Raw genomic sequence first — 114,651 nt, 5'->3', positions numbered from 1 at the left:
CCATGTCCGTCCAGATTGCCAGTGACAAGGCCGCAGCAAGAAGTCGTTTGCCGCGAGATCCAGCGGTGCAATGCAACATCTGCCGGGTCGGCGTCTTCATTTTGATTTGCCCCGCGGGCCGACTGATTTGCCGGAGAATTCGACCAACTGTCGAATGACTAGCATGTCGCGCACCTTGTCGCCACGTGGGCAATTGCCCCAAGCGCGATGATGGCAGAGCCTTCCGACAGACATGCGTTGGACGAGGTGATGCCATTTTCGGCTGCAAGCTTGAGCAGGGGGCTGAATCGAAAAGCAGCTCTCGCAACCGGGCACGGACCGGACTAACCTCAGGTTGCCAGGCCGGATCAACGGCCGGCGAACAGATTGGGAGGATGCGATGACACGCCAGGAGCGGCGCGATCCAGAACAGCAGCGCGATCCAGAAGTGACGATTTCACGACGAACGCTTGTCCAGGGTTTGGCGGTATGCGCCGGTGCTACCGTCGCGGGGGCCGGCAGCGCATTGGCCCAGACCGGTCCTGTGGCGCCTCCGTCAACAGTCACCAGCCCGCCGCGCGATTTCAGTCCGCGCGGTGCCCCCACCACCTATTTCTGGGACCCCGACATCATCGCCGTCGATCCATCCTTCAACAATCTCGCCCAGCCCAATACGGCGATCAAGCGCCTCTACACCGGTCTGTTGTGGGCCGAAGGCCCCGCCTGGAGCGCGCAGGGGCGCTATCTCCTGTGGAGCGACATTCCCAATAACAGGCAGATGCGATGGTCGGAGGATGACGGTCATGTCAGCGTCTTCCGTACGCCGTCCAACAACAGTAACGGCAACTCATTCGATTTCCAGGGACGACAGCTTTCCTGCGAGCATCTCACCCGGCGCGTCGTGCGCTATGAGCATGACGGCACCGCAACCGTGCTCGCTGACTCCTATAACGGCAAGAAGCTGAACTCGCCGAACGATGTCGTCGCGCATCCGGACGGCAGCTACTGGTTCACCGATCCGCCCTATGGTGGCATGCTCTATGAGGGTGAGCCTGACGTCGCGGGCGGGCCGAGCAATGCTGCCGGCAAGCTCAATCCGCGGATCGGCCAGCCGGCAGGCTTCGTGCCGGGCAAGCGCGAACTGCCGACCAACTGCTATCGCATCGATCCGTCTGGTCGTGTTGACCTCGTCGTGACCGAGGAACAGGTGCCCGATCCCAATGGCCTCTGCTTCTCGCCTGACTACAAAAAACTGTATGTCGCCTCTACCGGCAAGGGGCCGGGCGACACCGGTCCGGGCGGCAAGGGCGACATGTTCGTGTTCGACGTCGGCACCGACAACAAGCTGACCAACCACAAGCGGTTCAGCGATTTCATGGTCGACGGCGTGAAGTGCGGACCGGACGGCGTGCGCTGTGACGTCAACGGCAATGTCTGGTGCTCCAGCAATGCCGGCCGCGCCGTCGGCTACAGCGGCGTGACGGTATGGTCCCCGGAGGGCAAGCTGATCGGCCGCATCCGTTTGCCCGAAGTGTGCGGCAACATCTGCTTCGGCGGCCCCAAGCGCAACCGCCTGTTCATGGCCGCGAGCCAATCGCTCTACGCCGTGTATACGGCAACGCAAGGCGCGGGGCCGGGCTAGCTTGGTTTTGCCTCGCCGCTGCTCATTCCGGGATGCGCCCCCTTGGGCGCAGGCCCGGAATCCATCGGACCGCAGCTACTGCTGCAGAATGGATTCCGGGCTCTCGCTTCGCGAGCCCCGGAATGACGAGTGGGCGATTCACTAAAATTCGTCATAAATTGGCAACCGCCAACCAACCGCTCCGGCAAAAGTTGGGCACGCTTAAACTGAGCGTTTATTGCGAACGGTCCACCCTTCTTCGCAAGAAGGAAGGCTCGTTCACCAATGCCGATATTCAAATATTTTACCGTCGTAGGATCGACACTGCTCGTACTGCTGTTTGTTTCGAACGCTTACCTCACCGACGACGAAAGCAATTTGCGCTTCGATGGATCGCTGTACGGGAGCGCGCTTTACGCACCTCGCGTGGCAGAAACCCAGGCGACCACGGAGCTTCGCTTTACCCGCGATGTCACGCCTGCCGTTCGCGTCAAGGAAGTATTTGCCGTGTTCGTCCCCAATGAGCGACGCCGCAACAAGCGTGATTCATAACACCGGTGTGCCCGCGGTTGAGGCCGGTGGGCACTCCCGAGCGGCATCCGTTTGGCAACGTTGCCGGTCTCTAAACGCCGGATAATGCAGGCATTTTGGAACGGGCCCGGGCCTCCGCCGTTATCTCCAAGTTCAGTTTCGCTTCATTTCCCGATGCGAAGCGTCTCCGAAACCCGTGCTTTTCAGCTAGGATGAACCCATGTTTGGTATAGGTGAGGCGAGACGTCGTGCCCCGATCATGAGGAGGTCGCCATGAGCTTCCGCCGCGATTTCATCAGCAAACCGATCTTCGCTTTCGCGCGCGGCGCGATGCCCGCGATGTCCGATACCGAGCGCGAGGCGCTGGAGGCGGGCGATGTCTGGTGGGACGCCGATCTCTTCACCGGCAATCCGGACTGGTCGAAATTGCTGGCTGTTGCGCCGGCGACGCTGACTGAAGAAGAAAAGGCCTTTCTCAACGGTCCCGTCGACGAGCTTTGCGCCATGCTCGACGAGTGGAAGATCAATTGGGAATGGCGTGATCTTCCGCCGGAGGTATGGTCCTTCATCAAGCGCCACAAGTTCTTCGGCATGATCATTCCGAAGGAGTTTGGCGGGCTCGGCTTCTCGCCTTATGCGCATTCGGAAGTGGTGCGAAAGCTTTCGTCGCGCTCGCTGACCGCCGCCGTCACCGTGATGGTGCCGAATTCGCTCGGACCCGGCGAGTTGTTGATGCGTTTCGGTACCAAGGAGCAGCAGGATAGATGGCTGCCGCGGCTCGCCGAAGGCGCCGACATTCCTTGCTTCGGCCTGACCAGCCCTGAAGCCGGCTCGGACGCGGCCTCGATGGTCGACACCGGCATTATCTGCAAGGGCAGTTTCGAGGGCCGGGAAGTCATCGGCCTGCGGCTGAACTGGCACAAGCGCTACATCACGCTGGGGCCGGTCTCGACACTGCTCGGTCTCGCTTTCAAGGCCTATGATCCCGATCATCTCGTGGGCCAGCAGGAAGAGCTCGGTATTACCGTAGCCCTGATCCCGACCCATCTGCCCGGCGTCGAGATCGGCCGCCGCCATCTGCCGGCAATGCAGATGTTCCAGAACGGTCCGAACTGGGGTCGCGATGTCTTCATCCCGATGGACTACATCATCGGGGGGCAGGAGCGGCTGGGCCAGGGCTGGAAGATGCTGATGACCGCGCTGGCTGCTGGCCGCGGCATCTCGCTGCCGTCGCTGTCCGCCGCGGGGGCGGCGTTTGCGGCACGCACCACCGGCGCCTATGCCCGTATCCGCGAGCAGTTCGGCATCTCCATCGGCAAGTTTGAAGGCATCGAGGAGCCGCTCGCGCGCATCGCCGGCACCGCCTATCTGCTCGATGCCGCGCGGCGGCTGACCTGCGCGGCGCTCAACCAGGGACACCATCCCGCCGTCATCTCCGGCATCATGAAGCTGCACGCCACCGAGCGGATGCGGATCGTGATCGACGACGCCATGGATATCCATGGCGGTAAGGCCGTGATCGACGGGCCGCAGAACTATATGGGCAGCCTCTATCGCGCGGTGCCGGTCGGCATCACCGTTGAAGGCGCCAATATCCTCACGCGAAATCTCATCGTGTTCGGGCAAGGTGCGATCCGCGCTCATCCATTCCTGCTCGACGAAATGAATGCGCTGGGTGAAGCCGATCGGCCTAAGGGCTTGGACGCCTTCGACAAGGCGTTCTGGAGCCATGTCGGCCACAGCTTCAGGACCATGTTCCGTGCCTGGGGCCGAAGCTGGACCTTCGGCCTGTTTGCGCCGGCACCCGATGCCGGCGAGGCAACGCGATTCTATCGCCAGCTCTCGCGCTATTCCGCAGGCTTCGCGCTGTGCTCCGACATGGCGCTGTTGACGCTTGGCGGCGCACTCAAACGCAAGGAAATGCTCTCGGCCCGGTTCGGCGACATTCTGTCCGAACTGTATCTGCTGTCCGCCGCGCTGAAACGCTGGCAGGACGAGGGGCGGCAGAAGGAAGATTTCGCCGCGCTCGAATGGTGCATGGCGAGCGGCTTCAAGACCATCGAGAACCGCTTTGCCGAAATCCTCGCCAACCTGCCTAACCGGTTCGTGGCGGTGATCCTGAAATTCCTGATCCAGCCGTTCGGTGCGCGCGTGCTCGGCCCCTCCGACCGCATCGTGCATCAATGCGCGCAGCTCGTGCTGGAGCCATCGGCTGCGCGCGACCGGCTCACCTCCGATCTGTCATCCGTCGATGATGATGGCGGCATCGCCCGACTGGAGAAGGCGTTCCGGCTGGTGGCGGCTGCGGACGACGTCGCAAAGCAGATGCGCGCCGCGCGGCTGCATGACTGGAGAGAGGCGGTGAAAAAGGGTGTCATCACTCAGGCCCAGGGCGAGAAGCTGCAGGCGGCACATGAAGCCGTTGCCAAGGTGATCGAAGTCGACGATTTCGCGCCCGAGGCGTTGTCGCCGATTTACAGCAAGGGGGCCGACGTGCATCAGTTCTTCCAGGAACTGGGTGAACAGAGGGCGGCAAGCTGATGGCGCGACCGGTCTTTATCGTCGACGGCAGCCGGACGCCGTTCTTGAAAGCGCGCTCCGGCCCCGGGCCCTTCACGCCGGTCGATCTCGCCGTGCAATGCGGCCGGCCGCTTCTGGCGCGGCAGCCATTCGCACCGACCGCCTTTGATCAGGTCATTCTCGGCTGCGTCAACGTCATCGCCGACGAGATGAATCCGGCCCGTGTCGCCGCGCTCCGGCTCGGCATGGGCGAGAAGATGGTCGCCTTCACCGTGCAAATCAATTGCGGCTCCGGCATGCAATCGATCGACACCGGTTATCGTTACATCCGCGAGGGCGTCTCCGACCTGATCCTGGCAGGCGGCGCCGAAGCGCTGAGCCATGCCCCGCTGGTCTGGCCGCAACAGGGCGTGCGCTGGTTCGCAGGGCTTGCAGGGGCAAAAGGTATCGGCGCGAAAGCCATGGCTGCGCTGAAAGTGAAGCCCGGCTATTTCAAGCCGATCATCGGGCTTGAGCGCGGCCTGACCGACCCCATCACCGAACTCAATATGGGTCAGACCGCCGAAGTGGTCGGCCATCTCTTCGGCATCACCCGCGCGCAATCGGATGCCTATGCTGCCGAAAGTCACAAGCGACTCGCAAAGGCGCAATCGCAGGGCTGGCTCAAAGATGAAGTAGAGACCGCATTCGCGCGCGACGGAAAGTTCTACGATCACGACGATGGCGTGCGGCCGGACTCGACACCGGAGAGCTTGGCAAAGCTGAAGCCGGTGTTCGAGCGTCCCTGGGGTAAGGTCACTGCCGGCAATTCCTCGCAGATCACCGATGGCGCGTCCTGGGTGATCCTGGCTTCCGAAGAGGCCGTTGCCAAGCACGGCCTGACGCCGAAGGCGGTCATCCTCGACAGCCAGTGGTCGGCGCTCGATCCCGGCATCATGGGCCTGGGGCCGGTGCTGTCGGCGACGGAGCTTCTCAAGCGCAACAAGCTGACGCTTTCGGATATCGAGAGCTGGGAATTGAACGAGGCGTTTGCGACGCAGGTGCTGGGCTGCCTCGCCGCCTGGAACGACGAAAAATTCTGCAAGGAGATTCTCGGCCTCGACGGCGCGGCGGGCGAGCTCGATCAGACGAAGTTGAACGTCGATGGCGGCGCGATCAGCCTCGGCCATCCCGTAGGCTGCAGCGGCAATCGCATCGTGCTGCATTTGGTCAACGCCATGAAGCGATTGGGCACCAGGCGCGGCATCGCCACCGAATGTATCGGCGGCGGGCAGGGCGGCGCGATGTTGATAGAGACGGTGTGAGCATGGATAGCCAGATCATGAACGTTCTCGGCGATCGCGTGCTCGAACTCGGGCCGGAGCCTGACGCTGAGCGCCCGTACAAGAATTTCAGGCTGACCCGCGATGGCGACGGCGTCGCCTGGCTCTTGTTCGATCGCGAAGGCACCAGCGCCAACACGCTGTCCGCCGATCTGATCGAGGAACTCAGCAAGGTGTTGTCCGAGCTGGAAACCGCGCGGCCGACCGGTCTCGTCATCCGCTCCGCCAAAAAATCCGGCTTCATCGCCGGCGCCGACGTCAACGCCTTTCGCGGCGCCACCGATGTGGCGGCAGTCGAGGCTGAGATCGGCCGCGCGCATGCCGTGATCGATCGGCTCGAAGCCCTGCGCGTTCCGAGCGTGGCCGTGATCCACGGCTTCTGCCTCGGCGGCGGCCTCGAAGTGGCGCTGGCCTGTCAGATGCGGATCGCGATCGAGGACGCGCGGTTTGGCTTCCCCGAGGTGATGCTCGGCCTGCACCCCGGTCTCGGCGGCACCGTACGTTTCACGCAGCTTGTCAATCCGATGCAGGCGATGCCGCTGATGCTGACCGGCAAGACCATCGATGCCCGCCGCGCAAAATCGCTCGGGCTGGTCGATGCCGTGACGCAGGAGCGGCATGTCTTGAATGCCGTGAAGGATGCCGTGTCCGGCCGCTTGAACCGCGCGAAGCCCGGGTTTCTCAACTCCGTTCTCAGCCTCGGCCCGATCAAGGGCTTTCTCGCCTCGCGCATGCGCCGCGAGGCCGGCAAGGCGGCGCGCGAGGAGCATTATCCCGCGCCCTATGCGCTGATCGATCTCTGGGAAAGGCACGGCGGCGACCGGCGGGCGATGCTGAATGCGGAGAAAGCGTCTTTCGCCAGATTGATGGTGACGCCAACCGCGCAAAACCTGATCCGCGTGTTCTTCCTGCGCGAGCAGATGAAGAAGCTCGCGGGATCCGGCAACAGGATCGAGCATGTTCACGTCATCGGCGCCGGCGCCATGGGTGGCGACATCGCCGCCTGGTGCGCCGGCCAGGATTTGCGGGTGACACTCGCTGACATGAAGCCGGAGCCAATCGCAGGCGCGATCAAGCGCGCTGCCGATCTCTACGGCAAGATCCTGCGCAAGCGGACTGCCGTGCGCGATGCGCTGGACCGGCTGATGCCGGACATGCAGGCCGAGGGCGTCCGCAACGCCGATCTCATCATCGAGGCGGTGCCGGAGAAGCTGGAGCTGAAGCAGAAGGTCTATGCCGACCTCGAACCGAAGATGAAGCCCGGCGCGATTCTTGCTACCAACACGTCGAGCATCCCGCTGCAGGACCTGCGCACCACGCTGCAAAAACCCGAGCGGCTTCTCGGGCTGCACTTCTTCAATCCGGTCTCGCGGCTGCAACTCGTCGAAGTCGTCAGCCATGACGGCACCGATGCGCAACTCCTGAAGGAGGCGCTCGCCTTCGTCGGCGCCATCGACCGGTTGCCGCTGCCCGTAAAGTCGTCGCCCGGCTTCCTCGTCAACCGCGCGCTGACGCCCTACATGCTGGAAGCGATGCTGATGCTGGACGAGAAGATCGACAAGACGGTCATCGACGCCGCCGCGAAAAAATTCGGCATGCCGATGGGCCCGATCGAACTCGCCGACCAGGTCGGCCTCGACATCTGTCTCGACGTCGGCGACATGCTGCGCTCGAAGTTCGGTGACGCGCTTCCGCCGACGCCGGCCTGGTTGCGTGAGAAGGTTGCCAGAGGCGAACTCGGCCGTAAGGCGGGCAAGGGCTTTTACACCTGGAAGGGCGACAAGGCCGATACCTCATCAGGCCTGCCCGCGACATCGGAACCCTCGGCGGAAATGATCGACAGGCTGATCCTGCCGATGTCGAATGTCTGTGTCTCCTGCTTGCGCGAAGGCATCGTCGACGATGCCGACGCGGTCGACGGCGCCGTCATCTTCGGCACCGGCTACGCGCCGTTCCGCGGCGGTCCCCTGAACTATGCGCGAACCCGAGGGATAGAGAACGTGGTCTCGACGCTGCGGGCGCTTACGGAAAAATTCGGCGGAAGATTTGCGCCGGATGCTGGTTGGGAGAATTTCAAGTGAACGAACCCCGTCTGCACGCGCCGGTCTCGACCGAGAGCGAGACCCGCGGTGATCTCTGCATTCGCACGCTGGCGATGCCGGCCGACACCAACGCCAATGGCGACATCTTCGGCGGCTGGCTCTTGAGCCAGATGGATATCGGCGGCGGCGTTTTCGCTTCCAAGATCGCGAAATCGCGCACGGTGACGGTCGCGATCGAGGCGATGAATTTCCGCAAGGCCGTCTATGTCGGCGACCTCGTTTCGGTCTACGCCAATCTGGTGCGGGTCGGGCGCACCTCGATCACGGTGCATCTCGAAGCTTGGGTCGTGCGCCGCAAGGAGTTGCAACAGATCCTGGTGACCGACGGCAACTTCACCTACGTCTCGATCGACGACAACGGCCGTCCGCAGCCGGTCAGTCCGGACGGCGTGATCAAGACCTAAATCTTACGGGCAGGGACGCTCATAGCCGTCACGGCCGATGAAGGTACCACGGCGCGGGTCATAAGTCTGCGAGCGCATGCAGCGCGGCGTGTCGTCGTAATACCGGGGCGGCGGGGGTGCGTATTGCGCCTGGACGCCGCAATAGCGCGGCGAAACTTCCTGCCACCCGCCGGGCTGCTCCACGTAGCAGCCGCCCTGATAGTAGCGATAGCCGCCGGGCCGCGGCTCGCCCTGGGCGCCGATCGCAGCACCCGTCGTCGCCCCGACGATCGCGCCAACCGCCGCACCGCGGCCGCCGCCGAGCGCGCCGCCGACAATCGCGCCCGCCGCGCCGCCGAACAGTGCGCCGCCAAGCGTGCTTTCCTGCGCCGCCGCCTCCTGGAGCGGCGCGCAAGCCGCAAGGACCACCAGCATCGAGAGCGCGAATTTCGGTATCATGTCAGTTCTCCGGCCATTTGGACGATTCGCTAGCGTGTTCCGGACCAGCTTTGGCATAGGTTGGCCTTGCGGCGCAACGGCGGAAGCAGGAACAATTGCCCGTCCAACCCGTTGTAGGCCCGGAATAAATCGAGGCTGGGCCATGTCGGACACCTACATCATCGAAGTCGGCTCGCAGCCGGCCGGGATTATCGTGCGCGCTCCCGGCGGCTATCAGTTCTTCGCCGCCTCGCATCGTTTCAACCGGCTGGAAGGACAGATATTTCGCAACGCGCGCGAGGCCGAGCGTGCGGCCTACCATCTTGTCAGCGGGATGACGCTGGCGGCATAACCGCCAGTGCCAGTCTTCCGGCGGTCAGAGCTTGGTGGCCGACCGCGACAGCAGCTTCCAGTCCGAGCCCTGTTTCTGCCAGTTCATCAGGATGTGCAGGTTCTGCGGCGTCTTCTTGCCGTCGGTGAACTCCTGCTCGCCGACGAAGTTGAAGCGCACGATGGCCGCCGGGCCGACGACGCGGATCGTGGGGTTCTTGTATTCAAGCGAGGTCCATTTGTATTTCGCATTCTTGACTCCCGCCAGCAGTGCTGCCTTGTCGTCGACAGATCCGCTGGAGTGGCTGTAGCTGAGTTCTTCCGCGCAGAGCGGGGCGATCCCCTCGGCATTGCCGGCCGCCTGCGCTGCACGGAAAGCTTCGACGTTCTTCGCGATGGCATCCTCGTCCGCGCCGGCAATAGCGGGGACCACGTTCATGAGCCCAACCCCAAGCCCAAGTGCGAGTACGGGCAAGGCGAGCTGACGGCGATCGATCTTCATGGTTTCCTCCATTCGTTTCTGGTTGTGATCACAGTGTCGCCGCTACAAATTGCTTTGTCGAGCGGCCGCACGCATGGTGCTCGCATGGCTTCGGGCGCGGTTGCCTTAACCAGGATTCGTTGTTTCGCCCTGCCAAACGCCTTTGCGGCCTATCTACCTCGTTGACCGCGCTCCTAATCAGCCGCACCATAACGGCATCTTTGTGCCCAAGTCTGTTCTTCAGGGGTGCTGCCATGGCCGGATTGTCCCACCGTCAGACTGAAATCCTCAACATCGCCCGCGCCTTTGGCCGGGTGATGGTGGAAGACCTCGCCAAGCGTTTCGAGGTTTCGGCGCAGACCATCCGAAAAGACCTCAACGACCTCTGCGACCAGCGCTCGCTGACGCGCATCCATGGCGGCGCCATTATCGCCTCCGGCGTGGAGAACCTCGCCTATGAGGCGCGGCGCTTCGTGGCGGCAGAGGAAAAGCGGGCGATCGGCGTGGCCGCTGCATCGCGGATTCCGAACGGCTGCTCGCTGTTCATCAACATTGGCACCACGACGGAAGAAGTCGCGAGCGCGCTGACCTCGCATGAGGATTTGTTGGTGATCACCAACAACCTCAATGTCGCGATGCTTTTGTACCGGCATCCGCGCATCGAGGTGATCGTGGCGGGCGGCGCTGTGCGCCGTGCCGACGGCGCGGTGATCGGCTCGACCGCGATCAGCCTGATCGGCCAGTTCAAGGTCGACTACGCCATCATCGGGGCCTCCGCGATCGACGAGGAGGGCGCGCTCCTGGACTTCGACTATCGCGAGGTGCAGGCGGCGCAAGCGATCATCGCCAACGCCCGCAGCGTCATGCTGGTCGCGGATTCCACAAAACTCCGCCGCAGCGCGCCGGTGCGCATCGCCCATCTCAGCCAGATCCAGACCTTTGTGACTGACGCGCCGTTGCCGGCAGGTCTTGCCAGTATCTGCAGCCACCGCGGCATCGAGGTGGTCCAGGCGATGGAGAAGCCGGCGACGGATATCGACGATCCTGCTACTGAGCCTGCCGCGGCCACGACCGCCGCGCCTATCCGCTTGCGCTAGTTTCTGGCCGCGGCGCGCCGTCGCCGCTGTTTTTCGCGATTGCCGCACCCGATCATGCTGCACCATTGCCGGCGCTGACTCTTGCTCGTGTCGAGGTAGTAGACATCGCAATCAGCGGCAGCGCATTTTCGGATTCTCGTGCGCTCCTCATCGACCAGTAAAGATTCGATCGCCAGCGCGCAGGCATGCAGCGGAATTTCGGGTGTCCGCGGCGAACACCAGCGGTATCTGACCAATCCTCCCGACCGCGAACCGACCAGCGCTCGGGCAGCGTGGGCGGCCTTGATCGCGGCAGAGAGGGCGTCCAGGTCCGGCTGCCGCGTCGGCCGTCCCGAGACTTTCCCTGCCAGGATGTCGTGAAGGTGCTCGCGAAGCCTGCGCGCGCCTTTCACGATGCGATCGGGCGCCGGACCACGCAGCCGCAGCAGCGGCTTAACAATCGGTGGCTCGATAAGTCCGGCCAATTCAGCGAACCGTACCAGGTCATGGTAAGTCGCGAGATTTTCGATCGGCTCGTCAGAGGGCCGCTCATCCAGCGTATTCACGAAATCGAGAGCTGGATGACCGCCACTCCATTCGAAACCATTGCCGCGGTTGTTCATCTCGTCCTTGTTCGGTGGCTCGTTCTGGCGTAACCATTAAAATGCTCTATTCGGGTTATCATTCTTGCGACCTTGATGGAAGTAGATCATGTCCGAGTTGGTCGCCGATCGGCGCGTGCCCCGGAATTACGTTCGCGGAGCTCTCTACGGACTCGCGGCCGTAAGCATCTGGTCGGGTTGGATTGTTGTGGCTCGGCTCGGGCTAAAGACGAGCCTTACGCCGTGGGACATCGCGGCGCTTCGTTTCGGCGTGGCCGGCGTGCTCCTGCTGCCTTATGTGCTGCAGAAGGGTCTCGCGTTCGAACGCTTGGGGTTGATCGGATTGGCGGCAATCGTGCTTGGCGGTGGCGCTCCTGTGCTGCTCGCCAACACCGGTCTGCTGTTCGCCCCTGCGGCCCATGCCGGTGCCCTGTTTCCCGGAGTGATGCCGCTGGCGGTTGCTATTTTGGCTGCGGCCTTCCTGCACGAAGCGTTCACGGGCGCGAAAAAGATCGGCTTCGCGCTGATCATGATGGGTGTCGCCGGCATCGCATGGGGCACGGCCGGGGCGATCGATCCGAAGCAGACAATGGGACACGCGCTGTTCATCGCCTCCGCGTTTGCGTGGGCCTGCTACACGGTGGCGATGCGGCGGGCGCGGCTTGATGGATTGCATGCTGCAGGCATCGCCGCGGTCGGTGCCTTGATGCTCTATGTCCCCGGCTACGTTCTTGCGGAGGGCACAAGCCTTGGCAGGGCATCTTTGGGTGACGTTGCTCTTCAGGCATTTGTGCAGGGCGTTCTGACGGCGATTGTTTCGCTGGTTTTTTACGGACGCGCGGTCAGCTTGCTCGGCGCTTCAAGCGGGGCCGCCTTTGCCTCACTATCCCCCGTGATGACGGCGGTGATGGCCATACCGATTCTCGGGGAATGGCCGGTGACGCTGGACTGGATCGCTATCGCCTCGATCTCGGCCGGTGTTTACGTCGTGAGCGGCGGACCGCTGCCGGGCCGGGCCTACTCGGATTCTGCGTAGGCAGCATCTGCAGCCATCGCGGCATCGAGGTGGATTCCGGCGGCGAGCCGGCTTCGACCGTGGTCCGGCTGAAGTAGCGCCCGATTATCCGAGCGAGCTGAGCAGCGACCTCGTTTTCAGGAATTCCCGACACTTGGCGAGGCCGGGCCAAACGACAAGAGAAGCCTGCGCATGGGGTAAGAAAGCCTGGTGCAGATTCAGCAACTCCGCATGCATTCCCGGGTAAGGGCCCGGTCCCGGACGCAGGATCGCATCCAGCGCGCCACTTAAGAGGTCGGCGACATCGTCGGTCGAGGTTATCAGAACATAGTCCGGCGACCGTTCTGTGTTCGCAAGTTTCGCCAACAGGCCATCCGGGTCGTCCGTCAAGTTCGGAGAGACACCCAGCCGCAACGCCTTGGTCGGCAATGTGCGGGCGACAGCATCCGCAGCCGCCGACATGCGCTCGAAGGCATCGCTGATGGTGGGCAGCATGGCCTCGCCATGGCCGGTGAGCGTGAGGCCGCGGGGCATGCGCTGAAACAGCGGAACTCCCAGGATCTGCTCCAGATGCTTGATCTGCTGGCTGACGGCGCCCGGCGTTACCGAAAGCTCCTGCGCAGCCAGTTTGAAGCTGAGATGGCGACCGGCAGCCTCGAAGGCTCGCAGTCCGTTGAGCGGAGGCAGTCTGTAGCTCACCAGGATTCCATCCATAGGCGTTAGGCGCGCGCAGATTAGAAAATCTGACTCAACTGTCCAGGAAAAATGGTTTGTGCGCGACGAGTGCACCGGTGCACGAGATGATGTTTCGAGGACAGGAGAGACCTAATGCAAATCCGACGCATCAATGCCGAAACAGTAACCGTGCCGACGACTGGCTACAGCCAGGCACTAGAGGTCAGCGGTCACACCCGTCTGCTTTTTGTAAGTGGCCAGATTCCGTTCGGCATCGACGGCACCGTCCCTGAGGGCTTTGAAGCGCAGTGCAGGCTCGCCTGGCGAAACGTCGAGGCTCAGCTCAAGGCAGCCGGCATGACCCTCGACAATCTGGTCATGCACCGGACCTACCTTGCCGACCGGCGCTACGCCCTCGTCAATCGCTCCGTGCGAAACGAGGTACTTGGTGGACGGGAAACAGCGCTGACGGTGGTTATCGCTGGTATCTTCGACGAGGCGTGGCTTCTCGAAGTCGAGGCCGTGGCCGCGGGCTGATACCGAAACCCAATGCGCCGCGGCCTGTGCGGCCAAACCTGAACTTACCCTCAAGTAGGAAGCCCGGTTCCCCGCTTTCGACTTGCTTTCGTTTTTCTTTGTGATTAACTCCCATCCGAAAGCAAAATCGCCGAAGCGAAGAGGCGATCGCCGGGGAAGCGTTTCGTTGGATCGGATATTCGACCTCGCCATCATCGGAGGCGGCATCAATGGCTGCGGCATCGCGCGCGATGCGGCGGGCCGAGGTAATTCCGTTTTCCTGTGTGAAATGAATGACTTGGCGAGTGGAACGTCGTCCTGGTCGACCAAGCTGGTGCATGGCGGGCTGCGCTATCTCGAATATTACGAGTTCCGCCTGGTCCGCGAGGCGCTGATCGAGCGCGAAATCCTTTGGCAGATCGCGCCTCACATTATCAGACCTTTGCGTTTCGTTTTGCCGCACCACGCTGGCTTGCGGCCGGCCTGGCTGCTCAGGTTAGGGTTGTTCCTGTACGACCACATCGGCGGCCGTCATCTCCTGCCGCCGACGCGCTCGGTCGATCTCCTCCATGACGAGGCGGGCAAACCCTTGATCGCCAACCGCTACAGAAAAGGCTTCGAATATTCCGATTGCTTCGTCGATGACGCGCGCCTTGTCGTGCTCACCGCACGCGATGCGGCCGATCGCGGCGCCGAAATTCACACCCGCTCGCGCGCGGTCGAGATACGGCAGGTGGATGGCATCTGGCACGTGACCGTCGAGAAAGCCATCAGCGGCGAGCGCTCGACCATCCAGGCGCGCGCGCTGGTCAATGCCGGCGGCCCATGGGTCGAGCAGGTGCTGTCGTCGGGCTCAGGCGTCAACGCGCGGGCAAAGGTGCGGCTGGTGCAGGGCTCCCACATCGTGGTGCGCAAGCTCTATGAGCACGACCGCGCCTACATCTTCCAGAATGCCGACGGCCGCATCATCTTCGTCATCCCCTACCAGGACGACTTTACGCTGATCGGCACCACCGATCGCGACTACGACGGCGACCCGGCCAAGGTGAAAGCCAGCCCTGAGGAGATTCAATATCTCTGCGCCTCCGCCAGCGAGTATCTGAAGAAGCCGGTGCTGCCCGCGGATGTGGTCTGGACTTATTCTGGCGTCCGCCCGCTTTATGATGACGGCGCCAGCGAGGCCAGGGCCGCGACCCGCGATTACGTGTTCGAGCTCGATACGCCCGGCGGTGCGCCGCTGTTGTCGATCTATGGCGGCAAGATCACGACCTATCGGCGGCTCGCCGAGGAAGCACTGGAACGGCTTTCGCCATATTTGAGCAGCGACAAAGCGAAAGAGGGCTGGACAGGCAAGGCGCCACTGCCTGGCGGCAACATGGATGTTTCGGCGGTCGCTGCGCTGACGGCGGAACTGACGCGGAAGTATCCGTTCCTCACCTCGGCGCATGCCAACCGGCTCGCGCATGCCTATGGCACGCGCGCGACAAAATTGCTCGGCCATGCGAAATCATTGGCTGATCTAGGCCAGGCGTTTGGCGCTACCTTGACCGAAAGCGAGGTCCGGTACCTGATTTCGACCGAGTGGGCTTGCAGCGCCGAAGACGTGGCGTGGCGAAGGTCTAAACTCGGCTTGCGACTGTCGGTCGATGAAATCGCCGTGCTTGACGAATGGATCAAGGCCAACAGCGCTTCCGGTGAACGTACCTTGCGCGAAGCGGGAGGGCGGACATGAGCGTCACGCTCGAACACGTCACGCGAACCGTGGATGGCATGGCGACCATTCGCGATGTCTCGCTGACGCTGGAGCGCGGCACGCTGAGCGTGCTGCTCGGGCCGACGTTGTCGGGCAAGACCTCGATCATGCGGCTGCTCGCCGGTCTCGACAAGCCGTCAACCGGTCGCGTGCTGGTCGACGGCAACGACGTCACCGGCGCCGACGTGCGACAGCGCTCGGTTGCGATGGTCTATCAGCAGTTCATCAATTATCCGTCGCTGACGGTGTACGAGAACATCGCCTCGCCGCTACGCGTGCAGGGCAGGCCCCGCGAGGAGATCGACCGGCGCGTGCAGGAGGCCGCGAAACTCTTGCGGCTCGAGCCCTATCTGAAGCGCACGCCGCTGCAGCTTTCCGGCGGCCAGCAGCAGCGAACGGCGATCGCGCGTGCGCTGGTCAAGGGCGCCGACCTCGTGCTGCTCGATGAGCCGCTCGCCAATCTCGATTACAAGCTCCGCGAGGAGCTGCGCACCGAACTGCCGCGTATCTTCGAGGCGTCGGGCGCGATCTTCGTCTATGCCACGACTGAGCCCTCGGAGGCGCTGCTGCTCGGCGGCAACACGGTGTGCATGTGGGAAGGCCAGGCGCTTCAGGCCGGCCATACATCGCAAGTCTATCGCCGTCCCGATACGCTGCGGGTCGCACAGGTATTCTCAGATCCGCCGCTCAACATCGTCGGTATCGAGAAGAAGAACGGGCAGGTCGCATATGCCGGTGGTATCCAGGCGCCGGCCGCCGGGCTCTATGCGCAGCTTCCGGACGGCCCCTATCGCGTCGGTTTCCGCGCCCACCAGCTCGAAGTGGCGAACGGCGTCGCCGGCCGCCACGCGTTTCACGCCACCGTCACCGTGACCGAGATCACTGGCTCGGAAAGTTTCGTGCATCTCAACCGCGACGCTTCCAACTGGGTTGCGGTGCTGCCGGGCGTGCATGAATATGAGCCCGGCCAGACGCTCGATGCCGTGCTCGATCCCGACAATGTCTTCGTGTTCGACGCCGCCGATCGCCTGGTCGCAGCGCCAGCCCTCGCGTTTTCAAGCGAAATGCGTAGCGTTTCGCATGGAGAAAACGCATCAAAAGCCAAGAGCATGTGAGGGAGATGCGATATGGCACGCATTGACCTCGTCGATCTCGCGCATTCCTACGGCGGCAATGACGCTGCGCCCGAATCCTTTGCATTGAAGCCGGTGACCATGACCTGGCGGCAGGGCGGGGCCTACGCGCTGCTCGGCCCCTCCGGCTGCGGCAAGACCACGCTGCTCAATCTGATCTCCGGCATCGTCACGCCGTCGCGCGGAAAAATCCTGTTCGACGGCGCCGATATCACGCCACTGTCGACCCAGAAGCGCAACATCGCGCAGGTGTTCCAGTTTCCGGTGATCTACGACACCATGACGGTCGGACAGAACCTCGCATTCCCGCTGCAGAATCGCGGCGTGCCGAAGGCCGAGGTCGAGGCGCGGGTGAGGCAGATCGCCGATCTTCTCGATCTGACGTTCCATCTCGACCGCAAGGCGACGCGCCTGACCGCGGACGCCAAGCAGAAGATTTCGCTCGGCCGCGGCCTGGTCCGTTCCGACGTTGCCGCCGTACTATTCGACGAGCCGCTGACGGTGATCGATCCTGAATTGAAGTGGCAGTTGCGCTCGAAGTTGAAAGCGCTGCATCGCGAACTCGATCTCACGATGATCTACGTCACCCATGACCAGACCGAGGCGCTGACTTTTGCCGATACGGTGGTGGTCATGCATGACGGCCGCGTGGTGCAGAGCGGCACGCCGGCCGAACTGTTTGACAAGCCCGCGCATACATTCGTGGGTTACTTTATCGGCTCGCCCGGCATGAACATCGTGCCGGCTGTCGTGAGCGGGCATGAGGCCCGGATCGACGGCCACATCATCGGCCTGCACCGCAATTACGGCGTGCTGCCGGCGGGTGCGAAGATTGAAATCGGTGTGCGGCCGGAATTCGTCAATATCGCCGCTCCCGCGTCCGGCTTGCTATCGGCCGCGATCGAACGGATCGACGATCTTGGTCGCGCCCGCTTCGCCCGCGTTCGCATCGGCGACGCCAAGTTTGCCGCGCGCGTGCCGCCGGGATTCTCCGTGCCCGACAACATGGTCGGGCTGGTGTTCGATCCCGCTCATGTTCACGTCTATGCCGACAGCCGTCTGGTCGAGGGGGTTGCCTGATGGACAAGATCGTCAACCAAAAAGCCTGGTTCCTGGTGCTGCCGGTATTCGCGGTGGTCGCGTTCTCCGCGATTCTGCCGCTGATGACGGTGGTGAACTATTCGATGCAGGACACGTTCGGCAACAACCAGTTCTTCTGGAATGGCGTCGGCTGGTTCAAGGAGCTGCTCGATCCCTCGACCGATCTCGGCGGACGCTTCCTGGCCTCGCTCGGCCGTAATCTGTTGTTCTCCGCAATCATCCTGGCGATCGAGGTGCCGCTCGGCATCGTTGTGGCGCTGTCGATGCCGCGCGAGGGCTGGACCGTCGCCGTATGTCTTGTGATTCTCGCTTTGCCGCTGCTCATTCCGTGGAACGTGGTCGGCACGATCTGGCAGATTTTCGGCCGGCCCGATATCGGCCTGCTCGGCTATACGCTCAACAGCCTCGGCTTCGACTACAATTACGTCTCCAACGAGTTCGATGCCTGGGCGACCGTCATCGTGATGGACGTGTGGCACTGGACCAGCCTCGTCGCGCTGCTGTGCTATGCCGGGCTGAAGTCGATCCCGGACGCGTATTACCAGGCGGCTCAGATCGACGGCGCCTCGCGCTGGGCGGTGTTCAAGGCGATCCAATTGCCGAAGATGAACCGCGTGCTGCTGATCGCTGTGCTGCTGCGCTTCATGGACAGTTTTATGATCTACACCGAGCCGTTCGTCGTGACCGGCGGCGGTCCGGGCAACTCGACCACCTTCGTTTCGATCGAATTGGTCAAGATCGCGCTCGGGCAATTCGACCTCGGCAAGGCTGCCGCTCTCTCGCTCGTCTACAATTTGATCATCCTGATCGTGTGCTGGGTATTCTACACCGTCATGACCAATGCCGGGGCCGAACGTCCCGCCAAGCAGGGAGGCGCGTGATGCATTCGATTCCCGGCCGCCGACTCATCATCTCGCTGTTTTTGATCTTCCTGCTGTTGCCGATCTACTGGCTCGTCAACATGAGCTTCAAGACCAATGCCGAGATCGTCACCACGATGACGCTGTGGCCGCACCAGCCGACGCTGGAAAACTACAAACGCATCTTCACCGATGAGAGCTGGTATTCCGGCTACATCAACTCGCTGACCTACGTGATCATCAACACCGTGATCTCGATCGCGGTGGCGCTGCCGGCCGCCTACGGCTTCTCGCGCTACCGCTTCCTCGGCGACAAGCATCTGTTCTTCTGGCTGTTGTCGAACCGCATGGCGCCGGCCGCGGTGTTCGCGCTGCCGTTCTTCAATCTCTACTCGGCGATCAACCTGTTCGATACGCCATGGGCGGTCGCGCTGGCGCACTGCATCTTCAATGTGCCGCTGGCGGTCTGGATTCTCGAAGGCTTCGTCTCGGGCGTGCCGCGCGAGATCGACGAGACCGCATTCCTCGACGGCTATTCGTTCCCGCGTTTCTTCGTCAAGATCCTGGTGCCGCTGATCGCGAGCGGCATCGGCGTCGCCGCGTTCTTCTGCTTCATGTTCTCCTGGGTCGAATTGCTGCTGGCGCGTACCTTGACGTCGGTCAACGCCAAGCCGATCTCCGCGATCATGACCCGCACGGTCTCAGCCGCGGGCATGGATTGGGGGCTACTGGCGGCAGCCGGCGTGCTCACCATCATCCCCGGTGCCTTGGTGATCTGGTTCGTCCGCAACTACATCGCGCGCGGTTTTGCGCTGGGCAGGGTGTAGCCATGGAAAACATCGCATGGATGGCCTGGACGCTGCCGACCGCGATCTTCTTCGTGATGCTGGCGCTGACGCTCGGCGTGATGACGTGGCTTGGGATCGCGTATCCCGAAGCCGAGCGCGTCGGCATCCTGCGCATTCCGACCACGCGCGGCGACCGGCTTTTCATTTCGCTGGTGCTTGCCGCCGTCATCCATCTGTTGTGGATCGCCTTTGTCGGCACCGATCCGATCGCGACGCTGCCGATCGAGGAGGGCGTTGAGATTTCGAGCCTGTGGCTCGCAACCCTGATTTCGCTCGTTTCGGCCGTTGCGATCTTTCGCACGGTCTGAAACGGCGGAAAAAGACAGATCCGGGATCAACCCGGGCCTGAATATGTGTTTGTCGCTGCAACCGGAGGATCCAACATGCGACGCTTGAGAGGAAGGAATGGTCCCTTGACCAAGGAGAGCTTTCTGACGATGACCAGCGCGGCTGCGCTGATCGCCGCATCCGTGACCATTGCCGCACCTGCGCGTGCGGATGACGCCGTCAATCAAAGGTGGATCGACAGCGAATTCCAGCCCTCGACGCTGTCGAAGGCGGACCAGATGAAGGAGTTGCAATGGTTCGCCAAGGCCGCCGAGCCCTTCAAGGGCATGGAAATCAACGTCGTGTCGGAAACGATCACGACGCATGAATATGAATCGCGGACGCTGGCGAAAGCCTTCACCGAGATCACCGGGATCAAGGTCAAGCACGACCTGATCCAGGAGGGCGACGTCGTCGAAAAGCTGCAGACCCAGATGCAGTCCGGCAAGAACGTCTATGACGGCTGGATCAACGATTCGGACCTGATCGGCACCCACGTCCGCTACGGCCAGACCGTGATCCTGTCGGACTACATGACCGGCGAGGGCAAGGACGTCACCAACCCGCAGCTCGACGTCAACGACTTCATCGGCAAATCCTTCACCACGGGCCCGGACGGCAAGCTCTATCAGTTGCCCGACCAGCAGTTCGCGAACTTGTATTGGTTCCGTTACGACTGGTTCTCCAATCCGGAATACAAGGCCAAGTTCAAGGCCAAGTATGGCTACGAGCTCGGCGTTCCCGTGAACTGGTCGGCCTATGAGGACATCGCCGAGTTCTTCACCAACGACATCAAGGAGATCAACGGCGTCAAGGTCTATGGCCACATGGACTATGGCAAGAAGGATCCCTCGCTCGGCTGGCGTTTCACCGACGCCTGGCTGTCGATGGCCGGCAACGGCGACAAGGGCATCCCGAACGGTAAGCCGGTCGACGAATGGGGCATCCGCATGGAAGGCTGCCGTCCGGTGGGTTCTTCCGTCGAGCGCGGCGGTGACACCAACGGTCCGGCGGCGGTCTATTCGATCACCAAGTATCTCGACTGGATGAAGAAGTATGCCCCGCCGCAGGCGCAAGGCATGACCTTCTCCGAATCGGGACCGGTGCCGGCACAAGGTGCGATCGCCCAGCAGATCTTCTGGTACACCGCCTTCACCGCCGACATGGTGAAGCCCGGTATTGCGGTCGTGAACGCGGACGGCACGCCGAAGTGGCGCATGGCGCCGTCGCCGCACGGCTCGTACTGGAAGGAGGGCATGAAGCTCGGCTACCAGGACGCCGGCTCCGCGACGCTGCTGAAGTCGACCCCGCCCGATCGCCGCAAGGCGGCCTGGCTCTATCTGCAGTTCATCAACTCCAAGACGGTCAGCTTGAAGAAGAGCCATGTCGGCCTCACGTTCGTGCGTGAATCCGACATCTGGGACAAGTCGTTCACCGAGCGCGCGCCGAAGCTCGGCGGCCTGATCGAGTTCTACCGCTCGCCCGCGCGCGTGCAGTGGACCCCGACCGGTAACAACGTGCCTGACTATCCGAAGCTCGCGCAATTGTGGTGGCAGAACATCGGCGATGCATCGTCCGGTGCAAAGACGCCGCAAGCTGCGATGGATGCGCTGGCCGCAGCGCAGGACTCGGTGCTCGAGCGTCTCGAGAAGAGTGGCGTGCAGAAGGAGTGCGGGCCGAAGCTGAACAAGAAGGAGACGGCCGAGTTCTGGTTCGCCAAGGCCGAGAAGGACAAGACCATCGCGCCGCAGCGCAAGCTGGCGAACGAGAAGCCGAAGGGCGAGACCGTCGACTACGACGCGCTGATCAAGTCGTGGCCGGCCACGCCCCCGAAGCGGGCGGAGGCGAAGTGACATCGTAGATGTCATGGCCGGGCTTGACCCGGCCATCCACAAACAAAACCAAAGGCCGGGAGCGATCCCGGCCTTTTTTCTTTCGGCCGTCATTGCGAGGAGCGAAGCGACGAAGCAATCCATCTCGCCGCAAGCGGAGACGTGGATTGCTTCGCGGAGCCTGTCATCCGGCGGCGCTTTGCGCCGACCGGGTGGCTCGCAATGACGGGGAGAGGGCGTCGCGTCTCTCACTCCGCCGCTTGCGCCGCTGCCAACGTCGGATAATCCGTGTATCCCTTCGCGCCTCCGCCGTAGAACGTCGCCTTGTCCCACTCATTCAGCGGCGCGCCCTGCTTCAGCCGCTCGACCAGGTCAGGGTTCGAGATGAACGGCTTGCCGAATGCGATCAGGTCGGCGGCGCCGGCTTGGAGCACTTTCGTCGCGAGGTCGAAGTCATAGCCGTTGTTGGCGACGTAGGCTCCGCCAAAGCGCTTGCGCAAGGACGCGTAATCGAACGGAGCGATATCGCGCGGGCCGCCGGTCGCGCCTTCGATGACGTGGATGTAGCTCAGCTTCAGCGCGCTGAGCCCATCCACGATATGATCGAACAGCGGCTGCGGATTGCTATCGGACACATCATTGGCCGGCGTCACCGGCGAGATGCGGATGCCGGTGCGCTCGGGGCCTGCGATCGCGGCCACCGCCTGCGACACTTCCAGCATCAGCTTTGCGCGGTTCTCGATTCCTCCGCCGTAAGCATCCGTGCGCTTGTTGGTGCCGTCCTTGGCGAATTGGTCGAGCAGGTAGCCATTGGCGCCGTGGATCTCGACGCCGTCAAAACCGGCGGCCAGCGCGTTCTCGGTGCCGCGCTTGAAGTCGTCGATGATCCCTGGAATTTCCGACAGCTCCAGCGCGCGCGGTTCGGAGATTTCGGTGAAGGTGCCGCCCACAAATGTCTTGCCCTTGGCGCGGATCGCCGAAGGCGCGACCGGCTTGCCGCCGCCGGGCTGCAGCATGGTGTGCGAGATGCGGCCGACATGCCAGATCTGGATGAAGATGCGCCCGCCCTTTTCGTGCACGCGGTCGGTGACCTTGCGCCAGCCTTCGACCTGCTCCTTCGAATAGATGCCGGGCGTGTCCTGATAGCCCTGGCCCTGCTGCGAAACCTGGCTCGCTTCGGTGATGAGCAATCCGGCGGAAGCGCGCTGGCCGTAATAGTCGACCGCAAGCGGGCTCGGCACCATGCCGGGCGGTACCGCGCGGTTGCGGGTCAGCGGCGCCATCACGAGGCGGTTGGGGAGCGTAATCGGGCCAAGCTTGAAGGGCTCGAACAGTTTGGTCTGGCTCATGTCGGAGATGTCCGGATGGATGATGATAAAGAAGAGTTGGGCATTGCCGGCAATTCTCGCAATCCCCGAGCCATTCGGCGTGCGCAGACGAGCTGCGCACGGTACCGGCCGCGCCGGTGTCGAGCAGTAGCGTTTGCGTGCCGCCGTAGGATAATTGTTTCGAAACCGGCATCGGCGCAGCATAGGCAACCTCTCTACGGGTGCCGGATCACAGTGGTTCAAGCTTCCTTCATCAAGCTCTGGTGTGCGGCAAATCCCATGCGCCTGTTCTCCAATTCCGCGATCAGCCCTGCGGAATCGACTTGCAGCAGCTCGAACGTCAGGCATTCGCAACCGATAGCGCGGAGCACCTGACTAGCGGCTTTATGGGCGCTATTGCTGAAGCTCTGGTGGTCCATCTGAATTTCCAGGCGGGACTTTCGGTTGCACACCGCTTTCGCGACCGATTGCAGGCGGATGAAGATCTCGTCCCGGTAGTTCTGGGTGCTTTCGAAAGCGGCCCTGGGATCGACGATTTTCGTCCGGACGACATAGACGAGGCTGACCGCAAAGCGATCGGCGGACACCGCGCCTTGCGTGAACCGAAACACTTCGGAGCGCAAATCGATCCGCGCCAATTGGCGGCTGTCGGCGCGGATCCGGTGCCGGCCGGGCATCAGGGCCTTTTCAAAACGCCCGTTCCGGTAGAGCAGCACGGTTTCGAACTGCTGCACGCAGACCCGATCGAAGCCGAGCAGCGCCATGACGCCTTTCCTGAACAGCGTCGAAAGCCAGGTCCATGCGCCGGCGATTAAAACGATTACAATCAAAGAAAAAACGATAGAGCCCAAAAGTTCACCCACTTTTATCCTTCCCTGCCGTGTTTTATCTCGTTGGCGGATACCGCGATATTAGCTCTTCTCTTGGCTCTTCCTGCGTCGAAAATAAGTCATTCTATCTGAAGTAGAACTATTCAATCGAAAAAAACTTGGCTCTCCCCGCCATTTGGATTTCCGATCGGCGCATCATGACGACCGATGGCCCGGCCTTCCCCGTCGTCCCTGCGAATGCAGGGACCCATAGCCACCGCTCTTGTTTTGTCGGCGGGATAGCGGCTCCGGCTTCATTTCCCAGTTCGCATTTGTGGTTATGGGTCCCTGCGTTCGCAGGGACGACACACTGAATATGCCTCCGCATTCTCGCGACGCATTGCGCCCGAGGTTTTGCTCTCAACCTCCCGCCATCAATGAGAGGGCGCAGGGAAGACCGGGTGCTTGCTGCACCCGCGGTCTCGTGTGCCATTGCGCATAAAGAACACGCACACGAGCATACAGGTACAGCGGGAGCATCCCGGCCTTCCCTGCGCAATGGCTTTACGGCTTACTTCGTGCTCTTCCTCGGAGAACGGCTCTTTTGCCTCCGTCGCCGGCGGGATACCCCCCGCCAACTTAACGCCAGCACCGCAGCGCCCGAACCACACGACTTCGCTGTACGCTTCCTGCGCGTACGTCTAGCGCCTTCCGCGTCCATCGCATCTCACCGCACGTTCGTGACGATCGCGAGCGCCCCTCAATGGGTGAGAGGGGCGCAGTTATGCAGATGATTTGCCCGTGATGTTAAGCGGAATATTTTTGATTCCTGGGCTTGACGTGATTTCTGATAATCAGAAGTGATTTGCCCCGTCGCGTTGCTTTGCCGCAGTCGCATTGAAGTTTCGCTTGGGGCGCGCCGCAAATCAGTTCGCGGTTCGTAGGGTGGGCAAAGGCGCAAAGCGCCGTGCCCACCATCGTGCAACGCGATCGGTGATGGGATGGTGGGCACGGCGCTGCGCGCCTTTGCCCACCCTACGAATCTGCGAATCGCGAACGTACCGGATGGCGATTGCGTCCCGCGCGCTGCGGGCTACGATAGGGCCAACATCGCGCGACGAGAGGTTCACGATGGCCATCAACACGGACAAGCTCGATGACACCGCACTGGCACTGCTCTATTTGACCCTGCATGACGGCGACCGGGCATGGAAGGGGTTTGCCTGGAGTGTGCTCGGCCGCCTGCACGAAAAAGGCATGATCCACGATCCCGTCGGCAAGGTGAAGTCGGTGGTCTTCACGCATGAGGGGCTGGAGCGGGCGAAGCGACTGTTCAAGGAATTGTTCGAGGAATAGCGCGGCGTCGCGTAGGATGGGTATCGCTTCGCGAAACCCATCGCTATCCCAGCGCCGTCCCGACGACCCGGTTCAACCATCAAACAACGTGAGTTGCGCGGCGCTCTCTAGCTATGCGCGGGAATGTCGGCCCCATCCGTCCCATACTGCCGGATCTTGTTGCGCATGGTGCGCACCGAAAGTCCGAGTAGGCGCGCGGCATGGGTGCGGTTGCCGTGGCAACTCGCCAGCGTCTGCAGCACGAGCTCGCGCTCGATCGCCTCGACCGTCGAGCCGATCAGCATAGGTATGATTTCGTGGGGTGAGGTTGAGAATCCGACAGCGGAATCTCGGGCACGGGGACACAGTCCACGCCAAGATAAAGGTCATTATACTCGCGGGGCATCTACACCTCCCGATCGAAGCTTGCTCCGGAACGCGGAGCAGAAACATCAGGAATCACTTCCCCCAGCCGCGGGAAGCGTGGGCGCGAATGGTTAACGGAAGGTTAATAGCCACGTGTCTGCATCAGTAGACCATGTGGAGAGGAGATGTAGCCCGCATGAGCGCAGCGATATGCGGGACTGATTCCCGGATGTCGCTACGCTCATCCGGACTGCGGTTGCAACTCGCTACCGCGCCCGCTCCTTCGCCCGTTCTTCGGCTGTCACTGCTTCTGCAGGCTTACTCGACCGGACCATCAGAAACGTCCCGGAGTCCGCCGTCCCCGGCACCTTCCAGCGCCCGTCGATTTCCGTCGCCTCGGCATTGACGACGCCCTCATAGGACACGGCGCCATAACCGTGGCCGGGCGGCTCGTAACGCTTGATGAACGAGACGGCACTGCCGGATCGATGACCGGCAATCGACGCGTTATGGGTGCTGATCGGGCAGCCGGGCACCGTGCAGGGTTCGGTCACGTTTCCCGTGAGCGCGCCACCGGATTCGATGAGCGTCGCCAGAAACGTGACCATTCCAACGTGCCGCTGAACATAGGTGCCGTCCCAGATACCGGTCAGACTGTCGGTCATTGCGGCCTGGACGCGTGCGCAGTCCTCATAACACCCGATTGCTCTCCTTCACCTTTTCCGCATCCAGATAGAGATCGCTCCCCATCTCCTTGAACTTGGCGCTCATCGCTGCCATCCCATCCTCAATCGTCCCACTCACCGACATGCCCACGCTCGCCGGATCATTCAGCGTTGCCGCATAGTCCCGCACGTCCTGCGTGATCTTCATCGAGCAGAACTTCGGGCCGCACATCGAGCAGAAGTGGGCGACCTTGTGGGCTTCCTTCGGCAGCGTCTCGTCGTGAAAACTCTTTGCCGTATCGGGATCGAGGCCGAGGTTGAACTGGTCGGTCCAGCGGAAGTCGAAACGGGCGCGGGAGAGCGCGTCGTCGCGGAGCTGGGCGGCCGGGTGACCCTTGGCCAAGTCAGAGGCGTGGGCGGCGATCTTGTAGGTGATGACGCCGGTCTTCACGTCGTTGCGGTCGGGGAGACCCAGATGCTCCTTCGGCGTGACGTAGCAGAGCATGGCGCAGCCGAACCAGCCGATCATGGCGGCACCAATGCCTGAGGTGATGTGGTCGTAGCCTGGCGCGATGTCGGTGGTCAGCGGTCCAAGCGTATAGAACGGGGCTTCGCCGCATTCCTTGAGCTGCTTGTCCATGTTGATCTTGATCTTGTGCATCGGCACGTGGCCGGGGCCTTCGATCATCACCTGGCAGCCCTTGTCCCATGCGATCTTCGTCAGCTCGCCGAGCGTCTCGAGCTCCGCGAATTGCGCGCGGTCGTTGGCGTCGGCAATCGAGCCGGGACGCAGGCCGTCGCCGAGCGAGAACGAGACGTCATACTTGCGCATGAGGTCGCATATCTCGTCGAAATGCGTGTAGAGGAAGCTTTCCTTGTGATGCGCCAGGCACCACTTCGCCATGATCGAGCCGCCGCGTGACACGATGCCGGTGACGCGGTTGGCGGTGAGATGGATGTAGGGCAGGCGGACGCCGGCGTGGATCGTAAAATAGTCGACGCCCTGTTCGCACTGCTCGATCAGCGTGTCCTTGTAAAGCTCCCAGGTCAGCTTGACGGGATCGCCTTCGCACTTCTCCAGCGCCTGGTAGATCGGCACCGTGCCGATCGGCACCGGCGAGTTGCGCAAGATCCATTCCCGCGTCGTGTGAATGTTGCGCCCCGTGGAGAGGTCCATCACGGTGTCGGCGCCCCAGCGGATCGCCCATACCATCTTGTCGACTTCCTCCTCGACCGACGAGGTGACGGCGGAGTTGCCGATATTGGCGTTGATCTTGGTCAGGAAGTTGCGGCCGATGATCATCGGCTCGAGTTCGGCGTGGTTGATATTCGATGGAATGATCGCGCGGCCGCGCGCGATCTCGCTGCGGACGAACTCCGGCGTGATGAAGGCGGGGACCTCAGCGCCAAAGCTTTCGCCGTCTGCGAGCGCTGCTTCCGCGCGGTCGAGCTGCTGCTTGCGGCCGAGGTTCTCGCGCTCGGCGACGTAGATCATCTCCTTGGTGATGATGCCGGCGCGGGCGAACTCGAGTTGCGTGATCTTGTGCCCGTCGAGGCCGCGGATCGGCTTGTGGTGCGCGGTGAAGGCCTTTGCGGCGTGCGAGGCGCCGACATTGCCGTTGTCCTCCGGCTTGATCTCGCGGCCCTCATATTCCTCGACGCCGCCGCGCTCCTTCACCCAGGCGAGACGGTTGCGGGGGAGGCCGGCGTTGACGTCGATCACGACGGAGGGGTCGGTATAGGGGCCGGAGGTGTCGTAGACCGGCAGGTTCGGTTCACCCGCGGCTTCCGAGAGGATGATTTCGCGCAAGGGTACGCGGAGATCGGGCGCGGCGTCCGGCGTTGAAAAGATTTTTCGCGACGAGGGCAGGGGCCCGGTGGTGACGGCGGGCAGGGTGGTGTCGGGGTTGGAGCGAATGTTCATTTCGTATCCTCCGTTATCTTGTTGTCATTCCGGACGGCCCGACCTTCGGATTCATCCGGTAGCGAATGTGTGGCGCGAGCCCCCACCCGTCGCGCGCTGACGCGCGCGCCACCCTCCCCCGCAAGCGGGAGAGGGTGACGAGAGCTCGCGGCGCTCTCGGACGTAAATCGGAGAGAGTGACCAAGGGATCGCTGCGCCCCCTCTCCCGCTTGCGGGGGAGGGCCGGGGTGGGGGTGCCTCCGCGAGCGATGAAGTATCCGTTGTCACCAGATGTTTCTTCCGTCATTGCGAGCGCAACGAAGCAATCCATCGCACCGCAAGCGGAGATGTGGATTGCTTCGTCGCTGCGCTCCTCGCAATGACGGCTGTGGCTGTTTCGCAAACTCATCACGCCGCCTCCGCGCTTTGGCCGAGCCACTGCCGCACCCGCGCGTCGGGGTCGGCGTTCTGGGTGACGTCGCTGACGACGGCGATCGAGTCGGCGCCGGCGGCGTAGATTTCGGCTGATTGTTCGAACTTGATGCCGCCGATCGCGACCAGCGGGATGTTGCCGATGCGCTTTTTCCATTCGGTGATCTTTGGAATGCCCTGCGGCGCAAAACGCATCGATTTCAGCGTGGTCGGGAAAATCGGACCGAGCGCGATGTAGTCCGGTTTGGCGGCAAGCGCGGTCGCCAACTCCTCGTCGTCGTGGGTGGAGATGCCGAGCGTCAGCCCTGCTTTGCGGATTTCGTTGAGGTCGGCGTCGACCAGATCTTCCTGGCCGAGATGCAGGTGCTTTGCGCCGGCGACGATCGCTGCGCGCCAGTAATCGTTGACCACGAGTTTGGCGTCGGTGCCCTTGATGACCTCCAGCGCGTCGGTCACGATCTGCAGCGCCCCGGCGTCGTCGAGGTTTTTGGCGCGCAACTGGATGGTGCCGGCGCCGAGCAGCGCCAGCCGCGCCACCCAGGCGACGCTGTCGATCACGGGGTAAAATCGATCAGGATACGGCATGCCAGAACGGGGTCCCGATCACAGGGGTGGAGGGCGAGGCGAAGTCGCGGGCTTCCATCAGGCCGGCTTCGTAAGCGGTGCGGCCGGCTTCGACGCCGAGGCGGAAGGCGTTGGCCATTGCGACGGGATCGGTTGCCTTTGCCACCGCGGTGTTGAGCAGCACGGCGTCGTAGCCGAGTTCGAGGGCGTGGGCGGCATGCGACGGGGCGCCGATGCCGGCATCGACCACCAGCGTCACGTCAGGCAGGCGCTCGCGCATCAGTTTTAGCGCATCGCGGTTGGTGATCCCCTTCGCGCTGCCGATCGGCGCGGCCCAGGGCATCACCACCTTGCACCCCGTTTCGACCAGCCGCATCGCCACCGAAAGATCCTCGGTGCAATAGGGGAACACCTCAAAGCCGTCCTTGATCAGGATTCCGGCGGCTTCGACCAGGCCGACCACGTCGGGCTGCAGCGTGTCGTTGTCGGCGATCACTTCGAGCTTGATCCAGGGCGTACCGAACAATTCGCGCGCCAGCTTTGCGGTGGTCACCGCCTCGCGCACGCTGCGGCAGCCGGCGGTGTTCGGCAGCACGGTGACATCGAGCTCGCGGATTAGCGACCAGAACGCATCGCCGGTCTTGCCGCCGGCGGCCTCGCGCCGCAGCGACACCGTGACGATGTTGGCGCCGGAGGCGCGGATCGCCTCCTGCATGATCGCCGGCGAGGGATAGAGCGCGGTACCGATCAGCAGGCGGGAGGAGAAGGTTTTGCCGTAGAAGTTCAGCATGGTGTCGCAACTTTCAATTCGTCGTCCCTGCGAACGCAGGGACCCCTAGCGTGAGCGCAATGGGCGCTCATCGCGGCCGCGTGATCTCTCTTGTGGCGCCATGGCAGATACCGTCGTTCAGCACGAAGGCCGGTGGTTATGGGTCTCTGCGTTCGCAGGGACGACGTGTGGAGAGTGCGTGCGTTCATCCTCACCCTCCCTGTCGTGGCGTGATGATCTCGATTTCGTCGCCGGCTTTCAGCGCGGTCTCGGCCCAGCGGCTTTTCGGCAGCACGTCGTAATTCACGGCGATCGCGAAATGCGTGCCTTCGTATTCGAGCTCGGAGAGCAGGGCGTCGACGCGCTCCGAAGCGATCTCGCGCTGTTCGCCGTTGATGGTCACACGCATCGCATCACCTCGTTGTCGATCTGGCCGCGCTGCACGTAGGCGAGCGTCAGCTCTGCCAGCGCCGGCGCCACCAGAAAACCGTGGCGGTAAAGGCCGTTGACCGCGATCTTGTTCTTGCGAACCGTGATCCGCGGCAGGTTGTCGGGGAAGGCGGGACGCAAGCCCGAACCGAATTCGACGATGCGCGCTTCGGCAAAGGCCGGATGCACGGCATAGGCCGCGCCGAGCAGCTCCAGCGCCGAGCGCACGCTGACGCCGGTGTCCTCGGCCTCGATCGAGGTCGCGCCCAGCATGAATTTGCCGTCGCCGCGCGGGATGACGTAGAGCGGCCAGCGCGGATGGATCAACCGCACCGGGCGCGACAGCTCGACTTCGCTCGTCTCGATGATGATCATCTCGCCCTTGACGCCGCGCAATTCCGGCTGCTCGTCGCGCGCCGAGAGCCCGCGGCAGTCGATCACGATGCCGTCGAGATCTTCCGCACTGATATCGCAATCGAACTTGATCGTGCCGCCGGCGGCTTCGATGCGCGCATGCAGCTCGGGCAGCACCTTGCGCGGCTCGACATGGCCCTCCTCGGCATAGAACAGGCCGTCGCGAAAACGGCCGTCCAGCGAGGGTTCGAGCGCGCCGACGCCGCTTGCGTCGAGCCTGACATGGCCGTTGGTGAGTTTGGCAAAACGCTCGAAATCGGCGCGGTCGCGCGGATGCGCCACCACCAGCGATCCGTTGAACGGGGTATTAGGAAAGAGCTCGCGCCACAAATCGAGCGAGCGGAAGCCGAGCCGGCCGATCACGGGCTCGGACGTCTCTGCCTCGCAATAAGGCGCCAGCATGCCGCCGGCCCAGTGGCTGGTGGAAAGCGTCATAGCGGCGTCACTGCGCTCGTACAGAGTGACGGCGTGGCCGGCCTGTGCGAACAGCAGCGCCTGCCATGCGCCGGCAATGCCCGCGCCGATGATGGAGACGGGGGAATCCCCCCGCAGATCTGACTTCTGGTACATCCCTGTCCCTTCGCCGGTATGACCCGGATCAGGTTCAAAGGGTCACCGCGGTCCCAGACCTCTACTTTGAAGAAGTAGAACTGCCCAAGCTTGCGGTATCTCAGCTCCTCGTCGGAGCACCCCTCGGAACAGGGCTAATGTAGGCAGATGTGCCCGCGTGTCAACGCGGCTTTGCAGGAACTTGCAATGCTGCCGTGTCCCGGACGCAGCGCAGCGCCCTTTAGCGGTGCGCTGCTGAGCCGGGGCCCAGGACGGCTAGTATTGGGTCCCGGTTCTGCGGAGCAGCGCAAACGCGCTGCACCGCGCCCGGGACACGAGATTTAGCTACTTTGTCGCCTGCAGCGCGTTCGCGTCAGCCGGCGTTCCGACCGGCGCGGCGACGATTTTCGGCGTCGCACCGCTCGCCAGCACGGGCGCGATCTGCAGCGGCTTCTCCTGCCGCTGGCGCTTTGCGGCGTAATAATAGCCGCTCGCATAGTAACGCACGGCGCGGCCGTGATCGCCGCCCGCGGCGCGATAGGCGCCGGCGAGATATTTGATGCCCCAGGCGAGATTGGTGTCGGGATCGCGCAGCCCCGCGGCGTCGCCGGTGTAGCCGAGGCCGCGCGCGGTCGGCAGCTTGATCTGCATCAACCCGATGGTGCCGCCGCGTCCGACCAGGTTCGGATGATACTTGCTCTCGCGCACGATCACCCGGTGCACCAGCGCTTCCGGCACGTTGTTGGCGGCGGCGTGGGCGGCGACCATGCTTTGATATTGCGCGCGGCTCTGCGCCATTGCCGAGGGTGAAACCAGGAGCGCTGCCATGGCGGAAAGCCAGACAAACTTCAGAAAACTTTTCATAAAAATTGATCTCGGCGGATGGACGCGTGAACGAGTGGCGCTTTCGATTAGTTCCGCTGGCGGGCCAAGATGTGGCGAAAAACGGACGGCATTACGGCGAGATGTCTGCGGGCGATGCATGTGTTAACGAGCACATCCAGCGTGACGCTTACGTTGTGCGTGCGATGCATTGCATCGAGCGACGTGAATCTGCGTCATGCGGACGCGCAAGGAATGTCGTGCAAAAGACGCAGTCAAGGTGTAAAGAAGACGCCGGGACAAAACCAATTCATTCCGACAGCAAACCTGTCCATTCAACGATATTTAAAAAGCGAGACGTCGTTACGACGTCCGAAGTCTAGGGAGATGCTCCATGGCTCGACTCGACTCCAGCTATCTGCCTCGCGGAAATCCCTGTGCCCAGTGCGGCAAGCCGATCGCGAGACCGGATTGGGTCGAAAGCAGCCCGGGTCGCGCGTCCTTCCTCTGGTTCTGCCGCGCCTGCGACTATCGCTTCGAGGCGATCGCGATTTACGAGGACGCGGATCCCGACGCGCTCGCGGCCTGATCGGCTCAATTAATCTGCAATCGTTAGGCGGCCGGTCGCCGGCTGCGCTGCAGCACCGGCAGTTCTATCCGGACCAGCAGTCCGTGCGGCTGCCGGTCGTGCAGCGACAGCGCGCCGCCATGCGCCAGCACCACAGCATTGGCGATCGACAGCCCCAATCCGAAACCTGCGGCCTCGTCCATGTTGCGGGCGTCGTCGCCGCGCACGAACGGCTCCAGCACATCCTTCTTGCGTACATCCGAAATGCCGGGGCCGTCGTCCTCGACTTCGATGATCGCCAAGTCCGGTGGCAAGTTCGGCGACAAATCCGGTGACATGCGCAGGCGGACGGTCGCCTCGGTGCCGAAGCGGACGGCATTCTCGACCAGATTGGTGATGCTGCGATGCAGATCGTCGGGCCGCACGGTCGCCATCGCATGCGCGGGGCCGTCATAGGCGACCTTGTGCCCGATGTCGGCAAACTGGTCGGTGACGAGCTGCAGCGTGCTGGCAATATCGACCAGCGTCATCGCTTCCACCCCGCGGTCGTTGCGCAGGAACGACAGCACGGATTCCAGCATCGAGCGCATCTGGTCGAGATCGCCGAGCATGCGTTGGCGATGCGTGTGGTCTTCGATGAATTCTGCGCGCAACCGCATCCGCGTGATCGGCGTTCGCAAATCATGGCTGATGGCGGCGAGCATTTTGGTGCGGTCGTCGAGCAGGCCGGTAATGCGCTGGCGCATCCGGTTGAGCGCCTTCGCCAGGAAGCGGATTTCTTCCGGGCCGCGTTCGGGAAGCGGCGCCTCGGTGCCGTTCAGGCTGAAACTTTCGGCCGCCTTCGCAAACGACGACAGCGGCGCGGTTAGCGCCCGCGCCGCCCACAGCCCGAGCATCGACCACCGCCTCTTCCTCGGCACTGTTGATCGACACCAGAGCTGACGTTCCCTCGCCGCGCCTTGCAACCATCCTTTGTCGAATAGGAAAGGATGGTTGTCTCATTTGTCGAGGGCGGAACCGGTAACGCACTGCAGCGTTGGTTCTATACAGATGTGTGGAGGGTCCGATGGCAAGCGATGTCATGGCCAAGCCGCATCAGTTGATCGCGAGCGACCGCGTCGAGGGGACCGCGGTGCGCCGGCCGAACGGGGACATGATCGGCCACATCGAACGGCTGATGATCGACAAGGTCACCGGTAAAGTATCGTATGCAATCCTGAGTTTCGGCGGGTTTCTGGGCCTCGGAGCCAATCTGCTGCCGCTGCCCTGGGGACGGCTTCGCTACAATACGAAGTTCGAAGCCTACGAACTCGACATCGACGATGAAGAGTTGAGGCGCGCGCCGTCATTCCGTGCGGACAAGGATTTCGACTGGGGCGATCGCGCAAAGGAAGCCGAGCTGCATCGCTATTACCGTATGCCGCCTTACTGGGGCGGCTTCTGATGCAGTCGGATCGGCGTGTTTCATGCGAAAACGCGTGGAACACTTGTTGAAGTGCCGGGTTTTCCTCGAAGCGTTTCTGAACTGAGGAGAACGGATATGTTAACGAAAACTGCCGTTGCCGGCCTCGCGGCGTCCGCGTTGCTGGCGAGTGTAGCGTTTGCGCAGCAAAGTCCTTCGGCAACGACTGACAGCGCCCAGACCGCCGCGCCTGCGGCTGCAACCGATACCTCGTCGTTCAAGGGTACCTGGCGGGCTTCGAAGCTGGTCGGCCTGAACGTGTACAACGATAGCAACGAAAGCCTCGGCTCGATCAATGATCTGCTGACCGACAAGAGCGGCGATATCAAAGCAGCCGTGATCGGTGTCGGCGGCTTCCTCGGCGTCGGCGAGCACCTGGTTGCGGTGCCCATCGACAAGGTGAAGTTCGTTGATGAGCCGGTTGCCTACACCGGCACCGCGGGTGCGCCCGCTACAGGTGGCGCACGGACAGGCGCAGGCGGAGGCACTGGCACGACGGGTGCTGCGACGGCGCCTGCCGCGCCGAAGAAGAATCCGTGGTATCCGGATCACGCTGTGTTCAGCGCGACGAAGGATCAGCTAAAGGCGATGCCGGAGTTCAAGTACTCGACCGAATGAGGCCCCGGTCTTAAACACCAGGCTCCCTCAAAATGGCTGGACGGCATCACGCCGCCCGGCCATTTGAGTTTGGAAATGCCCGTTCGCGCAATGGTGCAGCGCATCCTATCTGCGCGGATTTCCCGATGATAGGTTGTATCGTGGCAGGAGCATCTGCCTCCTGTCTTGCATGATCCTGCGTCAACGGGAGGACGACATGGCGGACAGCGTCTACAAGGTCATCGAGCTGATCGGCACCAGCAGCGAATCCTGGGAGAAGGCCGCCGCTGGCGCGGTCAGCCGCGCCGGAGAAACCCTGCGGGATCTTCGTGTTGCCGAAGTGGTCCAGCTTGACTTGCAGCTTGATGCCCAAGGCAAGGTGGAAGCCTACCGCGCCAAGCTGAAAGTCTCATTCAAGTTCGAGGGGGCGTAGTCGGCAGTTTCGTAGGGTGGGCAAGGCGCTTGCGCCGTGCCCACCATTTATCCACGATTGTTGCCTTAAGTGGTGGGCACGCTTGCGCTTTGCCCACTCTACGATCTTTGCGCACCCTACAATTTGCAACATCACAGCGCCGACAGCGCGCTGACGTAGACATCGATGGCGCCTTCCGCTTCGGCGATCACGCGCAGCGTTTTGGAATCGAAGGCGATGCCGGCGAGCCGCAGCTTGCTGATCTCGGCCGAGACCCGCAGGCCGTTCTCGTTCTTCTGAAGATCGGCGATCGCTGCTGCAATCTTCTTCTGCGCGTTGCCGGCGAACGGCTTGAGGTCGACGACAGCCTTGTCCGCCAGCGTTTTCTGCAAATGCGGGATGGCCGCGCGCGCCGCGGCGCCCAACAGCCCGAAGGCAGCCTCCGACTCGACGGCGAGTTCGATGTCGGTCAGCCGCAGCGTCTGCTCGGCCTGATCGAGCACCGGCTTGCCCCAGATATGCACATTGGCCTCGCCGCCGAGGCCCAAGAAGCTCTTCTTTTCCGTGGCGCTGACCAGAAGCGAGATCAGCAGGCGGTCGCCGGAAGCGGCCACGGTGGCGCGCTTGACCGTGACGTCGACCGCGCCCGACCCGTCTTCAGGAAAAGTCTTCCCGGCGAACTGCGCCTCCACGATCTTGTTGATCTCGGTGAACGGCATGTCGATGGGCACGCCGATCGCGACCCGTCCCGGCGTCGGTGGCACCATCGCGATCGTAGCGGGGAACGGGCAGGACGGCTTGGTTTCGCTCGGTGTGATCCTGGTTTCCGCCTCGATGCCGAGCATCAGTGTCAGGTTCGAAGCATCGACGCGCGGCTGCGCGGCAACCGCCCGGGTTGGGCGCAGTTCCAGCCACAGCGCCGGCATCGTCGAACCGGCTGTCGCGCCCTGCAGCGGAATAGAACGGCAGGCCTTGGCCCACTGCACCCGCGCGTTCCGTTCGAAAGTCGGATCGTTGCGCATGCGCGCCTGCACCAGCGCGATTTGCTCGGCGACATTCTGGTCGATCAACGGCTTCACCTGCGCGGGCACGTTGACGCGCGCGCCGGCCACGCTGAGGCTGGTGTCGCCGAGATTGACCTGCGCTGCGAGATTAGGCTCGATGCGCCAGTTCGCGGCGATCTGTGGTCGCGCTGATATGACGACGTTGCCCTTGATCTCGGCGCTGGCGTTGAGGTTCTTGATATTCACGCTGCCGATCTGCTTGGAGACGTTGCCGCCGAGCAGGCTTCCGAGTGCTTCGCCAACCGCACCCGTCGCCTTCGCCGACAGCGAGCCGGTTACGTTCAGTGTGCCCGTCAACGGCGTCGCCAGCGACAGCACGTCCTGCGCGCCGGTCGCTACGATCGGCCCGCGCGACGCGGTCCAGCCGATGTCGGCGTTTTGCAGGATCTGCGAAATCGGATTGTCGGCCTTGCCGGCGAAATTGCGCGGCGCGCCGCGATCGGCGGCATCGCGGATCGCCGACAGCGCAACCGCAATCGGCGCCATCACCGTGGATGCGCGCGCCGCCGGCGGCAGCGGCGACAATTCGGCGAGCGCGGGCGCGCTGTTCGTGGCGCGAGGCGTGACGAAGTCCATCACCTTCAGGCTGACCACAAACGACATGACGAGGACCGCAAGCGCGATCGCAATGGTCTTGACCCGCATCGGCAGGTGCATCGTGCCCCCGGACCCCAATGAATCGCCCCACAACGTTTTACAGGGGTGGCGAGGGGGACGCCACTGCACATTGCCGCGACCTTAGGTCAACGCAAAACGGCCTCGGCGAACGCCAGGGCCGCTTCTCGCATTAAGAAAAGCTAATGCCTCAACGGATGGTCCGGCCGAGATCGGCGCGGCGATCCGTCATCGGCAGCACGATCACCTTGGTTCCGACGCTGACCCGGGAATAGAGATCAATGACGTCTTCGTTGGTGAGGCGGAGGCAGCCTGAAGAAACGCGGGTGCCGATCGTCTCCGGCGCGTTGGTGCCGTGGATGCGATAGATGGTGCCGCCGAGATACATCGCGCGGGCGCCGAGCGGATTACCCGGGCCGCCGGTCATGTGGCGCGGCAAATAGGGTTGGCGGGCGATCATTTGCGGGGGCGGGGTCCAGGCTGGCCATTCGGCCTTGCGGGTGATGGTCTGGGTGCCCGACCAGGTGAAGCCGTCGCGGCCGATGCCGATGCCGTAGCGCATCGCCTGGCCGTTGCCGAGCACGAGGTAGAGATAGGTGTTCGGAGTATCGATGATGATCGTGCCCGGCGCCTCGCGAGTGTAGTAGTTCACGACCTGGCGGCGCAGGCGGGCCGGCAGCTCGAAGCGCTCTTCTTCCTCAGGCGCAGCGGCAACCGGCGGCGGGGCCGCTTCGATCTGGGGCAGGAAGAACGGAAACAGCGGCAGCGGAGCCGCAGTGGCGGGCGTGGAAAATGCGGTGGCGCCAATCGCCAGCGCGCCAAAGGCGGCGGCCGCGAAGCGGCTCAGTATCAATGAATTGGACATGATCGTCCCCCTGTTTGTCGCACCAGTTCGGCGCGTCGTTGGGGAAACCTCTACCGATGAACCGTTTCAGGACATTTGCACGAAATCGCCAAAATGGTTTCGTGGCGTTAGGGAATTGTTTCGTTAAGGTTTCGTTGACGGGCCGTGGGCGTGACGGGCGCAATCTGCTCGTGTAGGTCGGGCTTCAAAGGGTTCAAATCGGAACTCTTGGGATTTGGCGCCGTTGGCGTCGCAGTCCAAAGACAAGCGAGACCGCCATGACGAGACCGCTTTTATTTGGCGCCATTGGCGTGTTGCTCCTATCCGTTCCTGCCAACCCGGCATTGGCAGCACGTGATTCCCAATCCGGGGAGGTGCGCCCAGTTTTATCCGAACGCAAACTGCCAGAACTGTGGGCGGGGTAATCCCTACACGAGCTATGGCTGGCGACGAGCGGGACATCGTCACTACTGGAGCCATCGTTATCATCGCCGCCATTGGCGCTGACGCCAACCAGCGGGACGAGCGCGGCGCAGGCAAATCTAATCAGGTCTGGTAGGCGCGCATACGCGGCGTATGGCAACTGTAGCAACGCCGGCGGCGGCGAGCACCTGCCGCGGTCGGCGATGGTGCCGTTGTCACTCGAGCGTTCCGTGTGACATGCCGTCGGCTGCAACAGCGTAGGAGCGTTTCCTAAGTCAGCGGTGCTGCCGCAGCTTCAAGCAAACTGGACTTCTCGTCAGTCTGGGGAGCCTTGTGCTACAGTTGCTCCATCCGCTCAACCGCAGCGAGATTTTCAATTTCTAAAGCCTTTTTGAAGCATTTCCATAGGAGCCGAACATGCGAAAGCTATTTCTCGCGTCCATCATCGCCATGCTGATCAGTTCCGCCCATGCGCAGGGTATCACGCGGGATGAACTTAAGAGAGCAGATTTGACTGGAAAGGACATGGACGTCATCGTCACCATCGTCACTGTCCCGCCCGGAGAAAATCTTCCGAAACATATCCATCCGGGCGAAGAAGTCGTTTACGTACTCGATGGCGCGATGCTTGAGCTATCGGATGGAAGCCAGAGGCAATTTCCCGCTGGAGCAGCCACGATCAATGTTCGTAACGTACCTCATGCCGGCTTCAAGGTTGCAGGCGACAAGGCGCTGAAGATGCTGACCGTTCACATTGTGGATAAAGGAAAGCCTGTCACAGAAGTTGTGAAATGACGAAGTTTTCAAGAACGTCCTAAAAGAACTTCCCGCTGCCGCTTCGCGGCGTCGAGCCACCCTCTCTCCACAACAAGAGAGGGTGGATCGAATGAGTGTCAGCTCATTCGAGACGGGTGATCTCTGGAGGCAACCCCTTCATCCGGCGCCATAGTCGATGCAAAGCATCGGCGTTCTAAGAGACGGCGCCTATGCCACCTTCTCCCATCCCTGGGAGCCCAAAGGGCGCGTGTAACCAATGCCGCCACCCGCCTCTGGAAGCCACTGATCTGTCTGAATGCTTCCCGCCGCTCTGATCCTTCAGGCAGCCGTTGCGCGGCTTCCCACAAGTTCACCAGCAACCGCGCCATATCGATCAATTCATTAAATTCCGGCATTCCAACGGTGCGTTGGCTCAATGTTAGGTCCTCTTGATACGAACGGACTAATATGAGGGAGGATCGCGGCTTGATGGCGCGCGGTCAGTAAGGGAAGAGAGTAATGTACAACTCGCCTTATTGATGCAGTTGCCGCGCGGAAGTACTGGCGCAGCAAAAGGTGCTCTTCTCCACGCACGCGGCGTAACATCGATCTCCAGCTTTTACTCATGTTGAAAACGAGGATCGGTCAGCATTTGCGGCATCCCTGCGTCATGTAGTCGTCATATTAGGGCCGGTGCGTTCTAGGGCTATACGCTGATAAATCGCTTGGCTTCTACCTTTACAGCCGAGGCCAAGGCGAGCTGGGTTCTCTCGCTCTCATGCGCCAGATCGTCCCAATAGGAGGCGATCAGCTTCCGCGGCGATGACTTCAACCGGATCAATAAGCGCAGCGAGTTGGATTGGTCGGGACGTTGGTGATGGACGAGGTTATCGTCCTGCCATGGGCGCATGACGTGCTTTGCAATGCGCAGCCGCTCGGCACAAGGCTGGACCGGCTGCGCACCATTGCGGGCACAGGAACGGACATGAAAGCCGCGAGTTGATCGCTGAATGGCAGAAGTCGATCCTGACAGGGCTATTCGGCTATGAGAAACATCGTGAACGAGACCGGTGAGATCGTCGCCAAGGCAACGCATGACGGCACGTTGGTCGGCGGGCACCACCGCATCGCGGTGGCGGCTAGCCTCGGTCAAAAGCTGCTTTGGCAAGACAGCGGCGAACCTGTGAGCCTTGATGCCTTCTTCAGGCATCCGCATCCGAGTAGTTCTCAGGCGGCACATAGCTTGAGGCGCCCGCTGACGTAGCGCCAACAGGACCAGCCCTCACGGAGTATGACGAGGAGCACATCATCACGTACATGCGCATGCTTGATGCTGATCAACAAGCGACGCCTGCCTTTGCCTGTAACTTTCGACCATGGCAGGCGTAGCCTTCTCGGCTAGCGCCTTGATGGTGTGGAACGGATTGTTAGGGTCGCTTGGGGTCTCGGTCGTGGCAAAGGAGGTGATACAGGCCCCGCGAAGGCAACGGGCTTGGCCACGGGAGGCTGTGGCTGCACGACTGCCGCGTCGTTCACGGGACTGCTGTGGCGGCCTACAATGTAAGCCCCTAGCGCCGTGACAACCAGTAGAACGAGTAGCGTTTTTGCCCGCATACTCGCGCCACTACCGTTAGCCGGTCTTTCGAGCATTCATGGCCCGCTCAACCTCGTCGGCTAGTTGATCCAGATGCCGCGCAAGCCGGTCGAACATCTCGCGCTTCGCTTTGTCGATAGCCAAGTCCCTGACAAGCGCGCATTCGGCCGCGTCTTTGCGCAGCTTCTCCAAATGGGTTTGATAATCCTTCATTGTCTACTGCCTGTCTTAATTTTCCGTGACGGTGGCACGGAGAACAGGAGGCTGACCTAACAAATGTTAGGTCGTGGCCGACATTCGAGAAGGGAAAGAAAGGAAGAGCGCCGCAATACGTCCGGCGCCGGCAAATCTAATCGAAGGGGGAAAGCCCACCTAACCAATCAAGCCTGGCCAGCGCGCATTCGCGGTATGTCGGCTTGGCCGGTGGCAAGGACCGCACGGCGGTCAGCGACCGCGTGGTGGAATTGTTCGAGCGCGAGCCCAATCACCGAGAGGTCGCCGTCCTCGACTGCGCCGTCGTCATAGCAATCGAGCGCGTGACGCAATATGCCGTCGGCTGTGTTCTGCATCTCCGCCAGCTCTTCCGGCGTTTCCGCCTTGCGTACCCTAGAAATCAGGTCGAGCAGTTCGTCGCGATGGCCTACGTACACTTCGCGCTCGTCCCTGTTCCAGTAGTGCTTGAACCAGGCGCCGGCCGAGCCCAAGCCCGACAGGATCAGGATCGCGAACCAGATGTAGTCGGTGTATTTTTCGAGGAACGTTCGCTCGTTGCCGTCGATATAGGCGGCTGCGCCAGCATGCGCCGGTAGTGCGGCGTCCTTTTCGGTATCCGGCTTCTCGATCTGCGAGGCGGTAGGCAATTCACGCGCGAGCTGCTGGCGGTTGGTGAAGAGCTGGCGGGCGAAGGCGGCGACCGCCGTATCCGACAATGACTTCGGCGCGATGATCAGATGGTTGACGGCAACGGTGTCGACCTTGTCTTCCGGCCGCTGCGGCGAAGAGCCGAAGATGCTGGCGGGAATTTCCTCGGATTCGTAGATCGGGTTTTTCTTGGCGATCGCGTCGGAAACCTCGATCGGCAGGAATTTCGGCTCGCCGCGGGCAGCAGCCGTTGCAGCGATCGCGTCCACGGTGATCTTGCTCTTGAGCGGGCCTACCGCCATGAAGGCGTCGACCGACTGATCTTTCGCCATTTCGCCGAGCTGATTGGTGGCGAACTGGCTGATCGTGACCCTATCGGGATTGATGCCGGACTCCTTTAGAATACTGCGCAACAGCGCGACATTGGCCTGCGTCCGCCCGATCACGCCGACGCGGTGGCCGGCCAGTTCATCGAGACTCTTGATCTTGGGCGTGGGCTGCTTCTTCGAACCCTTGGCGGGAAGGCCGGAGGGCGCCCACAGCACGACGACATTCTTGCGCAGGATGGCAACCGACTCGGCATTCGTCGGCAGGTTCAGGTCGCCGCGGGCGACGGCGAGATCGGCCTTGCCGTCCGTGAACAGGGCGATGCTCTCCACCGCCCCTTCCGTCGTGATCGGCGTCAGTCGCACCGAGCTGCCCTCGCGCGCAAAGGTCTGCGCCATCAACTGGATCAGCTTCTGGTCGTCGCTGCCGGCCGGGCCGACCGCAATCCGCAGCGTCGTCGGCCGCAGCACGTAATACAACGTGCCCGCGGCGACGCCGAACGCGAGCATGCCGGCGGCAAGGATCAGAAGCGCATAGCTCTTTCGCTTCCGCCGGCGGCGGGATCGCGCAGAATTGTCGTTGTGGTCTGTCATCTCGCTGTCACGTTACACGAAAATGCGTGGAGGGGGCTTAAAAACATCCTTACATATCGATGACGTCATACGCTTGAAATATCCATGGCTGAACGTCGGATTTGAGAATCATTAATCTCGGGTCCGGGACATGAAGATATTGATTGCGACCGATGCGTGGCATCCGCAGGTGAACGGTGTCGTCCGCACGCTGACGTCGCTGGCGCGCAGCGCCGCTGCGCTCGATGCCGATATCAGCTTCCTCACCCCGGACGGGTTTCCTTCCCTCGGCGTGCCGACCTATCCCGGCTTACGCGTCGCGCTGCCGAACCGGCGCGAGATCGCGCGACGGATCGAAGAGGCGGCGCCCGACGCGATCCATATCGCAACCGAGGGGCCGATCGGCTGGATGGTGCGCGCCTATTGCCGGCGCCGCAAGCTTTCGTTCACCACGTCCTATACGACGCGCTTTCCCGAATATATCGCCGTCCGCACCGGGCTGCCGGCCGCCGTCGGCTATGCGGTGCTGCGGCAGTTTCATGCCGCGTCTTCCACGGTCATGGTCGCCACCGACTCGCTGCGGCAGGAACTTACTGGGCGGGGCTTTCGGAAACTCGGCTTCTGGACGCGCGGCGTCGACACCGAATTGTTCAACCCGCATAATCCAGCGACGCTCGATCTGCCGCGGCCGATCTTCATGACGATGGGCCGCGTCGCGGTGGAGAAGAATCTCGATGCGTTTCTGTCGCTCGACCTGCCGGGATCGAAAGTGGTTGTCGGCGACGGACCGCAGAAGGCGCAGCTCGCGCAAAAATACCCTGACGCAATTTTCCTCGGCGAGAAGAAGGGCGCGGAGTTGACCGCGCATCTGGCCGCCGCCGACGTCTTCGTATTTCCGAGCCTTACCGACACGTTCGGCGTCGTGCAGCTTGAGGCATTGGCCTGCGGCACCCCGGTCGCGGCATTCCCGGTCACCGGGCCAAAGGACGTCATTGCCGATCATCCGATCGGCGCGCTCGACACCGATCTGCGCAGCGCGTGCTTGCGCGCGCTGCCGATGTCGCGCGAGGCCTGCCGGAATTTTGCGCTGGCGCGCTCTTGGGAAAACAGCGCGCGGCAGTTCCTCGGCAATCTGACCGCGCTGCAGCCGAGTCGCGTGTTGCGACCGGTGCGCCGGGCGCCTGCCGCGAGCGCCGTGCAGGGCTGAACCGAAAAGTTCGACCATCAACGCAAGTCATACGCGTGAGACGAGAAGGCAGAACCAACCATGGCAGACATCATCAAGCTTGACGGTACCAGATCCCTGGATTTCGACCGCGAAACGGTCGAGCAGGCCTACGATCGCTGGGCGCCGGTTTACGACCTCGTGTTCGGGGGCGTGTTCAGCAAGGGCCGCAAGGCGGCGATCCAGGCGACCAACAAGATCGGCGGCCGCGTGCTCGAGGTCGGCGTCGGCACCGGCATTTCGCTGCCGCTATACGCGCCGCATCTGCGCATCTTCGGCACCGACATTTCGGAAGCGATGCTGCAGAAGGCGAAGAAGCGCGTCGATGAACTCGGCCTGAAGAACGTCGAGGGCCTTGCCGTCATGGACGCCGAGAATCTCGAATTCCCCGACGATTGCTTCGACGTGGTGATGGCGCAGTATGTGGTCACTGCCGTGCCGAACCCCGAAAAAGCACTCGACGAATTCGCCCGCGTGCTGCGGCCGGGCGGCGAACTCATCATCCTCACCCGCGTCAGCGCCGATGCCGGCATGCGCCGCTTCATCGAGCAGCGGCTGCAGCCGGTGGTGCGTCCGCTCGGCTTCCGCACCGCCGAATTCGCCTGGTCGCGCTATGCGCAATGGCTGGCGGGCGCGCGCGGCATGGAGCTGGCGGAGCGCCGCCTGGTGCCGCCGCTCGGTCACTTCTCGCTGGTGCGCTTTCGGAAAATCGACGTCGCCGCGGCTGCCTGACGTGCCCTGATCTCCGTTGCGCCATCGCGCCGCTGCGAACTGTCACATGTCATTATCATGATGTCACATGCCGGACATCGAATCTCAGTAGACCCGATCCCATCGCAATTTGGGGGAGAACATGATCAAGAACTTTCTGCAGGAACTGCGTACCCAGCGCTGGGACGACCATCGCTACTATCACCACAGCCGCATCAACCAGTCGCTGCACTTCGTCAGCGCGGCGAGCTTCCTGTTCGCCTACGCGATGCTGTTCTTCGATCCCGTGGTTTCGGCGCTGGTCGGCTGGCTGGTCTCGATGACGACGCGGCAGGCCGGCCACTTCTTCTTCGAGCCGCGCGGCTACGACCACGTCAACCAGGCAACCCACGAGCACAAGGAAGAGATCAAGGTCGGCTACAATCTGCAGCGCAAGGTCGTGCTGATGACGATCTGGGCGCTGTCGCCGCTGGTCTTGTATCTCGACCCGACCTTGTTCGGCCTGTTCACGCCCTGGACGTCGCCTGCGGACTTCATGCGGCAGGTCGCCAAGATCTGGCTTGCGGTCGGCATCGGCGGGCTGTTGTTCCGCACTGTCCATCTGTTTTTCATCCGCGACGTCGAGACCGGTCTGGTCTGGATGACCAAGATCCTCACCGACCCCTTCAGCGACCTGAAGCTGTACTACAAGGCGCCGCTGGCTCTCATGAAGGGCGAGCTGATCGATCCGGGTCTGGAGAAGCACGTCAAGCACGCGTGATTGTCGCGGCTTGATCCAGCGAGGCGTCATGGCCGGGCTTGTCCCGGCCATCCACGTTCTTGGGCACCAGCAATCTGCAATGTCAGTAGCAAGAAAGACGTGGATGGCCGGGACAAGCCCGGCCATGACGAAAGAGTCGATTGATATGCTACGAACTCTCAGCCCGTCATTGCGAGCGAAGCGACTCGTCCGCCGTAGCTTTAGCGAAGGCGGAAGCAATCCATCTCTCCGCGCGGGGATACATGGATTGCTTCGTCGCGGAGCCTGTCATCGGGCGGCGCTTCGCGCCGACCCGTTGGCTCCTCGCAATGACGAGAGTGGTCAAGATCAGGCGATGATGGCAGACGGAAGCGCGTTCCTAGCGCCGAAGCCTCTTGGCGAGCATCTCCCGCAGAATCCGCCGCTTGATATCCTTGTTCGTCAGCGAGCCATCATGCCACCACCAGCCGTCGCGCTTCATCTTCTCGCTGGCCGCGATAAATCGGTCGACCACCTCAGCGAAATCCGCATCCGTGTAGTTGAGGCTGAAGATCAGCCGGCCGGTGCCGACCCAGCTCAGCGCCAACCCTTCGGCGCGCAGGTAGTATTGCAGCATCCAGTTGTAGCGGGACGGCTCGGTATATTGCACCGTCCAGATCGAGGAGATGTTGCTGACGCGGACCGGCAGATCCTGCGCGGCCAGCCGCTCGTTCAGCGCCTTGGCGCGGCCGTTCCAGGTCTCGTCGAGCCCCTGGTAGACGGCATTGAAATTCGGGCTGGCGAGGCGGCTGAGGAATTCGTCCATCGCCGTCATCACGTAAGGGTGCGAATTGAAGGTGCCGCGGGCAAAGCAGACGTCGGCGGGGCGATCGTCGCGGAAGCGCCGCATCAAGTCCTTGGCGCCGCAGACCACGCCGACCGGCAAGCCGCCGGCGAGGCTCTTGCCGTAGGTCACCATATCGGCGCGCACGCCGAAATATTCCTGGGCTCCGCCGGCGGCGAGGCGGAAGCCGACGAAGACTTCGTCGAAGATCAAGACGATGCCGCGTTGGGTGCAAACCTCGCGCAATTTCTTCAGCCAGTCGGTATAGGCCGCACGATCGAACGCGCCTTTTCGCGAACTGTCGACGAGTGCGGAATCGCCCGGCGCGTTGGCGTTCGGATGCAACGCCTGCAAGGGATTGACCAGCACGCAGGCGATGTTCTTGCGCGTGCGCAGCACATGCAGCGTGCGCTCCGACATGTCGGCCAGCGTATAGGTCTCGTGCGGCGAAACCGGATTGCCGACGCCGGGCTGCACGTCGCCCCACCAGCCGTGATAGGCGCCGGCAAAGCGAACCAGATGCGAGCGTTTGGTGTGATAGCGCGCCAGTCGCACCGCCTGCATGACGGCCTCGGTGCCGGACATGTGGAACGAGACTTCGTCGAGGCCGGAAATCTCGCACAGCCGGCGGACGTTGTCGGTGATGACGGGGTGATAGGGGCCGAGCACAGGACCCAGCGCGCGGGCGCGCTTTTCGGCTTCCGTGATGCACTCCTTGTAGAAGTCGTTGCCGAAAATGTTGACGCCGTAGGAGCCGGTCAGGTCGTAGAAGATGTTGCCGTCGACATCGGTGACGGTGACGCCGGCGGAAGACTGCATGAAGGCGCCGGTGCCGAGATTTTCGCGCACCAGCCGGCTGTACTGGAACGGCACCCGATAGGTTTCCGTAAACTGCAGGTCGGAGATGTGCGTCGCGGCCTCGGCCGTCATCTGCCGGCCCTTGGCGTAGCGCTCCTCGTAGAGGCAGGCGAGCCGGAAGAAGGCGTCCTGCCGTTGCATGGCGACATCGCTGGGCGCGCCGTCGGAAGCGAAGAAATCGTCGATATCGAATTCGTAATGCGGCACCAGCCGCGCGACCATCTTGGACATTTTGGAATGTCCGGTCAGCGAGCGGTGTTTTGCGCGCGACAGCGCCAGCCGCGCCTGCAATTTGGGGAACACTGCCGCGGCGCCAGCAACCGCAGCGGCGGACAGGGAAAGAATCGGAAGGGACGAATCCATGCCTGAAGCGCTAGCCAATCCTGCTGACAGATTGATGACAGTCCGGCGCCTGATCGCCCGCTTCACCCAACAGGAAGACCTCAATTTCCTTCTGACCAACCGCATCCCGCGGGCGGCGCTGACCCGCTTCATGGGCTGGTTCAGCAAGATCGAAAATCCGCTCGTGCGCGATTTCTCGATTGGCTGCTGGCGGCTGTTTTCCGATCTTGATCTGTCGGAAGCCAAGAAAGCCGAATTCAAGAGCCTGCACGATTGCTTTACGCGCGAGCTGCGCCCGGGGCTGCGGCCGGCGGATCCCGACCCGCACGTCGTCGTCAGCCCGTCCGACGGTATCATCGGCGCGTTCGGCAAGATCGCCGATACCGAGCTGTTTCAGATCAAGGGCGCGCCTTACTCGCTGATCGACCTGCTCGGCGATCCCGCGCTGGTCGAGCAGCATCGCAACGGCCGATTCCTGACGCTCAGGCTGACGTCGAGCATGTATCACCGCTTTCACGCGCCGTATGACGCCACGATCAAGAGGGTGACATTTATCCACGGCGATGTCTGGAACGTCAATCCGATCGCGCTGAAGCGGGTCGAGCGTCTGTTCTGCAAGAACGAGCGCGCCGTGCTGCAGGCGCGGTTGCCATCGGGCGAGGCGCTGACGCTGGTACCGGTTGCCGCCATTCTCGTCGCCAGCATCCGCCTGCATTTCCTCGATGTCACACTCAACGCGCAGAGCAGGGGACCGGTGGACTTCGCCTGCCTTGCGCGGGTCAAGAAAGGCGACGAGCTCGGCTGGTTCGAGCACGGCTCGACCATCATCGTGCTGGCGCCGGAGAATTTCGAATTTTGCGACAACGTCGCGGAGGGCGGGCGCATCCGCGCCGGCGAACGACTGTTGCGAAAGCCGCAGGTTTAAGCTCGATTCTCGGAACTATTGTCTCTATATGCTCGCGGTCGCAGTTGCGAAAAAGCGGGAAGAGATAGATGGCGAGAGCGCCTGTCATGGCGGCAGGAGGAATCGTGTTGCGGCAGGCGGAGCCGCCGCTGATCGCCGTGGTGCGCCTGCGCAAGCGCAATGAATGGGTCTTGCCGAAGGGCAAGCTCGACGACGGCGAGACGCCGCGCGCCGCTGCCGAACGCGAGGTGATGGAAGAAACCGGGCACGACGTTGCCGTGCATGAATTTCTGGGTACGCTGGCCTATGAATCGCGCGGCGGCGCCAAGGTGGTGCATTACTGGCGCATGGAGGCGGGTGATCTGCCCACGCGCACACCGATGCGCGACGTGAAGGCGGTGGACTGGCTGCCGCTCGCCGACGCCGTCAAACGGCTGTCGCGCGGCTATGAGCGCGCGTTTCTGGAAAATGTCGGGCCGATCGCAATGGCAGCGGCGAATGGTGTGGAAGGCGTAGCGTTGCCGATGTCGGTGCACCCTGTCGAGGTGCCCCAAGCCCAGCGTGTGGGCTTTCTTCAAAATCTGCTTCGGTTATTCCGCTAACTAGTGTCCCGGGCGCGATGCAGCACGCCGGCGCTGCGTCGCAGAACCGGGACCCACATTGCGCGGCTGGGAATGATAGGCCCCAGCTCTGCGGGGCACCGCTGCGTGGCGCACCGCGTCAGGGAATGACGAGAGTGGTTGGCGATTGTACTCAGCTCACGCGTTTCCAGGTCTGGCCGCCGCAGAACATGCCTCCGAAGGCGCAGCCCTGGACGCGCAGTGAGCTGGTGCCCTTCAGCGCGATCGTCGAGTCGTAGTTGCGGCCGCTGTCGGGATCATGAATCCGGCCGGTCCACTTGCTGCCCTGCGGCTTCATGTTGATCAGGATCCTTTCCCCGGTGTTGACGGAATAGCCGCACAGGTTGGCGCCGCATTGCTCGATGCGCACGTTGCCCTTGTTCTCTTCCGTCGCCCAGACGCCGATCGGCGAGTCGGCAGCGGGCGCTGCGGCCTCGGCCGGTTGCGGTGCAGGCGCGGCGGCGGCCGGGGCGGGCGGCGGAGGCGGAGCGGGCGGTGCTTCGGTTTGTGCCGGCGTCGCGGCCGCGACGGTGGTTTGAGCGGGCGCAGGCGTTGCAGTTGGTGCCGCGGGAGCCGCAGGCTGCGGCGCGGCGGCCTGGGCGGGTGCAGGAGCGGGTGCCGCGGGTTTGGCCGGCGCGGTCGCGACGACCTCATCGTCGTCCTTGCTCTTCGAGCCCAAGCCCTTGAGGTCGATGTTGCCGAGCGTGCCGTTATAGCCGGGCGCGGTAATCTTGATGCAGGAAATGGCGTTGCAGCTGCGCGGCGATTCGACACGAATGCGCTCGCCGTTGATCTGGAGGGTAATGCCGCCCGCATGCGCCGAGGTGGTGGCCATCAACAATGCGGCGAGGATGTACAGCTTCTTCATGAGAGCCTCCTGAGCGGCTTGTGCGCGGTGGCGGTGAACGTGGCCGGACCCTACGCGGGCACAGGGATAAGCTCTGTGATGCAGGTCACGAAGCATCAGGCAGCGCCGAAGTGGCTCGGTGATTCAAATCACATCCAGCCGAAGTTCCCGGCGACTAATTTTCCGCGATCATCCGCGGGAGGCTTCGATGAAACAGATTTGTTTTCTCGCCGTGCTGATGCTGCTTGGTTCTTCAGCCCATGCCGGCGCGATTTCATTCAAGATCGGCAGCCATCGGGTGCACATCGAACCCTCCAGGCATTGCCGTTCGACGTCCTGTGCCTCGATGTCGGTCTCCAGAAGCCTCAACTGGCGCCACAAACGCGACCGCCATGGCAATGATCGCGATGGGGCCATGCCGGCGAAGCCTGCACCACAGACGGTTTCGCCGCCTGTGCCGCCATCGGAGCCGCCCAAGGCCATCGCCGCGCCCCCGCCGGCCGTCTACACCCCGGCCGCATCGATGACGCAAATCGTCGCGGCGCCACTGCCGCCTGCGCCCCCGCCGGCTCAGCAGGTTTCGATTCCATTGCCGCTGCCGCCACCGCCAGCGAAACCGGCCGAAACTGTCCAGCCTGCGCTACAGGCTGAACGCGTCTCGCGTCAGGCCGAGGATGAACCTTCGGATTCGCCGATCGGCGACTGGCAAACCGAGGGCAAGGGAAGGGTGCGGATCGGAAAATGCGGCAGTGCGCTGTGCGGCTATGTGCTCAATTCATCCTCGAACGAGAAGGGTGAGGCTATTCTGATCAACATGAAGCCGAAGACGGAAAGGCAATGGACCGGCGGCGTCTACAGCCAGGACAGCGGCGAGACGTATTACGGCACGATGTCGATGAAGAGGGTCGATACGCTTCGCGTCGAGGCCTGCGCGTTTCTCCGCTTCTACTGCTCCGGTAACAATTGGAGCCGCATCATGCGCCGCGCCGACAGCCTGGTGATGGTGTCCGAGCCGCGCTCATGAATGGCTCGCGAAAACGCCCGGTGACTTGGCCACCGGGCGTTCGGGTCCATTGTCTGGACGGGTAGTCTAGAACACGCCAAGTACAATCGCGCCGACGAAGGCAATTGCAACATACGCGGTTACAAGGCCAAGTCTGCTGACGAGAGGACCTACGAAATCCATTGGGAAGGCTCCCTGGGTTCACGTCTGCCCGCACCTAACACTTAAGGTTAGCAAAACGTTCCCGGCCCAAAAAGTCAGCGCCGCTGTCCATCCAGGGCTCTCGACGGCCGGAAGCCCCGGCAACGTGGTAAAAAAATCGTTAAATCAACATGTTGAAGAGTCTTTAAATAAATTGGTTGAACGTGCGCGGGATGACGCGCGGAGTTCGTTTGTATCTCGTCGGCTCCTTCGTCCTCGTCTCGCTAGCGGGTTGTGGCCGCGGATTTTTTCAGTCCGCCGAGCGCGAACCGTGGCGTACCGAGGCTGAGATCGCTTGCCTGAAGTCCGGCGCGGTCAAAGAGAGCCCGGAGCTCGTCCGGATCGATCCGATCTCCGGTCCCGGCGTGTGCGGCGCGGAATATCCGCTGAAAGTGGCGGCGCTCGGCGAAAACAACACCTCTTTCGGCTTTGCCGACGAAAGCCTGCGGCCGCCCGCCAATATCGGTAATCAGCCGCGCTGGCCGATCGCGCGCGCCCCGGCAGCGGCTCCGTCCCAAGGAAACTATTCCGGAAACTATTCCGGGAACTCTTCTGGGAGCTATTCTGGAAACTATCCGGATCCGGCGCCGCGCCAGCCGAACTATGCTGCGTCGTCGAACGGTCCGATCTCGCTCTCCGCACCGGGTGTTGCCTCGCAGCAGGATGATATCGATCTGCCGCCCGAAGGCGTGCCGACGCCACACGGCGGCGGCTATGCGGCGCCACCGTCCTATCCACCGCGTGACCGTTATACCGCGCCGTCTCCTGCGCCGTATCCGCCGCCATCCTATCCGCCATCGCCGGCCGCGCCGCGGCTCGGGCCTCCGCAAGGCAATTCCGTCAGCGCCTTCGGTCAGGTCTCGATGAAGCCGGCGGCGACGCTGGCGTGTCCGATCGTCTCCGCGCTCGACCGCTGGCTCACCGATTCCGTGCAGCCGGCGGCGATGCGCTGGTTCGGCGTGCGCGTCGTCGAGATCAAGCAGATCTCGGCCTATTCCTGCCGCGGCATGAACGGCAATCCGCATGCGCATATTTCCGAGCACGCGTTCGGCAACGCGCTCGACATCGCAGCCTTCACGCTCGCCGACGGCAGGCGCATCACGGTCAAGGGCGGCTGGCGCGGCGTGCCGGAAGAGCAGGGCTTTCTGCGCGACGTGCAGGCGGCCGCCTGCCAGCAGTTCAACACCGTGCTGGCGCCGGGCTCCAACTCCCACCACGAGGATCACATTCACGTCGACCTGATGCGCCGTCCCTCGCGCCGCACCATCTGTCAGCCCGCCGCGGTATCAGGCGAACAGGTCGCCGCGCGCGCCCAGCGTAACCCTTACGCGTCACGCGATCCGTATTCGACGGGATCGCTCGGAGCCAAGAAATCGATCTCGCGCTGGTTCAGGGGCAACAGCAAGGTCAATGAGGAAGACGAGTACGAGGATCATTAGAATTCGTCGCGTGCAGGAGCGATTTTCCGCTCTGGCTTCGATGGACGAAGACGGACGCGGCTAGCTAGACAATACGAATATCCGTCAATCGAAAATCGTTTCCCTTGCAAAGCAAGGGAACATTCATTTCCTTTGCCAGGGCGTATGAGAAGCAGTCTCCGTAGTTCAATGCTGCAGCATGGCCGGTGCCTTCTCCGAACCGTACGTGGGCTGAGCGGGCCGCACGCGCCTGTTCCTGCGTTACCGGTTCGATCCGGATTCCCGCCGCTTCAATGAAGTCATCCAGCCCTCGCTCCGCCTTGTCCGGAGCGACCTTCTTCAGTCCGCGCAGCACAATCGAAGTCTCTACGACGTTGGCGGACGACATGATTGGATCATCGTCGGTAGCGATGCATCGAGCATAATGCGAGGCATCATCTTCCTGCCGGAAGATCGCAACGATTGCAGAGCTATCAATGACGATCACGTTGGCAGGCCGTTTTCGTCGTATCCAAGAATCTCTTCAGGGCTTCGTCCACTGTCGGGTAAGGCCGCATATCGGCTGCCTATCTTCATCAGCCGTGCGGCGACATTGTCGGTGTTGCGCCGTCGACGCTCGCGAGCCAAACGTTCACGCAACGCCACGGTTACAGCCGATGTAAGGTTCTCGCCCGTGAGCTGAGCCAATTCGGTAGCCAGCTTATGTGCTTCATCGTTCTTGATGTTCAGGTGCATAGTCGCCGCCTCATGTGATGGTAGAAATATATGGAAATTCTACCATTAGCGCAAGGGCCCGCGAAATCTACGGCATGGATGGGAAAGTGCTGCCGAATGTCGGCAAGATTTTCCGGTGCGGTGCCCCTTCCGAGAAAGAAGACGCCAGCCTTATCAATCGTTTCCACGCTGGCATGGTGATTGCTTTCCCCTGAAACTACCAAGGGAAAGGTGTATCCGTGATTACGAGTACAGCCAATGCCGGGAGCTATTTGCGCCTCGCGCAAGCATCTCCATCGAGGACGACATTGACGCCGGCAGATGCGTTGCCTGTGGCTGGTGCAGAAGCAAGCACGGCAGCAGGAAATGCGAAGCCAGGAATTCCAGCTTCAGCCGTCAAGGCGCTCGACATCTCGGGACTGAAGATCATCTCGGTCCAGGACAACCCCGAGCTTCGCGACCTGATGGCGACGAGTTGGCTAAGGATGCAAGCCGCTAACTCGACCATTGCAACTGACGTCCCCGATAATGCCCCGCAAAACATCTATGCGACCGTCAAGGTCAACGGCAAGGTCGTTGCGACCCTCTACAACGGCGGCTCCTCGGCGATGACGAACGAGGCCGCAGGAAAGGTTGGAGATCTGCAAGATCCTCCCGGCTTGAATGGCGGTCCCGATTTGGCGCAATGGCGTGCGGAGCGTATCGCAAAGGCTGTGGGCGGCACGGTCGAGAAGGCGTCCACCGCGATCGCGCAATCTGCATGGAAACCACGTCAGACGACGTCGACAGACTATACCCGCGCGCAACTGGACGCGGCCTTCGAAGCAATGATGGCGGAACGACAGACGGCCATCGCGCGGCGGTCTGCGGGCTATTCAACTCCCCACGAATCCTCCGGCGGTTATACGGACTTCAATGCCTGAGGCTTCTCAATCCGTCATAAATGAGCGCATGCCCAAATTACCCAGCCAGCCGCTCCAGCAGATCCTGCACGACGCCCTTCAGCAGATCGAGTTTGTATCCTGTCATCGGCAACGGCTTTGCACCTGACGTCGCTCGTTCTGCGGCAACGGCAATCGCTGCTACATTGGCCCGCTTTCCCTGCACCGCCGCTTCCGCAGCCGCAAGCCGCAGCGGCACCGGGGCGATGCCGCCGGCGGCCAGGCGAACGAACTGGAATGCGCCGTCCTTGACCACGGCGCGGGCGCAGACTTCGACCAGCGGCCATTCGGCATGGGTGCGGCTGATCGCGCGCTTGTAGAGCGCGCGCTCGCCTTGCAGCGGCGAGGGAAGTGCGACGCTCCTAATCATCTCGCCCGGCTGCAGCGCGTTGTCGGCGGTACCGTTGGAGCCGTCGCCGAGGAGGTCTCCCATTGTCAGGGAGCTCCGCTGGTCGGTCATCACTTTCGCATCATACGCAAGCAGTGCCGCGGCCATGGTCGAGGGATGCGGCGCCACGCAGGGGCCGAGGTCGAACGCGACGTGGTAGAGATGATTGCCGGACCGCGCGGGACAATCCGGTCCGCCCTTCCTGAGACAGGCGATGTGCGGATTGCGAAAATACCAGCAGCGCGAACGTTGCGCGAGATTGCCGCCGAGGGTGGCGAAGTGACGGACCTGCGGCGTCGCCAAGCCTTGCGCGGATGCGGCGATGCCCGGATACGCCGCGGCGAGGCGTGCATCGGCCGCGATGGCGGCAATGGTGGTGAAGGCCCCGAGGCGCACACTGCCATCGGTGTCCCAATGCATCCCGATCATGTCGGGTGCGGCGGCAATATCGATCAACGGCCCCGTCGAGACGCCGCTGCGGCGCCGCTCGGAGAGGTCGGTGCCGGCGGCGCGGAATTCGCCGGCTTGCGTGGCGGTCATGGCTGTCGGTATCATGCGGCGGCCCTCCCTTTGAGCGCGGCGACGAGACGGTCGGGGCGGATCGGCAGTTCGGTCAGCCGAACGCCGGTCGCGTGGTGAATGGCATTGGCGACCGCGGGCGAGGTCGGCACGGTTGCGACCTCGCCGATGCCGACACTGCCGCCGAGCACATGATCGAATCCGCGCTGGTCGAAATGCACGTCGATGATGGGCGTGTCCGCGATCCCGGGAATACGATAGTCCTCCATGCCGCCGCTAAGCACGTCGCCGGTGCGGGAATCGACCTCGCGTGCTTCATAGAGCGCGTAGCCGATGCCTTGAATGACGGCGCCAGTGGCCTGGCTTCGCGCCAGCGCCGGCGCCACGATCTTGCCGACCGCGATGCCGGTATGAACGTTGACGACGCTGACATGGCCGAGCCAGGTATCGATTTCGACTTCGACAACCTGCACCGAGCTCGGCACGCCGGCACCGATAGCAAGATTGGAAAAGCGCCGCATCATCCAGCCGAAGATCCACCCCATGAAGCCGGCCTGCTTGAGCGGCGACTGGATGCCCGGCGCCATCTGCCTGGAGTCTTCCGGCCGCACACCTGATGCGGAGAGGTCGGGCGAGGCCGCGAGCATTTCGCGCCATGGCGCGTTGGAGCCGGGGACCGGTCGCCGTTTTGCGTTCTGCTGAATCGCGGCTTTCAATTGCTCGATGGCGAGCAGCATCGGTGGGATCACCGAAGCCGTGACCCGGCTGCCTCCCGAGCCCGGCCCTTCCGGCAGTTTTGAATCGCCGATCCGGACCTCGACCTCATGCGGCTCCAGCCCGAACTCGCGTGCGAGCGTATTGGCGATCACGGTGCGGGTGCCGGTGCCGATATCCTGCGTCGCGGTGCTCGCGATCAGGCGTCCGCCCTTCACGGCTACTTCGACCTTGGAGCCGGGCTGCCACAGATAGAGCCAGTAGCCGGTGGCGACGCCGACGCCGCGGCGATAACGGCCGCTTTGCGCGGCGACCGGCTTCCGGTTGCGCCAGACCTCGAGGCTCGATGCCCAATCGTAGAGCCGCTGGCGGTTGGGATCGGGGTCCCAGCGCTTGCGCAGCGCAATCGGATCAATATTCATGCGCACCGCCGCTTCGTCGATCGCCTGCTCCAGCGCAAACGCCATCGGCGGCCCGCCGGGGCCGCGGAAGGGGGCGCCGGCCGGCAAATTGCTGATGACGTCGAAATCGGCGAGCTCCTTTGCTTCCGCTGGATAGATCAGGCGCGCCAGTGCCGCGATGGTTGAATTGGTCGCAGCTCCCGTATCGGCATAAGCGGCGAACGAAAGCGCTTTCAATTCGCCCTGGTCGGACGGCAGCAGCGCGATCTTCATCTCCGCCGCCGGTCGATAGCCGGTCACCGAAAGCTCCTCGTGCCGATCATAGGCGACGCGCACCGGCGCCTTGGCCTCGCGCGCCAGTTCGATCGCGGTGGTGGTTTCCACGCCAAGCGCAGCCTTCGAACCAAAGCCGCCGCCGACATGGTCGGCAATCACGCGCACCTTGTCGCGGTCGAGCTTGTAGCGCTTGGCGATCAGCTCCATCAGGTGAAACACCGCTTGGGTCGAGACATGCACGGTGAGACGGTCGCCGTCGAAACGCGCGACCGCCGCATGCGGCTCGAGGCAGGCATGCTGTTGCGTGCCGGTGCGGAAGGTGCCCTCCACCAGCAGCGGGTTGTTCGCGGAGCGCGCGCTGTCGATCCAGCTTCGCACCTTCTTCGGCTTCTTGGAGAACGCCGCCGAGGGACCGCGGATGTTGCCTTTCCAGGAAGCCGGCGCACCGCCGCCTTCGGAGACGTTGCCGGCCTTCTTGCGCGCGGATTTTTCGAACACGACAGGCGCATCGGCCCTGCGCGCTTCATCGAGCCCGATCACCGACGGCAGGCGTTCGCTTACGAGCTTGATGGCAGCGATGGCGGCCAGCGCCGTCTTGCGATCTCTGGCCGCGACTGCGGCGATCGGTTCGCCGACGAAGCGAACGATGCGGTCGTCGCCGAGCAGCGAGATCGCTGCGCTCACACCCGGCATGGCGCGCGCGGCGGTGAGATCGATTTCACCGATGCGCGCATGCGCAAACGGCGAGCGCAGGATCACGCCTTCGAGCTGGCCGTCATGATGGATGTCGACGGTATACTTCGCCGACCCCGTCACCTTGTCGCGCGCTTCCATGCGCGGCGGAACGAACTCCTCGCCGTCGAAGCGGCCGGCGCAGGCGTCCGCCACGGCGCGGAAGATGCCGTCATAGGCGCCGCAGCGGCAGAGATGCCCCGACAGCGCCGCGCCGATTTCCTCGCGCGAGGGCACCGCCGTTCCCTTGGCCGCACGCCATGAATCATGAAACGCCGCGGCCTCGACGATGAAGCCCGGCGTGCAGAAGCCGCATTGCAGGGCGTCGTGCGCCATGAAGGCCTTCTGTACCGGGTGAAGTTTTCCCGCGCCGATGCCTTCGACCGTGGTCACGTTTCGATCCGCGGCGGTGCGCGCCGGCATCAGGCAACTCACGGCAGGCCCGCCGTCGACCAGCACCGTACAGGCGCCGCAGACGCCGGCCCCGCAGACGAGCTTGGTGCCGGTGAGGTCGAGCGCGTCGCGCACGACGTCGACCAGCAGCGCATCGGGATCGTCGGGGAGGGAAGCGAGCTTGCCGTTGATCGTCATGGTGCTCATCTGCGATCTCCAGGTTTGCGGGCGGATTTCTTGACTGGCTTCTGCTTGGCCGTGCGCGGTTTCGCCGGGCCGAGGGCGCCGGCGATCAGCGTGCGCAGCATGATTTCCAGATCCTTCAGGAAGGCATCGGCCGGCTGCATCGCGGGGTAGGCGGATTTGGTGCCGTTGACCGCCATCTCCACGCATCGCGCAAGCTCGCGCGGCGTCATGCCGGCGTGGAGAACGAGGCCCTGCTTGCGGCAAACGCGTGTGATCGTCGCGGCGAGCTGATCCGCATAGGCGGCTGCATATTTCTGATAGAGGTCGCGCGCCTGCAGGAGATGTTCGGAGAACAATTCCTCGACATGCGGCGAGCCGTCGAGCGAAGCGGCCAATTGCCCGAGCTTAGCGGAGACCGATGCGACGAGAATATCGGCGAGGCTGCCGCCTTGCTTCTCGGCGGCGCCGGCCGCGGCGATTTCGGCGGCGAGCGCTTCCTCATGCAGCCGTTCGATGACGGCGCGAAACAGCGCTTCCTTGGATTTGAAATGATGGTAGAGCGCCTGCCGCGTCAGCCCGGCGGCGTCCGCCGCCTGTTCGATTGAGGAGCGCCGAAAACCGTGCCGGCGAAACACCAGCATCGCGGCATCGAGAATGCGGGTACGGGCGCTCATTTGACGATTTTGACAAAAATAGGAGAAGTGTCAAATGACGAGATCGCGAACGGGGATCGGTACCGCGACGGCCAGCGTGATGTCACTGATAGGATGGCACTTTATGGGTCCGGCAGTCGTACGGTCCCCTTATGGATCTCATTCCAGCCTCGCCGAAGAGCAGCCGTCGATTGCAGTTTTGGTTTCCGGGGGATTTGTTTCTTCCCGGTTCCTTACCAATCTCCGCTGCGCCGTCGGTCGCTTTCGGATGGTCTTTCGGGCATTGGTCCAGCAATCGATCTCTTGTCGTTACGGGCTCCACCATGCGCGCGTAATCACGCGTCGCGCGCCACTACAACTGTCGCGCGTTCATTTAGATCAATACCAATTCTAATTTCGGTTTGATGATCGCCAGTCGAACCCGTTTGGAGAAATACTAATTCTAAACGCGTGATTGACGCGCCGTGTATCCTTCGCGCACTTCATCGCTGTGGTCACGCTTGTTACTGGTCCCGCGCAAAGCGATGAGGACTGGAAATGACTGCAAGTTTGAAGACCGCGGGATGGCTCGGCGCCGCGCTGCCGATGCTCGCCGCGATGATCGACGTAACGCCGGCGGAAGCACAATCGTCCGCGCGAGAATTGCCGGCTGTCGTGGTCGACCAGCCCTCACGTCCGCCGGCCGCGCGCTCGCGTCCCGCATCCAGACGGCAAGCCGCGTCGGCGGCGAGCCGTCGCACGGCACTGCGCGGGGCCGTGACGCCTGATGCCGCGGCTGCTGCCGGCGCACGCGCGGAAACGGGCACCGGACCGGTGCGCGGTTATCTCGCGGGCCAGAGCGGCACCGGGACTAAAACCGACACGCCGCTGCGCGAGACTCCGCAATCGATCACGGTGGTCACCGCCGACCGCGTCACCGACCAGGGCGCGCTCACGGTGCAGGAATCGCTGCGCTACGTGCCCGGCGTGTTCGCCGACGCCTATGGCCCGGATTCGCGCGGCGACTATCCGCGCGTTCGTGGCCAGGATCCCAACATCTATCTCGATGGCACCCGCATGGTGAACACCTTCACCTTCAACGAATGGCGGCCCGAACCCTACACGCTCTCGCGCATCGAGGTGCTGCGCGGGCCAGCGTCAGTGCTGTATGGCGACACCTCGACGGCCGGCCTGTTAAACCTGATCTCGAAGCGCCCGCAGGCGGAAAGCTTCAACGAGATCGGCGTGCAATATGGCAGCTTCAACCGCAAGCAGGTGCAGCTCGACTCGACGGGCAAGCTGACCAAGGACGGCGAGTGGCTGTACCGCTTCATCGGCGTGCTCCGCGACAGCAATACGCAGACCGATTACGTGCCTGATGATCGCATCGTGCTGGCGCCGTCGCTGACCTGGCGGCCGACCAACAACACCAACTGGACCGTGCTCGGCACCTATCAGAAGGACAAGACCGGTTCGTCCACGGCGTTCCTGCCGCATGAGGGCACGTTGTATCCCGGCCCCAATGGATTGATTCCGTTGCGGCGTTTCGCCGGCGAGCCGGGCTTCGACAAATACCAGACCGAGACAGGCGCGATCTCGAGCCTGTTCGAGCACAGCTTTGGCGATGGGCTGAAGATCCGCCAGAACATGCGCTATGCCCATGTCGAGGGCATCTACCGGTCGACGTGGCCGGATTTGAATTTCGTTGATCCGAGTGATCCGGATTTCCCGTTTCTCGATTCCAGCAGACGCACCGTGGCACGCAGCGTATGGAGTCGCGAGACGGTCAAGGATAGCCTGACGTCGGACAGCAATGCCGAGTTGAAATTGCTCACCGGGCCGGTTGCGCACAAGCTGCTGTTCGGCGTCGACTACCGCGAGCTCAGGGAGCGCGCGCAATCCGGCTTCGCCACCGACTCCACGCCATTCGATCTCTACGCTCCGGTTTACAGCGGCGTGACCGCTCCGGCGATGTCGCCCGAGCCGGATCTGCGGCAAACCCAACTCGGGCTTTATGCGCAGGACCAGATGCGGCTAGGGCCATGGCTGGCCATCGTCGGACTGCGCCAGGACTACGTCACCAGCGACGTCGTGGGATCGCCGGTGGAAAACACCAAGGCAACCACCGGCCGCGCCGGGCTGATGTATGAGCTGCCGTTCGGCCTGACGCCGTATGTCTCCTACGCGCAGTCGTTCAATCCGAACTTCGGCAGCGGCGTATGTGTCGGTGTTTGCGTAGCCTCGCGCGGTGAGCAAGTGGAGCTCGGCTTCAAGTACAATCCGTTCGCAGGTACTGCTATCAATGGCGCTGTCTTCGACACCACCGAGAAGAACCGGCTGGCAAGCGATCCCGCTGGCTCTCCGTTCTCGGTCCAGACCGGCAAGATCCGGATTCGCGGCGCCGAACTCGAGGTGATCAGCCGCGTGACGCCAGACCTCGATCTGATCGGCGCCTATTCCTACCTCGATGCCCGGGTGGAAAGCGGGGACAATATCGGCAAGCGGGTCGAAACCGTTCCCGATCATCAGGCCTCGCTATGGGCAAAATACCGTCTCACCGCACTCGGCCTGCCGGGCCTGACTGTCGGCGGCGGCGTGCGCTACATCGGCGAGTCCTGGGACGGCAAAGACATCATCCGCACGCCCGATTACACGCTGTTCGACGCGATGATCCGCTACGAAACCGGGCCATGGCGGTTTCAGGTCAACGCCAGCAACCTTGCCGACAAGCGCCATGTCACGACCTGCCTGGCGCGCGGCGACTGCTTTTTCGGCATCGGCCGCACCGTGCTGGGAAGCGCGACGTACAAGTTCTAAGGCATGAACCTGAAAGGGGAGGCCGGTCTTACCCCGGCTTCGCCCGATAGGTCGCCAGAAACATCCGTGTTGCGCTGTCGACCACGCGCGCGATGCGCTCCGCCGACGGCGCCGGCTCGGCCTGAAACACGAACGGCAGAAACAGCGTCGCCTGGCACATCTGCAGGAACTGCGCGGCGGCGAGGCCGCAATCGTCGATCGCAAGATCGTTCGACCGGACATGCGACTGCAGATACTCAGAGAGGCGCCTGATCGTCTTTGCCAGGACGTTCTCGTAGAACTGGCGTCCGACCTCCGGCATCCGTTCGGCGATTGCCATTACCGTGCGGATCGACGAACCGCCGCCCGGCCGGCAGATCGAACCGATATAGGTTCGGCCGAATTCGCTCAGCGTGGTTTCGACATCGCGTTTGGGATCGAGATTGTATTCAATCTTGCTTTTTTCGAGCGCTTCGTCCTCGACGATGGCCTCGAACAGCCGGTTCTTGTCGGCGAAGTAAACGTAAAGCGTGCCTTTGGAGACGCCAGCCGACCGCGCGATCTCGTTCATGCTGGCCCCATCAAAGCCCAGATCCATGAACACCTGCCGCGCGCCGTCCAAAATCTGGCGGCGCTTCGAACTCTCCTCCTCGCCTAACGGATGAAGCGTGTTTGCTGTGGATGCAATCATTGGTTTATCTTCTCGCGAAGGAATTCAACCCGGGATATAGCGGGAAGTCTCTTCTCGCTTTATGGTCGGTATGGTAGCAATCTAGCTTGACCGAACCGTTCGGTCAATGATATTTTGGAATTAAGGGCACCAAATGCGGCCGGTTTCGTGGCCTCATGCGTCGCGACATTTTGAAATGGGGAGGCCTCGTTAATGGCCGCAGCGAGAGACCAGGCCGCACGCGTCGTTCGCGCCGAACCGGAAGGGGCTCAGGACGAAGCCGCGCCTGACGCCGGCCCTCAGTTCGCCGATCAGTTGCGGACTCACGTCGCGGACGAAGCCAGGCGTCGTCCCGCGGAGCCGCCCGGCGCTCCCGCAACTGAAAAGCCAGCCGCGGCGTCCGTCGATGCACCGGCGGCGAAACCGGGCAAGCGCAAGTTCGTCATGATCGGCGCGCTCGGCTTGCTCGCGCTGGCCGCGATCGGTTACGCCGTCTACTTCGTCCTGGTCGGGCGCTTCTATGTCTCGACGGACGACGCTTACGTTCGCGCCAACAACACCACGCTGGGCGCCCGGGTATCGGGCCATGTCGCGGCTATCCTGCCCCGCGACAATTCGCTCGTTCGCGCCGGCGACGTGATCTTCAGGATCGACGATGGCGACTATCGCATCGCGGTGGAAGCCGCGCGCAGCAAGATCGCGACCCAGCAGGCGACCATCGACCGCATCGGCCGTCAGGTCACGGCGCTGGAAAGCGCCGTCGAGCAGACCAGGGCGCAGCTCGCTTCCGCGGAAGCGGCGATGAAGCGTGCCGGTCTCGACTTCGATCGCCAGCAGACGTTGAGCACCAAGGGCTTTGCCTCACGCGCCGCCTTTGAGGTTTCCGAAGCCAGTCGGGACCAGAGCCTCGCCGCGGTGAAATCGGCGCAGGCCGCCTATGACGCCGCGCGCGACAATGTCGAGGTGACGAAGGCGCAGCAGGCCGAGGCCCGCGCGCAGCTTGCGGAGTTGCAGACCCAGCTTGCCAAGGCGGAGCGCGACCTTGCATTCACCTCGGTGCGCGCGCCCGTCGACGGCACCTTCTCCAATCGCCTCGTCAATGCCGGCGATTTCATCCAGGCCGGGCAGCGGCTCGCCAATGTGGTGCCGCTCAACGACGTCTTCATCGACGCCAACTACAAGGAAACCCAGCTCAAGCGCATCCGTCCCGGCCAGCCCGTAAAAATATCGGTGGATGCGTACGGCCATCGCAAATTCGCCGGCGTCGTCGACAGCATTTCACCCGCGGCAGGATCGGTGTTCACGCTGCTGCCGCCGGACAACGCCACCGGCAACTTCACCAAGATCGTGCAGCGGCTGCCGGTTCGCATTCGCGTGCCGAAGGACGTGGCGAAGCAGAACCTGCTGCGCGCCGGCATGTCGGTCTACACCACCGTCGACACCCGCGAGGGCGCGGCCGACGCGGACAGCGAGGCCGACCTCGATGCGCCCGCGATGGTTCAACCGCAGTAATTCTTACCTCGAGCCCCGGGCGAAACGCCCGGCGCTTGTGCCGAGCTGATCATGGCCGACGCCACCACCGCATCGCCCTCGCTGATGAACACAGCAGCCGACGAGCGCATCCCCCCGCGACGGCTGTTTGCGTTTCTCTTCATGGTGTTCGGGATGTTCATGTCGATCCTGGACATCCAGGTCGTCTCGGCGTCGCTGCAGCAGATACAAGCCGGCCTTTCGGCCAGTTCCAGCGAAGTGTCGTGGGTGCAGACCTCCTACCTGATCGCCGAGGTGATCGCGATCCCGCTGTCCGGCTTCCTGTCGCGCGCGTTCGGCACACGTCTTCTGTTTGCGATTTCCGCTTCCGGTTTCACCGTCGCAAGCTTGTTCTGCGGTTTTGCCTCGACCATCGAGCAGATGATCGTGTGGCGCGCGATCCAGGGTTTTTTGGGCGCGGGCATGATCCCGACCGTGTTCGCATCCGCCTATACGGTGTTCCCGCGTTCGAAAATCCATATCGTCGCTCCGATCATCGGCCTGGTCGCGACACTGGCGCCGACGATCGGGCCGACGGTCGGCGGTTTCATTACAGACACGATGTCGTGGCACTGGCTGTTCTTCATCAACATCGTTCCCGGCATCGCCATCACCATCGGCGTGTGGGCGCTATGCGATTTTGACAAGCCGAATTTCGCGCTGCTCGAGCATTTCGACTGGTGGGGCCTGCTGTTCATGGCCGGCTTCCTCGGCACGCTCGAATATGTGCTGGAAGAGGGGCCGCAGTCGCAATGGCTGGAAGACACGTCGGTCGCGGTCTGCGCCGCGATCTGCGCGATCTCGGCGATCGCGTTTTTCTGGCGCGTGCTCAGCGTGCGAGAGCCGATCGTCGACCTCAGGACCTTCACCGACCGCAATTTCAGCCTCTGCTGCCTGATCTCGTTCTGCGTCGGCGTCGGCCTTTACGGCCTCACCTATATGTATCCGCGTTACCTCGCCGAAGTGCGCGGCTACAGCCCGATGATGATCGGTGAGACCATGTTCGTCTCCGGTATCGCCATGTTCCTCACCGCCCCGATCGTGGGGCGGCTGATGGCGAAATACGACGTGCGCTACCTGATCGCGATCGGTCTGGTGCTGTTCGCGCTCGGCTCGTACCAGATGACCTGGATGACGAAAGAGTATGATTTCTACGAATTGCTGCTGCCGCAGATTTTGCGCGGAGCCGGCTTGATGCTGGTGATCGTGCCGACCAACACGATCGCGCTCGGCACGCTGGCGCCGGAGCGGGTGAAGAACGCCTCGGGCCTGTTCAACCTGACGCGCAATCTCGGCGGCGCGGTGGGCCTCGCCGTCATCAACCAGGTGCTGAACGAACGCACCGACTTGCATATCTCGCGCCTGCACGACCGCGTTAACTGGGGCAATGCCGCTGCGGTCGATACCCTCAACATGTTCACCCAGCGCATGCAGGGCATGGGCGATTCCGCGCTGATGGCGATGAAGCAGTTGTCGCAGATCGTGCACCGCCAGGCTGTCGTGATGGGCTATGGCGACGCCTTCTTCATGCTGGCCGTGTTCTATTTCGTCCTGAGCCTGCTGGTGATGGTCCTGAACAAGCCTTCTGCAGCGGCGCTTGGCGGCGACGCGCATTAAAAGCGGCGTGACAACGCCGTTCACGTCCTTGTCATGTTGCAAATCACCCGCGATGCATTTATAAGCTGCGCATTGTCGCTCGAACCGGGGAGATTTGCATGATTTCGATGTATTCGCAGATCGCGCCCTCGTGTCCGATGCTCGCGCTGGTTTTTCGGTCGCGTCGCTGAGCGCGATCTCCGCCGGCCCTGATCGGGCCTGACGCCCGATCTTTCCAAACTTCCCAACTACTTAACGACAGTTTTCAACGACGCATGCGTTCGGCCCAAGGCTGCCCGCGCGTCAAACCAGATGGAGCCGGCTTGCGCCTTTCGCGCAGCCGGATGACGCCATGACCGTTCAAACAGACAAACGTCCCGCGGCGATACGCGTGGTGATCCCGTTTGTGTTCCGCCACTGGCTGCAACAGCCCGGCCGCGCCGCCGTCGTAACCGGCGGCTTGCTGGGAGCAACCGCTGCCGACCTGTTCATGCCTATCTTCTCCGGCCGGCTGGTCGATGCGCTGACGCTGGGCGCCTCCGACACGGGCGCGCGCCAGGCTGCGTTTGCAGCCTTCGGCGGGATCGTCGCGCTCGGATTGATGTCGATGATCCTGCGCCTGACCGGCCTGCAGGCGATCGTGCCGTTCACGCTCACGACCATGTCAGACGTGTCGCGCGACGCTTTCGCGCGCGTGCAGCGCTTCTCGACCGACTGGCACGCCAACTCGTTTGCCGGCTCCACCGTGCGCAAGATCACGCGCGGCATGTGGGCGCTCGACCTGCTCAACGACACCATCTTGATGGCGCTGCTGCCGTCGCTCCTCGTGCTGGTCGGCTCGATGATCCTGCTCGGGCTGCACTGGCCGGTGTTAGGTGCGGTCATCGCGGTCGGCACGGTTATCTATGTCTCGATGACGACGGCGTTCTCAGTGAACTACATCGCACCGGCTGCGCGCGTCTCCAACGCCTGGGACACCAAAGTTGGCGGCACGCTGGCGGATGCCTTGACCTGCAACGCGGTAGTAAAATCCTTCGGCGCGGAAGCGCGCGAGGATGCGCGGCTGGCCGGCGTTGTCGGACGCTGGCGCACGCGCGTGCGTCGGACGTGGTACCGCTATAACTACACCTCGACGGCGCAACTTGCGGTGCTGTTGTGCTTTCGCGGCTCCGTGATCGGCGGGGCGATCCTGTTGTGGATCGCCGGCCGCGCCACGCCGGGCGACGTCACCTATGTGCTGACCAGCTATTACATCATTCATGCTTATCTGCGTGACGTCGGCATGCACATCAACAACCTGCAGCGTTCAGTCAACGACATGGAGGAGCTGGTCGCGATTCACGACGAGCCGATCGGCATCGCCGATGCGCCGGATGCCAAGCCGATCGACATCCAGGGTGGCCGCATCGTGTTCGACGATGTGACGTTCCACTACGGCGGCCACCGCGCGCCGCTGTATGACGGACTATCGGTCGAGATCCGGGCCGGCGAACGGGTCGGCCTGGTCGGCCGCTCCGGCTCCGGCAAGACCACTTTCGTCAAGCTGGTGCAACGGCTCTACGATATTGGCGGCGGGAAAATACTGATCGACGGTCAGGATGTCGCGAAAGCCACGCAGCAATCGCTGCGCAGCCAGATCGCGATCGTGCAGCAGGAGCCGATCCTGTTTCACCGCACGCTGGCCGAGAACATCGCCTATGGCCGGCCCGGCGCCAGCATGGCGGCGATCGAGCAGGCGGCGCGGCTTGCCAACGCGCATGACTTCATCCTGCGGCTGCCGAAGGGCTACGGCACGCTGGTCGGCGAGCGCGGCGTCAAGCTGTCGGGCGGCGAACGGCAGCGCGTCGCGCTGGCACGCGCGTTTCTGGCGGACGCGCCGGTGCTGATCCTGGACGAGGCAACCTCGAGCCTTGATTCAGAGTCAGAGGGCCTGATCCAGCAGGCGATGGAGCGACTGATGAAGGGACGCACCTCGATTGTGATCGCGCACCGGCTGTCGACGGTGCGCAGCCTCGACCGCATCCTGGTGTTCGACCGCGGCGAGATCGTCGAGCAGGGCACGCATGCGGCGCTGACGGCGCGCCCCGGCGGCCTCTATCGCGGGCTGTTCGAGTTGCAGGCCACCGAGTTCAGCCGCATTTCGGCGGCGGAGTGAGAGCCACATTGTTGCGAACCCGATCGATGTCGGAATATGTTTTCCGGCATCGAGAGGGGCTCGCGCGATGCGCTGGTTTCGATCAGGACGCCGCGAGCTTAGGCGGCTCGTGATCTCGCTGCGGCAGTGAGGGCGCCGGCTTGGCCCGCGTGCGCGTCGAAATGGCGACCGTCACCACGACGGCGGCAGCGAACAGCAGGATCTGCAGCGTGATGGTCTCGCCGTTGAAGAACGCCGCGAGCGCAAAGGTGACGAAGGGTTGCAGCAACTGGATCTGCGAAACCCGCGCGATGCCGCCCATCGCTAGCCCCGCATTCCACGCAAAGAAGCCGATCCATTGCGAGAACAATGCGACATAGAGCAGCCCGAGCCAGGGTTTCAGGGCGATGTGGGTGATATCGGCGGGCATGGTCAGCACGGCTGCCGGGATCGACAGCGGCAGCGCAATCACCAGAATCCAGCTTATGACCTCCCAGCCCGGCATTTGCGAGGTGAGCCGGCCGGAGAATGCGTAGCCGATCGCGGCGACGGCGACCGATGCGAACAGGAATAAATCACCGGCGACCAGCGCGCCGCCGCCTTGCCGCAATGCGAATGCGATCACCAGCGCGGCCCCGGCCACAGAAGCGATCCAGAACAGCGGCCGCGGCCGCTCATGGGTGATGGCGAAGGCGACCAGCGCGGTGGCGATCGGCAGTACGCCCAGCACCACGCCGCCATGCGATGCGTCGACCCTCTGCATGCCCATCGACATCAACAGCGGAAACAGGATCGCGACGCAAAGCATCGCAATGATCAGTTGCGGCCACAGCGCGCGGGGCGGCAGCGGTCGGCGTAACACGAGAAGGAGCACCAGAGAGCACAGCCCGGCGATCGCGGTGCGCAGCGCGGTCAGTGCAATCGGATCAATTTCGGCAACCGCAATCCGCGTCGCCGGCAGCGTGCCGCCGAAGATCGCCATGCCGATGAAGCCCAGCAACAGGCCGAGGCGCTCGCGCGAAGCAGGGGAGCTCATGACGCGATTGGTTAGCCGCTTTGCAGGTCAGCGTACAGCAATCTACTCGGAGCACATGGCGGCTATGCGCGCCTATCTCGGAGCAATGCTGCTCCACACCAATCCGACCCCGGATAGAAACAGCAGAGCCAGCACGACGTCGTAGAAGTTTCGGTCATTCAGGGCGTGATAGGTGCGCATGCCAAGACGTGCGCCGATCAGCGTGCCGGGCAGCGCCAGCATCGCCAGCCAGAACACGTCCAGTTTGACGAAACCGCTGGCGATCTGCAGGCAGAGCGCGGCGCCGAGCACGCTGCCATTGAAGATCTGAAAAACGCCGCGGCGCTGGTCCTTGGTCCAGCCGCGGATACTCGCCCACAGGGTCGGCAGTGGGCCCGACAGGCCGGCGAGGCCGCCGAGGATGCCGCCGGCAAACCCGATAGCTGCGTCTGCCGGCCGGCCGCCGAAGCGGAAGGCCATCGGCTTGCGGATGAAATAGAGTGCGGTGGGAAATACCAGCAGCATCACGCCGACGCTGAGCTTGAAGTTTTGCGGGTCGGCGCGCGCGACCAGCAGCGCCCCGATCGGCATGCCGACAAGACCGCCGGCCACGAACGGCCACGCCAGCTTGAAGTCGAGAACTTTCCACATCGACGGCAGCGTCGAGATCTGCGAGCTCACCGAGCAGATCAGGACCAGCGGCACGGCAATGGCCGGCGGCAAGATGTAAAGCCAGATCCCCAGCGCCATCAGCGCCGTGCCGAAACCGGCAAGTCCGGAGACAAAACCGCCGGCGAGCGCACCGGCGAGCAGGATGGCGTAGGTGGCTAATTCCACTCTTCTCTTTCCCTCCCATCATTCCGGGGCGGTGCGCAGCATCGAACTATGGTGCGCAATCGCGCACCTGAGGTCTGGTCCTTCGGACCATGCCGGAATGACGACGTTTGAATTTACGCCGACGTTTACACGAGGCGACGGGCAGGTACTATCGCAATCGACGCCTTCAACAATAACCTAGTGGAAACGTCCCAATGAGCTCGACTTTTTCGAAAACCATCCTCGTCTGTCACGGCGCGTGGTCCGCGGGTTGGGCCTGGAAGAAGATGCATCCGCTGATGCAGGCCGCCGGGCATCGCCTGATCACACCGACCTACAGCGGTCTCGGCGAGCGCGCGCATCTGGCGCATCCGGGCATCGATCTCAATTCGCATATCGAAGACGTACTTGCCGTCATCAGGTATGAAGACCTGCGCGACTTCGTGCTGATCGGCCACAGCTACGGCGGCATGGTCGCGACCGGCGTTGCCGACCGGGCGCGCGACAAGGTCAAGCAGCTCATTTATATCGACGCTTTCGTGCCACAGGACGGCCAGTCGCTGCTCGATTTGAACGAGACGGGGCGGGCGCGAATGCAGGAGCTTTCGAAGAGCGGTGACGGCTGGCGCGTGCCGCCAAACCCGACGCCGCCAGATACGTCGCCTGCGGACGTCGAATGGCTCAACGCGCGCCGCGTCGACATGCCGATCAAGTGTTTCGAGACCAAGCTCAAGCTGCAGGGCGGCGCGCTGACGCTGCCACGCAGCTATATCTACGCCACCCGCATCACGCCTGCCGATACTTTTGGACCGTTCGCCAAAATGACAAAGGGCGATCCCGCCTGGAGCTATTACGAGATCGACGCCAGCCATTCGCCGAATGTCACCGCGCCGGAGGCATTGATGGCGCTGCTGCAGAAGATCGTGGCGTAGGCCCGTTACCCCATCTACGGGATGTCGCAGGCGGATTGACTCTCCGCCACGCGCCCAACAAGCTGGCAAACCGGTGGTCGACATCGATCGCGGAGGGCAGGGCATGGCGGCCAGAACGACTTCAGTCATCGAGACCTGGTCAACCGGTCTGGTCGAGCCGGAACGGCGCCTGGACTATTGGATCGGCGCCGTCTGCGAATGTTTTCTCGAAATGGATATCACGACGCCGGTGCGGTCGGGCTTCGACTGCTCCGTTCAGCGCGGGCAACTCGACACGATCGGCATCAACCGCGTCGAGGGCTCGGCGCAGCACGTCTACCGCAGGAAAGCCAGCCTCGCGCGCAGTGCATCGAATTACTATTACCTGCTGTGCAAGACCGACAATGACTGGACCGCCATGCAGAACGGCCACGCGTCGCGCCTGCAGCCCGGTGATCTCGTGCTGCTGGACTCCCGGCGCTGCTATGAGTTCAACTTTCCGGTAACTTCAAACACGCTGTCGCTGGAACTGCCGATCGCGTGGGTCGAATCCTGGATCACCGATCCGGAGCGGCGCATCGGGCAGCGCATTGACGGGCGCGCCGGCTGGGGCGCGGCGCTCAGCGCGTTTGCTTGCCAGTTGACACCGCAACTGGCGATCGAGCGGCCCCTTCCTGCCCAGGTTCTGACCGACCAGCTCGGATCGCTGCTGGCGCTTGCGTTCGGAAGCCAGATTCCGGCCGCGCCCTCCGAGCAGCGCGATGCGGCGAAGCTGTTGGACCAGATCGGCCGGGCCATCCGACTGCGCTACGCCGAACCCGGTTTGACGGCTGCGACCATCGCCGCACATCTGCGTGTCTCGGAACGAACCCTGCATCGCTGTCTCAACAAAGCGGGCCTGACGTTCAGCGGACTGCTCAACGATTGCCGCATGACGGCGGCGCGCAGGATGCTGAGCGAGCCGCGCTTCGATCGCATCAGCGTCGGCGGAATCGGGCTGCGGGTCGGCTTTTCCGATCCGTCCCACTTCATCCGGCAAAGCCGCAGATACCTCGGCATGACGCCGGGCGCCTTCCGGCAGCAGCGCTAGAGGCCTGGCGCAATCAGGCGATGACGGTGGCCGAATCCGGCCATCCGGGAATAGCCGTCGCCATCAATGTCTGATTTCCAGGAAATCAGGGGGAAACGGAATGTCAGACATCTATGTTCTTGTTCACGGCGCGTGGCATACCGGCGCCGAGATGGAAGCGGTGGCCGGACATCTTCGCAAGAGCGGCCACGTCGTGCATTGCCCGACGGTCGCCGGCAACGACAAGGATGACGATCGCGAGAAAACAGGACTCGAGCAGGCGATCTCGTCCGTTGTCGCTTACATCGAGGCGAACAATCTCCGCGATGTCAGGCTGGTCGGCCACTCCTACGGCGGGATGGTGATCTCCGGCGTTGCCGACCGTCTAACTGACAGGATCAAGCGCCTTGTCTACGTCAACGCCTTTGTCCCGCTGGATGCGCAGTGCCTCAACGACATGGTGCCGCCGCACTATGTCGGCCTGTTCGATGCCGTGGCCGCTGCCAACAACAACGCGGTGATGCTGCCGTTCGAAATCTGGCGCGATGCCTTCATCAACGACGCCGATCTCGAACTGGCGAAATCCGCCTACGCCAAACTCAATCTGCATCCGTATAAGACGTTCACCGACAAGATCGCGCTAAAGCGTCCCCTGGCAGAGCTGCCGGTCGGCAAGTCCTATGTCAATTGCAGGCAGGACATTGCCCTGCCGCACGGCCTGCCATGGCATCCGCGCTTGTCGGAGCGGCTCGGCCTGTTCCGGCTGGTCGAATGCGACGGCAGTCATGAGATGTTCTTCAGCAACCCGGCGCGGCTGGCGCAGGCGATCGGGGAGGCGGGGCGCGATTGAGATTGTTTGCGCGACGTCAAAAATGGCGAGGGGCCCGGCGTGTTCGCGCCGAACCCCTCATTCATAACATATCAGCCAGCCTGTAAGCCGGGTTCTGTAGGGCACCATTCTTTCGAATGATACGTGACGGCCATTCCTCTGGGACCATGTTCGCACATGGCCTCGAGCAACCTACCCGGACGGCGAGCCTGACATCGCCCTGCGGCGTTATCGCTTTCGCGAACAGCCCGCGTTGCCGTCCCTATTCGGTTTTGCTCCCGGTGGGGTTTGCCATGCCGTTTCCGTTGCCGGAGACGCGGTGCGCTCTTACCGCACCTTTTCACCCTTACCCTCCGAAGCCCGAAGGCGAAGGAGGGCGGTTCGTTCTCTGTGGCACTTTCCCTAGGGTTACCCCCGCCGGACGTTATCCGGCACCGCATGTCGATGGAGCCCGGACTTTCCTCCCCCGCAGCCTTTCGACCGTAGCGGGAGCGGCCGTCCGGCCGACTGATGCCTTACGAATGGGGATTCCGGCGCGCCGCGTCAAGGAAAAGCGATGGTTAATCGGGTTCCATATGCGCGATTTTGACAGAAGCGGCATGGCGGCATTTGATGCTGGCTGATCGATTTGAGGATCGGTAGCGGAGGCGCGATGAACATTCCTGCCGGTCTTGGCGAAGCGCTGCTGCACAGCGCCTCCGACGCAATCATCGCGACCGATCGCGAGGGCCGCATCACGTTCTGGAATCCCGGCGCCGAACGGATCTTTGGATTTCCGGCCGGAGAGACCATCGGCCAATCGCTCGACCTGATTATCCCGGAGAATTTGCGCGCACGGCACTGGAAAGGCTTTCGACACACGATGGAGACGGGAACGAGCCGCTACGGGCACGGCGATTTGTTGTCGGTGCCCGGCCTGACCAGGGACGGCCGGCGGATCTCGGTCGAGTTCACCATCGTCCTGTTGCGGGGCGAAGCGCAGGAGGTCGCGGGCACCGTGGCGGTGATGCGCGACGTGACGAAGCGCTTTGAGGAAATCAGGGAGCTGAAGCGGAAGCTGGCGGAGGTTGGCGGGAAGACCTGAATATCCGGTGGCAAATGTTCATGCTTCCTGTATCCCAGCTTCCCGAAAGGGGCCGCCCTACCGCCAAAAAAAATTCCGTGGCGATGTCATTTTGCGGGAGGCCCGCTCGACTGGGTGTCGGCGATCCAGCCGGTCAAAAGGAGTTTCAAAGATGCAGTATCTGTTGTTGATCTACCGAAACGAAGCCGAGCAGGCAAAGATGGACGCTTCCGAGCTCCAGAAGCAGACGGCGGAATACCGTGCATTCACCCAATCCATCATCCAGAGCGGCAACTTCAAAGCCGGCGACGCGCTGCAAATGACGGCGACCGCTACAACCGTGCGTGTTCGCGACGGCAAGATGTTGACCACGGACGGTCCGTTTGCGGAGACCCGCGAGCAGCTCGGCGGCTATTATCTGGTCGAGGCCAAGGATCTCGATGAGGCGCTGGGCATTGCCGCCAGAATTCCCACCGCCAGGGTTGGTTCGATCGAGGTCAGGCCGATTATGGTCTATGACTGAGTGTCATTCCGGGGCGCGAAGCGAACCTGGAATCTCGAGATTCCGGGTTCGATGCTTCGCATCGCCCCGGAATGACGACGTTTGGGCACCTATGACACCCACCGAGATCGAAAAAATCTTTCGCGACGAGGCGGGGCGGGCGCTGTCCACGCTGATCCGCCTCGTCGGCGATTTCGATCTGGCCGAGGATGCCTTGCAGGACGCGTTTGCGGTGGCGCTGGAACGCTGGGCCGCCGCCGGCCTGCCGTCCAATCCACGTGCGTGGCTGGTCAATGTCGGTCGCAACAAGGCGGTGGATCGCGTCAGGCGCAACATCGCGTTCCGCGGCAAGCAGCAGGAATTGACGCATGAGTTGTTGCTGAATGCGTCCGAGCCGTGCGAGCCATCCGACGGTGGGGTCGTCGACGACGACATGCTGCGGCTGATCTTCACCTGCTGCCATCCGTCCTTTGCTATCGAAGTGCAGGTCGCGCTGACGCTCAAAACGGTATGCGGCCTCACCACGGCCGAGGTCGCGCGCGCATTTCTGGCCAGCGAGGAAGCGATGGCGCAGCGTCTGCTGCGTGCCAAGCAGAAGATTCGCCTCGCCGGCATTCCCTATGAGGTTCCGGAACGCGAGGCGCTGGAGCCGCGCCTGCGCGGCGTGCTCGCCGTGATCTATCTTGTCTTCACCGAAGGCTATGCCGCCACCTCCGGCGCGGATCTGATGCGGCCGGATCTGGCGCGCGAGGCGATCCGGCTGGCGAGGTTGCTCGATGCGCTGATGCCAGCGCGTGGCGAGATCAAGGGGTTGCTTGCCCTGATGCTGTTGCACGATGCCCGCCGTGCCGGCCGCGAGACCGCCGGCGGCGACATTGTGCTGCTGGAAGAGCAGGACCGCAGCCTGTGGGACCAGCGCCAGATCGCCGAGGGCTTGGTGCTGGTGGAGGATGCGTTGCGGATACCGGGGCGGCCTCAATCCTACGCGGTGCAGGCGGCAATCGCCGCCTTGCATGCGCGGGCGCCGAGCTATGAAGATACCGATTGGCCGCAGATCGCCGGGCTGTATGAAGTGCTGCTGCGGATCAGCCCGTCGCCGGTGATTGAACTCAACCACGCCGCTGCCATCGCGATGGTCGACGGCCCGGCACGCGCGCTCGATCTGGTCGATGCGCTGGAGGCGCGGGGCGGACTGAAAGGTTATGAACTGCTGCCGGCCGTGCGCGCCGATTTGCTGCGCCGGCTGGACCGGCGCGATGCTGCGCGCGAAGCCTATCTGGCCGCGACCGCGGCAACGCAGCTTGAGCCGCTGCGGCGATTTTATGCGCGGCGGATCGCTGAGATGGGGTGAGACGGACGGAGATCATTCCGTCATTGCAATGACGGAAAAAGCTACCTCGCCGCCACCGTCGTCATCGCCTCCGCCGGCAGGCTCGCCAATAGTGCATGCAGCGTGCTCATGGTCGAGTGATCGGCGATGCCGTCAACGCGTGCGGGGCGGAAGTGGCGCTGGAACGCGGTGACCACTTCCATGGTCGGGCCGTCGAACTTGCCGTGGGTCGGGATGTTGTAGCCGTATTTGGCGAGCGCCGCCTGCATGTTGGCGACGCCGTCTGAGATGCTGCCGAGCTTGAGCGTTTCGCCGCGCACGATCGGCGCCGGCTGCACCCAATGGCCGACGCCGGAATTTGCCAGCAAGTGCCACGGAAATTTTTCGCCAGGATCCTTCTTGCGCGCCGGCGCGACGTCGGAATGCGCGAGCACGCGATGCGCGGGTACCTTGCGGCGGAGCATGATGCCGCGGCACAGCGCGATCACGGCGGCGATCTGGCGCGATGGGAAATCCGGATAGCCCCAATCGTGGCCGCTGTTGATGATCTCGACGCCGATCGAGCAGGAATTGATGTCTTCCTCGCCGGCCCAGGAGGATACGCCGGCGTGCCAAGCGCGCTTGGCTTCCGGCACGCTCTGCACGATGCGGCCGTCCTCCAGCACGATGTAATGGGCTGAAACGTCGGTGCCGGGGGTGCAGAGCTGGGCGATCGCGCCTTCCACGTCCGGCATGCCGGTGTAGTGCAGCAAGATCATATCGGCGACGCGGCCGTTGTTGCGGTCGCCATAGTTCGGCGACGGGATGACATCGGATGCGATCGAGGAATCCGGGGTAAAGGTCTTCATGTCGGCGTTGGCCCTGGGAACGGGAAGGGCGCGTTGACGCCTCGAATCAATACCAGCAGGTGTGAACGAACCAGAAGCCATTTTTTAAACCCAAACCGGGCGGCAGAGCGGCAACATCGTGTTCAAACGGCAATAATCGTTTACTATTCATTTACCGCGTATCCGCGCAATGCGGCGGCCGAGTTCCCTCTCGTATTTTGACCGGGTGTGGGCGGGGCGCATCACCCTTGTTCGGTGTCTCGAAAGCGCGGAAAACCCGCGGTCGACCATCAACGCTTTCTTAACGCTAAGTGCCGTTACTAAGTGGTGAATAGCCGAACCGGGTTGGGGACGGCCGAGGCCCTCTTTCACGCTCGAAAATGCCATGGCAACCCAGCAAATTCCGTCTGGAAATGAGGGGTCGCGGGGCCGGGCGAGAGGCGGCAATCCCACCTGTTCGCGGCCATTTGGCCGGAAAAGCCCGGCGAAGCGCAGAGATTTGAGGCGCAATGGGCCCGTTCGCGTCCAGTTTTCGTACCACAGACTGGAAAACGCCAGAGGACGGCGCATGACCCCGGCTGCGCCGCGTCACATCTCGGTGCTCGGCCGCGAGGCGGTCGAGATGCTCGGTCCCAGGGACGGCGGCATCTATGTCGACGCGACCTTCGGCGCCGGCGGCTACAGCCGCGCCATTCTCGACACCCCGGGAACACAGGTCATCGGCATCGACCGCGACCGGTCGGCGGTTGCCGGCGGGTTCGACTTGGTCGAGCAGTCCGGCGGCCGGCTGACCCTGGTCGAGGATCGATTCTCCAACCTTGCCGAAATCTGCGCGGCGCAAGGTGTGCCTGCGGTGGACGGCGTCGTGATGGACGTCGGCGTTTCCTCGATGCAACTCGATCAGGCCGAGCGCGGTTTCTCGTTCCGGCTCGGCGGCCCGCTCGACATGCGGATGGGTCACGACGGGCCGACGGCGGCCGACGTGGTGGCGAAGGCCTCCGAGAGCGATCTCGCCAGCATCATTTATATCTTCGGCGAAGAGCGCCATTCCCGCGCCGTCGCGCGCGCCATCGTGGCGGCGCGGAAAGAGGCGCCGATTACGACCACCCAACACCTGGCCGATATCGTCGGCAGGGTGGTTCGCTCAAAGCCCAACGAGATCCACCCGGCGACGCGCACGTTCCAGGCCTTGCGGATCTTCGTCAACGCCGAACTCGACGAACTGCATCTCGCGCTGGCGGCGGCGGAGCGCGTACTGAAGCCCGGCGGGCGCTTGGTGGTCGTCTCGTTCCATTCGCTGGAAGACCGCATCGTCAAGGATTTTTTCAACGCGCGCGGCAAGGCCGGCGGCGGTTCGCGGCATTTACCCGAAGTGGCCCAGGCGGCGCCGAGCTTTCAGATCCTGACGAAGCGTCCGGTGACCCCCGGTGAAGCCGAGCTTGCCGCCAATCCGCGCGCGCGTTCGGCAAAATTGCGCGCTGCCGAGCGCACCGCAGCGCCGGCGCATGCAGCAGGCCGCCTGCCGGCGTGGCCGACCCTTGCCGACGTGATGAGGGGAGGCTGATCATGCGGATCATCCACTTCCTCGTCATCGGCGTGCTGGTGTTCGCGGCCGCCTATGTCTACCGGATCAAGATGGAATCGACCGCGCGCGTCGAGCGTGTGCTGCGGCTCAACGCCGAGATACGCGAGCAGCGCGATGCGATTGCGGCGCTGCGCGCGGAATGGGCCAAGCTCGATGCGCCGCTGCGGCTGCAGGGACTTGCCGAGCGCCATCTCAACCTGAAGCCGCTGGTCGCCACGCAATATGACCAGTTGAAGAATTTGCCGGAACGGCCGCCGGCTTTTGCGCGGCCGGGTGCGCCCGATCCGATCGGCGCGATGATCAACACCATCGAGGCTGCCGCCGAGGCGCCGCCCACAACCGGCTCTGTGCCCGCACCGGGAGATCAGCAATGACCGGCCGCGCGCTTGCCAACTCCAGGAGGCCCGCGGAACCGTGGCGGCGGCGGCTGATCCGCAGCCTGCTCTATGGGCGCAATGTCGACCGCGCCGTCAAGGCGCGGGCGCGGGTGGGCCTTGCGATCCTGCTGTTTGCGGCAATCTATGCGGTGCTGGCCGGACGTCTGGTGATGTTCGCCGTCGGCGCCGACGGTCACGGCGGCCGCCGCGCCGCTTCGCAGGACGCGATTGCAACCGCGCGGCCCGACATCGTCGATCGTAACGGCGAGGTGCTGGCGACCGACGTCAAGGCGCCGAGCCTGTTCGGCGAGCCCAGGCGCATCATCGACAAGGACGAGGCGATCGAACTCTTGACCGCGGCGCTGCCGGACCTCGACACCGCGGAGGCGCGCACGCGCCTGTCGTCGCGCAAGGGATTTGTGTGGCTGAAGCGCGAGATCACGCCAAAACAGCAGCACGACATTCACAAGCTCGGCATTCCCGGCATCGGCTTCCTGCGCGAGAACAAGCGCGTCTATCCGACCGGCGCTGCGGTCGCGCATCTGATCGGCCTTGTCAACATCGACAACGCGGGCATCGCCGGGATGGAGAAGTGGCTGGACAATAACGGTCTGGCCGATCTGCACCGCGCCGGCTTCGCCACCGATCGGCTGCAAAAGCCGGTGGAACTGTCGATCGACCTGCGCGTCGAGCACGCGCTGCGCGACGAATTGCTGAAGGCGAAAGAGAAGTACAAGGCCAAGGCAGCTTCCGGCCTCGTCTCCAATGTCAGGACCGGCGAGATCGTAGCCCTGGTGTCGCTGCCGGATTTCGATCCGAACAATCCGAAAGAGGCGCACGACCCCGAGCGCATCAACCGCCTGACCACGGGCGTGTTCGAAATGGGCTCGACCTTCAAGGCGCTGACGCTGGCGATGGCGCTGGATTCCGGCAAGGCCAACCTCAACACGCTCTATGACGGGCGTGGCACGCTGAAGTTCGGCAAGTTCACCATTCACGACACCCATCCGGTCGGCCGCGCGATCACGCTGTCGGAAGTGTTCACCTTCTCCTCCAACGTCGGCGCGGCCAAGATCGCGCTGGCGCAAGGCGTCGAAGCCCACAAGGCATTCCTGAAAAAGCTCGGCCAGATGGACCGGCTGCGCACCGAGCTGCCGGAAAGCGCGTCGCCAATCGTGCCGAAGCGCTGGACCGAGCTCAACACCATCACGGCTTCGTTCGGCCATGGCATCGCGGTGGCGCCGCTGCAGGCGGTGATGGGCATCAATGCCTGCATCAATGGCGGTCTTTTGATTCCCCCGACCTTCCTCAAGCGGTCGGAAGAGGAGGCGCGGGCCATCGCCAAGAAGGTGCTCCGAACCGAAACCTCCGAGAAGATGCGCTATCTGATGCGGCTGAACGCCGAGATCGGAACCGCCAAGAAGGCCGACGTGAAGGGCTACTATATCGGCGGCAAGACCGGCACCTCGGAAAAGGTGGTCAACGGCCGCTATTCCAAAAAACAGGTGCTCAATTCCTTCACCGCGATCATCCCGGCCGATAATCCGCAGTATCAGTTGCTGGTCATGCTGGACGAGCCGAAGGCGCTGCCGGAAACCCATGGCTTCATCACCTCGGGCTGGAACGCGGTGCCGACCGGCGGCAAGGTGATTGCCCGCATCGGCCCGCTGCTGGGTGTTGAGCCGCGCTTCGATCTGCCGCCGTCCGACCGCCTTATTCTTGCAGCATCGAAGACAACCCAGTAAGGCGTAGGAGGAGCATGATCCGGAAAAGTGGAGACCGGTTTTCCCTCGCGACAAACGCGAAGCGTTTGCGCGGAGATCATGCTCCCAAGATAGAGATAGATCATGATCCAAATCGGATCATGATCCACGCGCGCCAAACTGCGCCGGGCCGGACTGGAACAAGATGAAACTTCGCGACCTCTTCAGCGATGACGCTGCGATCGAGCCGCAGGCGGAAGCTGTCGATGTGAAAGGCCTTAGCGTCGATAGCCGCGCGGTGAAGCCCGGTGATCTGTTCTTCGCGCTCGCGGGGACCAAAACCGACGGCTCGCGCTTCATTGATTCCGCGGTCAAGGCGGGTGCGGTTGCGGTAGCCGGCGAGCGTGTCTCTTCGGACGCCCGCGTTCCCTTCGTCGTCACGCCGAACCCGCGCCGCGCGCTGGCGCTGGCGGCGGCGAGATTTTATCCGCGTCAGCCCGCGACCATCGCGGCGGTGACCGGGACCAGCGGCAAGACCTCGGTCGCGGCGTTCACGCGCCAGATCTGGGAACGGCTCGGGCACGCCTCCGCCAGCATCGGTACCATCGGTCTGGTGTCGCAAAAGCGCACGGTTTACGGCTCGCTGACGACGCCGGACCCGATTGCGCTGCACAGGCAACTCGACGAGATTGCGGGCGACGGCGTGACGCATCTGGCTTTCGAAGCCTCCTCGCACGGGCTCGACCAGTTCCGGCTCGATGGCGTGCGCATCGTCGCCGGCGGCTTCACCAATCTTTCGCGCGATCATATGGATTACCATCCGGATGAGGCGCATTACCTTGCTGCCAAGCTGCGACTGTTCCGCGATCTCATCGCGCCCGATGGCGCGGCCGTGATTTCGGCCGATCATGATTGTTCGCAGCAAGTGATCGAGGCGGCGCAGGCGCGGCGCTTGCGGATCATCGCCGTCGGCGGCAACGCAGATGGCGCGGGCGAAGGCATCCGCCTCGTTGGCGTCACCGTCGAAGGATTCGCGCAAGATCTCGCGCTCGAACACCGCGGGCGCAACTACACCGTCAAACTGCCGCTGGTCGGCGAATTCCAGATCGAGAATGCACTGGTCGCCGCAGGACTCGCGATCGGCACCGGCAGCGAGCCGGCCGCGGTGTTCGAGGCGCTCGAGCATCTCGAAGGCGCCAAGGGCCGGCTGGAGCGGGTCGGCGAGCACAATGGCGCGCCGATCTTCGTCGATTACGCGCACAAGCCGGATGCGCTGGCCAAGGCGCTGCAGGCGCTGCGGCCTTACGCGAAGCGCAAGCTCGTCGTCATCTTCGGCGCAGGGGGCGACCGCGACGCCGGCAAGCGTCCCATCATGGGCGCGATCGCCGCCGAGAACGCCGACCAGGTCATCGTTACCGACGACAATCCGCGTAGCGAAAATCCGGCTGCAATCCGCGCCGCCATTCTGGCGGCGGCGAAGGGCGCAACAGACATCGGCGATCGCGCGGAAGCGATCCGGGCAGGGATCGCGGCGCTACAGCCTGGCGACGCATTGCTGATCGCCGGCAAGGGGCACGAGACCGGCCAGATCGTCGGCGACAAGGTTTTGCCGTTCAGCGATCACGAGGCGGTGGCGGCCGCGCTCGCAGCGAGGGTGGAATGAGCGCGACGCCATTGTGGACGATTGCCGAGGTTGCGCGCGCGCTGGGGCTGTCAGGCGAGTACCCCGACACGCCGATTGATTTCGTCACGCAGGACAGCCGGCTGGTGAAGCCCGGAAGCCTGTTCGTGGCGTTGAGCGGCATCCCGAGCGGCGGCTTCATCTCCAGTTTTGCCAGCGCGCGCGACGGCTGGGAATTCGCCGACAAGGCCGAGGCGGCCGGCGCGGTGGCGATGATCGTCCCGCACGCCATCGACGGCGTCCGCGTTCCGCAGTTGATCGTCAAGGATACGCTGATCGATGGCCTGTGGGCGCTGGCGCGCGCCGCGCGGGCGCGCTTTGCCGGCCCGGTGATCGGGCTCACCGGCAGCGCGGGCAAGACCAGCACCAAGGAATTCCTCGCCGCCTATCCGAATGCCTACGCGAGCCCGAGCAGCTTCAACAATTTTTGGGGCGTGCCGCTGACGCTGTGCAATGCCAGCCCGCGAGCGAGCGTGTGGGTGGTCGAGATGGGCATGAACCAGACCGGCGAGATCGCGCGGTTGAGCGAGCTGACAAAACCAACGGTCGCGCTGGTGGTGAACGTGCAGCCCGTGCATCTGGAAAAGCTCGGCAGCCTGGAGGCGATCCGGCGCGAGAAGGTGAGCATCGCGCAGGGCCTGCCGAAAGATGGCGTGCTGGTGTTGCCTGACGATGTCGTGGCGCAGGAATGGAACGGCAAGGTCGTTCGCTTCGGCGAAGGTTCGGATATTCACGCATTGAGGCATACGCCGGAGGGCGAGAGCTGGAACGTCGCCGCGCAGGTGAACGGCAGCCGGATCGAATTCGGCCTGACGCCCGGCGCGCCGCATCGCCTGCAGAACGCGTTGGCCGCGCTGGCGTCGATCCATGCCGCGGGGCTCAATCCAGCGGCGCTGGCGAAGGAACTCGGCGATGTCGGCATCATGACCGGCCGTGGCGTGGAGCAGACGGCCCACGGCGTGACCGTGATCGACGACAGTTTCAACGGCAACCCGGCCAGCATGGTGGCCGCGCTCGGCAGCCTGAGGGCGCGGCCGGTGAAATCAGGCCGGCGTATTGCCATTCTCGGCGACATGCTGGAATTGGGCGCCGATGCGCCGGCCTATCACGAGAAACTCGCGAAAGACCTGACGGGAATCGACGGCATCTACTGCGTCGGTCCGTTGATGCGCCATCTATACGACCTTGTACCGGCAGGACGGACGCTCGGCTGGCACGAAGATCCGACGACGCTCGATCCCCAACAAATCGCCGCATTGCTGCGGGACGGCGACGTGGTGGTGGTCAAGGGCAGCAAAAAAATGTTCTGGGTGAACAAGTTTGTGCCCAGGCTGCTGGCCGCCTTGCAGGCAAAGGCGTAAGCTGGTCGCACCCGGCGGCCCGTTGCTTCCGCGAGAGGCGATTCGTCAATGCATGACCAAGATTTGCTTGGTTTGAGGATGAAAACGATTATCAAGGCGTTCCCGGAACGAACGCGTTCCCGGAGCGCTTGCCGCCAAAGGCGGCGCAACCAAGCCGCGTGATAGGGCCTACCTGAATGTTTTACTGGCTGATCGAGCTTTCCAATACTGTTCCCGGTTTTGGCATCTTCCGCGGCTTCTTCAACGTGTTTCGCTACATCACCTTCCGCACCGGCGGGGCGATGGTGACGGGCGCGCTGTTCGTGTTCCTGTTCGGGCCCTGGATCATCGATCACTTGCGGCTCAGGCAGGGCAAGGGCCAACCGATCCGCACCGACGGCCCGCAGTCGCATCTGATCTCCAAGAAGGGCACGCCGACGATGGGCGGGCTGATGATCCTGTCGGGCCTCGTGGTGGCGACGCTGCTGTGGGCCAATCCGCTCAACCCCTATGTCTGGATCGTGCTCGCGGTGACGCTCGGCTTCGGCTTCGTCGGATTTTACGACGACTATCTGAAGGTGACCAAACAGAGCCACAGCGGCTTTGCCGGCAAGCTGCGGCTTTTGATCGAAGCGGTGATCGCGCTCGCGGCCTGCTACGCGCTGGTGCGGCTCGGCCGCGATGCGACGTCGACCTCGCTCGCGGTACCCTTCCTGAAGGACGTCGTGATCAATTTCGGCTGGTTCTTCGTGATCTTCGGCGCCTTCGTCATCGTCGGCGCCGGCAACGCGGTGAACCTGACCGACGGTCTCGACGGGCTTGCGATCGTGCCCGTCATGATCGCCGCCGCCAGTTTCGGTATGATCTCGTATCTGACCGGCAACGCGGTGTTCTCCGACTATCTGCAGATCCGCTACGTCGCCGGCACCGGTGAGCTCGCGGTGCTGTGCGGCGCGGTGCTTGGCGCCGGCCTCGGCTTCCTCTGGTTCAACGCACCGCCGGCCTCGATCTTCATGGGCGATACCGGCTCGCTCGCGCTCGGTGGCATGCTCGGCGCCACTGCGGTCGCGGTGAAGCACGAGATCGTGCTCGCCGTGATCGGTGGCTTGTTCGTGCTGGAAGCCGTCTCCGTGATCGTGCAGGTGGCCTCGTTCAAGCTGACCGGAAAACGCGTGTTCCGGATGGCGCCGCTGCATCACCATTTCGAGCAGAAGGGCTGGACCGAGCCGCAGATCGTGATCCGGTTCTGGATCATCTCGGTGATGCTGGCGCTGGCCGGCCTCTCCACGCTGAAGCTGCGGTGATCGCTTGATTCCCATCACATCCTTTGCCGGCAAAACAGTCGCCGTGTTCGGCCTTGGCGGTTCGGGGCTGGCGAGCTGCCACGCGCTCAAGGCCGGCGGCGCGGAGGTGATCGCGGGCGACGACAGCGCCGACAATGTCGCCAAGGCGGCGCAGGCCGGTTTCACCACGGCCGATCTGCGCACCGTATCGTGGTCGAATTTCTCGGCCCTGGTCCTCACCCCCGGCGCGCCGCTGACGCATCCGGCGCCGCACTGGTCCGTGCTGATGGCGCGGCAGGTCGGCATTGAGGTGATCGGCGACATCGAACTGTTTTGCCGGGAGCGCCGCCGTCACGCGCCCGAGGCGCCCTTCGTCGCCATCACCGGCACCAACGGCAAGTCCACCACGACCGCCCTGATCGCACATTTGATGAAGGTTGCGGGCTACGATACCCAGATGGGCGGCAATATCGGCACCGCGATCCTCTCGCTGGAGCCGCCGCGGATGGGACGCGTGCATGTGGTCGAGATGTCGTCGTACCAGATCGATCTGGCACCTTCGCTCGATCCATCCGTCGGCATTCTGCTCAATGTCAGCGAAGACCACATCGATCGCCACGGCACGCTGGAAAACTATGCCGCGGTGAAGGCGCGGCTGGTTGCCGGCGTGCAGCCGCAGGGCACTTCGATCGTCGGCGTCGACGACATCTGGTGCCGCAACATCGCCGACCGGCTCGACCAGGCGGGCAAGCGCGTGGTGCGGATCTCCGTGAAGAATCCTTTGCCCGACGGTGTCTATGTCGAGCGCGAAACCGTCGTGCAAGCGTCCGGCGGCGCGCGCAACGAGATCGCAAGGCTGGGCGGCATCGGTTCGCTGCGCGGCCTGCACAACGCGCAGAATGCGGCATGCGCTTCGGCCTGCGCGCTGGCGATGGGCATCTCCATCGATACCCTGCAAAACGGTCTGCGCAGCTTTCCGGGGCTGGCGCACCGCATGGAGCAGGTCGGCCGCCGTGGCAACGTGCTGTTCGTCAACGACTCCAAGGGCACCAATGCCGACGCCGCCGCGCACGCGCTGTCGTCGTTTGCCGACATCTTCTGGATCGCCGGCGGCAAGCCGAAGCAGGGCGGCATTACGAGTCTCACCGAATATTTCCCCCGTATCCGCAAAGCCTATCTGATCGGCGAGGCCGCACAGGAATTTGCGGGCACGCTGGGCGAGCGGGTGCCGCACGAGATTTCGGAGACGCTCGATGTGGCAGTGGCCAACGCCGCACGCGACGCGGAAGCCTCAGGGATCGTCGATCCCGTGGTGCTATTGTCCCCCGCCTGCGCCTCGTTCGACCAGTACCGCAATTTCGAAATCCGTGGTGCCGCATTCCGCGATCTGGTGACGGCATTGCCGGGCGTGAAGCCGGTGGTGTGAGGTTATCGTGTCCCGGACGGGTTGCGGCATCTAATGCCGCTACGCAGAGCCGGGACCCACGGCGGCATGGGCCCCGGCTTGGCAGCGCACCACTTCGCGCTGCGCCGCATCCGGGGCACGAGTGCGGTGTAGGATGGGTAGAGCGCAGCGAAACCCATCGCTGCGGCGATGATGGGTATCGCTCCGCTCCATCCATCCGACGCGCTAGAATTGTCGCTCTGGCCCGGTCGAAGGCGACATAAATGGCAGTTCATGCTCCTTCGCGTATCAGCTTCGCGTTCGTGATCCTTTCGGTGGTCTGCGCACTTCTCGCCGTCGTGGATGCAGCGCGTGCGTCCGACAGCGTGTCTTTAAGCGAATCGACGATTTCGTGGAGCACCGTCCAGTACGCGACCTCAGCGGAGAATGGGTTCGTCAGCGGGTCGCTCGACAAGAAAACCATCGTCGATCGCACGTTCAAGACCTACGTGCTCGAGAATCGTTATCTGAAGGCAACGCTGTTGCCTGAATTTGGCGGACGGATTCTTTCGATCATCTACAAGCCGACCGGCCATGAACAACTTTATCGCACCGAAGTAGGCGTGCCTTACGGGATGAAGGCCGGCAACTTCTATTACGACTGGCTGATGGTGTATGGCGGCATCTTCCCCACATTTCCCGATCCCGAGCACGGCAAGACGTGGCTGAAGCCGTGGCAGTTCAAGGTCGTGAAGGAGAGTGCCGGCGAAGTGACGGTATCGATGTCGTTCAAGGATGACTTTGCCTATTCGGCGGCACCGACGCAATTCCTCAAGGAGGCGACGGGTATCGAAGCGACTTACTACGTCACGCTGAAAGCGGACCGCGCCGCGCTCGATACGCGCGTGGTGCTGAAAAATCCGCAACGCCAGGCGATCGATTACGAGTACTGGACGTGCACGACGCTCGCGCCGGGATCGGACCCGAAGAATCCCAAGACGACCGGCGGCGCAGAAATCATCGCGCCGATCCAGGCCTACAGCACGCCGGCCTGGTCGGCCAATCTGTCTGAAGGTGATGAGAGCTTTGGTCCAGGCAAGAGCCGTTTCGAAAAACTGCGCTACTTCAAGAACTGGCCGACAATGGGCATCGCGTACGCGGCGCCCGATATGCAGGGCGGAAACTTCTGGGGTGTGATCAATCACGACAACGAGGAGGGGATCATCCGCATCGCGGACAATACCGTCACGCGGGGTTTGAAGATGTGGACGTGGGGATTTCCGTCGTTCACGAATGAAACCGACGCGCGCAAGGACCCGAGCGAAGCGCGGCCTTACGTCGAATTATGGGCCGGTGTGTCGGACCAGTTTTTCCACCGCGCCAAGCTTCCCGCGCAGGGCGAAATGTCTGTTACGGAGACCTACAGCCCGATCGTCGGCATGAGCAACGTGACAAGTGCGAACGAAAATATCCTGATCAATTTTTCGGCCGCGGCTTCTGAAGTGAATCTTCAGTTCTTCAGCATCGAGCCGGCCACGCCGTTGCGCGTAACGTTGAAATACGGCGATGCGATATTGTTCAACGACACCGTGGAAGCCGACCCGAACAACGGAAATCGCATTTCCGCGCCGCTTCCTGCAGGCGGCAGCGGCGATCAGGTGCGGCTGACGATCACCACCGTGGAGGGAAGAGAGCTGATCGCGGCCGAGACAAGGACAAGGTGAAACCTTGCCGGCCGCAATCGTGTCCCGGACGCGTTGCGGCATGTAATGCCGCTACGCAGAGCCGGGACCCACAACGCTTGGCCCCGGCCTGGCAGCGCACCGCTTCGCGCTGCGCTGCATCCGGGGCACGAGATCCCGCTCAAATCATCTGCAATTCATTAACCCCCCATAAACCATCCTGCGCCACCAATGGGCGTTACCTCTGCCATTTTGGGGACGCCCATGCTCGCCCGTGACCAACGCACCCCGTTTTCGGACTGGTGGTGGACCGTGGATAAGCTGCTGCTTGGCGCGATCTTGGCGCTGATGTTGGGCGGCGTCATCCTGTCGCTGGCGGCGAGTCCGCCGGTGGCGACGCGGATCGGGCTTGATCCGTTCCACTTCTTCAGCCGGCACATGCTGTTCCTGCTGCCGTCCCTCCTGGTGCTGATTGGGGTATCGTTCCTGTCGCCCAGGCAGGTCCGCCGTCTTGCGCTATTGGTGTTCGTGGTGAGCGTTCTCTTGATCGTCGCGACGCTCGTCTTCGGTGCGGAGGTGAAGGGATCGCGGCGCTGGATCACGCTGCTCGGCGTCAACATCCAGGCTTCCGAATCCGCCAAGCCTGCCTTCGTCGTTATGGCGGCTTGGCTATTTGCGGAATCGACCAAGCGGCCGGAAATGCCGGCGACCTCGATGGCGATGGTGCTGCTGCTGACGCTGGTGTCGCTGTTGGTGATGGAGCCGGATTTCGGCCAGACCATGCTGATTCTGATGGTGTGGGGCGCGCTGTTCTTCATCGCAGGCATGCGGATGATCTGGGTGGCCGGCCTAGCTGGCGTCGCGATGGCCGGGTTGTTCAGCGCCTATCTGTTGGTTCCGCACGTCGCGGGCCGCATCAGGCGCTTCCTGAATCCGGCATCTGGCGACACCTTCCAGGTCGACATGGCAATGGAAGCTTTCTGGAACGGCGGCTGGTTCGGGCTCGGCCCCGGCGAAGGCATCGCCAAGCGCAGCCTGCCGGACAGCCATACCGATTTCGTATTCGCGGTGGCGGCGGAAGAATTCGGCATCATCCTGTGCCTGGCGCTGGTTGGGCTGTTCGCCTTTGTCGTAATCCGCACGTTGACGCGGGCCTACGCGAGCGAGGACATGTTCTCGCGCTTTGCGGCATCGGGACTTGCGATCCTGTTCGGCATGCAGGCTGCCATCAACATGGCGGTCAATCTGCAACTGATCCCCGCCAAGGGCATGACGCTGCCCTTCATCTCCTATGGCGGTTCGTCGATCATTTCGCTGGCCTATGGCGTCGGCATGATGCTGGCGCTGACGCGGCAGCGCCCGCGCACCGAAGTGGAATCGATGAACGCGGCCGGCGTGGCGCGCGGCTACGCCTGAGGGCGTGACTAGCGCCGCGGCGTCGGCTATTTGAAGCCATGGACAACACGCCCCTCATTCTGCTGGCTGCCGGCGGCACCGGCGGCCATTTGTTTCCCGCTGAAGCGCTCGGGGTTGAGCTCATCAAGCGGGGCTTGCGCGTGCGGCTTGCGACCGATGCCCGCGCGTTGCGCTATAGCGGGCTCTTTACCCGCGACAATATCGACGTGGTGCCGAGCGAGACCGTGCGCGGCCGTAATCCGTTGTCGCTGGCGCGCACCATTATCATGCTCGGCTATGGAACGGGCGTAGCGCTCAACCTGGTGCGGCGGCTGAAGCCCGCGGCCGTGGTCGGCTTCGGTGGCTATCCGACGCTGCCGCCCTTGATCGCGGCACGGCTGCTCGGCGTGCCCGGCATCATTCATGATGCCAACGCCGTGCTCGGCCGCGCCAACCGTTTTCTCTCCAGGCGCGTCAATGCGATCGCGACCTCGCTGCCCGGCGTGCTCGATCGCGATCCCTCGCTCGCGGGAAAGACGACCACGGTCGGCACGCCGATGCGCCCGGCGATCCTTGCCGCCGCCGCGCAGCCGTTCTCGTCTCCGGAACCGAACGCGCCGCTGCGCTTGCTGGTGGTCGGCGGCAGCCAGGGCGCGCGGGTAATGAGCGACATCGTGCCGGGCGCGATCGAACGGCTCGAGCCGGTGCTGTGGAGCCGCATCGCCCTGACGCAGCAGGTGCGCGAGGAAGACATGGCGCGGGTGCGGGCGATCTACGACCGGCTCAAGATCAAGGCCGAACTTGCGCCGTTCTTTACCGACCTGCCGGCACGGCTGGCGTCCAGCCATCTCGTGGTCTCGCGCTCCGGCGCCGGCACCGTGGCGGAACTCGCCGCGATCGGCCGGCCCGCGATTTTGGTGCCATTGCCCGGAGCGATCGACCAGGACCAGTTCGCCAATGCCGGCGTATTGGCGAAGGTGGACGGCGCTTTGCGGATTCCGCAAGGAGAATTCACCCCCGACCGGCTGGCCGCCGAAATCTCTGCCTTTGCCGCCGAGCCCGCCCGGCTGGCCGCGATGGCCGCCGCTGCTCGCCAGGTCGGCCGGCTCGATGCCGCGGAACGGCTGGCCGATCTGGTCATGAAAACGGCCGGAATTTGACGTCCACGATGGCCCAAAAAGCGCTTGTCATGCCCCGCGAAAGCGGGGCATCCAGTATGCCGCGGCGCCTGATTTGAGCCTTGGCTCTTAGGAATACTGGCTCTTAGGAATACTGGCTTCGCGGAATACTGGATCGCCCCACCCCTGTGCGCAATTGCGCACATGGCGGGCGATGACGGCCAAGGACAAACCCATGAGACTGCCGCGCGAGATCGGACCCATTCACTTCGTCGGGATCGGCGGCATCGGCATGAGCGGCATCGCCGAAGTGCTCGTCAATCTCGGCTACATCGTGCAAGGCTCGGACGCTTCCGAAAGCGGCAATGTCGCGCGGCTGCGGGAGAAGGGCGTCAAGGTCTCGGTCGGCCACAAGGCCGAGAATGTCGACGGCGCCGACGTGGTCGTGGTCTCGACCGCGATCAAGCGCGACAATCCCGAACTGATGGCGGCTCGCGCGCAGCGCATCCCGGTGGTGCGTCGCGCCGAAATGCTGGCCGAACTGATGCGGCTGAAAAGCTGCGTCGCGATTGCCGGCACCCATGGCAAGACCACGACGACATCGATGGTCGCGGCGCTGCTCGATGGCGGCAATCTCGACCCGACCGTCATCAATGGCGGCATCATCAACGCCTATGGCACCAATGCGCGGCTGGGAGCGGGCGACTGGATGGTGGTGGAAGCCGACGAGAGCGACGGCACGTTTTTGAAACTGCCGACCGACGTGGCCATCGTCACCAATGTCGATCCTGAGCATCTCGATCATTTCAAGACCTTCGAGGCGATCCAGGACGCGTTCCGCAATTTCGTCGAGAACGTGCCGTTCTACGGCTTTGCGGTGATGTGCATCGATCACCCGGTGGTGCAGAGCATCGTCGGCCGGATCGAGGATCGCCGCATCATCACCTACGGCGAAAACCCGCAGGCCGATGCGCGGCTGATGGACCTGACGCCGATCGCCGGCGGATCGAAGTTCAAGGTTGCGATCCGCAACCGCAAGACGGAGGCCACGCACGAGATAACGGACATAGCGTTGCCGATGCCGGGCCGGCACAATGCGTCGAATGCGACCGCGGCGATTGCGGTGGCGCACGAACTCGGCATCTCCGACGAAGCGATCCGCAAGGCAATCGCGGCATTCGGCGGCGTCAAGCGGCGCTTCACCCGCACCGGCGAGTGGAACGGCGTCACCGTGATCGACGACTATGGCCATCACCCCGTCGAGATCGCTGCAGTGTTGAAGGCTGCGCGTGACTCCTATAGCGGCAAGATCATCGCCGTGGTGCAGCCACACCGCTTCACCCGCCTGCAGTCGCTGTTCGAGGAGTTCTGCACCTGCTTCAACGACGCCGATGCGGTCATCGTCGCCGAGGTCTATCCGGCAGGTGAGGCGCCGATCGAAGGCATCGACCGCGACCACTTTGTGCTCGGCCTGCGCGCGCATGGCCACCGTGAAGTGGTCCCGCTGCCGAGTTCGACGGAACTCGCAAAAGTCGTCCGCGGCATCGCCAACCCCGGCGACCTCGTGGTCTGCTTAGGGGCCGGCAACATCACGCAATGGGCCTACGCACTGCCGGGCGAATTGAAGGCGTTGGGGTGATGATGCTTGCACTCACCGTGGACGTCGAAGGGAAGTGCAGCCATGAAGGCCGGCGTTTGCGGCCACCCCTCTCCCTAACCCTCCCCCGCAAGGGGGGAGGGAACCCTACCGCTGGTGCGTCCCTGACTGAGCCAATCGATGTAGCTTTTCCTGCGTGTGAGGTGGGCACGCTGGTCAGGCTCCCTCCCCCCTTGCGGGGTCCGAGGCGAGCGAAGCTCGCTCTCGAGGTTGGGGAGAGGGGTAAGCCCCGGGCGTTGGTGCAAGCCGAAACGCGATACGCTCTCAAATCATGTTGCGAGACGGTTGGCGCGGCATGACCTTCCCCGACATCACGCCCAATCTGAAAGCCGCGATGCCGCAATTGCGCGGCCGGCTGTTGGCGAACCAGTCGCTCGCCGAGTTGACCTGGTTTCGCGTCGGCGGGCCGGCGCAGGTGTTGTTCACGCCGGCGGACGAAGACGATCTCGCGTATTTCTTAAAGCTGCTTCCGAAGGAATTGCCGGTCTATGTGGTCGGCGTCGGCTCCAATTTGATCGTGCGCGACGGCGGTATGCCGGGCGTGGTGATCCGGCTGTCGCCGCGGGCGTTTGGCGAGACCAGGGCCGAGGGCGATATCGTGTGCGTGGGCACGGCTGCGCTCGACAAGCGCGTGGCGGAAACGGCGGCGGCGGCCGGGATCGGCGGCATGGAATTCTTCTTCGGCATTCCGGGCAGCATCGGCGGCGCGTTGCGGATGAATGCCGGCGCCAATGGAAGCGAGACCAAGGACGTGCTGGTCGAGGCGACCGGCATCGGCCGCGACGGCACGAAGCATGTCTTCTCCAATGCCGACATGAAGTTCGTCTATCGCAACAGTGGCGTCGATCCCTCCGTCATTTTCACCTCCGCGCGCTTTCGCGGGCAGATCACGGACGCCGAAACCATCCGCGCCCGGATGAACGAGGTGCAGAGCCATCGCGAAACCGCGCAGCCGATTCGCGAAAAGACCGGTGGCTCCACCTTCAAGAATCCGCCCGGCAACAGCGCGTGGAAACTGATCGACGCAGCCGGCTGCCGCGGGCTTCGCGTCGGCGGGGCGCAGGTCTCGGAAATGCACTGCAATTTCCTCATCAACACCGGCAACGCCACCGGGCATGATATTGAAACGCTGGGCGAAACCGTGCGCGAGCGGGTTAAAGCGAATTCTGGAATCGAGCTGCACTGGGAAATCAAGCGGATCGGGATTTCCGCATAGATTGCGGGGTTCGATGCTTCGCATCGCCCCGGAATGACGGATAGGTAAAGGCTGATGCGAACGACCATTCTCTTTGGCGGCACCAATAAAGAGCGGCTGGTTTCGGTGGCGACCGCGCAGGCGCTGCACCGCGCGTTGCCGGAAGCCGATCTCTGGTTCTGGCATGTGGCAGACACCGTTCACGAGGTCAGTTCAAAGGCGCTGCTCGAGCATTCGCGTCCCTTCGAGGATGAATTCAAGCCGGGCAATCGCGGTGTCGCGCTGGAAGCGGCGCTCGACAAGGCGAAGGCGGAAGAACGTGTGCTGGTGCTCGGGCTGCACGGCGGCCGTGCCGAGAACGGCGAACTGCAGGCGATGTGCGAAATGCGCGGCATTCCCTTCACCGGATCCGGCTCGGCATCGTCGAACCTCGCTTTTGACAAGGTCGCAGCGAAACGGTTTGCGGCGATTGCCGGTGTCGCGGCTCCGGCAGGCGTCGCCTTGGAAAACCTTGAAGCTGCGTTTGCCGAACATGGCAGGCTGATCGCAAAGCCGGCGCGAGACGGTTCGAGCTACGGCCTGATCTTCGTCAACGCCAAGCAGGACCTGGTCGCGGTCCGCAACGCCGCTAGAATCGAAGAATATCTGATCGAGCCCTTCATCGCGGGCGTCGAAGCAACTTGCGGCGTGCTGGAGCAGTCGGATGGTACGTTGATGTCGCTGCCGCCGATCGAGATTGTCCCGGGGGAGGGCACCTTCGACTACACGGCCAAGTATCTGCTCAAATCGACTCAGGAGATCTGCCCGGGGCGCTTTTCTCCTGACATCACTGCGCAACTGCAGGATCAGGCGCTGCGGGCGCACAAAGCGCTCTCCTGCAGCGGCTATTCCCGGACCGATTTCATCGTCTCGGCGAACGGGCCGGTTTACCTCGAAACCAATACCTTGCCGGGACTGACTGCGGCCTCGCTCTACCCGAAGGCGCTCAAGGCCCAGGGGATCGAGTTTCCGGATTTCCTGCGGGATCAGATCGCCTTGGCCGAACGCCGCAGCCGGAAGCGGGCTTGACCGGCCGGACGGCCCGTTAACAGCCCGTTAACCCGGAACTAACCTCGCCACGAGAAATGTTGCTAAAATCCTAAGAATTGTCCGGCAAACTACTCAAAAGACGGGTCAAAGCGCATCACCAGCCCCCCGTTTTTACACTTTGTTTACCAGGAAGAACGAAGGTTAACGCTGGCGGCGCATGTGGCGCTTGGCTGCCGGGGTGCGCTGTTCCGACTTCAGGTCAGCACTTAAGTCCGGCACGGCCGAGACGTCATCTGAGCCAGCGCTCGCAAAAAAAGCTTGCGGGAACAACACTTGGACAGGCTCGTGCAATGGATGGTGCAGGACGCCTCACGCGGTCGGTGAGATCGGTGGGGCCCCAGGCTGACCTGAAAGCAGCCGCTATTGGAGCGGTCGTGCTGCTGCGCGAGCGGCTGGGCCGTCGCGCCCGCGTCCCGGCGAAGCCCACGATCGATCGCGAACCGCCGAATCGCTTGGTCCTTCTGGTCGAACGCTATCTGCCGAACCGTACCGGCATTGCCTTGACCGTTCTGATCCTGCTCGGCAGCGCCGGCCTTGGTATCGTCAAAGGCGGTCACGTCGATGAATTCACGGCGGCGCTCAGCGACGCCCGTAACACGCTGGCCAATTCGGCCGGGTTCCGCATCACAACCGTCGTCATCAACGGCCGCAAGCAACTGAGCCAGGACGAGGTGCTCGCGATCGGCGGCGTCAGTGGCCGCTCCTCGCTGTTGTTTCTCGACGCGGCCACCGTGCGCGACAAGCTCAAGGCCAACCCGTGGATATCAGACGCGACCATCCTGAAGCTTTATCCCGGCCAGTTGCAGATCGACATCGTCGAGCGCACGGCGTTCGCGCTGTGGCAGCAGGACGGCCGGCTGTCCGTGATCTCCGAGGACGGCGCTGTGCTGGAGCCCTATGTGTCGCGCCGCTTCGTGACGCTGCCGCTGGTGGTGGGCAAGGGCGCCGATGTCAGGGCCCGTGATTTCCTCGCGCTGCTCGACCGCTATCCGCAGGTCCGCTCGGTGACCAAGGCTGCAATCCTGGTCGGCGAACGGCGCTGGAATTTGCGGCTGAAGGACGGCCTCGACATTCGCCTGCCGGAGAACGACGTCGGCAACGCGCTTGCCATGTTGAGCAAGCTCGACAAGGAGGACAGGCTGTTCTCGCGCGACATCGTCGCAGTCGACATGCGCCTGCCGGACCGGCTGACGGTGCAATTGTCGGAAGACGCGGCCAAGGCCCGCGAAGAACTGTTCAAGGACAAGAAGACCAAGAAGAAGGCCGGTGATTCAGCATGACCGGCCTCGATCGCAACCAGACCCCGAAGACACGTCCCGTCGACCACAAGCGGACGGCGCTGGTGGCTTCGCTCGATGTCGGCACCAGCAAGATCGCCTGCATGATCGCGCGGCTGAAGCCGTCGCCGCCGAGCGACGCGCTGCGCGGCCGTACCCATGCGGTGGAACTGATCGGCTACAGCCAGATCCAGTCGCGCGGCGTCAAGGCGGGCGCCGTGGTCGATCTCGCCGAATGCGAGCAGGCGGTGCGGCAGGCGGTGGCGCTGGCCGAGCGCATGGCCAAGGTCCGCGTTGAATCAATATTGCTGTCGGTTTCCGGCGGCCGGCTGCAGGGGCAGCTTGTCGAGGCGGCCGCCGATATCAGAGGCGGCTCGGTCACCTCTGATGACGTCACCCGGGTGACCTCCACCGGCATGCGCCATGCCACCGGCGAGGGCCGCACGGTGCTGCATGCGCTCCCCGTCGGCTACGCGCTGGACGGCGTCAAGGGCATCCGCGACCCCCGCGGCATGGTTGCGCGGCAGTTCGGCGTCGACATGCAAGTCGTTACGGCGGACGCCACCGTCGCCCGCAACCTGATGCTGGTGGTCGAGCGCTGCCACCTCAATGTCGAGGCCATGGCGGCGAGTCCTTATGTCGCAGGCCTGTCCGTGTTGACCGACGACGAGGCCGATCTGGGCGCCGCCGTGGTCGAAATGGGGGCCGGATCGACCACGATTGCGACCTATTCCGGCGGCCGCTTCGTGCACGCGAGCGGATTTGCGCTCGGCGGGCAGCACGTGACAATGGATCTTGCACGCGGCGTCGGCGCATGCATTGCGGATGCCGAGCGAATCAAGACGTTATATGGCACCGTGCTGACCGGCGGGTCCGACGCGCGCGAGCTGATGTCTGTACCGACTGCGGGCGAGGAACACGATGCGCCGCAGATCGTCTCGCGCGCCACGATTGCCAACATCGTCCGGCATCGCGCGGAGGAGATTTTTGAAATGGTCCGGGACCGGCTCGCGGATTCCCCCTTTGCGGCAGAGCCGAGGGCGCGGGTTGTGTTGAGTGGCGGGGCTTCTCAGCTCACCGGCACCGTCGAACTCGCCACGCGCATTCTCAACCGGCCGGTCCGGATCGGCCGCCCGCTCGGTTTCGGCCGGCTGCCCAACGAGGCCAAGAGCGCCTCGTTCGCGGTTCCCACCGGCCTCCTGGTCTATCCGCAATACGCTCATCTTGAACACGTCGAACCGCGGCATACGCGGCAGCTCAAGACAGGGACAGACGGCTATTTTGGCAAGGTCGGACGATGGCTTCGCGAGGGCTTCTGATGACCGGTCCTGTGACCAAACGATTTTCACCAAATCCCGCGGCCGCCGGCCGGGGCGAACCAACGCGCGCGTCGTAAGAGAGGCAACCATGGCACTCAATCTGACCCCCCCTGACATCAGTGAGCTGAAACCGCGGATTACCGTCTTCGGCGTCGGTGGAGCAGGCGGCAATGCCGTCAACAACATGATCACTGCCGGGTTGCAGGGGGTCGATTTCGTCGTCGCCAACACCGATGCGCAGGCGCTGACCATGTCGAAGGCCCAGCGCATCGTGCAGATGGGCACCCAGGTGACGCAGGGCCTCGGTGCGGGGTCCCAGCCTGATGTCGGCGCGGCGGCGGCGCAGGAAGTGATCGACGAGCTGCGCGACCATCTCTCGGGCGCCAACATGGTGTTCGTCACCGCCGGCATGGGCGGCGGCACCGGCACCGGCGCCGCTCCGGTGATTGCCAAGACCGCGCGCGACATGGGCATCCTCACCGTCGGCGTCGTCACCAAGCCGTTCCACTTCGAAGGCCAGCGCCGCATGCGCACCGCCGAGTCCGGCATCGCCGAGCTGCACAAGGTGGTCGACACGCTGCTGATCATCCCGAACCAGAACCTGTTCCGGGTCGCCAACGAAAAGACCACCTTCGCCGACGCCTTCGCGATGGCCGACCAGGTGCTCTATTCGGGCGTTGCCTGCATCACCGATCTCATGGTGAAGGAAGGCCTGATCAATCTCGACTTCGCCGACGTAAGAGCGGTGATGAGGGAAATGGGCAAGGCGATGATGGGCACCGGCGAGGCGACCGGCGAGAAGCGCGCGCTGACCGCGGCCGAAGCCGCGATCGCCAACCCGCTGATCGATGATTCCTCGATGAAGGGGGCGCGCGGCCTCTTGATCTCGATCACCGGCGGCAAGGACCTCACTTTGTTCGAAGTCGACGAAGCCGCGACGCGGATTCGCGAGGAAGTCGACCAGGACGCCAACATCATCGTCGGCGCCACCTTCGACGAATCGCTCGACGGCATCATCCGCGTCTCCGTAGTCGCCACCGGCATCGACCAATCGCAGATTGCGCGCAACGCGGGCACCGCCGCCGCTGCCACCACCACCGCAACCACCGCCTCTGCCACGCCGTCTTCGCCGGACAACCGGCTGGCCGAACTGACCGCTCGCCTGCGCGCCGACAATGCGCGCCTGGCCGAACGCGCCCAGAAGCTCGAGCCGGCGGCTGCGCCGCAGGCGGTTACTCCGGCACCTGCCGCTACGCCGGCGCAGCGCGGCAACGTCGAGCGCGCGGCGCTTGCCGCGATCGCTGCGGCGGTTGAGACGCCGCAACAGGCCCCGATCCAGCCAGCCTCCTATGGCGACGTCACGGTTCGCCCGATCGCGCAAAAGCCGACGCTGTTCCCGGATCACAAGGAGGCCGCCCGCGTCGAGCCGGAGGCGCCGGCGCCCGAAACCTTCATCCCGCAGGCGGCCGAACGTCCGCCGGCCCGCACGCCGCGGATGCCGAAGTTCGAGGACCTCCCGATGCCCGCCCAAGCCGAGATCCGGCACGCCCGCGGCGAGCCTGAGGAGGAGCATCCGCAGAAGACGCGGCTGTCGCTGTTGCAGCGGCTCGCCAATGTCGGCCTCGGCCGCCGCGACGAAGAGACCGAGCCGCCGATCGCGGCACGTGCCTCCGGCCCGTCGATGGCGCCGCTGCCCGAACGCAAGCCGCAGCGCACTGTCGCCCAGCAAACGGCGAATCACGAGCCGGTATCGGAGTATGCAAAGCGCTCGGCGCCGCAGGGCCTGGACGCCCATGGCCGCCCAGCACCTGTTGCACCAACGCCACAGGGCGACGACCATCTTGATATCCCGGCCTTCCTCCGACGCCAGGCCAACTGAGCTTTTGTTACAATCGAAGTGATCCAAGGGGCCCCGGCTGGAACAGTCGGGGCCCTTCTCTTGGCCTGGTGCCGAGGTTCAGAGGACTGGCCAACCAACTGATTTTAAATCATTAATTATTCATTCCGTGATCAGATATCGAAGCTCGAACAGCGTCTGGCCGTGTCGGAGTTTGGTTAACCCCTGGCGCGAATGCGGCAGAGATAGGGTAACAATCCGTAAAGAAGCGTGAGTTGTGCGCCTTAGGGCAATGTCTATGGTCTGCCGTGACTTGGGGATGCCTAGAACGCGAATCGACGCTTAGTGCGCGGTTCCCGTCTTTGGGTTAAGTCGGGTAGTGGGCAGTTATCGATGAAATTCAGCCGCCAAACCACGCTTCGGTCGCAAGCCACCGTAACGGGCGTTGGCGTTCATTCCGGATTACCTGTCAGCCTGACGCTTGGACCTGCTCCTGTGGATGCGGGTTTTGTTTTTGTCCGTACCGGCCTGGATGAGGCCGATCGCGAGGTCCGCGCAGTAGCCGCCTCCGTAACCGCCACCGATCTTGCTACCGTTCTTGGCGACCGCGAAGGTCCGCTGGTTTCCACCGCCGAACATGTCCTTGCTGCCCTGCGCGGCATGGGTGTCGACAACGCCATCATCGAAGTCGACGGCCCCGAAGTTCCGATCATGGACGGCAGCGCGGCGGCTTTCGTTGCCGCTATCGACCAAGCCGGTATCGTCACCCAGTCGGCCTCCCGCCGCTTCATTCAGGTGCTCAAGCCGGTGCAGGTCGCGATCGGCGACAGTTTTGGCGAGTTGCGCCCGCATGGCAACGGGTTCCGCGTCGAGGTCGAGATCGACTTCGACAACGCCATGATCGGTTGCCAGAAATATTCCATCGATCTCAGCCCCGAAAGCTTCCGCCGCGAGATTTCCCGCGCCCGGACCTTTGGCTTCATGAAAAACGTCGCACGACTCTGGGGCGCCGGTTATGCGCGTGGCGCCTCGTTTGAGAATACGGTGGTGTTCGACAAAACCCGCCTGCTGAACACCGAAGGGCTGCGCTTCACCGACGAGTGCGCCCGCCACAAGGCGCTGGATGCGGTCGGTGATTTGACCCTGGCTGGTCTGCCGCTGCTCGGCGCCTACCGTTCGGTACGTGGCGGTCACAAGCTGAACCACGCCGTGCTGACCGCCCTGTTGGCCGATCGCAGCGCCTGGCGGGTGGTCGAGGCCGAACCGGCACGCCGTCCCCGCGCCTATGTCGAGGCCGGCGCGGGCATGGTGGGCGGCATGATCGCCCCCGCCTATGGTCCCGACGTTTCCTGACTTTCGTCTTTGCAAAACCTCCGAATTTTGAGCTGTTTTGCGCCGCTTGGGCGCGTTTTGCGTAGTAACCACAGTGGTAACGTGGCCGTTCAGCCGCCTTAATCCGGGCGAATTGGCTGCGTATTCGGTTGGTCGAGGACCATTTTTCGGCTAGAGAAGCCCGCGGTAGCACCACAAGGTGCAACGCGTATTGGGCTCAAGAAATTTGGGGCACGGGGAATATGACGTCCATGGCTGCGGTTCACGGACGGGCGGGCTCACTCATCAGTCGCATCACGGGGCGTCAGGTCACAAATTCCATGTCGGCACAGCGTATGACGCTCGAATCAGGCAAATCACTCGGGCGCTTCAGGCTCGCTTGCGCCGCGCGCTCGCTGCGGCTGGCGGCTGGCCTGATTGCGCTCGCCATTCCCTTGAGCGGCTGCGGCACCGGCGCGCTGTGGGACAAGTTCACCGCCAAGGACGACACCTTCAACGAGGAGCCGGCGGACAAGCTCTACAATGAGGGCTTGTACCTGATGAACCAGCGCAAGGATAACAAGGCGGCATCGAAGAAATTCGAGGAGGTCGATCGCCAGCATCCTTATTCCGACTGGGCGCGCAAATCGCTCCTGATGTCGGCCTACTCCTTCTACAATGCCGGCGATTACGATAGCTGCATCGGCGCAGCGACACGTTACGTCACGCTGCACCCCGGCAGCCCCGATGCGGCTTACGCGCAATATCTGATCGCGGCCTCGCATTACGACCAGATCCCGGACATCTCTCGCGACCAGGGCCGCACCGAAAAGGCGATCGCGGCGCTGGAAGAGGTGATTCGCAAATATCCGACCTCGGAGTATGCCAACTCCGCCAAGGCCAAGCTCGAAGGCGCGCGCGACCAGCTCGCCGGCAAGGAAATGGACGTCGGCCGCTATTACATGGAAAGGCGCGACTACACCGCCGCCATCAACCGCTTCAAGACCGTGGTCACCCGCTACCAGACCACGCGGCATGTTGAGGAAGCGCTGGCGCGACTCACCGAGGCCTATATGGCGATCGGCATCGTCGGCGAGGCGCAGACGGCGGCAGCCGTACTTGGGCACAATTTTCCTGACAGCCGCTGGTACAAGGACGCTTATAATCTTGTAAAGTCGGGCGGTCTTGAGCCGAGCGAGAACAAGGGGTCCTATATTTCCAGGGCCTTCAAGAAGTTGGGTCTCGGGTAGTTGAGCGGATTTGACATTCGCTCGATACTTGCCGCGACTTCGTGAAGCGAATGTCAAATCCATAAAGCTCCACTGCCAGCTTGATATTTGCTAGTGGTCCTTTTGATTCTAACATTCGCAAAGTGGCTCCCCGGCGGGGAGCGAATGTTAGAACCGGACCACTAGGAATTGACTTCGCATGCTGGCGCGTCTGTCGATCCGTGACATCGTCCTGATCGAACGGCTCGATATCGAATTCTCCCGTGGCCTCGCGGTACTGACCGGCGAAACCGGCGCGGGCAAATCCATCCTGCTCGATGCCTTCGCGCTGGCGCTCGGCGGCCGCGGTGATGCGGGCCTGGTTCGCCATGGCGCGGAGCAGGGCCAGGTGACGGCCACCTTCGACGTTCCCAAAGGCCATCCCGCGACAAATATCCTTTCCGAGAACGGCCTCGACGACGCGAGTTCTCAAGATGCTTGCGAAATGATTCTTCGCCGCGTGCAGCTCGCCGACGGCCGCACCCGCGCCTTCATCAACGACCAATCGATCAGCGTGCAGACCCTAAAGGCGGTCGGCGCGGCGCTGGTCGAAATTCACGGCCAGCATGACGAGCGCGCGCTGGTCGACGCCTCGACGCACCGGCAGTTGCTCGATGCCTTTGCCGGGCTCGAGAAAGAAGTCGCCGCGCTGGAGACGCTGTGGGAGGCGCGGCGCACCGCCCACCAGGCACTCGATGAGCATCGCGCCAGCATGGAACGCGCCGCGCGCGAGGCGGATTATTTGCGCCACGCCGCCGACGAGCTCAAGGCGCTGAAGCCGAAGGACGGCGAGGAGACCGCACTCGCCGAACGCCGCACCACCATGATGCAGGGCGAGAAGATCGCCAGCGACCTGCGTGAGGCGCAGGAGGCGGTCGGCGGCCAAAACTCGCCGGTGCCGGCGCTGGCAGCGGCCGTGCGCCGCCTCGAGCGCCGCGCCGCCAATTCGCCGGCGCTGGTCGAGCCGGCGGTGAAGGCGATCGACATCGCAATCAATGCGCTGGAGGAGGCCGACCAGCATCTCAGCGCCGCGCTGGTTGCGGCCGATTTCGATCCGGCCGAGCTGGAGCGGATCGAGGAGCGGCTGTTTGCGCTGCGCGCTGCCTCGCGCAAATATTCCACACCGGTCGATGGGCTCGCAGCACTGGCTGCCAAATTCGTCTCCGATGTCGCACTGATCGACGCCGGCGCCGATCGGTTAAAGAAGCTGGAAGCGGCGGCTGCCGAGGCCGACCAGCGCTACGGCGCGGCGGCGGCGAAGCTGTCGGCGGCCCGAGCTAAGTCCGCCGAAAAACTCAACAAGGCCGTCAACGCCGAACTCGCGCCGCTGAAACTCGAGCGCGCGAAATTCATGACGCAGGTCGACACCGATGCGAAGTCACCGGGGCCGCAGGGCATCGACCGCGTCGAGTTCTGGGTCCAGACCAATCCGGGGACAAAGCCGGGACCGTTGATGAAGGTCGCCTCCGGCGGCGAGCTGTCGCGGTTCCTGCTGGCGCTCAAGGTGGTGCTGTCCGATCGCGGCTCGGCGCCCACGCTGGTGTTCGACGAAATCGATACCGGCGTCGGCGGCGCGGTGGCGGATGCGATCGGCGCGCGGTTGTCGCGGCTCGCCGGCCAGGTCCAGGTGATGGCGGTGACGCACGCGCCGCAGGTTGCCGCAAGGGCGAACCAGCATCTTTTGATTTCCAAGGACGCGCTCGACAAGGGCAAGCGCGTCGCCACCCGCGTCAACGCGCTCGCCGCCGACCACCGCCGCGAGGAAATCGCCCGCATGCTGGCGGGGGCGGAGATCACAGCCGAGGCGAGGGCGGCGGCGGAACGACTGTTGCGCGCCGCGACGGCGTAATCTGCTCGTGTCCCGGATGCGGTGCAGCGTGAAACGCTGCGCCGCAGAGCCGGGACCTACCGTGCGGATGGACTCCGGATCAGCAGCGCACCGTCCGCACGATTCTGCGCATCGCCGAGCGCGCTGCAGCATCGGGGAACGATGTCCGCCACCGCCTTTTCTCCGAGCGACGTTCGTCGTATTCAACCTACATGGCCAAGACAGCGAAAACAAAGACCCCCACCGACGTCGGAAAACTCACCAAGGCGCAGGCCAAGGTCGAGCACATGCGGCTGGCGCTGGAGCTCGAAGAGCACGACAAGCGCTATTACCAGGAAGATGCGCCCAGCATCAGCGATGCCGAATACGACGCCCTGCGGCAGCGCTTCAATGCGATCGAGAAGCGGTTTCCCGAACTCGTTACAGCGGAATCGCCATCGCAAAAGATCGGCGCGACGCCGTCGGGCCGCTTCAGGAAGGTCCGCCATGCGGTGCCGATGCTGTCGCTCGACAACGCCTTTGCCGAACAGGACGTGCTCGACTTCGTCGGCCGCATCACGCGTTTCCTGAAGCTGCCGGATGACAAGATCAACTTTTCCGCCGAGCCGAAGATCGATGGGCTGTCGATGTCGCTGCGCTATGAGGGTGGCGAACTCGTTACCGCAGCTACCCGTGGCGACGGCGCGGAAGGCGAGGACGTCACCGCCAACATCCGCACGCTCGAAGACGTGCCGCAGAAGCTGAAAGGCCGCAACGTTCCTGACATATGCGAGGTGCGCGGCGAGGTCTACATGACCAAGAAGGCGTTCCTTGCGCTGAACGAGCGCCAGAAGGCCGCAGGCGATACCATTTTTGCAAACCCGCGCAATTCGGCTGCAGGCTCGCTGCGTCAGAAGGACCCGAGCATTACGGCCTCGCGCCCGCTTGGCTTCTTCGCCTATTCCTGGGGCCAGATGAGCGCGATGCCCGAAAAGACTCAAACCGACATGATCCACTGGTTCGAGCGCTGCGGCTTCAAGACCAATCCGCTGACAAAACTCTGTCACTCCGTCGAGCACTTGATCGCGTTCCATCACGAGATCGAGGAGCAGCGCGGCGAGCTCGACTACGACATCGACGGCGTCGTCTACAAGATCGACCGTATCGATTGGCAGGAGCGGCTCGGCTTCGTCTCGCGCACGCCGCGCTGGGCCGTCGCGCACAAATTCCCGGCCGAGCGGGCCATGACGGTGCTGCGCGACATCGAGATCCAGGTCGGGCGCACCGGCTCGTTCACGCCAGTCGGCAAGCTCGAGCCGGTCGGTGTCGGCGGCGTCATCGTGCAAAACGTCACGCTGCACAATGAGGACTACATCAAGGGTATCGGCAACAAGGGCGAAGTGCTGCGCGAGGGCCGTGACATCAGGCTCGGCGACACCGTCGTGATCCAGCGCGCCGGCGATGTGATCCCGCAGGTGGTCGATGTCGTCATCGACAAGCGGCCGAGAGGCGCCAGGGAATTTCACTTCCCGAAGAAGTGCCCGTGCCCGCTGCATACCGACGTGGTGCGCGAGGAGACGGCAACTGGCGAGGAAGGCTCGCGCGCCCGCTGTACCGGCGAGTTCGCCTGTCCGTTCCAGAAGATCGAGCATCTGAAACTGTTCGTGTCGCGCCGGGCGTTCGATATCGACGGGCTCGGGGAGAAGCAGCTCCAGTACTTCTTCGACCGCGAATGGGTGCGGGAGCCGGCCGACATCTTCACGCTGCCGAAACGTAACGCCAGGCTGAAGCTCGAGGAGATCGAGGGCTACGGTGAAACCTCGGTGCGCAACCTGTTCGCCGCGATCGAGAACCGCCGCCGCATTTCGTTGGAGCGCTTCATCTACGCCCTCGGCATGCGCCATGTCGGCGAGACAACCGCGCTGGCACTGGCGCGCGGCTACGGTTCCTGGGATGCATTCCACGATGCCTGCCTCAAGGTCGCCAAGGGCGACGAGGACACCATCGCCGAGATGGATGCGCTCGACCAGATCGGCGACACCGTGATCAAGAGCGTCGCCGCCTATTTCGGCGAAAGCCATAACCGCGGCATCGTCGAGCGGCTGGTCAAGGAGCTCAGCGAGATCATTGACGCCGAAAAGCCCAAGAGCAATTCGGCCGTCGCCGGCAAGACCGTGGTGTTCACCGGCTCGCTGGAAAAGATGACGCGGGACGAAGCCAAGGCCACCGCCGAGCGGCTGGGCGCCAAGGCCGCCGGTTCGGTGTCGAAGAAAACGGACTACGTCGTTGCGGGGCCGGGCGCGGGTTCAAAACTCGCGGAAGCCAAGAAGCACGACGTGCCGGTGCTGACGGAAGATGAGTGGCTGAAGCTGATCGGGGAGTGAGAGGTTCTCCTCCCACCGTCATTGCGAGGAGCGACGCGACGAAGCAATCCATCTCTCAGCTTGTCGCGCCATGGATTGCTTCGCTTCGCTCGCAATGACGGGGTTAGGCCGACGTTCGCGGCATTGGTACACAGGGGCCACCGCTCCCGGATGTCGCTCCGCTTATCCGGGCTATGGCATTGCCGAATCCGCCGAGCAGTTCCTCGCAAGTGTTCGGCCGTCAGTCGAATTCGAGGCGTCTAGCTTTCTCCCAAGGCCGGAAGGGCGACACTACGCGGCCCTTGCGATCAATGCGTCCCCACTGTCCGCCCTCGTACCAGCTATGCTCGCCGTCGCCGGCAATCGTGCAGGCTGTGCAGACGACGGCAACCCCATCCTCGAATGGATAGGCTCCGTCATACGTTGCCGGTATCACGAGATTGAGTTTGCGGTCGATGTACCCGATCTTGCCTCCGACCCGCGACCGCGCGAGACCATCCTTGAAATAGTCCGGGCCGTTGTCCATGAATTCAACCGGCATCGGGATGACGCCTCGTCGAACGTAGAACCATTGGCCTTTTCGTGTGTCAGTCCGATCCATCAACAAGACGGAAGCCAGCCCATCACGGTCATATCGAAGTCGAGCCAAATAGGATGGCTTCAAGCGCGGCCGCCCGTCGGCGCCGGTTGCCGCGCATTGCTTGAAAATGCGCTCGGGCTCCCAGCAATCGAAGACCACTGGCGCAACCGTGTCCTGATCGCCTGCAATGATCGGCTTGGACGAGAGTACAAGCAGGGCGCTCAGCGCAACGATCTTGAGAAAATCAGGCATTATGCACGCTCGTGGGAGGCGGGCTGTATACAGCCGTCGTTGCTAGCGCAGCGAAGCAATCAATTGCGGCGTAAGAAAGTAGGACGTAGCAAGCGGATAGGTGGATTGCTTCGCTGCGCTAGCAACGACGAGGGGATGCGCAGCACCACTCCTCACAACATCCGCGAGTCTTCCTCCTCCGCCTTCTCCATGAGCTCCTCGCTGACCACAACCGTTCGCCGCGGCACGAGGAAGAACATGGAGCAAGCACACGCGATGGACAGTGCGAAGATCGCCGCCGTCAGCGGCAGCGTGGTCGTGGAGTGGCCGCCGAGATAGGCGCCGAATTGCGAGACCAGCGCGCCGATGCCCTGCTGCAGAAAGCCCATCGCGCCGGAGGCGGTGCCGGCGGCCTCGGGACGCGCGCTGATGGCGCCGGCCGCGGCGTTGTTCATGACGAAGGCGTTCGCGACCATCACGATCATCTGGGTGCCGAACAGCCAGAGCGGCGCCTGGTTGATCCCGGCAACGCTCAAGACGAGGTTCAAGAGGGCGCCGCCGAATTGCACCGCGAGCCCGAACCAGATCAGCTTCTCCAGCGAATGCCGCGGCGCGAAACGGACGCAGAACACATTGCCGATCAGATAGGCAAATCCCGTCGTCGCGAACCACGCGCCATATTCCGCCGTGGTTCGGCCCATCTGCGTCACCACGATGTAAGGTCCGCCGCCGGCGAACATGAAAATAATCTGGGAAGCCAGCACCTGGCACAGCACATAGCCGATGAAGGCGCGGTTGCGGATCAGCTTGCCGACGTCGCCGCGGAAGCTGCTGCTCTCGCTGCGTTCGCCGCGCGTCTCGGGCAGCGCCAGCGCGATCAGGACCGCGACGCTGAGCGAAGCCGCCGTGATGAAATAGAAGATGGCGCGCCAGCCGAACGCGGTCTCCAGGAGGCCGCCGACCAGCGCGCTGAGCATCTGCGCCATCATCATGACGGCAATCACGAGGCTGATCATCGAGCTGATGCGGTCGCGGCTGTAGAGATCGCGGATGATGGCGCGGCTCACCACCATGCCGGTCGCGCCGCCGAGTGCCTGCAGGAAGCGCGCGGCAATCAGTTGCGGCAGCGTCTGCGCCAGCGAGCAGCCGACGCTCGCCGCCACCATGAGCGCAAGGCCCGCGAGCAGCACCGGCCGGCGTCCGAACTTGTCCGACAGCGGTCCCATGATGAGCTGCGAGCAGGCGATGCCGACCATGTAGAGCGACACCGTCATCTGCGCGACGGAGATGTCGCCGCCGAACGTCGTCGCCAGCACGGGCAGCGCCGGCACCAGCATGTAGAGCGAGATCGGCGCGACGCCGGTCATCGCCACCAGCATCAGCAGCATGATCTTCGAGATCGCGGCAGCGTTCGCCGCCGCGTCGGGCGGCTTGCCCACGACGCCGTGCATTCAGTTCAGATCCTGTTTTGGTTGAAACGGACTGTAGCGCGGTGGCTGATGGCGAATACGGTAGATTCGGCATGCGGCCATGCCGAATTGGGGAGGCGGTACGAGCCTGGGCCGCTGGATTCTACTTTGCATGGGGTTGTTTTCGCGATTTTGTGTCCGGCGCGCGCGCCGTATCGCTATAGGGGGCGGGCAACGGCGTACCGGATCCTCCGCCGTCGCCGGGGCGGCTGGTGGAAAGTAGGATGGGTATCGCTGCGCTCCACCCATCCTACGGCTGCATGAGGCACAGTGACTAAATCGGCAGCAGCGCTGCCGTCGCTTCGTCCAGCCACAGCTTCGTGGTGTTGTCGTCAAGGTGCGGGCGCACCGCGCGGTTGACGCGCTCGTGGTAGTCGTTGAGCCATTTCAGTTCGGTTGCGCTCAGCATGTTCACATCGATCAGGCGGCGGTCGATCGGCGCCAGCGTCAGCGTCTCGAACGCGTTCACCGGCTTCTCGGCGCCGGGTATATCGGTGCCGATGACGAGTTCGAGATTCTCGATCCGGATGCCGTAGGCGTCGGTCTTGTAGTAGCCAGGCTCGTTGGAGAGGATCATGCCGCGCTTCAAGGGCGTGGTGCCGAGTTTCGAGATGCGCGCCGGGCCTTCGTGCACCGAGAGATAGCTGCCGACGCCGTGGCCGGTGCCGTGCTCGAAATCGAGGCCGGCCTGCCACAAAAATTGCCGCGCAAAGGAGTCGATCTGCGCGCCGGTGGTGCCGTCCGGAAACACCGCGCGTGCAATCGCGATGTGCCCACGCAGCACGCGGGTGAAACGATCGCGCATTTCGTCGGTGGGATTGCCGATTGCGATGGTGCGGGTGACGTCGGTGGTGCCGTCCTCATATTGCGCGCCGGAATCGATCAGCAGCAGGTCGCCAGGCGAAATTCGCCGGTTGCTCTTGCGGGTGACGCGGTAATGCACGATGGCGCCGTTCGGCCCGGTGCCGGCGATAGTCGGAAACGAAACATCCTTCAGCGCGCAGGTCTGGCGGCGGAACGTTTCCAAGGCCTCGACGGTATCGATCTCCGTCAACGCGCCCGACGGCGCCTCGCGGTCGATCCAGGCGAGGAAGCGCGCCAGCGCCACCGCGTCGCGCTGGTGCGCGGTCCGCGTGCCCTCGATCTCGGTGATATTCTTCACCGCCTTCAACAGGCTCACCGGATCGTTGCCGCGTACCGGTTTTCCGCCGGCGCCTGCGATCAGCCGGCTCAGCGCGTCCGCGGCGGTGGCGGCATCAAGCGCAATCGCGGCCCCGCTGCGCGCAAGCTCAGTCAGATCAGGCACCAGCGCGTCGGGCTCCCGCACATCAGCGGATTGTTCGAGATGGTCGCGCGTCAGGTTGGACAGCTTGCGATGGTCGATGAAGATGGTGGGGCGGCCGTCCTTCGGCACCAGCGCGTAGGACAAAGGCAGCGGCGTGTGCGAGACGTCGGCGCCGCGGATGTTGAAGGTCCAGGCCACCGCGTGGCTGTCCGACAGCACCAGCGCGTCGACGCCGAGCTTGTTGATCTCCAGCCGGATGCGCTTGAGTTTTTCGGCTTCGATCTCGCCGGAAAACTGCACGCCGTGAGTGGTGACGCGGCCGAGCGGCGGGGCCGGGCGCTCGGTCCAGATCGAATCCAGCGGGTTGGTTTCGACCGCAATCAGTTCAGCGCCCGCCTTGGTGCAGGCGGCGGCCAGACGCTCGGCTGCCGCCGACGTGTGCAGCCACGGGTCGAAACCGAGCCGGTCGCCGGCCGCAAGGTGCTTGGTCAGCCACTGCTCCGGCGGCGGATCGGCCAGCGGCTCGATTTGCCAGGCCTTGCGGTCGACCTGCTTGGCGGCCTGCAGCGTATAACGGCCATCGACGAAAACCGCGGCATCGCGCGTCAGAACGATCGCCATGCCTGCCGAACCAGTGAAGCCGCTCAGCCAGGCCAGCCGTTCTTCGGCGGCCGGGACATATTCGTTCTGTTGCTGATCGGCGCGCGGAACCACGAATCCCGTCAGCTTCCGCCGCGCCAGCTCCTCGCGGAAGCGCGCCAGCCGCGCGGTCAGCGCCACGCCGCCTTCGGGTTCTTCGAATGTCTGGAAATGGGCTTCGAACATTGCCTGGTCACTTTAGGGTTGGGTGGAGCGGTCCGCAATGCGGCAGTCTCCGCCACAATTTGGCATAATCTGTGCTTCAATATGTCGGTCCGCGCTAGTCGGACGGAGCGGATTGCGGTGTAGCCGCTCAGCTCAGGATACCGGGAGAAGCTCCAGGAGTGTTTCAACTCAACGAAGAGGGGATACACCATGCCTGCTTTCACGTTTGAGAAGATTTCACCGCCGGAACGTCGCGGCCCCGTGCCGCCCGTCGCCAACAAGAAGCAGCGCGGCGTCATCGTCCAGATCCTCGACCGGTTCGCGGAAGCACGCGTCAAGCGGTCGTTGAAGAAAGAGAAGGGCGCGGTCGCCCGCAAGGGGCCAAGATCAGCCGATTAGAATTTCAGTTCACCTTGCGCAGCAGGAGGCTGCTCCAGCCTTCGATGCGCAGATGCCGCACGGGAACCAGCCCACGGGCGCGATAGGCGGCGATGACGGCGGGCGCTTGATGCGTCAGCAGCCCTGAGAGAATGACCAGCGCGCCGGGCGCCAGATGCCGCGCCATCGGCCCTGCCAATTGCCGCAGCGGATTGGCCAGAATATTCGCCAGCACCAGATCGAACGGCGCGGCTTGCGCAAATTGCGGCGCCGAGAAGCCGGTGGCGCGGACCGCCCGCACCAGATGTCCCGATACGTTCAGCCGCGCATTGTCGCGTGCGACCTGCACCGAGGGCGGATCGATATCGCTGGCCAGTATCTTGTCGTGCAGCGCTTTCGCCGCCGCAATCGCCAGCACGCCGGTGCCGGTGCCAAGATCGAGCACGCGGCGCGGGCGCCAAGCTTTCAGGACATGATCGAGCAACAGAAGGCAGCCGCGCGTGGTGCCGTGATGGCCGGTGCCGAAGGCCAGCGCCGCCTCGATCTCGATGCCGAGCTTGTTGGGCGAGATCCTGTCGCGGTCATGCTGGCCGTGGACCACAAAGCGTCCGGCCGGCACGGGAACAAGGTCTTCGAGGCTGGCCTTGACCCAATCCTTGGCCTCGACCGTATCGAAGGCGATGCCGGCTGCGATTTCCGCGCCGGCCGCATTGGCCACGAGTTCGCGGACCAGCAGCTGATCAGGCGGCTCGCCAAAATGTACCGTGACGTCCCATCGGCCATCCGGCCGTTCGAACGCGGCGATTGCGGCCTGGCCTTCAAAGAAAACTTCGGTCAGGGCGTCGACGACGCCCTTGGCTGTGTGCTCGTCGCCGACAGCAAAATGAACGCGATGTGTGGGGGCGAGAGAAGTCATTGAAGAACCTAGGAGAAAGTGGGGAGCGATTGGGAGTGAGCGTTTCGTTCAAATTTGAGCAAATTTCATGTCGGGCCACTCGGAACAGTTGCATTCTTCCACGGCCTATCCACAGCCGAGCGGGGAAGTTGCCAACCCGTTATCGACGGAAGCATACCGACGTCTTCCACAGCCGTGCCGCGGGTTATCAACAGGTAATCCACAGGCTTCTCCCGTCGTTGCCCACCGGCTTTACCCCATATTGTCCACTGCGTTCTGCCTATCCGAACAAGGCGCGGTGATCGCCCAGGATCACCTTCGCGGCGTTGTGGCCGGGGGCGCCGGTGACGCCGCCGCCAGGATGCGCGCCCGAGCCGCAATGGTAGAGGCCCTTCAGCGGCCCGCGATAATCGGCATGGCCCAGCATCGGCCGTGCCGAGAACAATTGATTGAGCGTTAGCGCCCCATGAAAGATGTCGCCGCCGAGCAGGCCGAACTGGCGCTCGAGATCGAGCGGCGACAGCACCTGACGGCCGATCACGCTTGCCCCAAAGCCCGGCGCGAACTTGTCCACCGTCGCGATCATGAGGTCGGCGACCTCCTCGCGGTGATCGTCCCATGACTTTCCATCCGGCAATTCCGGCGCGACGTGCTGGCAGAACAGGCTCGCGACATGCCGGCCCTCCGGTGCAAGGGAGTCGTCGAGCGTCGAGGGGATCAGTATTTCCACCACCGGCTCGCGGCTCCAGCCATGCTCTCGCGCGTCCTGCCAGGCGCGATCCATGTAACCGAGGCTGGGTGCGAGAATGATGCCAGCAGTGAGGTGATCGCCGGCGCCGGGCAGGGCGGTGAAGGAAGGCAGCGTGTTCAGCGCGACATTCATCCGGAACGTGCCGGATGCGTTGCGCCAGCGCGCGATGCGTTCGAGGAATTCCGGCGCCAGCGCGCCCGACGGCACGAGCCGCGTATACAGCAATTTCGGATTGACGCCGGAGACGACGTATTTGGCACGGATGGTCTCGCCATTGTCGAGCACGACGCCTGCGGCGCGCCCGCCCTCGACGATCACCTCGCGCACGCCGGCGTTCGTTTCGATCTCGGCACCGTAGCCGCGGGCCGCGCGCGCCATGGCTTGCGTGATCGCGCCCATGCCGCCGATGGCGTGGCCCCATACGCCCTTCTTGCCGTTCACCTCGCCGAACGCATGGTGCAGCATCACATAGGCGGAGCCGGCGGCGTAGGGGCTGGCGTAATTGCCGACGATGGCGTCGAAGCCGAACAGCGCCTTCACCAGGTCGCTCTCGAAGCGCTCGTCCAGCATTTCGCCGGCCGAGCGCGTGAACAGGTCGAGCAGGCTGCGCTGCTGTTCGAGCGAGAGCTTGCGCAGGATGCCGGCCGTGCCGACCGCGTTGAAGGCCTCGCGGATCGCGCCGATCCCAAAACCCTCGACGAGGTTCGGTGGCGCGCGTAGCACGAATTGCCGGAGCACGTCGGCGATGGCTTCCAGTTCGCGCGAGAAGGCCTCAATCGTGACGGCATCGCGCTCGCTGAGTTTAGCCACCGATTGCCGGGTGCGGCCCTCGCCGGTCAGGAGATAGCTGCCGTCGGGGGCGGGCAGAAAATTCTGCGCGCGGCGCTCGACGATGCGCAGGCCGTGTTCGGCGAGTTTCAGGTCGGCGATAATCTGCGGATTGAGCAGGCTGACGGTATAGGCGGCCACCGAATTGCGGAATCCGGGATGGAATTCCTCGGTCACCGCGGCGCCGCCGACCGCCTTGCGACGCTCGACCACTTTCACGCGCAGGCCGGCCATCGCGAGATAGGCCGCGCAGGTGAGGCCGTTATGCCCCGCACCGATGATGACGATTTCGGTTTCGCTCATGTCCGCTTCAAGAAGGTTTGATTAGTTTGAACCCGTCATTCCGGGATTGTCCGAAGGACAAGACCCGGAATCTCGAGGTTCCACAATGTGCACTTGCACATTGGGGTTCGATGCTTTGCATCGCCCCCGGAACGACATCTCATCCCGCATTGCCCGTCATGTTGCCATATGCTCTATCTGCGCTTCTGGCACAACCTGCCGGAATGCTCGCCGCCGGCTCCCGCCGGGTTCAAGCCGGAGCTTTCATGATTTCTGAACCGTCTGCCTCGCGAAACCGGCTGGTGCTGGCCGTCTATACCGCTGCGATCTTCGTCAGTGCGTTGTTGTTGTTTTCGGTGCAACCCCTGTTCACCAAGATGGTGCTGCCGCGGCTCGGCGGCTCGCCGGCCGTTTGGTCGGTGGCGATGGTATTCTTCCAGTCGCTGCTGCTCGGCGGCTATGCCTATGCGCATTTTTTGATGCAGGCGCGCAATCGAACGATTCCCGTGGCGGTTCATCTCGCGCTGCTCGCAGTTGCGATGCTGACGATGCCGCTGTCGATCGCGAGCGGGTGGGGCGATCCGCCGAATTCAGGCTATGCGCTCTGGCTGCTCGGCTTGTTTGCGGTTTCGATCGGCCTGCCGTTCTTCGCGCTCGCGGCCAACAACCCGCTGCTGCAGGCCTGGTTCGTCCGCACCGGCCACCCCAACGGTCCCGACCCGTACTTCCTCTACGCTTCCTCGAATGTCGGCAGTTTCCTGGCGCTGTTGTCCTATCCGGTGCTGCTGGAGCCGATGTTCACCCTGCGCATGCAGAACCTGATCTGGACCGGCGGCTATGGCCTCTTGATCGTGCTGATTGCCATCTGCGGGGTGTTGCTGCTGCGCTCGCCAGTGAGGGCGGCGGAACTGAACTTGGCGCCCGACGATAGCGACGTGCCGGCGCCGTCATGGATCTTGCGCGCCCGCTGGATATTCCTCGCGGCCGTGCCGTCGGGGCTGCTGATCGCAGTAACGGCCCATATTTCCACCGACGTCGCCGCAGCGCCGCTATTGTGGGTGCTGCCGTTGTCGCTCTATCTCCTGACCTGGGTGCTCGTCTTCCAGTCGCGCCCGCTATTGCCACACAAATGGATGTTGCTGGCGCAGCCGCTGGCGATCGCCGGCATCGTGGTGCTGCTCGCGTTCGGCGGCGAACAGAATCTGCTGCTGACGCTCGGCGGGCACCAGTTCTGCTTTTTCGTGATTGCGATGGCTTGCCACGGCGAACTGGCGCGCACGCGCCCGGCGGCGAAATATCTCACCGGCTTCTATGTCGCGCTATCGTTCGGCGGCATGGTCGGCGGCCTCTTTGCCGGCCTGATCGCGCCGTTCACCTTCTCATGGGTTGCGGAGTACCCGATCCTGCTGGCGCTCGCGGCGCTGTGCCGGCCGACCGGCGGCGAACGGCTGCCGCGCTGGAGCGCCTGGTACTGGCCGTTTCTTGCGGTGCTGGCGGTGGCGTTGATAGCGCCGGCCTGGTCGACGGGCAAAACGTTCAACTGGTTCGAAGATCATCGCGTCTGGGTGATCGGCGCAGTCGGGGCGCTGGCGGCGTTGCTGGCGCTGGCGCTCGACGCCAACCGCTGGAAGATCTTTGCGACCGTCGTGGTGGCGCTGGTATTGCTGCGCGCCTATCCTTCCGACGACGGGCGGGTCGAGACGGTGCGCAGCTTCTTCGGCGTCCACAAGATCGTGGTGACGCCGAACGGCCAGTATCACGTGCTGATGCACGGCACCACGATCCACGGCGCCGAGAAATTCAAGAACGACGACGGCACGCCGGTCACCGGCCAGCCGGAGCCGATCACCTACTACTACAGGGACGGCGGCATCGGCCAGGCGATCACGGCGATCCGGGAACGCAAGGGCGCGCCGCTGCGCGTGGCCGTGATCGGGCTGGGCTCCGGCACGCTGGCCTGCGCCTCGGAGCCCGGCGAGGAATGGAAATTCTTCGAGATCGACCAGACGATGGTCGATACCGCGCGCGACCCGAAATATTTTACCTATATCCAGGTCTGCGAACCGAACATGCAGCCCGTGATCGGCGATGCGCGGCTCACCTTCGCGCGCGAGCCCGACGGCGTCTATGACCTGATCATCGTCGACGCCTATTCGTCGGATGCGATCCCGGTTCACCTGGCGACCGAAGAGGCGATGGAAATCTACAAGTCCAAGCTGGCGCCGCAGGGGGCGGTCGTGATGCACGTCTCCAACCGGCATCTGGAGCTGTCGAGCGTGGTCGTCGGCATCGCCGATGCCAACGACTTGAAGAGCTGGGTCTACAGCGAGGATTCCGGGCGCGACAGTGAATACATCTTCTCGACCTCGGTCGTGGTCTCGGCGAGGGAAGAGACTGACGTCGGCAAGCTGGGATCGTCGGAGCAATGGGCGCTGACGGAAGCCAGGGAAAACCAGCGGGTCTGGACCGACGATTATTCCAATGTGCTGGGCGCGGTATGGCGGCGGCTTAGAAAAGGCGAGGAATAGGCGAGTTGCAGCCGGGCAGGGTGCGCCTATGATCATGGTCGGCCCCGAACCGATGGAGCGACGATGGCCAATTTCACTCCCGTATCGGCCGCAATCGGCGGCGCCCTGATCGGGCTTTCCGCCGTGCTGCTGATGTTGTCAACCGGCCGGATCGCCGGGATCAGCGGCATCTTCAGCGGCCTGTTGAATTTGCGCGGCGAGGACAAGGGCTGGCGTATCGCCTTCGTCGCCGGGCTCATTCTGGCGCCCATCCTCGCCGGCCTGATCGGTTACGGAATGGCGCAACCCAAGCTGCCATCGAGCTGGGCCGTCATTGTCGTGGCGGGCCTGCTGGTCGGCTTCGGTACGCGTCTCGGTGGCGGCTGCACCTCCGGTCACGGTATCTGCGGCATAGGGCGGCTGTCGCCGCGCTCCATCGCCGCCACGGTCGTCTTCATGGTGACGGCGGTCATCACCGTCGCGATCACCCGTCACGTACTGTGAGGTCAGGCCATGTGGATCATTGCTCCTCTGATTTGCGGCCTGATCTTCGGCGCGGGCCTGTTGATTTCGGGCATGGTGCAGCCGACCAAAGTCCTCGGCTTCCTCGATATCTTCGGCGCGTGGGATCCGAGTCTCGCGGTGGTGATGGCCGCGGCGCTGGCTGTGTCGATACCCGGCTTCATGTTGGCTGACCGCCGTGCGCGGCCGTGGTTTACCGGGCAATATTTTCGGCCGGGCAAATCGGGAATCGATCTGCCGCTGGTTGCAGGCGCCGGGCTGTTTGGAATCGGCTGGGGCCTCGTTGGGCTGTGCCCGGGGCCGGCGCTGGAAAGCCTGGCGACGTTGTCGCCCGGAATCATCGTCTTCGTCGCCGCAATGGCCGCAGGGATGATTGCTCACGACGCTTGGCAACAGTCACGGCTGACCGCGCAACGCGACCGGCAGCTTGCGAGCGCGACGGACGGCTAGTCCTGATAGCTGGACAGCCCGCGCTGCTGATAATATTGCTGCCGCGGCTGGTAGTAGTAGCCCTGCGGCGCCGGCGCATAGCCGCGGTTGTCGTAATATTGCTGTTGCTGCTGATAGGCCTGGGTGTCGTAGACGCGGCGGCCGGGCGCGGGATATCGCGCTTCGTTGGAAGAACCATCGGCCGGATAGATATAACCGTCGTCGGCCCGCGCCACGGGTGCGACGCGCTGCTGCTGCGGCGTGATCACGACGGGGTCGCCGGCTGCGGAGTCGTATTGCTGCTCATATTGCGGCTGCGGGGCGCGGCGCGCGACGGCCGTATTGCCGCGACGCGGATTGCGCGCCAGCGCCACCTGGGATGAGCCGGTCAATGTCACCGTGGTGTTGAGAACGCCTTC

The 114,651-nt window shown here is 63.4% G+C and carries 101 protein-coding genes, 1 other RNA gene, 2 pseudogenes and 1 riboswitch (2 of these 105 only partly in view); of the genes and pseudogenes, 65 read left to right on the top strand and 39 right to left on the bottom strand.

What is annotated here, in order from left to right; all coding sequences use genetic code 11:
* Positions 1–79, bottom strand: partial view of a serine hydrolase domain-containing protein gene (locus tag V1278_RS31920; RefSeq protein ID WP_442893806.1) — the start only. It extends 1,205 nt beyond the left edge of the window; the window shows 79 of its 1,284 coding nt (coding positions 1–79); its start codon is at positions 77–79; its stop codon lies beyond the left edge, outside the window.
* A gap of 300 nt (positions 80–379) precedes the next feature.
* Here V1278_RS31920 and V1278_RS31915 point away from each other — a divergent pair, with 300 nt between their 5' ends.
* The 6 genes from V1278_RS31915 (at position 380) to V1278_RS31890 (ending at position 8,479) form a co-directional block, all read left to right on the top strand.
* Positions 380–1,621 (top strand): SMP-30/gluconolactonase/LRE family protein, encoded by a 1,242-nt coding sequence (locus V1278_RS31915; RefSeq protein ID WP_334367349.1) that lies wholly within the window; start codon positions 380–382, stop codon positions 1,619–1,621.
* Between the two features lie 264 nt (positions 1,622–1,885).
* A complete protein-coding gene (locus V1278_RS31910) occupies positions 1,886–2,152 on the top strand; it encodes a hypothetical protein (protein ID WP_334367350.1) in 267 nt (88 codons plus the stop codon).
* Positions 2,153–2,404: 252 nt separating this feature from the next.
* A complete protein-coding gene (locus tag V1278_RS31905) occupies positions 2,405–4,672 on the top strand; it encodes an acyl-CoA dehydrogenase (protein WP_334383481.1) in 2,268 nt (755 codons plus the stop codon).
* The gene (locus V1278_RS31900) at positions 4,672–5,955 is read left to right on the top strand and encodes an acetyl-CoA C-acetyltransferase (protein WP_334367352.1); all 1,284 of its coding nucleotides are present in this window, start codon (positions 4,672–4,674) and stop codon (positions 5,953–5,955) included. Before V1278_RS31905 ends, V1278_RS31900 begins: the two co-directional genes overlap by 1 nt.
* 2 nt (positions 5,956–5,957) lie before the next feature.
* Entirely contained in the window at positions 5,958–8,054 is a 2,097-nt protein-coding gene (locus V1278_RS31895; protein WP_334367353.1) for a 3-hydroxyacyl-CoA dehydrogenase NAD-binding domain-containing protein, read from the top strand.
* 74 nt (positions 8,055–8,128) lie between these two features.
* A complete protein-coding gene (locus V1278_RS31890) occupies positions 8,129–8,479 on the top strand; it encodes an acyl-CoA thioesterase (protein ID WP_141686447.1) in 351 nt (116 codons plus the stop codon).
* Between the two features lie 138 nt (positions 8,480–8,617).
* Here the strand turns inward: V1278_RS31890 and V1278_RS31885 are convergent.
* Positions 8,618–8,917: pseudogene (locus V1278_RS31885) on the bottom strand (glycine zipper domain-containing protein); the annotation flags it as partial.
* Positions 8,918–9,059: 142 nt separating this feature from the next.
* Here V1278_RS31885 and V1278_RS31880 point away from each other — a divergent pair.
* Positions 9,060–9,248 (top strand): hypothetical protein, encoded by a 189-nt coding sequence (locus V1278_RS31880; protein ID WP_334367356.1) that lies wholly within the window; start codon positions 9,060–9,062, stop codon positions 9,246–9,248.
* 24 nt (positions 9,249–9,272) lie between these two features.
* On the opposite strand, the gene V1278_RS31875 is transcribed toward V1278_RS31880, so the two are convergent.
* On the bottom strand, positions 9,273–9,728 hold the full coding sequence (locus V1278_RS31875; protein WP_334383480.1) for a nuclear transport factor 2 family protein: 456 nt from the start codon (positions 9,726–9,728) through the stop codon (positions 9,273–9,275).
* 233 nt (positions 9,729–9,961) lie between these two features.
* On the opposite strand from V1278_RS31875, the gene V1278_RS31870 reads away from it, so the two are divergent.
* Positions 9,962–10,804, top strand: coding sequence for a DeoR/GlpR family DNA-binding transcription regulator (locus V1278_RS31870; RefSeq protein WP_334383479.1), 843 nt, complete (start codon positions 9,962–9,964; stop codon positions 10,802–10,804).
* Here V1278_RS31870 and V1278_RS31865 read toward each other — a convergent pair.
* Positions 10,801–11,406 (bottom strand): CGNR zinc finger domain-containing protein, encoded by a 606-nt coding sequence (locus V1278_RS31865; protein WP_334383478.1) that lies wholly within the window; start codon positions 11,404–11,406, stop codon positions 10,801–10,803. The two genes, V1278_RS31870 and V1278_RS31865, sit on opposite strands and share 4 nt — an antisense overlap.
* Before the next feature lie 88 nt (positions 11,407–11,494).
* Between V1278_RS31865 and V1278_RS31860 the strand changes: the two genes are divergently transcribed.
* Positions 11,495–12,421 carry a DMT family transporter gene (locus tag V1278_RS31860; RefSeq protein ID WP_334383477.1) on the top strand — a complete coding sequence of 309 codons (927 nt, stop codon included), beginning with the start codon at positions 11,495–11,497 and terminating at the stop codon, positions 12,419–12,421.
* A gap of 84 nt (positions 12,422–12,505) precedes the next feature.
* Here V1278_RS31860 and V1278_RS31855 read toward each other — a convergent pair whose 3' ends face one another.
* Complete coding sequence (locus V1278_RS31855; RefSeq protein WP_334383476.1) at positions 12,506–13,099, bottom strand: LysR family transcriptional regulator; 594 nt, start codon at positions 13,097–13,099, stop codon at positions 12,506–12,508.
* A 129-nt stretch (positions 13,100–13,228) separates the two neighbouring features.
* Here V1278_RS31855 and V1278_RS31850 point away from each other — a divergent pair, with 129 nt between their 5' ends.
* From V1278_RS31850 to V1278_RS31815, 8 genes are all read left to right on the top strand, one after another.
* The gene (locus tag V1278_RS31850) at positions 13,229–13,612 is read left to right on the top strand and encodes a RidA family protein (protein ID WP_334383475.1); all 384 of its coding nucleotides are present in this window, start codon (positions 13,229–13,231) and stop codon (positions 13,610–13,612) included.
* Between the two features lie 166 nt (positions 13,613–13,778).
* A complete protein-coding gene (glpD, locus tag V1278_RS31845; RefSeq protein WP_334383474.1) occupies positions 13,779–15,323 on the top strand; it encodes a glycerol-3-phosphate dehydrogenase in 1,545 nt (514 codons plus the stop codon).
* A complete protein-coding gene (locus V1278_RS31840; RefSeq protein ID WP_334383473.1) occupies positions 15,320–16,459 on the top strand; it encodes an ABC transporter ATP-binding protein in 1,140 nt (379 codons plus the stop codon). Before glpD ends, V1278_RS31840 begins: the two co-directional genes overlap by 4 nt.
* Positions 16,460–16,471: 12 nt before the next feature.
* Positions 16,472–17,557, top strand: a complete 1,086-nt coding sequence (locus V1278_RS31835; protein WP_334383472.1) for an ABC transporter ATP-binding protein — start codon at positions 16,472–16,474, stop codon at positions 17,555–17,557.
* Positions 17,557–18,459: a carbohydrate ABC transporter permease gene (locus V1278_RS31830; RefSeq protein ID WP_065743369.1), complete on the top strand. Its 903-nt coding sequence runs from the start codon at positions 17,557–17,559 to the stop codon at positions 18,457–18,459. The genes V1278_RS31835 and V1278_RS31830 overlap by 1 nt, the downstream gene beginning before the upstream one ends.
* On the top strand, positions 18,459–19,265 hold the full coding sequence (locus V1278_RS31825; protein ID WP_334367366.1) for a carbohydrate ABC transporter permease: 807 nt from the start codon (positions 18,459–18,461) through the stop codon (positions 19,263–19,265). Before V1278_RS31830 ends, V1278_RS31825 begins: the two co-directional genes overlap by 1 nt.
* A 2-nt stretch (positions 19,266–19,267) precedes the next feature.
* Positions 19,268–19,594: a DUF2160 domain-containing protein gene (locus V1278_RS31820; RefSeq protein ID WP_334383471.1), complete on the top strand. Its 327-nt coding sequence runs from the start codon at positions 19,268–19,270 to the stop codon at positions 19,592–19,594.
* Between the two features lie 129 nt (positions 19,595–19,723).
* On the top strand, positions 19,724–21,466 hold the full coding sequence (locus tag V1278_RS31815) for an ABC transporter substrate-binding protein (RefSeq protein ID WP_334369198.1): 1,743 nt from the start codon (positions 19,724–19,726) through the stop codon (positions 21,464–21,466).
* 227 nt (positions 21,467–21,693) lie between these two features.
* Here V1278_RS31815 and V1278_RS31810 read toward each other — a convergent pair whose 3' ends face one another.
* A complete protein-coding gene (locus V1278_RS31810) occupies positions 21,694–22,794 on the bottom strand; it encodes an alkene reductase (RefSeq protein ID WP_334383470.1) in 1,101 nt (366 codons plus the stop codon).
* Positions 22,795–23,012: 218 nt separating this feature from the next.
* Positions 23,013–23,537, bottom strand: coding sequence for an SPFH domain-containing protein (locus tag V1278_RS31805; protein WP_334383469.1), 525 nt, complete (start codon positions 23,535–23,537; stop codon positions 23,013–23,015).
* Between the two features lie 1,176 nt (positions 23,538–24,713).
* Between V1278_RS31805 and V1278_RS31800 the strand changes: the two genes are divergently transcribed.
* Positions 24,714–24,938, top strand: a complete 225-nt coding sequence (locus tag V1278_RS31800; RefSeq protein WP_334367370.1) for a DUF6429 family protein — start codon at positions 24,714–24,716, stop codon at positions 24,936–24,938.
* Between the two features lie 107 nt (positions 24,939–25,045).
* On the opposite strand, the gene V1278_RS31795 is transcribed toward V1278_RS31800, so the two are convergent.
* From V1278_RS31795 to V1278_RS31760, 8 genes are all read right to left on the bottom strand, one after another.
* Entirely contained in the window at positions 25,046–25,285 is a 240-nt protein-coding gene (locus V1278_RS31795; RefSeq protein ID WP_334384302.1) for a helix-turn-helix domain-containing protein, read from the bottom strand.
* A gap of 264 nt (positions 25,286–25,549) precedes the next feature.
* Positions 25,550–25,948, bottom strand: a complete 399-nt coding sequence (locus V1278_RS31790; protein WP_334367372.1) for a hypothetical protein — start codon at positions 25,946–25,948, stop codon at positions 25,550–25,552.
* 25 nt (positions 25,949–25,973) lie between these two features.
* A complete protein-coding gene (gene thiC / locus V1278_RS31785; RefSeq protein WP_334383468.1) occupies positions 25,974–27,872 on the bottom strand; it encodes a phosphomethylpyrimidine synthase ThiC in 1,899 nt (632 codons plus the stop codon).
* Positions 27,873–28,259: 387 nt separating this feature from the next.
* Positions 28,260–28,868, bottom strand: a complete 609-nt coding sequence (locus tag V1278_RS31780) for a thiamine phosphate synthase (RefSeq protein ID WP_334383467.1) — start codon at positions 28,866–28,868, stop codon at positions 28,260–28,262.
* A complete protein-coding gene (locus tag V1278_RS31775; RefSeq protein ID WP_334383466.1) occupies positions 28,855–29,637 on the bottom strand; it encodes a thiazole synthase in 783 nt (260 codons plus the stop codon). Before V1278_RS31775 ends, V1278_RS31780 begins: the two co-directional genes overlap by 14 nt.
* Before the next feature lie 190 nt (positions 29,638–29,827).
* Positions 29,828–30,025: a sulfur carrier protein ThiS gene (thiS, locus tag V1278_RS31770; RefSeq protein ID WP_028349567.1), complete on the bottom strand. Its 198-nt coding sequence runs from the start codon at positions 30,023–30,025 to the stop codon at positions 29,828–29,830.
* Positions 30,016–31,029 carry an FAD-dependent oxidoreductase gene (locus V1278_RS31765; RefSeq protein WP_334383465.1) on the bottom strand — a complete coding sequence of 338 codons (1,014 nt, stop codon included), beginning with the start codon at positions 31,027–31,029 and terminating at the stop codon, positions 30,016–30,018. The genes thiS and V1278_RS31765 overlap by 10 nt, the downstream gene beginning before the upstream one ends.
* A riboswitch (TPP riboswitch) is annotated at positions 31,017–31,163 on the bottom strand. Its footprint overlaps the gene before it by 13 nt.
* 190 nt (positions 31,164–31,353) lie before the next feature.
* Complete coding sequence (locus V1278_RS31760; RefSeq protein ID WP_442893713.1) at positions 31,354–31,872, bottom strand: transglycosylase SLT domain-containing protein; 519 nt, start codon at positions 31,870–31,872, stop codon at positions 31,354–31,356.
* A gap of 352 nt (positions 31,873–32,224) precedes the next feature.
* Between V1278_RS31760 and V1278_RS31755 the strand changes: the two genes are divergently transcribed.
* A complete protein-coding gene (locus tag V1278_RS31755; RefSeq protein ID WP_334367378.1) occupies positions 32,225–32,419 on the top strand; it encodes a hypothetical protein in 195 nt (64 codons plus the stop codon).
* 23 nt (positions 32,420–32,442) lie between these two features.
* On the opposite strand, the pseudogene V1278_RS31750 reads toward V1278_RS31755, so the two are convergent.
* Positions 32,443–33,297, bottom strand: a pseudogene (locus V1278_RS31750) (ATP-binding protein); the annotation flags it as partial.
* A 167-nt stretch (positions 33,298–33,464) separates the two neighbouring features.
* Between V1278_RS31750 and V1278_RS31745 the strand changes: the two are divergent.
* The 3 genes from V1278_RS31745 (at position 33,465) to V1278_RS31735 (ending at position 34,890) form a co-directional block, all read left to right on the top strand.
* The gene (locus V1278_RS31745; RefSeq protein WP_334367379.1) at positions 33,465–33,842 is read left to right on the top strand and encodes a PRC-barrel domain-containing protein; all 378 of its coding nucleotides are present in this window, start codon (positions 33,465–33,467) and stop codon (positions 33,840–33,842) included.
* A gap of 96 nt (positions 33,843–33,938) precedes the next feature.
* Positions 33,939–34,478, top strand: coding sequence for a PRC-barrel domain-containing protein (locus V1278_RS31740; protein ID WP_334383464.1), 540 nt, complete (start codon positions 33,939–33,941; stop codon positions 34,476–34,478).
* A 196-nt stretch (positions 34,479–34,674) separates the two neighbouring features.
* A complete protein-coding gene (locus V1278_RS31735; RefSeq protein WP_334383463.1) occupies positions 34,675–34,890 on the top strand; it encodes a dodecin family protein in 216 nt (71 codons plus the stop codon).
* A 131-nt stretch (positions 34,891–35,021) separates the two neighbouring features.
* Here V1278_RS31735 and V1278_RS31730 read toward each other — a convergent pair whose 3' ends face one another.
* Together V1278_RS31730 and V1278_RS31725 are read right to left on the bottom strand one after the other, a co-directional pair.
* Positions 35,022–36,590 (bottom strand): DUF4403 family protein, encoded by a 1,569-nt coding sequence (locus tag V1278_RS31730; RefSeq protein ID WP_334383462.1) that lies wholly within the window; start codon positions 36,588–36,590, stop codon positions 35,022–35,024.
* A 148-nt stretch (positions 36,591–36,738) separates the two neighbouring features.
* On the bottom strand, positions 36,739–37,413 hold the full coding sequence (locus V1278_RS31725) for a L,D-transpeptidase (RefSeq protein WP_334367382.1): 675 nt from the start codon (positions 37,411–37,413) through the stop codon (positions 36,739–36,741).
* Between the two features lie 819 nt (positions 37,414–38,232).
* Between V1278_RS31725 and V1278_RS31720 the strand changes: the two genes are divergently transcribed.
* On the top strand, positions 38,233–38,610 hold the full coding sequence (locus V1278_RS31720) for a cupin domain-containing protein (protein ID WP_334367383.1): 378 nt from the start codon (positions 38,233–38,235) through the stop codon (positions 38,608–38,610).
* A 667-nt stretch (positions 38,611–39,277) separates the two neighbouring features.
* Here V1278_RS31720 and V1278_RS31715 read toward each other — a convergent pair.
* The 3 genes from V1278_RS31715 to V1278_RS31705 form a co-directional block, all read right to left on the bottom strand.
* Positions 39,278–39,781 (bottom strand): hypothetical protein, encoded by a 504-nt coding sequence (locus V1278_RS31715; RefSeq protein ID WP_334367384.1) that lies wholly within the window; start codon positions 39,779–39,781, stop codon positions 39,278–39,280.
* A 420-nt stretch (positions 39,782–40,201) separates the two neighbouring features.
* Positions 40,202–40,378, bottom strand: a complete 177-nt coding sequence (locus V1278_RS31710; RefSeq protein WP_334367385.1) for a hypothetical protein — start codon at positions 40,376–40,378, stop codon at positions 40,202–40,204.
* 167 nt (positions 40,379–40,545) lie between these two features.
* Positions 40,546–41,946 carry a TAXI family TRAP transporter solute-binding subunit gene (locus V1278_RS31705; RefSeq protein WP_334367386.1) on the bottom strand — a complete coding sequence of 467 codons (1,401 nt, stop codon included), beginning with the start codon at positions 41,944–41,946 and terminating at the stop codon, positions 40,546–40,548.
* A gap of 130 nt (positions 41,947–42,076) precedes the next feature.
* Between V1278_RS31705 and V1278_RS31700 the strand changes: the two genes are divergently transcribed.
* The 3 genes from V1278_RS31700 to V1278_RS31690 all read left to right on the top strand — a co-directional run bounded on the left by V1278_RS31700 (position 42,077) and on the right by V1278_RS31690 (position 44,621).
* Complete coding sequence (locus V1278_RS31700; RefSeq protein ID WP_334367387.1) at positions 42,077–43,132, top strand: glycosyltransferase family 4 protein; 1,056 nt, start codon at positions 42,077–42,079, stop codon at positions 43,130–43,132.
* Positions 43,133–43,192: 60 nt separating this feature from the next.
* Positions 43,193–43,882, top strand: a complete 690-nt coding sequence (locus V1278_RS31695) for a class I SAM-dependent methyltransferase (RefSeq protein ID WP_065749648.1) — start codon at positions 43,193–43,195, stop codon at positions 43,880–43,882.
* 121 nt (positions 43,883–44,003) lie between these two features.
* Complete coding sequence (locus V1278_RS31690; protein ID WP_334367388.1) at positions 44,004–44,621, top strand: hypothetical protein; 618 nt, start codon at positions 44,004–44,006, stop codon at positions 44,619–44,621.
* Positions 44,622–44,979: 358 nt separating this feature from the next.
* Here V1278_RS31690 and V1278_RS31685 read toward each other — a convergent pair whose 3' ends face one another.
* Entirely contained in the window at positions 44,980–46,644 is a 1,665-nt protein-coding gene (locus V1278_RS31685) for an aminotransferase class III-fold pyridoxal phosphate-dependent enzyme (RefSeq protein ID WP_334383461.1), read from the bottom strand.
* A 34-nt stretch (positions 46,645–46,678) separates the two neighbouring features.
* On the opposite strand from V1278_RS31685, the gene asd reads away from it, so the two are divergent.
* Both asd and V1278_RS31675 read left to right on the top strand, forming a co-directional pair.
* The gene (gene asd, locus V1278_RS31680; RefSeq protein WP_334384301.1) at positions 46,679–47,548 is read left to right on the top strand and encodes an archaetidylserine decarboxylase; all 870 of its coding nucleotides are present in this window, start codon (positions 46,679–46,681) and stop codon (positions 47,546–47,548) included.
* Between the two features lie 68 nt (positions 47,549–47,616).
* The gene (locus V1278_RS31675) at positions 47,617–48,129 is read left to right on the top strand and encodes an NUDIX hydrolase (RefSeq protein WP_334367390.1); all 513 of its coding nucleotides are present in this window, start codon (positions 47,617–47,619) and stop codon (positions 48,127–48,129) included.
* Between the two features lie 151 nt (positions 48,130–48,280).
* Here V1278_RS31675 and V1278_RS31670 read toward each other — a convergent pair whose 3' ends face one another.
* Entirely contained in the window at positions 48,281–49,015 is a 735-nt protein-coding gene (locus V1278_RS31670) for a DUF2147 domain-containing protein (protein ID WP_334383460.1), read from the bottom strand.
* Between the two features lie 187 nt (positions 49,016–49,202).
* Here V1278_RS31670 and V1278_RS31665 point away from each other — a divergent pair, with 187 nt between their 5' ends.
* Together V1278_RS31665 and V1278_RS31660 are read left to right on the top strand one after the other, a co-directional pair.
* Positions 49,203–50,018, top strand: a complete 816-nt coding sequence (locus tag V1278_RS31665; RefSeq protein ID WP_334383459.1) for a DUF2147 domain-containing protein — start codon at positions 49,203–49,205, stop codon at positions 50,016–50,018.
* Between the two features lie 353 nt (positions 50,019–50,371).
* Entirely contained in the window at positions 50,372–51,637 is a 1,266-nt protein-coding gene (locus tag V1278_RS31660) for an extensin-like domain-containing protein (protein ID WP_334383458.1), read from the top strand.
* A gap of 64 nt (positions 51,638–51,701) precedes the next feature.
* Here V1278_RS31660 and V1278_RS31655 read toward each other — a convergent pair whose 3' ends face one another.
* Together V1278_RS31655 and V1278_RS31650 are read right to left on the bottom strand one after the other, a co-directional pair.
* Entirely contained in the window at positions 51,702–52,103 is a 402-nt protein-coding gene (locus tag V1278_RS31655) for a type II toxin-antitoxin system VapC family toxin (RefSeq protein ID WP_334383457.1), read from the bottom strand.
* A complete protein-coding gene (locus tag V1278_RS31650; RefSeq protein ID WP_334367395.1) occupies positions 52,100–52,351 on the bottom strand; it encodes a type II toxin-antitoxin system VapB family antitoxin in 252 nt (83 codons plus the stop codon). The genes V1278_RS31655 and V1278_RS31650 overlap by 4 nt, the downstream gene beginning before the upstream one ends.
* Positions 52,352–52,638: 287 nt before the next feature.
* On the opposite strand from V1278_RS31650, the gene V1278_RS31645 reads away from it, so the two are divergent.
* Positions 52,639–53,253 (top strand): hypothetical protein, encoded by a 615-nt coding sequence (locus V1278_RS31645; RefSeq protein ID WP_334383456.1) that lies wholly within the window; start codon positions 52,639–52,641, stop codon positions 53,251–53,253.
* 37 nt (positions 53,254–53,290) lie between these two features.
* Here the strand turns inward: V1278_RS31645 and V1278_RS31640 are convergent, their stop codons facing one another.
* Genes V1278_RS31640 through V1278_RS31630 form a run of 3 tightly spaced genes read right to left on the bottom strand, consistent with a single transcriptional unit; the run spans position 53,291 to position 57,554 of the window.
* Positions 53,291–54,214, bottom strand: coding sequence for an FAD binding domain-containing protein (locus V1278_RS31640; protein ID WP_334383455.1), 924 nt, complete (start codon positions 54,212–54,214; stop codon positions 53,291–53,293).
* The gene (locus V1278_RS31635; RefSeq protein ID WP_334383454.1) at positions 54,211–56,901 is read right to left on the bottom strand and encodes a molybdopterin-dependent oxidoreductase; all 2,691 of its coding nucleotides are present in this window, start codon (positions 56,899–56,901) and stop codon (positions 54,211–54,213) included. The genes V1278_RS31640 and V1278_RS31635 overlap by 4 nt, the downstream gene beginning before the upstream one ends.
* Positions 56,898–57,554, bottom strand: coding sequence for a TetR/AcrR family transcriptional regulator (locus V1278_RS31630; RefSeq protein WP_334367401.1), 657 nt, complete (start codon positions 57,552–57,554; stop codon positions 56,898–56,900). The genes V1278_RS31635 and V1278_RS31630 overlap by 4 nt, the downstream gene beginning before the upstream one ends.
* A gap of 516 nt (positions 57,555–58,070) precedes the next feature.
* On the opposite strand from V1278_RS31630, the gene V1278_RS31625 reads away from it, so the two are divergent.
* Complete coding sequence (locus V1278_RS31625) at positions 58,071–60,329, top strand: TonB-dependent siderophore receptor (RefSeq protein WP_334383453.1); 2,259 nt, start codon at positions 58,071–58,073, stop codon at positions 60,327–60,329.
* Positions 60,330–60,357: 28 nt separating this feature from the next.
* Here the strand turns inward: V1278_RS31625 and V1278_RS31620 are convergent, their stop codons facing one another.
* Entirely contained in the window at positions 60,358–60,999 is a 642-nt protein-coding gene (locus tag V1278_RS31620; protein WP_334367403.1) for a TetR/AcrR family transcriptional regulator, read from the bottom strand.
* A 192-nt stretch (positions 61,000–61,191) separates the two neighbouring features.
* Between V1278_RS31620 and V1278_RS31615 the strand changes: the two genes are divergently transcribed.
* From V1278_RS31615 to V1278_RS31605, 3 genes are all read left to right on the top strand, one after another.
* On the top strand, positions 61,192–62,490 hold the full coding sequence (locus V1278_RS31615; protein ID WP_334383452.1) for an HlyD family secretion protein: 1,299 nt from the start codon (positions 61,192–61,194) through the stop codon (positions 62,488–62,490).
* Between the two features lie 51 nt (positions 62,491–62,541).
* Complete coding sequence (locus V1278_RS31610) at positions 62,542–64,125, top strand: DHA2 family efflux MFS transporter permease subunit (RefSeq protein ID WP_334383451.1); 1,584 nt, start codon at positions 62,542–62,544, stop codon at positions 64,123–64,125.
* A gap of 331 nt (positions 64,126–64,456) precedes the next feature.
* Entirely contained in the window at positions 64,457–66,259 is a 1,803-nt protein-coding gene (locus tag V1278_RS31605) for an ABC transporter ATP-binding protein (protein ID WP_334383450.1), read from the top strand.
* 82 nt (positions 66,260–66,341) lie between these two features.
* Here the strand turns inward: V1278_RS31605 and V1278_RS31600 are convergent, their stop codons facing one another.
* On the bottom strand, positions 66,342–67,274 hold the full coding sequence (locus V1278_RS31600) for a DMT family transporter (protein WP_334383449.1): 933 nt from the start codon (positions 67,272–67,274) through the stop codon (positions 66,342–66,344).
* A gap of 72 nt (positions 67,275–67,346) precedes the next feature.
* A complete protein-coding gene (locus tag V1278_RS31595) occupies positions 67,347–68,090 on the bottom strand; it encodes a sulfite exporter TauE/SafE family protein (RefSeq protein ID WP_334383448.1) in 744 nt (247 codons plus the stop codon).
* A 194-nt stretch (positions 68,091–68,284) separates the two neighbouring features.
* On the opposite strand from V1278_RS31595, the gene V1278_RS31590 reads away from it, so the two are divergent.
* The 3 genes from V1278_RS31590 to V1278_RS31580 all read left to right on the top strand — a co-directional run bounded on the left by V1278_RS31590 (position 68,285) and on the right by V1278_RS31580 (position 70,899).
* The gene (locus V1278_RS31590) at positions 68,285–69,001 is read left to right on the top strand and encodes an alpha/beta fold hydrolase (protein WP_334383447.1); all 717 of its coding nucleotides are present in this window, start codon (positions 68,285–68,287) and stop codon (positions 68,999–69,001) included.
* A gap of 103 nt (positions 69,002–69,104) precedes the next feature.
* Positions 69,105–70,070 (top strand): helix-turn-helix domain-containing protein, encoded by a 966-nt coding sequence (locus tag V1278_RS31585; RefSeq protein WP_334367411.1) that lies wholly within the window; start codon positions 69,105–69,107, stop codon positions 70,068–70,070.
* 100 nt (positions 70,071–70,170) lie between these two features.
* The gene (locus V1278_RS31580) at positions 70,171–70,899 is read left to right on the top strand and encodes an alpha/beta hydrolase (protein ID WP_334383446.1); all 729 of its coding nucleotides are present in this window, start codon (positions 70,171–70,173) and stop codon (positions 70,897–70,899) included.
* 67 nt (positions 70,900–70,966) lie between these two features.
* Here V1278_RS31580 and rnpB read toward each other — a convergent pair.
* Positions 70,967–71,389: RNase P RNA component class A (rnpB, locus tag V1278_RS31575), an RNA gene on the bottom strand.
* Positions 71,390–71,530: 141 nt separating this feature from the next.
* On the opposite strand from rnpB, the gene V1278_RS31570 reads away from it, so the two are divergent.
* The 3 genes from V1278_RS31570 to V1278_RS31560 all read left to right on the top strand — a co-directional run bounded on the left by V1278_RS31570 (position 71,531) and on the right by V1278_RS31560 (position 73,794).
* Positions 71,531–71,962: a PAS domain S-box protein gene (locus V1278_RS31570; protein ID WP_334383445.1), complete on the top strand. Its 432-nt coding sequence runs from the start codon at positions 71,531–71,533 to the stop codon at positions 71,960–71,962.
* Positions 71,963–72,113: 151 nt separating this feature from the next.
* Positions 72,114–72,464 (top strand): YciI family protein, encoded by a 351-nt coding sequence (locus tag V1278_RS31565; protein ID WP_334383444.1) that lies wholly within the window; start codon positions 72,114–72,116, stop codon positions 72,462–72,464.
* A 91-nt stretch (positions 72,465–72,555) separates the two neighbouring features.
* Positions 72,556–73,794 (top strand): RNA polymerase sigma factor, encoded by a 1,239-nt coding sequence (locus V1278_RS31560; protein WP_334383443.1) that lies wholly within the window; start codon positions 72,556–72,558, stop codon positions 73,792–73,794.
* Positions 73,795–73,835: 41 nt separating this feature from the next.
* Here the strand turns inward: V1278_RS31560 and V1278_RS31555 are convergent, their stop codons facing one another.
* Positions 73,836–74,702 carry an N-acetylmuramoyl-L-alanine amidase gene (locus tag V1278_RS31555; protein WP_334383442.1) on the bottom strand — a complete coding sequence of 289 codons (867 nt, stop codon included), beginning with the start codon at positions 74,700–74,702 and terminating at the stop codon, positions 73,836–73,838.
* A gap of 466 nt (positions 74,703–75,168) precedes the next feature.
* Here V1278_RS31555 and rsmH point away from each other — a divergent pair, with 466 nt between their 5' ends.
* The 20 genes from rsmH (at position 75,169) to ligA (ending at position 103,292) form a co-directional block, all read left to right on the top strand.
* The gene (rsmH, locus tag V1278_RS31550; protein WP_334383441.1) at positions 75,169–76,164 is read left to right on the top strand and encodes a 16S rRNA (cytosine(1402)-N(4))-methyltransferase RsmH; all 996 of its coding nucleotides are present in this window, start codon (positions 75,169–75,171) and stop codon (positions 76,162–76,164) included.
* Positions 76,165–76,166: 2 nt separating this feature from the next.
* Entirely contained in the window at positions 76,167–76,559 is a 393-nt protein-coding gene (ftsL, locus tag V1278_RS31545; RefSeq protein ID WP_334383440.1) for a cell division protein FtsL, read from the top strand.
* A complete protein-coding gene (locus tag V1278_RS31540) occupies positions 76,556–78,307 on the top strand; it encodes a peptidoglycan D,D-transpeptidase FtsI family protein (RefSeq protein WP_334383439.1) in 1,752 nt (583 codons plus the stop codon). Before ftsL ends, V1278_RS31540 begins: the two co-directional genes overlap by 4 nt.
* A gap of 163 nt (positions 78,308–78,470) precedes the next feature.
* On the top strand, positions 78,471–79,928 hold the full coding sequence (locus tag V1278_RS31535) for a UDP-N-acetylmuramoyl-L-alanyl-D-glutamate--2,6-diaminopimelate ligase (RefSeq protein WP_334383438.1): 1,458 nt from the start codon (positions 78,471–78,473) through the stop codon (positions 79,926–79,928).
* Complete coding sequence (locus tag V1278_RS31530; RefSeq protein ID WP_334383437.1) at positions 79,925–81,307, top strand: UDP-N-acetylmuramoyl-tripeptide--D-alanyl-D-alanine ligase; 1,383 nt, start codon at positions 79,925–79,927, stop codon at positions 81,305–81,307. Before V1278_RS31535 ends, V1278_RS31530 begins: the two co-directional genes overlap by 4 nt.
* A gap of 176 nt (positions 81,308–81,483) precedes the next feature.
* Positions 81,484–82,590 carry a phospho-N-acetylmuramoyl-pentapeptide-transferase gene (gene mraY, locus V1278_RS31525; RefSeq protein ID WP_057847013.1) on the top strand — a complete coding sequence of 369 codons (1,107 nt, stop codon included), beginning with the start codon at positions 81,484–81,486 and terminating at the stop codon, positions 82,588–82,590.
* Positions 82,591–82,594: 4 nt separating this feature from the next.
* Positions 82,595–83,995, top strand: coding sequence for a UDP-N-acetylmuramoyl-L-alanine--D-glutamate ligase (gene murD / locus V1278_RS31520; protein ID WP_334383436.1), 1,401 nt, complete (start codon positions 82,595–82,597; stop codon positions 83,993–83,995).
* 242 nt (positions 83,996–84,237) lie between these two features.
* Complete coding sequence (locus V1278_RS31515) at positions 84,238–85,677, top strand: DUF5107 domain-containing protein (RefSeq protein ID WP_334383435.1); 1,440 nt, start codon at positions 84,238–84,240, stop codon at positions 85,675–85,677.
* A 222-nt stretch (positions 85,678–85,899) separates the two neighbouring features.
* A complete protein-coding gene (gene ftsW, locus V1278_RS31510) occupies positions 85,900–87,051 on the top strand; it encodes a putative lipid II flippase FtsW (protein ID WP_334367425.1) in 1,152 nt (383 codons plus the stop codon).
* Positions 87,052–87,089: 38 nt separating this feature from the next.
* A complete protein-coding gene (gene murG, locus V1278_RS31505) occupies positions 87,090–88,190 on the top strand; it encodes an undecaprenyldiphospho-muramoylpentapeptide beta-N-acetylglucosaminyltransferase (protein WP_334383434.1) in 1,101 nt (366 codons plus the stop codon).
* 193 nt (positions 88,191–88,383) lie between these two features.
* Positions 88,384–89,787, top strand: coding sequence for a UDP-N-acetylmuramate--L-alanine ligase (gene murC / locus V1278_RS31500; protein WP_334383433.1), 1,404 nt, complete (start codon positions 88,384–88,386; stop codon positions 89,785–89,787).
* A 313-nt stretch (positions 89,788–90,100) separates the two neighbouring features.
* A complete protein-coding gene (gene murB / locus V1278_RS31495) occupies positions 90,101–91,021 on the top strand; it encodes a UDP-N-acetylmuramate dehydrogenase (protein WP_334383432.1) in 921 nt (306 codons plus the stop codon).
* A gap of 54 nt (positions 91,022–91,075) precedes the next feature.
* Positions 91,076–92,068 carry a D-alanine--D-alanine ligase family protein gene (locus V1278_RS31490; RefSeq protein ID WP_334383431.1) on the top strand — a complete coding sequence of 331 codons (993 nt, stop codon included), beginning with the start codon at positions 91,076–91,078 and terminating at the stop codon, positions 92,066–92,068.
* A gap of 311 nt (positions 92,069–92,379) precedes the next feature.
* Positions 92,380–93,369 (top strand): cell division protein FtsQ/DivIB, encoded by a 990-nt coding sequence (locus V1278_RS31480; protein ID WP_334383430.1) that lies wholly within the window; start codon positions 92,380–92,382, stop codon positions 93,367–93,369.
* Positions 93,366–94,685 carry a cell division protein FtsA gene (gene ftsA, locus V1278_RS31475; RefSeq protein WP_057847005.1) on the top strand — a complete coding sequence of 440 codons (1,320 nt, stop codon included), beginning with the start codon at positions 93,366–93,368 and terminating at the stop codon, positions 94,683–94,685. The genes V1278_RS31480 and ftsA overlap by 4 nt, the downstream gene beginning before the upstream one ends.
* 88 nt (positions 94,686–94,773) lie before the next feature.
* Positions 94,774–96,564, top strand: a complete 1,791-nt coding sequence (gene ftsZ / locus V1278_RS31470; protein ID WP_334383429.1) for a cell division protein FtsZ — start codon at positions 94,774–94,776, stop codon at positions 96,562–96,564.
* 351 nt (positions 96,565–96,915) lie between these two features.
* Entirely contained in the window at positions 96,916–97,875 is a 960-nt protein-coding gene (gene lpxC / locus V1278_RS31465) for a UDP-3-O-acyl-N-acetylglucosamine deacetylase (RefSeq protein ID WP_334383428.1), read from the top strand.
* Between the two features lie 299 nt (positions 97,876–98,174).
* Entirely contained in the window at positions 98,175–99,083 is a 909-nt protein-coding gene (locus V1278_RS31460) for an outer membrane protein assembly factor BamD (RefSeq protein WP_442893714.1), read from the top strand.
* Positions 99,084–99,261: 178 nt separating this feature from the next.
* Positions 99,262–100,950, top strand: coding sequence for a DNA repair protein RecN (recN, locus tag V1278_RS31455; RefSeq protein ID WP_334383426.1), 1,689 nt, complete (start codon positions 99,262–99,264; stop codon positions 100,948–100,950).
* Positions 100,951–101,141: 191 nt separating this feature from the next.
* Complete coding sequence (gene ligA / locus V1278_RS31450; protein WP_334367435.1) at positions 101,142–103,292, top strand: NAD-dependent DNA ligase LigA; 2,151 nt, start codon at positions 101,142–101,144, stop codon at positions 103,290–103,292.
* Between the two features lie 220 nt (positions 103,293–103,512).
* Here the strand turns inward: ligA and V1278_RS31445 are convergent, their stop codons facing one another.
* The 3 genes from V1278_RS31445 to V1278_RS31435 all read right to left on the bottom strand — a co-directional run bounded on the left by V1278_RS31445 (position 103,513) and on the right by V1278_RS31435 (position 107,661).
* Positions 103,513–104,103 carry a WG repeat-containing protein gene (locus V1278_RS31445; RefSeq protein WP_334383425.1) on the bottom strand — a complete coding sequence of 197 codons (591 nt, stop codon included), beginning with the start codon at positions 104,101–104,103 and terminating at the stop codon, positions 103,513–103,515.
* 152 nt (positions 104,104–104,255) lie between these two features.
* Positions 104,256–105,533: a multidrug effflux MFS transporter gene (locus V1278_RS31440; protein ID WP_334383424.1), complete on the bottom strand. Its 1,278-nt coding sequence runs from the start codon at positions 105,531–105,533 to the stop codon at positions 104,256–104,258.
* Positions 105,534–105,825: 292 nt separating this feature from the next.
* Positions 105,826–107,661: an aminopeptidase P family protein gene (locus V1278_RS31435; RefSeq protein ID WP_334383423.1), complete on the bottom strand. Its 1,836-nt coding sequence runs from the start codon at positions 107,659–107,661 to the stop codon at positions 105,826–105,828.
* Positions 107,662–107,850: 189 nt separating this feature from the next.
* Here V1278_RS31435 and V1278_RS31430 point away from each other — a divergent pair, with 189 nt between their 5' ends.
* Positions 107,851–108,039, top strand: a complete 189-nt coding sequence (locus V1278_RS31430) for a hypothetical protein (protein WP_334367439.1) — start codon at positions 107,851–107,853, stop codon at positions 108,037–108,039.
* Between the two features lie 4 nt (positions 108,040–108,043).
* On the opposite strand, the gene V1278_RS31425 is transcribed toward V1278_RS31430, so the two are convergent.
* Both V1278_RS31425 and V1278_RS31420 read right to left on the bottom strand, forming a co-directional pair.
* Positions 108,044–108,934: a 50S ribosomal protein L11 methyltransferase gene (locus V1278_RS31425; RefSeq protein WP_334383422.1), complete on the bottom strand. Its 891-nt coding sequence runs from the start codon at positions 108,932–108,934 to the stop codon at positions 108,044–108,046.
* A gap of 259 nt (positions 108,935–109,193) precedes the next feature.
* Positions 109,194–110,795 carry a phytoene desaturase family protein gene (locus tag V1278_RS31420; RefSeq protein ID WP_334383421.1) on the bottom strand — a complete coding sequence of 534 codons (1,602 nt, stop codon included), beginning with the start codon at positions 110,793–110,795 and terminating at the stop codon, positions 109,194–109,196.
* Between the two features lie 245 nt (positions 110,796–111,040).
* Here V1278_RS31420 and V1278_RS31415 point away from each other — a divergent pair, with 245 nt between their 5' ends.
* The 3 genes from V1278_RS31415 to V1278_RS31405 all read left to right on the top strand — a co-directional run bounded on the left by V1278_RS31415 (position 111,041) and on the right by V1278_RS31405 (position 114,253).
* Positions 111,041–113,302 (top strand): fused MFS/spermidine synthase, encoded by a 2,262-nt coding sequence (locus V1278_RS31415; protein ID WP_334383420.1) that lies wholly within the window; start codon positions 111,041–111,043, stop codon positions 113,300–113,302.
* Positions 113,303–113,365: 63 nt separating this feature from the next.
* Positions 113,366–113,785: a YeeE/YedE family protein gene (locus V1278_RS31410; protein ID WP_334367443.1), complete on the top strand. Its 420-nt coding sequence runs from the start codon at positions 113,366–113,368 to the stop codon at positions 113,783–113,785.
* Positions 113,786–113,794: 9 nt separating this feature from the next.
* The gene (locus V1278_RS31405) at positions 113,795–114,253 is read left to right on the top strand and encodes a DUF6691 family protein (RefSeq protein WP_334383419.1); all 459 of its coding nucleotides are present in this window, start codon (positions 113,795–113,797) and stop codon (positions 114,251–114,253) included.
* Here the strand turns inward: V1278_RS31405 and V1278_RS31400 are convergent.
* Positions 114,250–114,651, bottom strand: partial view of a L,D-transpeptidase gene (locus V1278_RS31400; protein ID WP_334383418.1) — the 3' portion only. 384 nt of this gene lie beyond the right edge of the window; 402 of the gene's 786 nt are visible here — the last part of the coding sequence; its start codon lies beyond the right edge, outside the window — the gene reads right to left on this strand; its stop codon occupies positions 114,250–114,252. The two genes, V1278_RS31405 and V1278_RS31400, sit on opposite strands and share 4 nt — an antisense overlap.

The organism is Bradyrhizobium sp. AZCC 1577, from assembly GCF_036924575.1.
Taxonomy (GTDB): Bacteria; Pseudomonadota; Alphaproteobacteria; order Rhizobiales; family Xanthobacteraceae; genus Bradyrhizobium.
This window is presented reverse-complemented; position numbering and strand designations above follow the sequence as displayed.

Bases quoted from the DNA above. Each gene is read 5' to 3' on its own strand.
- V1278_RS31625 (WP_334383453.1), top strand. From the start codon at position 58,071: ATGACTGCAAGTTTGAAGACCGCGGGATGGCTCGGCGCCGCGCTGCCG.
- V1278_RS31670 (WP_334383460.1), bottom strand. From the start codon at position 49,015: ATGAAGAAGCTGTACATCCTCGCCGCATTGTTGATGGCCACCACCTCG.
- V1278_RS31585 (WP_334367411.1), top strand. From the start codon at position 69,105: ATGGCGGCCAGAACGACTTCAGTCATCGAGACCTGGTCAACCGGTCTG.
- recN (WP_334383426.1), top strand. From the start codon at position 99,262: ATGCTGGCGCGTCTGTCGATCCGTGACATCGTCCTGATCGAACGGCTC.
- V1278_RS31675 (WP_334367390.1), top strand. From the start codon at position 47,617: ATGGCGAGAGCGCCTGTCATGGCGGCAGGAGGAATCGTGTTGCGGCAG.
- V1278_RS31405 (WP_334383419.1), top strand. From the start codon at position 113,795: ATGTGGATCATTGCTCCTCTGATTTGCGGCCTGATCTTCGGCGCGGGC.
- V1278_RS31740 (WP_334383464.1), top strand. From the start codon at position 33,939: ATGTTAACGAAAACTGCCGTTGCCGGCCTCGCGGCGTCCGCGTTGCTG.
- V1278_RS31905 (WP_334383481.1), top strand. From the start codon at position 2,405: ATGAGCTTCCGCCGCGATTTCATCAGCAAACCGATCTTCGCTTTCGCG.
- murC (WP_334383433.1), top strand. From the start codon at position 88,384: ATGAGACTGCCGCGCGAGATCGGACCCATTCACTTCGTCGGGATCGGC.
- V1278_RS31825 (WP_334367366.1), top strand. From the start codon at position 18,459: ATGCATTCGATTCCCGGCCGCCGACTCATCATCTCGCTGTTTTTGATC.
- V1278_RS31540 (WP_334383439.1), top strand. From the start codon at position 76,556: ATGACCGGCCGCGCGCTTGCCAACTCCAGGAGGCCCGCGGAACCGTGG.
- V1278_RS31660 (WP_334383458.1), top strand. From the start codon at position 50,372: ATGACGCGCGGAGTTCGTTTGTATCTCGTCGGCTCCTTCGTCCTCGTC.
- V1278_RS31745 (WP_334367379.1), top strand. From the start codon at position 33,465: ATGGCAAGCGATGTCATGGCCAAGCCGCATCAGTTGATCGCGAGCGAC.
- V1278_RS31805 (WP_334383469.1), bottom strand. From the start codon at position 23,537: ATGGCGCTGCTCGGCTTCGATCGGGTCTGCGTGCAGCAGTTCGAAACC.
- ftsZ (WP_334383429.1), top strand. From the start codon at position 94,774: ATGGCACTCAATCTGACCCCCCCTGACATCAGTGAGCTGAAACCGCGG.
- V1278_RS31880 (WP_334367356.1), top strand. From the start codon at position 9,060: ATGTCGGACACCTACATCATCGAAGTCGGCTCGCAGCCGGCCGGGATT.
- V1278_RS31695 (WP_065749648.1), top strand. From the start codon at position 43,193: ATGGCAGACATCATCAAGCTTGACGGTACCAGATCCCTGGATTTCGAC.
- V1278_RS31850 (WP_334383475.1), top strand. From the start codon at position 13,229: ATGCAAATCCGACGCATCAATGCCGAAACAGTAACCGTGCCGACGACT.
- V1278_RS31565 (WP_334383444.1), top strand. From the start codon at position 72,114: ATGCAGTATCTGTTGTTGATCTACCGAAACGAAGCCGAGCAGGCAAAG.
- V1278_RS31735 (WP_334383463.1), top strand. From the start codon at position 34,675: ATGGCGGACAGCGTCTACAAGGTCATCGAGCTGATCGGCACCAGCAGC.
- V1278_RS31445 (WP_334383425.1), bottom strand. From the start codon at position 104,103: ATGCCTGATTTTCTCAAGATCGTTGCGCTGAGCGCCCTGCTTGTACTC.
- V1278_RS31685 (WP_334383461.1), bottom strand. From the start codon at position 46,644: ATGGATTCGTCCCTTCCGATTCTTTCCCTGTCCGCCGCTGCGGTTGCT.
- V1278_RS31815 (WP_334369198.1), top strand. From the start codon at position 19,724: ATGACCAGCGCGGCTGCGCTGATCGCCGCATCCGTGACCATTGCCGCA.
- V1278_RS31665 (WP_334383459.1), top strand. From the start codon at position 49,203: ATGAAACAGATTTGTTTTCTCGCCGTGCTGATGCTGCTTGGTTCTTCA.
- murG (WP_334383434.1), top strand. From the start codon at position 87,090: ATGGACAACACGCCCCTCATTCTGCTGGCTGCCGGCGGCACCGGCGGC.
- V1278_RS31690 (WP_334367388.1), top strand. From the start codon at position 44,004: ATGATCAAGAACTTTCTGCAGGAACTGCGTACCCAGCGCTGGGACGAC.
- V1278_RS31715 (WP_334367384.1), bottom strand. From the start codon at position 39,781: ATGCCTGAAGAAGGCATCAAGGCTCACAGGTTCGCCGCTGTCTTGCCA.
- V1278_RS31410 (WP_334367443.1), top strand. From the start codon at position 113,366: ATGGCCAATTTCACTCCCGTATCGGCCGCAATCGGCGGCGCCCTGATC.
- V1278_RS31630 (WP_334367401.1), bottom strand. From the start codon at position 57,554: ATGAGCGCCCGTACCCGCATTCTCGATGCCGCGATGCTGGTGTTTCGC.
- V1278_RS31780 (WP_334383467.1), bottom strand. From the start codon at position 28,868: ATGCCGTATCCTGATCGATTTTACCCCGTGATCGACAGCGTCGCCTGG.
- V1278_RS31515 (WP_334383435.1), top strand. From the start codon at position 84,238: ATGGCAGTTCATGCTCCTTCGCGTATCAGCTTCGCGTTCGTGATCCTT.
- V1278_RS31490 (WP_334383431.1), top strand. From the start codon at position 91,076: ATGCGAACGACCATTCTCTTTGGCGGCACCAATAAAGAGCGGCTGGTT.
- V1278_RS31635 (WP_334383454.1), bottom strand. From the start codon at position 56,901: ATGAGCACCATGACGATCAACGGCAAGCTCGCTTCCCTCCCCGACGAT.
- ftsA (WP_057847005.1), top strand. From the start codon at position 93,366: ATGACCGGCCTCGATCGCAACCAGACCCCGAAGACACGTCCCGTCGAC.
- V1278_RS31720 (WP_334367383.1), top strand. From the start codon at position 38,233: ATGCGAAAGCTATTTCTCGCGTCCATCATCGCCATGCTGATCAGTTCC.
- V1278_RS31900 (WP_334367352.1), top strand. From the start codon at position 4,672: ATGGCGCGACCGGTCTTTATCGTCGACGGCAGCCGGACGCCGTTCTTG.
- thiC (WP_334383468.1), bottom strand. From the start codon at position 27,872: ATGAACATTCGCTCCAACCCCGACACCACCCTGCCCGCCGTCACCACC.
- murB (WP_334383432.1), top strand. From the start codon at position 90,101: ATGACCTTCCCCGACATCACGCCCAATCTGAAAGCCGCGATGCCGCAA.
- V1278_RS31710 (WP_334367385.1), bottom strand. From the start codon at position 40,378: ATGAAGGATTATCAAACCCATTTGGAGAAGCTGCGCAAAGACGCGGCC.
- V1278_RS31620 (WP_334367403.1), bottom strand. From the start codon at position 60,999: ATGATTGCATCCACAGCAAACACGCTTCATCCGTTAGGCGAGGAGGAG.
- V1278_RS31730 (WP_334383462.1), bottom strand. From the start codon at position 36,590: ATGCACCTGCCGATGCGGGTCAAGACCATTGCGATCGCGCTTGCGGTC.
- V1278_RS31705 (WP_334367386.1), bottom strand. From the start codon at position 41,946: ATGACAGACCACAACGACAATTCTGCGCGATCCCGCCGCCGGCGGAAG.
- mraY (WP_057847013.1), top strand. From the start codon at position 81,484: ATGTTTTACTGGCTGATCGAGCTTTCCAATACTGTTCCCGGTTTTGGC.
- V1278_RS31530 (WP_334383437.1), top strand. From the start codon at position 79,925: ATGAGCGCGACGCCATTGTGGACGATTGCCGAGGTTGCGCGCGCGCTG.
- V1278_RS31895 (WP_334367353.1), top strand. From the start codon at position 5,958: ATGGATAGCCAGATCATGAACGTTCTCGGCGATCGCGTGCTCGAACTC.
- V1278_RS31915 (WP_334367349.1), top strand. From the start codon at position 380: ATGACACGCCAGGAGCGGCGCGATCCAGAACAGCAGCGCGATCCAGAA.
- V1278_RS31570 (WP_334383445.1), top strand. From the start codon at position 71,531: ATGAACATTCCTGCCGGTCTTGGCGAAGCGCTGCTGCACAGCGCCTCC.
- thiS (WP_028349567.1), bottom strand. From the start codon at position 30,025: ATGCGTGTGACCATCAACGGCGAACAGCGCGAGATCGCTTCGGAGCGC.
- V1278_RS31610 (WP_334383451.1), top strand. From the start codon at position 62,542: ATGGCCGACGCCACCACCGCATCGCCCTCGCTGATGAACACAGCAGCC.
- V1278_RS31700 (WP_334367387.1), top strand. From the start codon at position 42,077: ATGAAGATATTGATTGCGACCGATGCGTGGCATCCGCAGGTGAACGGT.
- V1278_RS31650 (WP_334367395.1), bottom strand. From the start codon at position 52,351: ATGCACCTGAACATCAAGAACGATGAAGCACATAAGCTGGCTACCGAA.
- V1278_RS31435 (WP_334383423.1), bottom strand. From the start codon at position 107,661: ATGTTCGAAGCCCATTTCCAGACATTCGAAGAACCCGAAGGCGGCGTG.
- V1278_RS31725 (WP_334367382.1), bottom strand. From the start codon at position 37,413: ATGTCCAATTCATTGATACTGAGCCGCTTCGCGGCCGCCGCCTTTGGC.
- V1278_RS31810 (WP_334383470.1), bottom strand. From the start codon at position 22,794: ATGAGCCAGACCAAACTGTTCGAGCCCTTCAAGCTTGGCCCGATTACG.
- V1278_RS31890 (WP_141686447.1), top strand. From the start codon at position 8,129: ATGCCGGCCGACACCAACGCCAATGGCGACATCTTCGGCGGCTGGCTC.
- V1278_RS31830 (WP_065743369.1), top strand. From the start codon at position 17,557: ATGGACAAGATCGTCAACCAAAAAGCCTGGTTCCTGGTGCTGCCGGTA.
- rsmH (WP_334383441.1), top strand. From the start codon at position 75,169: ATGACCCCGGCTGCGCCGCGTCACATCTCGGTGCTCGGCCGCGAGGCG.
- V1278_RS31580 (WP_334383446.1), top strand. From the start codon at position 70,171: ATGTCAGACATCTATGTTCTTGTTCACGGCGCGTGGCATACCGGCGCC.
- V1278_RS31820 (WP_334383471.1), top strand. From the start codon at position 19,268: ATGGAAAACATCGCATGGATGGCCTGGACGCTGCCGACCGCGATCTTC.
- V1278_RS31775 (WP_334383466.1), bottom strand. From the start codon at position 29,637: ATGCTGAACTTCTACGGCAAAACCTTCTCCTCCCGCCTGCTGATCGGT.
- V1278_RS31605 (WP_334383450.1), top strand. From the start codon at position 64,457: ATGACCGTTCAAACAGACAAACGTCCCGCGGCGATACGCGTGGTGATC.
- V1278_RS31440 (WP_334383424.1), bottom strand. From the start codon at position 105,533: ATGCACGGCGTCGTGGGCAAGCCGCCCGACGCGGCGGCGAACGCTGCC.
- V1278_RS31640 (WP_334383455.1), bottom strand. From the start codon at position 54,214: ATGATACCGACAGCCATGACCGCCACGCAAGCCGGCGAATTCCGCGCC.
- V1278_RS31875 (WP_334383480.1), bottom strand. From the start codon at position 9,728: ATGAAGATCGATCGCCGTCAGCTCGCCTTGCCCGTACTCGCACTTGGG.
- lpxC (WP_334383428.1), top strand. From the start codon at position 96,916: ATGAAATTCAGCCGCCAAACCACGCTTCGGTCGCAAGCCACCGTAACG.
- V1278_RS31420 (WP_334383421.1), bottom strand. From the start codon at position 110,795: ATGAGCGAAACCGAAATCGTCATCATCGGTGCGGGGCATAACGGCCTC.
- V1278_RS31765 (WP_334383465.1), bottom strand. From the start codon at position 31,029: ATGTACCAGAAGTCAGATCTGCGGGGGGATTCCCCCGTCTCCATCATC.
- V1278_RS31870 (WP_334383479.1), top strand. From the start codon at position 9,962: ATGGCCGGATTGTCCCACCGTCAGACTGAAATCCTCAACATCGCCCGC.
- V1278_RS31860 (WP_334383477.1), top strand. From the start codon at position 11,495: ATGTCCGAGTTGGTCGCCGATCGGCGCGTGCCCCGGAATTACGTTCGC.
- V1278_RS31615 (WP_334383452.1), top strand. From the start codon at position 61,192: ATGGCCGCAGCGAGAGACCAGGCCGCACGCGTCGTTCGCGCCGAACCG.
- V1278_RS31460 (WP_442893714.1), top strand. From the start codon at position 98,175: ATGTCGGCACAGCGTATGACGCTCGAATCAGGCAAATCACTCGGGCGC.
- V1278_RS31755 (WP_334367378.1), top strand. From the start codon at position 32,225: ATGGCTCGACTCGACTCCAGCTATCTGCCTCGCGGAAATCCCTGTGCC.
- ligA (WP_334367435.1), top strand. From the start codon at position 101,142: ATGGCCAAGACAGCGAAAACAAAGACCCCCACCGACGTCGGAAAACTC.
- V1278_RS31590 (WP_334383447.1), top strand. From the start codon at position 68,285: ATGAGCTCGACTTTTTCGAAAACCATCCTCGTCTGTCACGGCGCGTGG.
- V1278_RS31790 (WP_334367372.1), bottom strand. From the start codon at position 25,948: ATGACCGACAGTCTGACCGGTATCTGGGACGGCACCTATGTTCAGCGG.
- V1278_RS31760 (WP_442893713.1), bottom strand. From the start codon at position 31,872: ATGAAAAGTTTTCTGAAGTTTGTCTGGCTTTCCGCCATGGCAGCGCTC.
- V1278_RS31555 (WP_334383442.1), bottom strand. From the start codon at position 74,702: ATGGCTTCTGGTTCGTTCACACCTGCTGGTATTGATTCGAGGCGTCAA.
- V1278_RS31560 (WP_334383443.1), top strand. From the start codon at position 72,556: ATGACACCCACCGAGATCGAAAAAATCTTTCGCGACGAGGCGGGGCGG.
- V1278_RS31415 (WP_334383420.1), top strand. From the start codon at position 111,041: ATGATTTCTGAACCGTCTGCCTCGCGAAACCGGCTGGTGCTGGCCGTC.
- V1278_RS31910 (WP_334367350.1), top strand. From the start codon at position 1,886: ATGCCGATATTCAAATATTTTACCGTCGTAGGATCGACACTGCTCGTA.
- V1278_RS31865 (WP_334383478.1), bottom strand. From the start codon at position 11,406: ATGAACAACCGCGGCAATGGTTTCGAATGGAGTGGCGGTCATCCAGCT.
- ftsW (WP_334367425.1), top strand. From the start codon at position 85,900: ATGCTCGCCCGTGACCAACGCACCCCGTTTTCGGACTGGTGGTGGACC.
- V1278_RS31835 (WP_334383472.1), top strand. From the start codon at position 16,472: ATGGCACGCATTGACCTCGTCGATCTCGCGCATTCCTACGGCGGCAAT.
- asd (WP_334384301.1), top strand. From the start codon at position 46,679: ATGACAGTCCGGCGCCTGATCGCCCGCTTCACCCAACAGGAAGACCTC.
- V1278_RS31800 (WP_334367370.1), top strand. From the start codon at position 24,714: ATGGCCATCAACACGGACAAGCTCGATGACACCGCACTGGCACTGCTC.
- ftsL (WP_334383440.1), top strand. From the start codon at position 76,167: ATGCGGATCATCCACTTCCTCGTCATCGGCGTGCTGGTGTTCGCGGCC.
- V1278_RS31425 (WP_334383422.1), bottom strand. From the start codon at position 108,934: ATGACTTCTCTCGCCCCCACACATCGCGTTCATTTTGCTGTCGGCGAC.
- V1278_RS31840 (WP_334383473.1), top strand. From the start codon at position 15,320: ATGAGCGTCACGCTCGAACACGTCACGCGAACCGTGGATGGCATGGCG.
- V1278_RS31600 (WP_334383449.1), bottom strand. From the start codon at position 67,274: ATGAGCTCCCCTGCTTCGCGCGAGCGCCTCGGCCTGTTGCTGGGCTTC.
- V1278_RS31535 (WP_334383438.1), top strand. From the start codon at position 78,471: ATGAAACTTCGCGACCTCTTCAGCGATGACGCTGCGATCGAGCCGCAG.
- V1278_RS31430 (WP_334367439.1), top strand. From the start codon at position 107,851: ATGCCTGCTTTCACGTTTGAGAAGATTTCACCGCCGGAACGTCGCGGC.
- V1278_RS31480 (WP_334383430.1), top strand. From the start codon at position 92,380: ATGGATGGTGCAGGACGCCTCACGCGGTCGGTGAGATCGGTGGGGCCC.